Source organism: Paenibacillus jepli (assembly GCF_047238105.1).
Lineage (GTDB): Bacteria > Bacillota > Bacilli > Paenibacillales > Paenibacillaceae > Paenibacillus_D.
In genome coordinates this window covers 3,841,373-3,956,715 of record NZ_JBDFMD010000001.1, presented here as the reverse complement: position 1 = coordinate 3,956,715, position 115,343 = coordinate 3,841,373, and the positions used below count along the sequence as shown (strand labels likewise).

The following is a 115,343-nucleotide window of genomic DNA, read 5'->3' as shown; positions in this document are numbered from 1 at the left end:
CTGAGCCACAGCTGGACGATGATGACGATCGCCAGGATGTACTTCTCGTCCTGCAGCCACTGGATCGGCTCCAGGATAAAGCCGACGCGCATCAGGAAACCGTTCAGATACCCATAGCTGTCGCCGGAGAAGATGATCAGCCAGATGAAGAACACATTGCCCGAGATCGATGGCGCATAGAACACCAGCGTCATGAAGGCGCGGATCTTGGGCGAGAGCTCATTGATGATCCAGGCGAACAAGAAACAGGCGACATAGCTGATCGGCCCGGTGATGACGGCGAACAGCAGCGTATTTTTGAGCGCGATCAGAAATACATCATCGTTCAGGAACAGCCGTGCATAGTTCTGCCACCCGATGAAGCGCGGGAACTCCAGCATATTGAAGTAGAAGAAGCTCAGCACGAGCGACATGGCGACCGGAATGACTGTAAAGGCGAAAAAGATCAGCATGAACGGACTCATCAGCACGTACAGATGCCTGTTGACGTGCAGCTGCTTCTTGAGCAGCGCCAGGCGGGAGGTCTTCTCCGCCGGGACGGCGTAGACAGCCGCGTGATCGGTTCTTTCGGCTTGCAACGTATTCCCTCCCCTTACCGGACAGGCAGATCGAACTCCTGCCGCTTGATGGTGATCTCATCATTGATGTAGACAATATAATCGGACAGCGATTCGCGAGGATTGGCGCCGGCGTTGACGACGCGCCGGAAGGCGTTGTCCAGATGACGTCCGGTGAAATAGCCGCCGGGGATCTGCGGGATGCCTTGCACCCACTGCCATTGCTCCTCCAGATTGCGGTAGTCCTTGACCGGCCAAGGCAGCTGCTCCAGCGCCTCGATATTCGCTGTCGGGTAGCGGGCCGCGGCTCCCATCAGCCCTTCCATCTCGCGTCCGTACTCGATCTGCGTCTGCTTCTCCGTCCACCACTTCATGAACTCCCAGGACGCTTCCTTATCCCGGGCATTCTCCAGCATGAGAACCGCCGTCGTCGAGCTTGCCACCTCATGGGTGATACGGCCATCCGCCTGCACCGTACCCGGGACGATAGTGAAGTCCCAGAGGTTGCGGATCTCCGGCGCCATGACGGTGAGCATGTTGTACGTGATATAGTCGGCGATGCCGATCGGCATCTCGCCGGTCCGGAACCGGTTCGGGAAGTCCGCCCGCAGCGGGAACTTGTAATTGGTGTAGAACTGCGTCCACCGCTTGAACGCCTCCATCGAGATCTCCGAGCCGAGTGCGCTCGACATCTGATCCTCGCTGTAGAACTCCCCGCCGTTCTGATACATCAGCATCGCGAAGGTCGCGTTGGGCACCAGCGCCGCGTTGTTGATCGTATCCTCGATCGGCAGGAAGAACTCCATGTTATGCTTTTGCAGCACCGAGATCAGGGCGTACACTTCTGACCAGGTTCTGGGCGGCGTCAGACCCAGCTCCGCAAGGATATCCTTGCGGTAGAACAGCATCGGGAACAGCTGCTGCTCGGGCAGTGCATAGACGCCATCGTTGTAACGGTAAGGGATGAGCGCACTCTCCCGGAATCGCACGGCGACATCATCGAAGTCCGGGAACACGCTCAGGTCGGCTGCCGCCTTGCGCATCGCATAGTTGACCGGCACATCTTCGCCCATCTGCATCGCGACGTCGGGCCCTTGCCCGGCCAGTGTCGCCGGCAGCAAAATATTGGGCGGCACGAGGCGCAGGCTGACCGAGATGTTGGTGTTCGGCGTGAAGGTATCGTCGATCAGCCCCTTCAACACCTGCGCCTGGTCGCGGCCCGTGGTGATCCATACGGTAATGGCACGCTGCTTCTCTTCGATATTGCCGATGCTGTCGTAATCTTCCGTATAAGAAGCGATATAGGCTCCCAGCTCATGGCGCGTCCGCTCCAGCAGCCCCGCTTCGGCTCGCGGCAGCTCCGCGTCCGGCGAGGAGACGACCAGATAGTCCAGCGCGAGCGGCTGCTCGCGTACCGTAAGGATCCATGTGCCGAGGCCGCCGACATTGATCTTGAAGCTGTCGAGCCGCCTGGCGACCGTCTCGGGACGCTCCGCCATGTCCTCAAGCTGGCGCACGAGCGCATGCAGCACGGCCACCTTGTCGCTCGCCTCGCCTGTCACCTCCTCGAGATAGTCAGCCACTGAGCCGACGATCTCCGCCTGCTCGCGGAACAGCTCGGTCATCTCCGGGATCCGCCGCTCCAGCTGATAGTCGCGCAGCGGATCGGGATTGTTGGAGGTGATCATGAGGATCTTGCGGTACATCTCGTTGAGCGCCAGCACGCTCGACTCGACGGTACGGAGCAGCGGCGCGATATCGCCGAGCGTCACCGTCATCCGCAGCCGGTGCTTGCCTGCCGTCAGGTGGAACAGATACGGCTCTTCCTCCCCGCCCAGCACGTCGGTCTGCCAATCTGTGTTGTGGTTGAAGCGCAGCCGTTTCATCTCTTCGAATGGATACTCGCCGTCGATGGTCAGGCTGCGTGTGGAGTAGATCCCCCGCAGCTGGTCCTGCTTGCGCTTGAGGGCGATCTGATAGAGTCCGTCCTCCGGCACCTCGATCTCCCACTCGATCCATTGCCCGGGGATCTTCCAGTTCAGACCGCCGATGCTGTTGATGCGGATCTTCGAGACATCGTAAGGCTGGACCGTCGGCGAAGAGCGGTCCGACTCGGGATAGAGCGTGGGCGCCGACTTCCTGACCGCATCCTCGGCCTGAACCTGGATGTATTGTCCTTGCGCCGGCTGCAGCCCTTGCGCCTCGTATGCGGCCTTGACCTGCTCGTAGGTCTGCAAGCCCTTGTTCTGATACAGCTCGATATATGCGATGACCATCGGCTCCCGCTGCGCCTCCAGCGCAATCGTCCGCGTGCCCGCCTCTAAGTAGAAAAGATACGGATCTTCATAGTAGCCCTCGCTGTCCTTCAGCTCAGCCTGCTGCCACTGCGGACGCTCGATCTGCCGGGGCCTCAGATCGTTGCCCCGGTCGTCGCGGCGGATGTAATCCTCGCGGTTATCCCATACCCGATCGAACAGCAGCAGATCGGCGCCCCGGAACGGCACCTCGCCGTCGATCGTCAGCACCCGCTCGATCGACGAGCTCTTGCCGGCCACCGGATAATAGTGGATGCGCATGTTGTACATGCCGGAAGCCGGCACTTCGACCTGCCATTGGATCCTGCCGGTCTCGGGCGTCAGCACGGCTGCGCCCTGGTTGCCCATGTAGTTGTCGACGATCTCGAATTCGCCGTCGGCCGTCTCCGTGAAGTCGGCGGCAGCCAGACGAATCGTTGCGTCCGGGCGACCTGCTCCGATATGCCGGTTGTAATACTCGTCGTAGCTGTCTTCGCCCGCCGAATCCGATACCGCCTCAAAATCGGCCCGCGCCTGCACCTGCCAAGGCTCGGAGCGTTGGGACGGCCATGCCCAAAGCGAGACGAGAAGAGCGCAGGCCAGCAGGATGATCGTGTATGTCTTCCAACGACGCTTCATGGTTTACCTCCTAACCTGTAGGCAAAGTACACAGTCCCCATTTCGTAGAATCAAAATGGGGACTGGCGAATGATTCTTGATCGCTTATTGGTAGACCTCATCGATCGCCGCTTGAATCGGCGCCTTATATTTCTCAATTACGGTGGATACCGATATCCCCTCTTCCAGCTCCGCGACCATGTCATAGTAAGGGAGGGACGGGAACGAGTTGCGATCGATGATGTTCATGTTATCCCCAGCCAATCTCGCGTTGGCAATATCGTCTTCATTGTCAAAATTCGTCTCCAGTCCGGCTTGACCCGGATAGTCGTAAATCGACTCGATGTCGTTGATCTTCTCCCAGATATACATCAGCTGCTCCGGATTCTCGATCACCTTCGGGATTGTCAGGAACTGCACCGCCGGCTCATGCGCGTGGTAAGTCGAAGCGCTTGGTCCTTTGGGGAACGGCACGAAGCCGATGTCGAAGTCCTGCATATCCTGCTTCAGTCCGGAGGTCTCGTAGTCTGCACCCGCATACATAAGCGTGTTGCCCTGGCGGAAGAACTGACCCGGCTCCGTCCAGTCGCCGCCCTCGGTAGGCCGGGCGACGCTTTCGGTGGCCAGACGGGAGATGAAATTGAACACTTCGACCACCTTCGGGTCATCGAGATTCTGCTGGTCGCCGCTCACCAGATCCGTTCCGTTGGCTGCCAGCGCCTGCTCGGTCAGCGAGCCGCCGGCCAAGCCCCACGTATCGATCTTCGAGTCGTTGTTCGTGTCCTGATTGGCTTCCTTGGCTACCTGGATGAAGGTCTCCCAATTCCAGTTATCCTCGTCGACGTATTCCTGCAGCGGCTTCAGTCCGAGGTTCTTCATCAGCGTGCGGTTGTAGAAGATGCCCGTGATCAGATTGGTGCGTCCTTCGGAGAAGCCGTAACCCCGTCCTTCGAACTGGGAATACAGGTCGGTGATGCGCTGGTTAAAGACGTTCTCGTTGCTGGTGTACTCATCGACCGGCCAGAACATATCCTGCTTGGTCAATGCCGGGATCATGTACGCCTTGCCCATTCTTACGATGTCGCCTAGCGGCTCGCCGGCCATCAGGGAAGCAACCACGCGCTCCTGGTACTCGCCGTAATCGATGGCGATATACTCGATATCGAAGTTATGCTTCTGCTTCAGCGCCTCCAGGTTCTCGATGCGCTGGATGTTATCCGGGTTATTGTCGGGAATCGTCATATCCCACCAGGAGACCACCTTGATCGTACGGCCGCCCATATCAAAATCCATCTCGTTGCTCGCTGTGCCCTCCGGCTCCTCGCTGCCTTCGCTCTCCGTATTTTCGGTGGTTGGCGGCTCGTTGCCGGGCCCTTCAGTAGACGGGCCATTGCCTCCGTTGCCGCTGCTGCATGCGGCCAGTGCGATTGCCAGCATCAGACTTAGAAGCGTGAGCCAAACCTTGTTTGCCTTCATGGTTATCCCCCTCAATTGTTGTTCTACTTCGAAATTGTAGCGCTTTCATTTGACTCCAACAACCGGAGTAATTGCAGGTATTTTCACCTGTTAAGGTATAGGTTTTTTATATAATTCCACCCTGTTCGATTACAGGCCAAAAACAAGGAAAACAGCGGGATATATAAGTAAAGAAATGGATCTTTCTTTCTCTCCCATTCCTTGAGATACTATTAGTATTTTGCAAATTTCACACTGTGCTTCGATCGCCGCAGAAGCGCTGTCGCCGGGCGCTTTACGCACCACAAGCATTCACCTCCCCTCCAGGCAATTCAAAGAGGCGCATGCCCGTCATTCGGACATGCGCCTCTTTGATTAGAGTGAACATGAGCTCTTAGCGTTCCCCTTCTATCAACCGATACTACCGTCTCCTACTGCTCGAACTGCCATGCGGCGAGTCGGAACAGCTCCGTCTCCGGCGCGCCCAGGAACACCAGGTACAGGTTGTGGGTGCCGCTCGCTCCCGACACCTCGGTCGTCAGCTCGACAGTTTCGCCCGCCGTCAACGCCGGAACCTCCAGCGCGCCGATCGACTCGCCCTCGGGGCTGGAGAGGCGCAGCTCGATCGTGCCGCCTTCGCCTGCTCCGGCCAGCCAGGCGCGGAACGTCGCCGCCCCCTCGCCGAAGTCGACCGAGGCTTGCGCGACCCAGTCGCCGGCCTGGATATCGGCTACGTGCGTGCGCGCAGGCTCTGCCGCCGCCTCTGTCGTAATGCCGGCGTTCCACGCCATCGTCACGCCGCGCGCCGGCGCATACGGATCGAAGGACTGCAGCTGCGGCACGCCCTCGTACGAGGCTGTGATCTCCTGGATCAGGCCGGACGCCGCATCGAATTCGACCTGGTTGAGATGGGTCGAGCGGTAGCCCTTGGCGACGCCCATCGCTTTGGACAGCGTCTGCGCGTGATAGGCAATATACCAACTGTCCCGAAACTCGAAGATCGCATGGTGGTTATTGCCGCCGACGCCGAAGAAGTGCATCGGGTTTTTCAGTATCGATCCCTGGTACGTCCACGGTCCCATCGGGTTGTCGCTCGTCATGTAGATAATCTCGCCCGCCCGCGGGCTGCCTTCCTCGCGAACGCCGTCGTAGAAGTTGGAGCAGTAGGTGTAGTAATACTGGCCGTTCACCTTGTTGATGCCGGAGTTCTCGAACATATACGGCGCCGGGATGACCTCCGCCGTGCCGACGACGCTCGTCATGTCGGCTCCCAGGCGCATCACACGCGCCGTATTCGGCTCGGCGAATTGTCCCTCGGGTACGCCGCCGCCGAAGTAAATGTACGCTTCTCCGTCGTCATCCACCAGCACGGCAGGATCGAACAGCCAGGTCACCGCTTCGACGCCGGGGGTCTGACGAGTGATGAGCGGCTTGCCGATCGGATCGACCCACGGCCCCTCGGGGCTGTCGCTCGTCAGCACGCCGATGCTGGTCGCATTGTTGGCGAAGTAGAGGAAGAAGCGGTCCTCCCCGTCGATCACCTTGTGCGCGGCGGCAGGCGCCCACGACTGCGTCGCCCAGGTCGCCGCGCCCTGCGGCCCTGCTACAGCGATCGCGCCATGATCCGTCCAGTTCATCAGATCGGACGAAGAGATAAGATGGAGTTTGTTGATCGAGCTATAGGAGTTCTCCTTGATCTCGCCCGCCCCGTCATGCTCCAGCACGTCGCCGGTCATATACAGATAGACGCGGTCGTCATACACGAGCGCATACGGATCGGCGCCGAACTTGTGGCCCATCAGCGGGTTGCCGTGCGGCGGCTGCTTGCCGAGCGCAGCGGCCAGCTTCACTTCGACTGGATTCGTGTCCGCTCCCTGGATCGGTTCTTTTTCCTCTGCGGAGGGGTTTGAGTTTGCATTCGTCATGTGAGAATCTCCTTTTTGTTTGATATTATCGAACATCGTTTCATAGATAGCTAGACTTATCATAACTGACGCGACAACAATGGTCAAAATCCCTGCCCATTGCCGCTTGCGGGAATTGCTCATCGGTCTGCTCTCACTCTCCTACGCTGCTTAGTGTATCCCTGTATTCCTGCGGGGTCATCCCCAATGTTTTTTTGAAAAAGCGCGTAAAGGAATGCGCCGCCTCGTAGCCGACCGCCGACGCCACGTCGCGCACCTTCAGATCGCTCAGCTCCAGCAGCTTTTTGGCTTTGCGGACCCGGCATTGATCGATATACTCCGAGAGGTTGATGCCTTGCTCCTGCTTGAACAGACGAGACAGATAGGACGGGTTGAAGTAGTGGATCTCGGCCAGCCGCACGAGCGAAAGATCGTCGCCCAGGTGATCCTGGATATACTGGCAGATCCGCTCGATCACATGCGCTGTCCGATCCCGGGCGTCCATCCGCCGCACGGCGAAGATCCGCTCGGCGATCAAGCGCAGATACTCCACCCCCTTGCGCAGCGAGGCATGCTCGTCGAGCCGCATCAGCCGGCCATAGTCGCCGACATGGCTGTGCAGCCCCCATCGGTTGATCGAGGAGAGGAGCATGAGCGCCAGCGCATAGTAGGTCTCCTGGCTGCGCTGGGCGATCGTATCCGGCTGCTGCATGCTCGCCGTCACCTCATCGAACAGCTCGACGAACTGGTCCTCGCGTCCGGCCTCCAGATGCGCTGTCATCTGCTCCACCTTCTGGCTCACTCTGCCGCTCTCGCGCGTCGGAGCCGCCTCCTGCCGCTCCGAGCGATCGGTGAAGATCATCGAGATGCCGTCGCCGATCCGCATCTGCTGCTGCTGGCGCAGCCGCTCATGCTGCTCCCTGACGTCCCTCCATTCGCAGGGCGAGCCGCTGATCGTGAAGGAGACCGGCAGCCCCAGCGACTCCATGCAGGCTTCCTGGACCAACTCCAGCGTGCCTTCCAGATAGCGCACCGTGTGCTGCGCCACCTTCTCCTCAGCATAGATCGACGGCTGGATGAACCACACCATGTCGCCATGCTTGTCGGTCGTGCCGGCGCTGCGGGCCGGACTGCCGAGGAACTGCCGCCAGATGACCTGCACCGCCGCCATGATCTCCTGCTTGCCGGCGTAGGATGCGCCCTCCGGGAAGAACAGGTGCCCGAGCGCCAGCAGCACCGGCGTACCGGGATCAAGCGTCAGCTGACAGCGGCTGAAGTCCCGCTTCATGCTCTCTGGGCATTCGGCCAGACTCGAGCTCTCATGCAGCAGATGACGTAGATAGTTGCCCTGCGCAAGATAGGCGAGCGCATCGGTCTGCTCGCGCGACTGCCGCACCAGTTCGCTCATCCGGCTGCTATGGTCGATTTCCTGGATGACCTCGGCGATCGTCTCCGTCACCTTGGAGTAGCCCTCGGTCTTGAGCAGATAGCGCACCTGCGGCATCTGGAACGCCTGATACGCATAGTCGAACTCGCTGTACCCGGTCAGGAAGACGATCCGGCAGCGAGGCCAGTAGGTGAGGATCTGCTGCGACAGCTCCAGACCGGACATCCCCGGCATCCGGATATCCGTCAGCACGATATCGATCCGCGTCCGCTCCATCCATTGCAGAGCCTCCCTGCCGGAGTACGCCCGGCAGATATCGAGCTTCTCCGGCATGAGCCGGTGGAACACCTCGTACAGCCCATCCGTTATAATCTCCTCGTCATCAACGATCAACAGCCGATACATCTTACATCCCCTCCTCCAGTCTGATGCGGATGACGACCTTGAGACCGCCCAGCTCGCTCCGCGAGAGCTGCAGGCCGCTGCCTTCGCCGAAGGTCAGCAACAGTCGCCGGTGGATATTCATAATCCCGGTCATCTCATACGATTCGGTCGGATGCGCCAGCTTATACCGGAGCGTGGCGAGCGTGTCCTCGTCGATCGCTTCGCCGTTATTTTCGATACAGATGCCGATGCTTCCCGCCTCTTCCTCGAAGGTGACGTGGAGCAGTCCCTCGTCGAGCACCTTCTCCAGACTGTGCTCGTAGGCATTTTCGATGATCGGCTGGATGATCAGCCGCGGCACGCGGATGCTCTTCATCGCCTCCGGCAGTTCGTCGAAGCGTACCTGGATGCGCCGCGAGAAGCGCAGCTTCTGGATCTCGGTGTACATGCGAGAGTGCCGCACCTCCTCGGAGAGGGGGACGTGGTCCTCGCCGTTGCGGGTGATGAACCGGAAGTACTCGCCGAGCATGTCGGTAAATTGCTCGATCCGCTCGACATCTCCCGTCTTGGCCAGCGAGTTCAGGATAAAGAAGCTGTTGTACAGGAAATGCGGGTTGATTTGGGACTGCAGCTGCTTCAGCTCGGCCCGCTGCATCATCATCTTCTGTTTAAAGTCCTGGTCGATCAGGCTTTGCAGCTTTTGGAGCATATGGTTAAAGCGATGGTACAAGTATCCGAATTCGTCCTGTGGCTCATGCTTGATCCGAATGTTCAATGCGCCTCCCTCCATTCGTTTGAAGCTCTGGACAAGCAGCAGCAGCGGCTTGTGGATGAGCCTGTACGTCGAGTATGAGATCAGGACGATGGCCATAAGAGAAGCGATGGCGAAGATCCAGGCCCAATTATAGAACTTGGCGAGCGGTCGCCGGACCGTCTCTTCGGGGAGATACGTCGCAATCGTCAGTCCAAGTGAGTCCGAATACGCCTGGTCGACCCGATACAGCACGCCCTCCAGCTCTAACAGCGCGCTGCTCGCTTGGGGCGACTGGCGTACAGCCAGATAGCTCTCGACGATCGCTGCCGAGTCGGGATCGCTCGTCAGGGCGAAGCCCGAGCGCTCGGAGAGCAGGAACGCCCCGCTTTCGGGGTACAGATGCACCTGCTGCAGCGAATCCCGCAACCCCTCGGCGTCCAGCTCGATCTGGACGATGAAGAGCGGCGGCTCGGCCCGGCGGCCGCTGAATTTGGCGGCGCTCATATGCAGCGTATCGCCCCAGCGGATGAGACGGTTCTCGCGGCGGATCGAAGCGACGTCGAACCGCGTGAAGCGTTCGGTATCGAGATCGTGGATCGCGTTGGAGGCGGACACCGTCTTGCCCACTGTACGGATATGCACGTAGATATCTCTGATGGAGGCGCTGCTGTTTTTAAAGGAGGTGAGACGGTTGGCAACATAGTTGAGCCGCTCCCGCCGCTCCGCTGCATCCATATTCGACCACATGACCGCCAGCTTGTTCAGACTGTCATCCTCAAGGATGTCGAACTGCTGCAGTCCCATCCATTCGACCTCGCGTTGCAGTTCATCGAGATATCGCTCCAGCTGCACATGGGTCGCCCGGGAGATATCCTCGATGGCACTCTTGTAATTCCACTGATAGAGATAGAAGCCGAGTATGATGATCGGCATGATCACCAGCACATAGGTGACGACCAGCCGCATGAAGATTGATTTGCGATAACGGATCGCAGGGAATTTAAACAAGATTCCGCCTCCAATGGATTGCCAGATGCCTGGGCGTTTCTGCGGTCAGGCGAGCGCCCTTAAGACCGGTTGCGATGTCTGAGCCAGCGGTTGACCTCGGCCGTGATCGCTTCGCCGCCCAGCGCGTGCCAGTCCTCGACGAATGCGTCGAAGTCCGCCAGCGGGCGTCCCATGATGATGTTGATATACGTCTCGTGCTGCAGATTGGAGAGGATAAACTGCCGGTCGATCATCGCCTCCGTCGGCGCGCCCGCGAAGCCGTCCATCAAAAACTGGCCATTCTGCTCATACTGGTCGACAATGCTGAACGCGCCCTCCGGGCCGTACGTCCTCTCCCACCCCCAGCCTGTATCACGATCCTCGCCTCCGGCCTGGTAGATGGAGATGTTTTTGTGGATCGCGCGGGCCTCCGCTTGCAGGCGCGTATAGTCGCCCGTTCGCCTCGCCTCCTCGAGCTGACGATAGGCGTCGAGATTTTTGCGTCCCGGAAACGGCGTCACCGGCGAGAGCTGCCATACCGGTTGAGGCGTGCTGTAATATTTCTGGTAATCGGCCGTCTCTCCCCAGTTTTTCTCGAGATGGAGATTAAACAGCTTCAGCAGCGCCTCGGGATGCTCGTAGCCCTTGCGCACCGCAAAAAACTGACTCGGACTTACTTTGAGCGGCACGCGAGGCAAGTCGTCCGTGGCCGATACGATCGGGAACGCCTGCCACTGTGCATCGGCATCGCCGGCGCGGCTCGGCTGCAAGAAAAAGGAGCTCCATTGCTCGCCATAGACGAGACCGATGCGGCCCTCGGCAATATCGCGCTGCACCTTCAGGCCGTTTTTGAGGCCGAACTCGCTGTCGATCTGACCTTCCAGATACATCTGACGCAGCACAGCCAGCGCTTCCTTGACCTGCGGCTGGATGCCGCCGTAGACGAGACCGCCGCCACCGTCATCGATCCAGATGTTCGGGTAAGCGCCATAGCCCGCCATGAATCCGACCAGACCGGCGACCGGGTCCCAGATATGACTGGCAATCCCAAGTCCATACGTATCGCTGGCTCCCGAGCCGTCAGGATCCTTTTCTGTAAACGCTTCCGAAATAGCTAAAAGCTCCTGCATCGTGGCGGGGGGCTGTAAATCAAGCGCTTCCAGCCAATCGGTACGCAGCCAGATGAACATCGCTTGCTCCACCGACCCGCTGGTCTCCGGTATCCCCATCAGCCGCCCATCGATCGTCCCCATCTCGAGGGGTCCCGGCCCTTCCTCGTTCAGAATCTCGCGTGTCAGAGGCGAGGCATAGGCCTCGTACACATGCGTAAGATCTTGCAATTGATTGCCGTTGCTGAGTCGTCTCAGCTGCTGCGCGTTGACCCGGACGACGTCGGGAATCGCGCCCGAAGCGAGCGACACCCCCATCTTCTGGTGATAGAGTACGCCCTTCTCCACCCAATCGTAACGAATCCGGATGCCCAGCTCATCCTCGTACAGCCTCGTCCAGCGATTATCCAGCAGCGTCTCTCCCGGCAGACCCGCGATCATATCCTCCAGCGAATCGTTGGTCTCGCGGACCATGCCAATCTCGATCGCAGGGGCATAAGGCGCGAAGGCCAAGTTGCCGTCCGGAGGGGGCAAGCTTACCGGTCCGTTCCCCGGCTGCTTCGGACTATTATCCGCGCAGGTGACCATCACCGGCAGCAGCATCAGCACTGCGAGTCCAAACTTGATTATCTGTGTAGATGTCATGCGCCAGCATCACTCCATCTTTAGTAGAACTCAGTCAACTCTGTCCGTACCTCTAATTATCAGAAACGATTCCGCCGCTGACAACCCGCATTTCTTTGTATCATTACCCTCCTTTTACTCTATTGCGCTTTGCGCGCATGCTTTATTATAACTTGAACTGCATGCGGCGAAAAACCTGCAAAATAACCCTACAAAAAAGCAAACCAGCCCCTGCCTCGTTGTCCAAGGCTGGGGCTGGTTTTTGGCAAGGGACAAGAAGCAGGCTGTAATGCTACTTTCTATACTTAGAGATCTGGTTTCCAGCACATGGTGCATTGCAGGGCTAATTTTTAGTCTTGCAAACGCCGCCCTTATAATGCCGGACTCGCCTTTGTTCCCGGAATTCATCCCTATTAAGAGGTGATATCTAAGAATTCTGGGAACAACAGCGATCGGAAGGACGATCCGCACAACGCAGGTCTAATTTTCACCACGCTTCTAAGCGTCGATTCTGATCAGCTGCCACTGCTGATGATTATCGCCGCGATACGGATTTTGCTGGAGCTTCGCTCCGTCCGCGCCCGACGCTCCGGCCACCTCGACCGCTTTGTTGCTGTTGACGTTGAGGATGCTGTAATAGCCGTTGCTCAGCCGGATCAGCCGGAAGCGCTGCGCGTTGGTGCTCAGGTCCTGCATGAGCTGGATTACTTCGTTGTTGTTGCTCGTGCCGTTGCGGACGTCCATCACCTTGCCGTCGCTCGAGCTGACGCTGCGCAGCCGGTAGATGTTCGTCGAGGTGCCCATGTCGGCGGCTACCCATTGCTGCGCCGTCGCATGGTTGTCCGGCCATTGCTGCAGCTGCAGCTGGTTCGTGTTCTGGCCGCCCGGGACGTCGATCGCCTTGCCGGAGGCGCGATTGATCAGCTTGTAGGTGCCGCCTGAGGTGATGCGGTTCCAGACGCCGTTCCACGGTACAGTCTGGGCGCGTTCGTAATACCATTCAAAGATGAAGCGGGCCATCCCGTCCCTCGCGGCATTGCCGTCATACTTCAGCCCGGCGGTTGGATCCGCAAACGAGCTGCGCGGTCCTGGCTCCAGCAGGAAACCGTTCATATGGATGGCGATGCTCACATTACCCGAGGAAGTAAAGATGGACTTGGTGTTTTTGCCGAAGCCGGCGTTGGTGCCGTCGAAGAGCGTCCAGTACGGCGGATCGCCGGGCAGCCATTTGTACCAGGTCGTCTCCGTAATATTGATCGGGAAGTTCTGGGCGCACGGCTGGATGTTCGTATTCCATTGCTGCTGCAACGTCGCAAGATTGTCATTGGCCCCATAGCCGGGATACCAGTGGACGGCGTAGCCCAGATTGTTGAGCGGATCGGTCAGCGGGTGCGAGGCGCAGAGCTGGTAGTATTGATCCCAGCCGAGGCCGGCCGCCCAGATGACATTGTCCGCGCCTTGATGGCGGATCGTCGAGATGATCGAGTTCTGGAAGGTGCGCAGCGAGTTCCAGAAGGCGACGAAGTCGGGGTCCGACGGATGTCCGCCCCAGCGTCCGTTGGCAAACGACTTGACCGGCTCGTTGACGATCTCGAACATGACGTTGTCGGCGCTTTTGATCTCCGGCCGGGAAGCCAGATAGCCCCAGATCTGATTGAACTTGTCGAGGTTGCCCTGCGTTGTTGCCTCGTCGTTGAGCAGCGTGAAGTCAAGACCAAGCGTCACATACAGCCCCTTCGTCCGGGCATAGGCGATGTACGGGATGATGACATTCTGGGTAACCGCTTGCAATCCGGCGAAATTATAAGTCCCGGCCGCGACGTCCCCCATATCCTGCCGGTCGATGAAGAGACGGACCTGATTCATGTACCAGCCATGATCATTGCCGTACTTGGGCGAGGTGTCGGTGAAGGTGTCGGTAATGTCTTTCAAATACGCCAGCGTCGCTGCGTGGCGATTGTTGCCGTGGCGGCTCAGGTAGTACTGGCTGTCCTGGTAGGTCCAGTAGGCGCCGGTCGGCTGATGCCAGCCGCTCAGCAGCACTTGCTCGCCGCTGCTGTTGACCAGATGCTTGCCGCTGACATGCAGCTTGGGCACTCCCGTGCCCGTCCAGGCATCGGCCACCTGGTTGTCGATCGCGATAAAAGGCAGCAGCAGCGTACAGACCAGCCATACTTTGAGCATGTTCTTCCATCTTTGCAATGGGATCATCTCCTTGGTATCGTCGTATCGGATCCTTACAAAAGCTCTGACAACCATTTGCGGCTATGCGCATCGAGGCGTCGCCAGTCGGCGATCTCGCATCGCTTGCCGCTCTGATCGCTCAGGATGATCCTGCCGTCACTGGCATAATGCAGATGCTCGTGCAGATTGCGCATGACCAATCGCGTCGGGCCAAGATGGGTATGCAGGTCCCACAGCCACAGATCGGAGCGGAAGTCGACTCGCTCGATCCGCTCCACGCGCGGCAGGAAATAGCGGAGCTCCAGCTCCCGGCCCAGCTCCTCGGCGCTCTCCGGATCAAGCTCGGCGATCCCGCCAACCATGCCCAGCTCGTCCCCCTCCACCGTCCGGATCGAGATGTAGCGGTCCGGGTAGTTGAAGGGGAAGGCGCGATAGACGGCCAGCTCGTCGTAGGACTTGCCATCGATGACGCCGCACAGGACGCCGCCCTTGCTGCGGCTCAGAGAGATCGCTGCCGGATGCAGCAGGCCTGTACGATCCATATGGTGCTCCATCAGCTCCCCACCCCTCTAATCTGCGATAGTTGCTGCTGGGCGTCCACCAGCTTGCGGTAGACGCCGTCCGGCATGGCGAGCAGTTCCTCATGCGTGCCGACCTCGACGACCTTGCCCTTGTCGAGTACGACCAGGGTCAGCCGGGAGAGCGGCGTCCCTTCCTCCTTCCAGACCGTGACGCCTTGATCGGTAACGGCAATCCAGTGAGAGCCGAAGCTTCCGTCGGCAACCCGATCGGCCCGATAGCTGAACAGGATTCGACAGTCCGCCAGCTGGCGCCGCAGACGTTCTGGCAGTTGGTCTTGCATGGTCATCACTTTACTACTCCTTTTGATTGACATGACATAGTAATCGCTTACATTATTGCTATCGAGACATGCCTCCTTTCGGCACCATATCCTTACGCATCTCTAATTATCTGGATCAGGCGAGATCGGGACAAGCTGCAATTGTTTGTTTCGTTGCCCATTGTTTACCATGTCGGATCGCAAGGTCAGTTGAGGGTTGCTCTTGCTCAGAGGCGGGGGGCTGATCGAACAGCAAAAGCCCATGACGTGATGTCATGGACGGTTGCCTCTTATATTTGGGCAAAGGCACGATTGGCGCTCAGCCGGACGCCTCGTATTCGCCGCCGGGATAAAGCGTCGCATGGTACAGCCGTTTGGGCTGCACCAACGGCATGTCCGACCGTGCGGCCGTCATCTCGCTTGGCTCGCTCGCGAAGATCGACACTGTCCGGTCGTCATAGATGAGCACATGCGTCCGACCGCCGCCGGTCAGATCGCCATACTGCACATAGCCGTCGACCGGGAAGGCGCAGACCGTATGGCCTTCGCCATCCAGCAGCGATGGCATCACGCCGCCGCCGCGCCGGTACGCCAGGATATAGTCCAGCTCCCCGCCGTCCCAGCCCCGCAAGGTCTCGATGATCGTCAGCCACCCTTTCGTCTGCCGGTCTTCCTTCCACAGCTCGCGCCCGTCGCTGCCCAGGAGGAAGATGCCGTCGCGGCCGCTCGCCGCCCCCTGATCGCCGCGCACGATCCGGTCCAGACCGGCCACCTGCAGACCCGGCCCGTCTGCGCGGAACCGCCCCAGCGCCACATGCTGCGACTCGATCGAGCCGTCATAGCGCCACAGCTCCCTGCCGGCAAAGTCATACAGCACCGTCACGCTGCCGCCGACCACAAGCTGGCGGGTCCCGTCGCCCCGCACATCGCCGATCCAGAGACAGTCAGCGTGATCCTCGAGATCCTGACAGGACCAGAGCGGTGTGCCGTCATGATCCAGCATCGTGTAGCCGGCCATCACTTCATCGCGCCCGTCCCCATCGATATCGTGCACCCAAGGATAATGCCCGGTATTGCCCTCATGCGTCCATAGCAGCCGCCATTCGCTGTCCATCGCCCACAGCCGCCGGTACCGATCCTTCAGGATGATGTCACGCGCGTGCGGGCCGCCACTCAGATTGGCGATGATGATGCAGTCATGCGCCAGCTCGTCCGGCAGGTCGCGGATGGCCCGGATCTCCCCTGTCTTGCCGTCGATGATGTGGAACTGCTTGTTCATCACACACAGCAGCTCGCAGCAGCCGTCACCGTCGATATCGTAGAGCTGCGCCGGGTAGTCCGAGCCAGGCCCGCCTGCCTCCGGATCAGGCGTGCCCAGTTGCCATAGCAGCTCGCCGTCCAGATTGTAGGCCGTGGCGCATTGCACCTGATGGGGCACATAGCGGTCATCGATGCCGCCGTCGGCCTGGATGAGCACCAGCTCCATCCGGCCGTCGCCGTCGATATCGCCGAGCAGCATCTTGCAGCGCTTGCCTGCAGCCCGGATGTCCAGTGTCCTCAGAAGCACCGCGGCTTCTGTTTCTGTATTCGTCATTGGATGCGTTCCCTCCCTTATAGTCACCATGCAGCGTTCATCGCTTGGTGCCTGTTCTGACAAGGACTACCCTGTCTTGTATGAGTGAATGCGAAGGGCGCAGCATGCGCTGCGCCCCCCGCCTGTCCTGCAGCAGCTTATCCCGCCTGGGCTGCCTGAGCTTCCTGATACAGCTTGTTGATCTCCTCGATATAGTCGTTGCCGCCGCTGCTCAGCCACAGTTGGAAAGCTTCCTCCAGCCCGCTTTCATCGATCTGACCGACGATGTATTTGATCCGGGCGTCGTTGATAATATTGTCAAGCTGCTGACCCTTCTGGGCATAGACGTCGGAGATCAGCGGCTCGGCCGGATTCGCGACGACGATCTCTTCGTTCAGTGCCTGCACCTCGGCGACTTTGTCATTGATCTCGGTCGACTCCAGCGTCGGCGTCTCCGGACCGATGAACATCAGCATCTGGTTCATGGAGCGCAGCTCCGTCGACAGCGCCACGTCCTCAGGACCCACCAACGGATGGATGTAGCCGTCTACCATCTCATAGTGCCGGCCTTCGATCCCGTAGCCGAGCAGCATCTGCATGTCTTCGTCATTGAGCTGGTCGAGGAACGCCAGCACACGGCGCAGCTCCTCTTCGGTTTTGACCTGCGATTTGGAGACCGCGATGACATTGGCATACCCCGATGTCGGCATATCCCGGTGCCCCTTCGGACCAGGCGGCGCCTGGAAGACATTGACGTACGGCTTGTCGCGCGCTTCCTTGTCCTGCATCTTCTCGTTGATCCGTCTGGCAGCGTCGGCTACGTCGACCATGACGCCCGCCTCGCCATTGATGATCGGATCGTTCCAGACGGCCGGATCCATCACCGCGAAGTCGGCATTGACGAGTCCTTCCTCATACAGCTGGCGGAAGAACTTGAGCGCTTCCAGATACTCCGGTGTGGTATGGGCCGGCACGAGCGAGCCATCCTCCGCCTCGCCCCACTTGTTCGGCGCGCCGAACCAGGTCTGCATGATATCCCAAGGGCCCGCATACTTCGTCACGACGATGCCATACGTATCATCCTTGCCGTTCCCGTCCGGATCGTCTTCCTTGAATGCCTTGAGCAGCGCATAGAATTCCTCAAGACTCTTGGGTTCTTCCAGCCCCAGGTTCTCCATCCAGTCGCGATTGATCGTCACGCCCATCCGTCCCAGGACGCGGCCGCGGTAGATGCCATACGTCTTGCCGTCAACGGAGGAGTTGTTCAGGATGATCGGATTGGCTTGGCTGAGATTCGGATAATCCTGCAGGTACGGCCCCAGCTCCCAGAATGCGCCGGTGCGGGCCGCATTGATGAAGCTCGCCGAGTTGCGGTCGACGACCATCAGCGTCGGCAGCTGACCGGAAGCCAGCGTAATGTTCATTTTGTCGCCGTAGGAGCTGTTAGGTACAAACTGCATCGTAATGTCCGTATTGGTCGCCTCTTGCAGTGCCTGCAGCACCGGGCTGTCCTTGCCGGGCAACTCGGTCTCGAAGGCCGGCACCATGAAGCTCAGCTTGAGCGGCTCCGCCTTGGCTTCGCCTGTATTCCCCTCATTGGTGCCTGTCGCCGGCGGCTCGCCGCCGGTGCCGGCATTAGTGCCGCCGCTGCCCCCGTTGCCGCCGGAGCAAGCCGACAGCACACCCAGCACCATGACCGCGCTGAGCAGCAGGGCCGCCTTACGTTTCCAACCTTTGCTTCTGTTCATCTGTAAACCTCCCTTGGATAATGGTCAACCGTGGTTTAGCTCACGTGCAATATGTCTGGTACGACGCTTCGCCGCGCCGTTCTATCGAAGCCGGCAGGGCTGTCGATGGCTGCCTTGTGACAGCTGCACCTCGCCCTCCGGTCTACCAGCTAGCATGTCAAGGGATATCAGCCCTTGATGGAGCCCAGAAGCATGCCCTTGGCAAAGTGCTTCTGAAGAAACGGATAAAGCATCAGGATCGGCACCGTGCCAACGACGATGACCGCCATCTTGACCGCCTGATCCGGCGGCCGCACGAAGTTGGGGTCCATGCTGCTGAGATCGCCGACGGCCAGCTGCGAGAGCATGACCATCTCGCGGAGCACGACCTGCAGCGGCCATTTCATATGATCATTGAGATAGAGCAGCGCCGAGAAGAAATTGTTCCAGTGCCCTACCGCGTAGAACAGCCCAAAAGTAGCAATGATCGGCTTGGACAGCGGCAGCACGATGCGCCACAGGACGCCGAGCTCAGTGCAGCCGTCGATCCGGGCGGACTCCTCAAGCCCAGGGGGCAGATTCTGGAAGAAATTTTTGATAACAATCAGATTGAACGCGCTGATCGCGCCCGGCAGGATCACTGCCGCATAGCTGTCGATCAGTCCCAGCTCCTTGACGACGAGATACGTCGGGATCATCCCGCCGCTGAACAGCATGGAGAAGATGACCAGGTTCATGATCGTGTTGCGTCCGAGCAGATCCTTGCGTGAGAGCGCATAAGCCATCGTCAGCGTGAAGAACAGGTTCGTAATCGTGCCGAATACCGTGATGAATACCGACACGCCGATGCTGCGGAAGATCGTGCTGGAGGAGAAGATATACTGGTAAGCCGACAGGGAATATTCATAAGGAATGATGAAGAAATCCCGCGCGGCCAGCTCCGCTTCCGTAGTAAATGAACCGGCGATAATATAGATAAACGGCAACACAGTGATGCAGGCAAATACGGTCAGAAACAAATAGTTGGCGACATCGAATACCCTCTCGCCCAGCGTATCGTGGCGTGAATGCATGCGCAGCAGCTCCTTTCCTTCATCAGTAAAGTCCTTCCTTGCCCATCCGCTTCGCCAGGTAATTGCTGCCGAAGATCAGGACGATGCCGACTACGGACTTGAACAACCCGATAGCGGTACTGTAGCTGAATGCACCCTGCGTGATGCCGACAAAGTACACGTACGTATCGAATACATCCGCCACGGTACGGTTGAGCGAGTTGGTCATGAGGAAGATCTGCTCAAAGCCGTTGTCGAGGAAGTTGCCCAGCCGCAGGATCAGCAGGATCGAGATCACACCGCTGATGGCTGGCAGCGTGACATGCCACAAGCGCTGGAAGCGGCTGGCACCGTCGACGACGGCGGCCTCGTATTGCTCGACATCGACCGAAGCGAGTGCCGCCAGGAAGATGATCGTGCCCCAGCCCGTCTCCTTCCACATGATCTGCAGGATGATGAGCGGCCGGAACCAGTCCGGATCCGCCAGGAAGTTGAAGCTGCGCCCGGTCAGCTGCTGGACCAGGTCATGCAGTACGCCGCCCTGCGTCGTCAAGAACACATAAGTCATGCTCGCGACGATGACCATGGAGATAAAATGCGGTACATAGACCATCGTCTGTACGAATCGTTTGAAGATGCCGACCCGGATCTCGTTCAGCAGCAGGGCGACGATAATCGGCGCCGGGAAGAAAAACACCAGATCGTACACGGCTAAAATAAACGTGTTGCGCAGCAAGCGGACAAAGTCCGGATTATTGAAAAAGGTGCGAAAGTGATCCAGCCCGACCCATTGGCTTTCCCAAAAGCCAAGGAACGGCTGGAAGTTCTGAAAGGCAATGAGCACGCCCCACATGGGCAGATATTTGAATACCAGGAAGTAGAGCAGTCCCGGAAGAAGCAGCACGTAGAGCCAGCGGTCTTTTTTGATCCGGGCCGTCCACGAGCGCTTCTGCTTCACGGGCAGATCTCGCTGTGTCATGCGGTTGTTCCTTGCTTGTGCGTTCGTCTCCATCGGCTCTTCCTTTCTGTCGTTGTCGTGATTGGGCTTCCTGCCTCCGAGTATTGCAGATGTACTCAAGCGCTTTCAATTCCACTTTTTTGCCGCCTTCAGTCAACGCCCGCATCCCGCGTCACTCTTGGGTTTTCCATGGCTATGGTACTTTTTTGGAGGTGCTGCTGACTGCCTATACCACCCGAGCGGGACCCCGCGATCTTCAGCCTGGCGACGAGTCTGCAGACTGGCCACGGTATTCGCTGGGCGTCACGCCGGCATGCTTTTTGAAGATGCGGTTAAAATAACGCTGCTGATACCCCACCGCCTCAGCAACCAGATTGATCTGCATCTCCGATTCCCGGAGCAGCTCCTTGGCCTTGGCGATGCGCAGCTCGGTCAGATAGTCGATGAAATTAACGCCGGTCACCGATTTGAACAGTTTGCTGAGTGTATAGGATGTGACGCCGACGCGATCTGCGCACGACTCCAGCGACACCGGCGACATATAGTGCTCCTTCAGATACGAAACTGTCTGATCGACCACTTCGCGCAGCTGCCGGCTGGCCCGGGCCTCCCGCTCGGCGATGAATGGTGCGATGACCCGCTCCTTGAGCCAATCCAGCATTTTCTCAGGATCCCTGAGCTGTGAGAGCTCTTCGTACATATTTGCCCCCTCGAACAATTGGAACGGCAGGATGCCTGCTTGCAGCATCATGTGCTGCAGGGAGCCCAACAGCTGGAGCAGACTCTGCTGGATCTGCGCTTCGGAGCTGCGGTAGCTGAGCACCTCTTCGTAGAAGCGGTCCACCAGCGCTACCACCGCTGCGCCTTGGCCGCTGCGCATCGTCTGCACCAGCTCCAGCTCGATGGAGAAGGGATAGCGTGCCGACTGTCCTTCGATGGAGCGCTCGTAGTCGTCCAGCCGGATCGTCTGATTCTGATTGACGAAAGGCCGGTACCCTGAGGCGCGTTCGGCCTCCATGAATGTCTCCGCCACCCGCCGCAGCTGCTCGATCGGCCGGCTGATCGTCAATGTCACCTGCAGCTGCAGGATCCGGTTGATCATCTCGCTGACCCGCTCGCCCAGCTGCTCCAGTTGCTCCGCAACCTCGCTGCCCGCCTCGCTGACGATCATGACGCAGACGGACAGGTCGTGGAAGTTCATGACATCGGACCGTTCGAATGATTCCTGGGCCAATTCTTCTATAATATTGGCCGCCGCAAAAGTAACCAGGCTCTCGTCGCCGCGCGGGAACCGCCCGCTCAGCCGGCTGTACCCTGTCAGGCGGAGGTGCAGCAGATGAAACTGGCAGCCCTCCGTCTCCCACCCGTAGCGCTGCAGCCGGCTGCGCAGATCCCGCTCACTATAGGCATACAGATGTCCCTGCAGCAGTTGGAGCAGGAAGCCTGACCTCAGATGCGGCAGCTGGTCATCCAGCTTCTCCTGAAGACGCAGACTCTGATGCTCCGCAGACTGCCACTGCTTCTCGATGAACTGGAACTCGTCAAGCTCCCGGGGATGCAGCTCTGTCCCGCCGAGGCGTCCCATCAGCCGGGCGATCGGCGAATACATCCGGATCGAGGCCAGCCAGGAGAGGAGCAGGGCGACGATCAGTCCGATGCTGCTGACGATCAGGATCGTATTGGACAGCATGACGACGGGGGCCGTGATTGCCGTAACCGGAGCAGCGGAGACATAGGTCCACGCTTTGTCCACCCGCATGAAGCTGCCATATGACACACTGTATGTCTTGCCCTCGCGCTCCCAGAGGAAGGTGTCTTTGCCCTTGGTGTCGATCCGCTTCGTCACTTCCTCCCGCAGTTCGCTGTAGAGCGCCTGCGAGGATGCCCGATTATCCGAGACCACCACGTTGTCGGTGCCTTCCATCAGAAAGGTGGCTCCCTCATTGTAGGGGGTCATCGTCTTCAGCAGATTGACCATTTTCTCGTGGTTGACCGTGATGGACAGCACTCCAAAAGGATTGGTGCTCTCACCCGGAATCTGATGCACGAGTCGGATCGGCTCCCGGCGGTCGAGTCCGTCAGCGATCCGCTGCTGGCCGACTTTCTTCCAATACATACTGCGGCCATCCCGCATCAGTTCCTCGTAGGGCTCGATCTGCGCTGCGTTCTTGAGCATGTGGAAGCCTGTATTGAACAATACCGGCGCATCGCCCGGCTGCAGCGGCTGGATATACAGATTGACATCCTGGATGAGCGGATGCGAGCCCTGCAGGATGACCAGCGATTTGCTGATATCCCATGTCTCCTGGAAATGATAGACGAAGTCCAGCTCCTGCAGCGGATAGCCGAAGCGTGGACTGAACGCCCAGTGGGACAGATCCAACTCCAGATAGCTGAGCTGGTCGTCGATATTATCCACCCGCTCATCGATCTGCCGCTGGTGCATCTCGTTCAGATCCCGCTCGATTCCTGCCACCGAGAACCAGTAGATGCACATTCCAGTGACGAAGCCCGGGATGCTGGCCGTGAGCAGGATAAGGATGAGGCTTTTGCGGTAAAAAGCGCCTCTCCGCGCATGGCTCCCGCCGACAAGCTTTTTCGCTCCAATTTGTAAGCGCTTTAACATTATTCATCAATCTCCTATCCTTGAGATGGCTCTTTTATTATAAGGAAGAACTCGGCAAGGTCACAGGACATTTTCAGACCTCTTATATACTTTCCCAGCTTGAATGTGATCGCTTAATGTTTAGAATTTATACGTTTCATGCCGCGCTTCTCTTTTCTTGCTCTTTATTTTCGCCTTCCTGCACCTTGCGTTCAATGGGACTTTTTTGCTCGGCTGCCAAACGCCGAAATACCGCCTGTTCACGGTTTTTGCAGCAGGCGGATAAGGGGTGGTGGTACGCTTTTGCGGGGCTGGGCTTTTCTTGCGGCGAAAGCTCGGGGCATGTTGAACAGCTTGGGGCATGTTGAACGGGGGCGCTGCATGCCACATAACCCTCCGGTTATCCGAAGGGCTCTCTGTATGATGGATTAAGGCTTGGGCGAAAGTGTCCTGCGGGCCGACTCCATCGGTCCATATCGGAAATAGCGCAGCCATACCGTGGCGAACATCAGCTGCAGCAAACTGAGGCCAGCCCAGACGCCCACAACCTGAAAGGCATCGAGTGTTCCTCCAAGCCCAAGCCCCCAGCCATAAAATAACCAGGCGCAGAGCAGATTCTGCCCGACATAGCAGCTAAGCGACATCCGTCCTACGTTCTCCAGATAAGTCCATATCCTTGCATGCGCAAACCGCTCCAGCCCATACCCTATCACTGCCAGGTAACCAATGGCTAGCAGCGGGGCAAACAGATAACGCAGCGGGATATCGAAGACGCCTCCGGGGACCAGCAGCAACAGGTTGAGCGGCAAGCCCAGGATCAAGCCGAGCCGCAGCATCCTCCGGCGTATCCGTTGCCCGGCATCCCCCGGGGAAAATGCCCCCGCCCGCATCATCAGAATCCCTGACAGGAACAGGCAGACATTGAGCGGCAGCGCAAACACCACCTCCAGCCGCAACTCAGGCAGGTGCGTCAGCCGGTACACGACCTGTTCCAGCCAAGTTCCCTGACTGTACAGGCTGACCACCGCACTCATATCGCCCATACTAAAGGATCCACCCGAGACAGCTGCGAAACCTAATACTGTGCTGATCAGCAGCACAATTGCAAGGTGGATTCCGCCGATCCAATATAGAGCCCGGCGCATCGACCGCTCTCCGGCTTTGACGAGATAAGCGACGATCACAGCTGCGGCGGCATAGCCCATCAGGATATCGTATTCCATGACGAGCAAGAAATGCAGGAAGCCTTCCAGCATCAGCAGTCCCGCCGTCCACAGGTACATCCCCGGCCACGGCCGCCCTTTGCGGAGCGCCTGCCGATACTTCATCTCCAGGCCGGCACCGAACATCATGGCCAGCAATCCCAGGAATTTGCCGTTCACCAGCGCCAGGAAGATCAGGCGGACGAAGGTATCCGGACTCTCCCACCATGCGTTGTTTGTAAAAGTGAACAAGTAATTGAGATCCCCCAAATACGCGAAAATCCAAATGTTCGTACCGAGCGTTCCCAGGATAGCGAATCCGCGAAGGACATCAAGCAGACGAATCCGGAGGGATGGCGAAGGCGGGGGCGCCGCAGGTCGGGATGGCGCGGGTGGGGATGCTGTTTCGGTCTGTGCTGACATAGGCAATGGCTGATAATAAGTTTTAGAAGACAAGTGAATAGCCCCTTTTATTTAATACAATGTATCACTTAAATTAGCACATCGTACTATAAAAGGCAATATGCTATACTTGAACCATGCCTAAAATAGTCGATCATGATCACCAACGTCAACGAGTGGTCGAAGCCGCGCTCCGGATCATCCGAAGTGACGGCATCGAAGGAGCCACCGTCCGTAAAATAGCTGCCGAAGCGGGCCTTTCAGTCGGCTCTATGCGCCATTATTTCAACAGCCAGCTGGAGCTGTTCTCGTGGGCGATGCATCTGTTCCTCGACCGGATCGAGACGCGCATCCGCAATACCAGCTTTGATGGCCCGCCGCTGGAGTCGATGGTCCTGCTGCTGCTCCAGTTCATGCCTGTCGATGAAGAACGCAGACTGGAGATGGAAGTCTGGCTCGCCTTCATGTCCAAAGCGACCGTGCACGCCGAGCTCCAGGAGCTCAGCGACAAGATGCATCGCGGGTTGTATGAGAGCGCGCAATACGTCATCCTCACCCTGATCGGCGAAGGATTGGCACGCGCCGATCTGGATGTTAAGCTCGAAGCCCAACGGCTGCACGCCCTTGTCGACGGTCTGTCGCTCCAGCATTTGCTGCAGCCCACCGCGCTGCCGCTGCCCCGGATCGAAGAGCTGCTCAGCCACCATCTTCACTGCCTTGGCAGCGGTAAGCTGCAGAGGTGACCCGCTGCATCCGATGCAAAGGGCATTGCCGCACCAAACATAAGAACTCCCCACAATGTCAGCTTGTGGGGAGAAATGGATGCGCTACTGCCCGGCGGATCGCCGACTCCGGCGCTGTAAGGGAAGAAAGGTGTGCTACAGCCCGGCGGACCGCCGACTCCGGCGCTGTAAGGGAAGTGCGCAAATACGAAGCAACCGCCGGGCTCCATTGCTGGACTCCGGCGGTTGCTCGCTTAATCAGTAAGCCAGTTCCTCCAGCGGCTTGGCGTTGCCGTACTGCGGCGCTGCTGCTCCTACGGGCGCCGCCCAATCGATGCTGTTGGCGATCACGCGCTGCACATCGAGATTATGATAGGTCGGGAACGTCTCATGGCCCGGACGGAAGTAGAAGATCTTTCCTTTACCGCGTGTCCAGCAGCAGCCGCTGCGGAAGATTTCGCCGCCTTCGAACCAGCTGGTGAAGATCAGTTCGTCCGGCTGCGGGATGTCGAAGTGCTCGCCGTACATCTCTTCCTTCGGCAGCTCGATATACTCGCCGATGCCGCGGACGATCGGATGGCCGGGCTTGACGACCCACAGCCGCTCCTTCTCGCCCTGGTCCCGCCATTTGAGATCGCAGGACGTGCCCATCAGCTTCTTGAAGATTTTCGAGAAATGTCCGGAATGCAGCACGATCAGCCCCATTCCTTGCAGTACCCGCTCGTATACACGCTGCACGATCTCCTCCTGCACCTCGCCGTGTGCGGTGTGACCCCACCACAGCAGCACATCCGTCTCCTGAAGGCGCTGCTCGGTCAACCCATGCTCTTCTTCATCCAATGTCGCGTACACCACCGTGTGATGCTCGGGCAGCGACGCGCCGATCGCCTTGTGGATCCCTTCGGGATAGACTTCCCGTACGACAGGATTTTTCATTTCATGCCGGTACTCGTTCCAGATCGTTACTCTGACTGGTTGGTTCAACTCGTTCAACCTCCTAGTTATTGTAAAATATAATCTGCCTCTCAAGGTCAGTCTTGCAGGTAGCCAGCTACACCCTGCTCCATCAGGTAGGACATCTCGGCCTCCAGAATCGTGTCTACGGCCAGCTCGCTCAACCGGACATCACGCCGCTGCACGATATAATCGACCAGATCGTCGATGTCGATATCCACTTCGCCGCTCGTCTTCGATGCGGCTTGCTCGATGTAGGCCTGCTCGTGCTTCAGCACGAGCCGGATATCCTCCGCCTTCTCGCTTGTACGATCTATAATATATTGCAGCAGCTCTTGCTCATCCACCGGTTTCTCGGCCTCCGGCCGCTTGCTCGTCATAGGTTCTACCTCCACGTAATCGTACTGACCGCCCTATTGTACACCCTATTACTCAGTGCTTCAAGAGTCGATTGCGTACCAACAAAAACAGCTCCCGAACCTCGCGCAAGGCGGATTCGGGAGCTGCTTGGGAAGCGCCGGCCAGGCTTAGAACGTCGCAGCCAGCTCCTGAGCTTTGTGAAGACCCTCGCCGATGATCGACTGGGCTTGCTCCGGCAGCTGATTGTGACCTTCCACGACCACGACCTCCGGATTGTCGATGCCGATGAAACCAAGAATCGTCCGCACGTAGTTCAGCGACATCTCCATGGCTGCCATCGGCTGCTCACTGTACACGCCGCCGCGAGCCTGGAGCAGCACGACTTTTTTGTCCTTCACCAGACCTACCGGCCCTTCGGCAGTATATTTGAACGTCTTGCCCGACTGGCAGAGATAGAACAAGTACGTTGTAAGCTGAGCAGGGATCGTGAAGTTCCAGAGCGGGAACGCCAGGACAATCTTATCCGCGCCCAGGAACTGGTCGAGGTACGTATTGGAGAGGTCGGCCGCTTTTTGCTCGGCAGGCGTGGTCTCGATGCCCTTCCCCAGCTTGAACAGCCCGTTCATCATATCATTATCGAAGTAAGGCAGATCGGCCTCGAACAGATTGAGCTCGGTAACGATATCATCCGGATGATTTGCTTTATAGGTGCTTAGGAACTGCTCGTACAACTGCACAGTGACCGATTGCTCGGCAGGTCTGTTGTTAGCTTTAATAAACAATACTTGTGCCATAAATGGGTTTCTCCTCCTGTATTCAATTCTCTTTTTATGTTAATTACTTATTTATAGTAACAAACAAAATATAAATTGTCCAGCACTTTCCCCTCTTGTCTGATTACAATATTCCCCAGCATTCGACATTCCTTTCTTCCTCGGCTGTGGCAAGTATGATACCATGGACTCATACAATATACCTGACTTCGGTCAGAATGCGCGCGAACCTCTTTCACCTAACTATCCCGTCATTGGAGCGGTGCTGACCATGGATTCCGCTATTCAGAACTATATCGTGCTCGTCTCGATATCCGGTGCCCTGCATGTCCTCATGGTCATCTACGCACTCAACGTCAAGACCAGCTTCTCGGGCATCCGCACCTTCGTCTGGATGGGCATCTTCAGCTGCATCTATACTTTTGGCTTCGCCTTCGAGCTGGCCAGCGACTCACTCGCTGAGGCGAAATTGTGGATCATCATCGAGTATCTGGGCATGCCCTTCATCGCTCCATGCTGCCTGATGCTGGTCCTCCACTATGTTAATCTCGAACGCTACCTTACCCGCCGGGCCATCTGCGCGCTGTTCGCCATCCCGGTCACCACCAGCATCATGGTGGCAACCAATGATCTGCATCACCTCTTCTATCAAACTATCTACGTACGGGAGGACGCTCCTGCCGTACTCATCGATATCGTCATCGGCCAGTGGTACATCGTACACGGGAGCTTCACTTTTGCGTGTCTGCTGGCAGCCGGGCTGATCCTGATCCGTCACTGGAAGCGCACCTACCGGGTCCAGATGGCGACGATTCTTGTCACACTCTATGCGCCCATGCTGGGCTCATTTATTTATCTGCTCGGCTACACGCCTTTTCAGATGGATCCTGTACCGATTATTATGAGCTTCACTTCGGCCCTTTATATCTGGGCGATCCTCTCGACTGGCCTGCTGCGGGTGTCGCCGATCGCCCGGGAGAAGATCTTCGAGAATATGCGCGATGCCGTGCTGGTCCTCGATCAGGACGGCCGGATCGGCGATTTCAACCGTTCGGCCTCCCGCCTGCTGCCCGGACTGGGCGATACGGCGGTCGGACAATCCGTCGCTATCCTTACGATACCCGAGATCGAACAAGCGATGCTCGCACCGGATGACCCCTCTCGGCCGGCTGCCCAGGAAATCCGGATGGCGCTCCACGTCCAGGACCAGCTCCGCCACTATCAGGTGAGGATCTCTCCCTTGCCGGACCGGAGCGGGCAGCCGATTGGACACACGGTCGTCTTCATGGATGTCACTGAACAAATACTGCTCCATAACAAGCTGCAGCATATGGCGACGACCGACGGGCTTACCGGTCTCTACAATCGTACGCACTTTATGGAACTGGGGGCACGCAAGCTGGCGGAGTCTGTGAAGTCCAACTTGCCCTTTGCCGTTATCCTGCTGGATATCGATCACTTCAAGCAGATCAATGACGGGTATGGCCACGACACGGGCGACGCTGCCCTGCAGCATACCGCTGCCGTCTGCAGCTCGCTGCTGCGCAGCGGCGATCTGCTCGCCCGTTACGGCGGCGAAGAGTTCGTCCTGGCCATACCCGGCGCCGATGCTGAAGACGCCTTCATGCTGGCGGAGCGGCTGAGACGTGCCATCCAGAGCGCCCCGCTGGCTGTCCGGGGAGACAGCCTGACGATGACCGCCAGCTTTGGCGTCAGTGCTTATGGCGACGACGAGACCGGGCTGGCCGAGCTGATCCGGCAGGCGGACCAGGCGCTGTACGCTGCCAAACGGGGCGGGCGCAACCGGGTCAACGCCTACAGCCGGGCACAATCCGATTCTCTGCCGCCATCGCCAAGCAGTGAGCGCGACTGAAACAGGCCACTCGTCCATTTTGCGAACCTTCCTTGCGGCATGTACATATCTTCTTATTGACCTGCCAAAAGCAGTGTGAATTCGCCGTCCCACCCGGGACTGCTCAAATGGAGATGAGAATGTGCCGCTGACCAAAATTGATGTGCTGATCCCGGCGATCGAGAAGGATCTGGGAACCCTGCCCCATGTCATCGATAGTGTGCGCGCTATGGTGCATCACCCGATCAGTCAGTTTCTGATCGTCTCGCCGGACACGCCGCGAATGCGCAAGCTATGTGCCCGCAAACGCTGCACCTTCATAAATGAGACCGCCGTGCTGCCGATTACCAAGCGCGATATTCATTACCGCTCGGCCCGGTGGGAACGCTCAGGCTGGCTGTACCAGCAGCTGTTGAAGCTGGGCGCCGAGAAGTTCGTCACCGCCTCTCACTATCTGGTCATCGATGCCGACACCGTGCTCATCCGTCCTCACCGATTCCTAACGCCCGAAGGCAAGACCGTTTTCTATACGCGCAGCTGGAGTCAACCCGAATACTTCGTCACCTACCGCAAGCTGCTGGGGCGTTCCCCCGCCCGCGCCTCTTTTGTCACCCACTACATGCTCTTCGAGAAGACCATAGTAAAGCAGATGAAGCGCACGATCGAAGCCCGCCACGGGATGAGCTGGTTCCGGGCGATCCTTCATAGCATGGATCGCAAGAAACAGTTCGCCTTCTCCGAGTTCGAGACGTACGCCAACTATCACATCTCCTCCTACCCAGGCCGTCATTACCTGAAGCCGGCGCTAAACCGCAGCCTGCACATGGAACCCGCACAGCTGTCACCCGGCCGCATGCGGGAGCTGACGGCCCGCTACCGGTCGCTCTCGTTCCACAAGCGCAAGGTCTACAGCATCGGCTAGTAGATCGGACCTGAAATAAACGTTACTATGGTAGCTCCGAGGAGAGGGGGCTTACGATCGCTGTTGTCCCCAGATTTCTTGATTATTTTACCGCGCTAGCGCTAGAAGTCTGGGGACAAAGGCGAGCATTTTAACGCTTTCTGCAAGAAAGCGACTTCGGAAGCATAGGCTTTTCTCCAGCCTCCCTCTCCTCTCCATTCCTCATCGTTCGTTTATTTGTGGCTCCCTCTACTAGTTATCTCCGTGTAACTAAATGGACTTTCGGCGGTTCTCCAGCTGGCCTTACAGCGCGTCAGACCGGCGCTCGGCTGCACGTGCAACCTTTTATATCCCGAAACGTATGTAGCTGTATATACCGCAGGTGTCTAGAAGATTGGTGAAAAAGTGCCGGAAGTAGGGCGGAATTGTCCTGGAGAAGAGCGAAAGCTTTTCGCAGAAAAGCTAGCTTCGGAAGCATACACTGTTCCCGGAATTCACCCTCAACCAAAGGTTATGATTCAAGAATTCACCACGCTTCTAGCAAGCGCTATTTATACACACACTAATACACACACAAAGGAGGTTGCCGCCATGTGGGCATCCATCATCATAGGCGCGGTCATTGTCATCGGCATCATCTCGATCTACAATACGCTCATCGCTGCACGCAATAACGTGCAGGAGGCCTTCGCTGCCATCGACGTCTTCCTGGAGCAGCGCTTCGACGCATTGAGCAAGGCGGCGGAGGCTGTAGCCGCTTATACGGAGCACGAGAGGGAGACGATGAACAGTATCGTCTCGCTCCGCAATCAGGTGCAGCTCGCCCGCACGAGCGACGATAAAGTCCATGCCTATGCGGAGATGGAAGGACTGGCCGGCGGCTTGCGGGTGCAAGCCGAAGCTTATCCCCAACTGCAGGCGAGCGCCAATTATGTCCATCTGCAGAAGACGATCAACGATCTTGAAGAGAAGCTCTCCGCCAGCCGGAGAACGTTCAATGCGCGCGTCAACCGGTACAACACGCTGATCGAGACATTCCCGCTTAACTTGCTCGCCGCGATGATGAATTTCCGCCGCAAGGAACTGCTCGAGACCGCAGCCGCCAAAAAGCAGGATGTCGACCTGCGGTCCATCCTACGGGGCTAACCGATGTTTCCTGCCAAATCTGACGTCGCCCGGGCGCTGCAGAGCCGGCTTCCCGAACTCGAAGAGGCGCGAGCCGCCTATAAGCGCATCTTCCTGAACGGCATCGTCACGATCCTCGCTGCGGCGGCGGGGACGCTGATCGTATTCCTGAGCGGCATTCCCGAGGCGATCCTGGTCACGGCTGCAGTTGCGGTCATCGCAATCGTCGTCATGGTCGTCCGGATGAACCGCCGTTACCGCGAGTACCGGGACCGTTTCAAGCAGCAGATCGTGCGAGGCGTGGCGCGCGAGCTGGTCGCCGGATGCAGGCTGCCGGATGAGACACCCGATTACGAGTATGCCGTGCATTACGACCAATACAGCCGCATCAGTGACAATCATATCGACGGTTGCCTGCTGTTCGACGAGCGGATCGACCGTATAGAGGGAGAAGATCTAATCAAGGGCAAGCTGGGGCTGACCGACTTTGAGTTCTCGGAGCTGCACCTGAGGCGGGTCGAACGCAATACGGGCAGCAACGGGCATACGACAACTCGGCATGTGACAGTCTTCGAGGGCGTGCTGTTCGTCGCCGATTTTCACAAGTCGTTCCGCGGGGTTACGCTGCTGCTGGCTAATGGCTGGCTGGGGGCGGGCGGTTTCTTCAACAAACTGGGCAACAAGATGTCGGGTCTGTTCTCCAGACATAAGATGTATAATATCGACCTGGAGAATCCCGCCTTCAACCGCTATTTCGACACCAATACCTCCGATGAGGTGGAAGCGCGCTACCTTCTTTCTCCCAACTTCATGGAACGGATTCTGGGCTTCAAATCGTGGCATGACCAGAAGGTCGAGTTCGCCTTCGTAGGCTCGCGGATGTATGTCGCCATTTCGTCCAAGTCCGACTACTTCGAACCGACGGTGAGACAGTCCACGGAGCGCCAGATGGAGAGAGTATACGACGAACTGATCTTTTTCTTCTCGCTGATCGAGCACTTCGATCTCAATACGCGCATCTGGAGCAAATCCTGATCTGGGAAACCGCCGGCATCCCTCTTGCCCGGCGGTTTTTGTCTGCGCTCATGCAGCTTGCCGATGTCAGCTGCTGTCACCCATTTCGCCAAGATTAAAAAAAGTTCATGAAACTCTCCCTTTCTCTCGCAAAATCCGCTAGAATAGAGACATATACGCACTTTCCTGATTCTACCGGTTTCGACACCAGGCGCTTCCGCCTCGCCGCAGCGAAACATTTGGCGATTATTGGCGTCTAAACTCTTACCTGTACATAAGCACACATTAAGCAATTTCGAACGGAGGATTATGTATTTATGCGTGTAGCCTGGAAAAAAGTCGGACTGCTGATGCTGCTGTCGGTCATGGTCGCCGTGTTCCCCGCTATCGTCCAAGCGGCCGCCGGGCCGTCCATCGTCGTGGATGGCAAGAAGCTCGATCTCACTGGCGGCGCCCGGGTGGAGATCGTGGACGGCAATGTCATCATCCCGATCCGGATCGTCACCGAGAACCTCGGCTTCAAGGTCAATTGGGAAGCGCAGACCCGCAAGATCGATATCACGGACGGCAGCCGGACTGTCGGTCTGACTATCGGCAGCAAGACCGCCATCGTCAACGGAGTCGAGATGCAGCTGCTCGCTGCACCCGTGCTCAAGGACGGTGTTACCAGTGTGCCGCTGCGGTTCGTCAGCGAGCAGATGGGGATGAACGTCAGCTGGGATGACCAGACGAAGACAGCGACGGTCACCAGTCCCGAGCCACCTCCCGCGAGCGGGGGCGTAGTTGCTGTGGAGGACATCAGCCTGAATGGACGCCAGCTCAAGATCGCCGTCGGCGGCAAGGTCGAGCCGAACGTATTCGCCATGAAGTCACCCGACCGGATCGTTATCGATCTGCCGGGGACAAGCCTCTCGCGCGCCCTCGAGGACCGCGCTGGCCAGAAAGGCGTCGTCTCGGCGGCCAGTTCGGCGGAGATCGCAGGTGTGCGCTATGCCTTGTTCAGCAGCAATCCCTCGACGGTGCGCGTCGTTATCGACCTGAACATCGCCGCCACCTTTAACGTGCTGCGCGGCGATGCCGGCGAGGTGATCGTCGAGCTGTCCGGCGACGGACAGACGCCAGGGCCAGGCACCGAGACGCCGGGAGTTGGATTGCCGGGGGCCGATCCGCAGACGCCGCCGGTGGTCACGCCGGAGCCGCCACCGGTGGTCACACCGGAGCCGCCGCCCGTAACTTCCGGCAAGAAGCTCATCGTCATTGACGCCGGGCATGGCGGCAGCGACCCTGGAGCTATCGGCGCGGGCGGCAAGCGTGAGAAGGACTTTACGCTCGCAATCGCGTTGAAAGTGGAGGCTCTGCTCCTTCATGATCCGCACTTGGAAGCTGTACTTACCCGCTACGATGATACATTCATTGAACTGGGCAATCGCGGCACGATGGCCAATGAAGTGAATGCCGATGCGTTCGTGTCCATCCATGCCAACTCCGTCAATAATTCGCCATCAGCCAGCGGTACTGAGTCTTACCATCACTCGGATTCGGACAAAGCATTCACACAGATCATGCACAAGCATTTGCTCAATGCGACAGGCTTCAAGGATCGCGGTGTCAAGCAGGCCAATTTCAAGGTTCTCCGCGACGCCTCCATGGTCTCCGTGCTGCTGGAAGCAGGTTTCCTGTCGAATGCCGCTGAGGAAGCCAAGCTCTTCGACGAGGGGACGCAACAGCGGATCGCCCAGGCAATTGTGGATGGCCTGAAGGAATATTTCGGATTCATCTAGTATTTTAGCTCGGAAGTCCCGGTCAGAACCGGGTAACAGGCATGCCTTGTGCCCTCTGCTGCGGCGGAGGCGCAAGGCATGTTTTTGCTGCTACATGACTGTGAGACCAGGGGAGCGGAGGGAATAGCTATGACAGGCGACCAACAGATCAGCGACGCGCTCGCGCATACGATCGTGCAGGCAGCCAAAGAGGTCATCCGTCACGAAGTGAACTTCATACGGACGGATGGGGTCATCGCCGCCAGCACGGTCCCCGAGCGGGTCGGCATGCTCCATAGCGCAGCACTGGAGGCGCTGGCCACCGGACAGGTGTTGGAGGTAGGGCCCGAGTCGATGTATACCGGCGCTCGCCCCGGGATCAACTACCCCGTCGTACTGGACGGCAAGCGGTTGGGCGTCATCGGTATTACTGGCGATGTAGAGGAGTGCCGCCCTTTGGGATATCTGCTGACCAAGATCGCCGAAGTGATGATCCGGGAACAGTGGCTCTCCAGGGAGCGGCAAGGGGCCGACGAGTACCGCCATGCCGCAGTGCGCCGATTGTTGTTCGGCGAGAGCCAGGGAGAAGCGGAGCTCGGGGAGCTCCTGCGCCGGTATGGCCTGTCTGCCGGCGAACCGGCTTGTGTCTTGCTGCTGGCGCCGCACAGTGGCGCCGGGCGTACGGGGGAAGAGCTCATATCATGGATTCCGGGTCTGCTGGCGGCGGCGCGGACTCCGCTTTATGCGTATTTATTCCCCGACCGGTATGCGATCCTGGTGCCGCAGTCCGGCTATGAAGCGATGATCCTTCACCTCCGTGGTCTGGCGCAGCATCATCGCTTCCATGCCGGCGCAGGCAGTCTCCACGGCTGGGGTGAGCTGGCGCTGTCGTATCGGCACGCTCAGCTTGCTCTGCAGCAAGCCGCTGCTGGCGGCGGTCCGATCTGCGAATTCCGCTCGATGGGGCTGGAGATGCTCCTCTCCCAGCTGCCGCAGGAGCAGCGGCGAGACTATGCCAGACACCGGATCGGCATGTTGAGCGAAGCGGAACGGACGACGCTGCGCACGTATCAGGCGCACAGCATGTCGCTCAAGGATACGGCAGCGGCGCTGTTCCTGCACAAGAACACGCTGCAATACCGTCTGGATAAGATTCACCGCAAGAGCGGCCTTGATCCCCGCGACTATACGGATTCGGTTGAACTGTATATTGCGCTGCTGCTGGACGGAGTAGCACCTGAGCTGCCATAATAGCTAGCATTGACCGGCAACTTAATTGTTATGAATAACATATTTCAGGATGTTATTAGGTATATCAACCAATGCAACACGCTTCCATATCCGCTATAATGAAGGCATCTATACCCGGTAGCTTGGCGCTGCCCGGACGGGAGCCCTTGCCATCATCCGGTAGCTGCCCATACCGAGAGCCTTGCTTCTGCCTATCCACTCTCATCTATTCGGAAGAAGATCCCGTCCGCATCCAAGTGCGGGGTCGGGGGAGCGTGGCGAGGGAGCGTGGCGAGGGAGAGTGTGACGGTCGGACGACCAGAGCCGGGAGCAGCGCACAGAAAATTCCGTTTGCGTATGGGACGAGGGCGAAGCGGCTATTCAGCCTGAATACGGATTGAATGCGCTTACCTTTCCCGATAAGAGGAGGCTTAATGAGATGAAAGTTGTGATCGCCATCGATTCGTTCAAGGGAAGTATCTCGTCCTCTGAGGGCGGCGCTGCCATCGCCGCCGGGATCAAGACGGTCTACCGCGAAGCGGAGACCGTCATCCTGCCGCTCGCTGACGGCGGAGAAGGCACTGTAGAAGCGCTGGTCAGCGGCAGCGGGGGCGAGCTGCGCACCGTCTGCGCAACCGGCCCGCTCGGCGAGACCATACAAGCCGCATACGGCATCATGGGCGGCGGAGAGACCGCGGTCATCGAGGTAGCCGCTGCCTGCGGCTTGCCGCTGGTGAGCCGCGAGAGGCGCGATCCGTCGCAGACGACAACCTATGGTGTCGGCGAGCTGATCGCCGATGCAATCGGCGCCGGCTGCCGCTCGTTCGTCATCGGACTGGGGGGCAGTGCCACCAACGATGCCGGGATCGGCATGCTCCAGGCGCTGGGCTACCGTTTCTTGGATGATGCCGGCCGGGAGGTCGGCCAGGGCGGGGCGGCGCTTGCCCGGATCGCACGCATCGATGCCAGCGGCGTGCGACCTGAACTGGCGGCGTGCAGCTTCCGGGTCGCCTGCGATGTCGACAACCCGCTCTACGGTCCGGAGGGCGCCGCCTTCATCTTCGGGCCGCAGAAGGGCGCCGACACCGCGATGGTGGAGCAGCTCGACCAGGGGCTGCGCCACTTCGCCAAGGCAGCTGAGCGCTTCCTCGGCCGGGACATCGCTGCCATCCCGGGAGCTGGTGCTGCCGGCGGTCTGGGCGCCGCCCTCGTCGGCTTCCTGGGAGCTTCGCTGCTCTCCGGAGCTGAGCTCGTGCTGGAGAGCCTCGGAATCGAGGCGCAGCTGGCGGATGCCCAGCTCGTCATCACCGGCGAGGGTCGGCTCGACGGCCAGACTTCGCGCGGCAAGGCGCCGCTCGGGGTAGCCCGGCTCGCCAGCCGCCACGGCTTGCCGGTGATCGCGCTCGCGGGCAGCGTTGGCGCCGAGGCCCGGTCGCTCAACAGTCAGGGCGTGAGCGCCTTGTTCCCCATCCTGAGCGGACCGATGACGCTGGAGGAAGCGATGGATCCGGCAGCGACGGCGGCGCACCTGCGGGGGACAGCGGAGCAGCTGTTCCGCTTGCTGCAGGCGACCGGGGCGTTGCGTTAGCCGTGTCGTCCTTGTTGGTGACGGGATGAAGCAGCCCAAGGAAGGGCGGTATATGCCGGGCGTGAAGAAGATGCATCAGGAATCTGAGAATTCATCCAAGGGAGAGTACATTTTCGGCCATCTGTTTGGCGCGCGATTGGCGTTCTGGCGGGCTCTCCGCTCAAATGGTTCTGCCTCCCCCTGTTTATCAACCTGCAGGACGGTTTCAAAACCATCTTCGGCTGGGATGCTTCGTCAGAGCAGCGACAGGATTCCCATGTGGTGCAAATGATTGATCAAGCCTATGGCGCCGCTCGTTCGTTTGGCGGAGCTCTGCTTCTGCTGGATCGGTACTTCCTTTCCATTCCGGCACTGAAGCGTTTGGTGAAGGCAACCTCTCCGGCGAGAGCCGGATGCACATCGTGACCAAGGCCAAGATGAATGCCGTCGCTTACGAGCGTCCCGTCCGCAAATCCGGCCGGGGACGTCCGTCCAAGAAGGGGAACATGCTCAAGCTTGCCGAGTTGTTTCACACGCGGGAGGCGGAATTCGAATAATCATCGAACAGCGGTTGATACTACACATTTAGTAGATGGAAATAATAATCCAGTAGGCGATCCGAGGACAGCAAATTGCACACCGAACAATGGTGGATTTGACTTGTTTTTATATAGTCCACATATTTTTGGATTGGATGCAAAGAAATTCGCGGCAGGTGCAGACTGTGGTATTCCTTATGGTGACCTAATAAGTCCAGATATCACATATGGTTACGATGCTTGGATTGAAAGAGACGGAGATTGGAGGGTTGCTGGTTCTCATGATAAAGCACCTTCTCATGAATTTTATATCTATGATCGAGCCAGTGGAAACTATACAGAAATTTTCCAGCACCCCGCTCTACGAAAAGCAAATGGTGACGTACAATTTCTTGCATTAGCCCCCCCTTGGCCAAGCACTCATTTTGATATTAGTGGTTAAGTATTTTTATATGTGAAAAGAGATTATATTTATATGAGTGGAAGGTCACCACCTTCCACTCGCATCACAGTACACACACGTAACATAAAATGAAAGATACAAATACCCTCGCACTTCCAAAAAAGGAAGTTCCGAGGGTATTATTTTAAATGATTGATACATTTCTGAAAATGACATTTCAATGCAAATTGGCATTTGTCGATCTAAGGGTCAGCTAGATTCAATGACTTGTCTTATTGAATATCCTGCTTCTTCTCAATATACTATCTATTAACCATAATCCTATTGCTGCAATGAAAACAGCATACATAAAATAGTTGCCCATTAAAGTTTCATCGGCTTGAAAAAACCAATACGTAACAAGTCCTGCGAAAAAAAGATGTATGGTCAACCCCATTATATGGCGGATAAATGTTCCATTGATTTTGTGTATGATAATGTCCGAAATCATGGAACAAGGAACACCTATTAAGATGGAGTACCCTGCAGCATACATATAGATAAAGATAAATTCAGAGAGTTGAGGAGACTCATATCCAAATATCGTAAAGAGAAAGGAAAGAACCATCGAAGATATTAAAGCGGAAAGCATTTTCCTTCCAATTATATTTAGTATCTTCATAAGTTTCACCCCTTCGATCAAAAAGTTAATCTACACTAATTTAGGAACCCTTAATTAACTAACGACCGCTAATTAACAATATCACAGCTAAACGCGGCAAAGCCAGCCCCCTTCTCTTGACGAGAGGGGGCTGGCTTTTTGTCCTGGTCGATTTCGGACAGAGGTCGGCGACCCGTGCAAGCACCAAAATGGCGCTAACACAACCGCCCAACATCATCGCTCGACTCTTCTACAGTACGTATATCCCTGCCTTAACCGCCTCCCCAAGTCAATCCGCTTTAGGGACGCCAGATTTTGTACAGCGCATGCGTGCCCTTGTCTTCATAGCCCTGCTCAGCCAGACGAGTATAGAGGGCATGTGCTTGCGCCAGACCCGGTGTGTCCATGCCCATCTCGCGGGCCGACTCGAGAGCGATGCCCATGTCCTTGATGAAGTGCTTCACGTAGAAGCCCGGCTCGAAGTTGCCGTCGATGATCCGAGGGCCCAGATTGCTGAGCGACCAGCTGCCCGCAGCGCCGCTCTCGATGCTCGCCAGTACCGTCTTCGGATCGAGACCCGCCGATTCGGCATAAGCGAGCGCCTCGCAGACGCCGACCATACCGCTGGCAATCGCGATCTGATTGCACATCTTGGTATGCTGACCCGCGCCAGGCTTGCCCTGGAGGACGATGTTCTTGCCCATCAGCTGGAACAGCGGCAGCACTGCATCGTAATCCTGCTGCTCAGCGCCGACCATGATCGAGAGCGCTGCATTGCGGGCGCCGACATCGCCGCCCGAGACCGGCGCATCCAGTGCAGCCTGCCCCTTCGCCTTGGCCGCTTCATGGATCCGCTGGGCCAGCAGCGGGCTGGAGGTCGTCATATCGATCAGATATGCGCCTTCCTTGGCCTGCGCGATGATGCCGTCCTCGCCCAGATAGATCTCTTCGACGTCCTTGGGGAAGCCGACCATCGTGATGACAACGTCGCAGGCTGCCGCCAGTTTGCCCGGCGTGTCATGCCAGATGGCCCCTTCGTCGACGAGCGCCTGAGCCTTCTCCGCGGTGCGGGTATAGATATGGAGCTCATAGCCCGCTTTGGCGAGATGCCCCGCCATGCTCTTGCCCATCACGCCGATCCCGATAAAACCTACCTTCGTCTCCCCTGCTTGCAATGCCATGTATAATGCCTCCTCTGAATGTTGTTGTGCGACATGCTGCCTAAAGAGCGTGCAGTGCTCCTATCCCCTGCCCCAGAGCTCCGGCTCATCGCAGCGACAGCCGGTACTGCTTGGGCGACATCTCCACGAAACGCTGGAAAGCACGGTTCAGGTTGCGCTCGGAGTAGCCGACCATCTCGGCGATCTCCGCTACGCTGTAATCCGTCTCCTTAAGCAACATCTTGGCCTTCTCTACTTTAAACTTCATCAGATACTCGATAAACGAAATGCCCATCTCCCGTTTGAACAAGCGGCTGAGGTACGACGGGCTGACCTGCACCAGCTCGGCGCACTCCGACAGCGAATGCGAGGTCGCCGGCTGGCTGGCGATGAAGCTGCAGACGCGCTGGACGATCAGCTTGGACGAATGGTTGCGGATCTCGTCCACCACCTGCTGATAGAGCGGGAACAGGATGGTGCCGAACCAGTCGTGCACCTCTTGGGCGCTCTGGCATTCCTTGAGCTGATCGAACAGATTGTCCCCCAGCAGGCCGGCCAGCCCCGGACCTTTCTCCTCCAGTGACTGGACGATCGCCGACAGCAGCACCTGATAACACTGGAAAATAATATTGTAAGACTCCGATGCCCGCACTCGTGCCGAGAAATGCCGCAGCGCCTCCTCGGCCTGCGGCAGATCGCCGCTCCACAGGAACTCGACCATCTGTTCCTCGATCTCGCGCGGATACAGGAAGACCGGCTGACGCTCCGCCTGGATCATATCCTCATAGAAGAAAACCGTCTGATCGGCATGGAACAGCCGATGCTGCAGCGCCTGCTGGGCTTCCTTGTAGGAATCGTGCAGCTTCGCCAGCTGGACGGCACTGCCGATGCCAGTCGACACGGAGAAGGACAGATAACGCTGCAGCGCGTCGCGCAGCCGCTCCCCGTACCCGGCAACCAATTGGCGAATCTCCGGCATCGACCGCTCGGCCGGGAAGCGGAAGATGCCGATCGCTTCCCGGTCATCCTTGTCGACGATGAAACCCGTCACGTCCGGCAGCTGCCCGAGCAGCTCGGTCATCACATTCTTGACGGCAAACACGATGACCGGGCCTTCGCTGGGCAGGAACCGCTTCTCCTTCATCAGATTCTCCACCTTGGTGATGAGCACGACATAATGGCCCGTCAGCGGAATCCCCTGCTTGCGGCACTCGTCGTGCAGCGACTGCGAGCCTTTAATCCCGCCCGGACGAAGCAGCTGCAATAGCGTGCGCTCTCTTAGATCGGGCTGGACGCCGCGTACATAGCGATTAAGCGACTCCGTCTGCTCGTTCAGATAGCTCAGGCAGGAGCGGATATACTCGATCTCGTCGAGCTTCCCCGAATCCTCGCTGCCGCTCTTGCGCAGATGCTTGCCGTACTGCGTCAGCTGCTGGATCGGGTTGTAGACCATACGCGATACGAGCAAACTGAGGAGGATGCCGATCAAGAGGAAGATGGATACCGAGACAACGATCAGGACCCGGATCCAGCCGAGCTGATCGATCATCGCCTGCTTGGGAAGCATGGAGATATAAGTGCGGCCCTGCGCGGTCCTGGACCATGCGACCAACTGCTCTTCCTCGCCGCTGGTGATGAATTGGTTGGTCGTCCGATCATCCGCCACCGCAGCTTGGATTACCGGATCGGACAGCCGCGCGCCTGACATGCTGCCCCCCTCCGAATCCAGGATCATCCGGCCATTCCCGGATATGATCGCCAAGGACTGGCCGGAGATACCCGCCAGATAGCTGCCCAGTACCTCCTCGCGGATCTGCAGCAGCAGCACGCCCTGGGGCTCCTCGTTGCTCATGATCGGCAGCTTGCGCACATAGCTCAGATAGCCGCGCCGGCCCGAGTCGGGCAAGTACAACCAGCCCGCAAATCCCGGCATCTCCATCGCTTCCGTGATATCCGCCGCGCCATAATAATCATTCATGCGGGCCATGCCGTAGTGATGCGTCAGCGCCATCTGGGACTGCTCGTCATAGAAGATGATGTCCTGGATCAGGTTATTGGTGTTCTTGTACAGCAAGAACAGATCCAGCATGCCCAGCTGCCCGATGTAATCGGTCGGATAGTCGGTCATCGCCAGCGCCTCGCGCAGCTGGCTGGAGCTGGCGAGCTGGAGCGACATATGCTCGATGCCGGTGAACAGATTCTCCATCCGGTCCACCATCATCTGCAGCGACTCCTGATTATCCCGTTGGAACTGCGTGGTCAGCTCCCGCATGGAAAAGTGATAGTACGCGCTTCCGGCCAATACGAGCGGGAGCGTCACCGAGATACAGCCCAGCCATATGAGACGTTGCCAATAATTATGTGTCGGCAGCAGATTAGTCAGACGTGTCCTGATGCGTTTCCATAGCTGCTTCATCGCTTCTCCCCGCTTCCTCTCCCCCTAGTATAGCAAATCTCCGGACAGCGGGCGTAAGACTGATCCGTCCGTTTATTTCTATTCCTAACTACCAGGCCCCTCAGCCGGACTGAACCGGATGCACTCCCAGACCTCCAGACGCGGCAGCGTCAGGTAGACCGAATCGCCGCGGCGTTCAAGATCCAGTCCCGTCCCGCCGATCAGGCAGTCAGCCCTATATTCACTGTCCGTGCCCGGCAGCTTCAACTCGATCTCGATGTCGTGCAGCGGCAGCATCGTCGCCAGCGGCCGCCGGCCGGCGCCATTGACGAGATGCAGCAGCCAATCCTTATCCTTGCGGAATAAGGTGATCTGCAGCCCTTGGTAGGCGGTGACCCGAACCTGCCGCTCCTCGCCCAGCAGCGACACCACACTGTTCGAGAGCAGCTGATAATGCTCGCCGAGCTTATATTCATTGATGAGCCGGCTCAGCTGGAACGGGAAGTACAGCGTACTTCCCGCGCCGCGCGGCCGCCTGAGGGCCAGCGGCAGGTCGGAGTGCGGCACCGGCAGCGAAGCCCGCTCCGGCGGCGCGCCTACACTCTCCAGCGGCGAGAATGGCGGCACCAGGGTGGCCAGCACCTCGCTCTCATCATCCAGCGGCCGGCAGTAGGTGACGACGCCCCGATGCGCGATCAGCTCGGTCTCCTCCAGCCCCGACTGCAGCGGGTTCTCGCCCTGCGAAGTGGGCTCGAAACGCAGATAGGAGGCCAACAGCTCCTCGCTGGTGTAGCGTTCTTCGGCGATGCCGAGCAGCTCCGGCAGTCCTGCGGCTTCATCCGGCAGTCCGCCTTCGGCGATGACATGGCCCCCGCTCTGCACATATGCCTCCAGCCGCTTGGCAAACGCCTCCGTATACGCATACCCCTCCGGCACGATAATGACGCGATAGGCAGCCAGCCGCTCGGCAGTCGCCTGCTCCGGCAGCAGCACATCAAAGAGCAGCTGGCTGTTGATGAGCCCGTCTGCCCATCCTTCCGCCGACCGGTCAGCGTTCCAGAGCAGCGCGAGCTGCGAGGCAGGCTGCGCGCCATGCATGTAGCGCTCGACTTTGGCGGCATTGTGATTGAGCTCGCCGACAATGTTCAGGATCCGCTTGTCGGTGATCGTCTCCGGCACGCCCGTCAGCGAATGCCAGATCTGACCGCCATGAGCCGGGATCTGGGCCAGCCAGAACCGGTACTCCGCCGGCGGCAGACCGGTGTGCCGCCAGTCCATCCCCGGACACGAGTGGACGATGCCGAGCGGCGCCGGCCGCTCAGGGAGCGAACGCCCGAGCTTGATGCAGAGAGCCGGCTTCCAGAACTCGGGGATATGCGTATGGCCGAGCGACAGGACATCCTGCGGCTCGATGCAGAGCAGATCCGCCGTCTCTATACGCTCGTAGATATTGTCCCGGTACAGATTATAGTAGAGGATCATCGGTACTTCGGGCCGCGTCTCTTTAATCAGCTTGTACTTTCGCTCCATCGTGTCGCGGATGCAGCGCGAAGCGAAGTCGGGCTCCAGCTCCTTGCCCGTCTCCGGCAGCGGCTTGTTGTACATGGCCTCATACTTGCTCTGGCAACGGCGGCAGCGGCAGAACATATAGTGCGGCGCGTTGAAGAAGATGCCGTCGATATCATAATCGGCCAGCACCTCTCGCAGCACCGGCTCGGCCACATCCTCATTGCGATAACCGCTGTTCAAGCAGGTGTTCATGAGGAGCGACCAGGCGCCGGGCCGGCCCGCCCCGATGATCTCCGGCTCGCCATCCGCCTTGCGGACGAACCATTGCGGCCGCCGGAGGAACACCTGGTCCTCCGCCTTGCTGAAGTCGAAGCGCGCGATGAACCTCACGCCCTCTTCATGACAGGCCTCGATCACATCGCGCAGCAGATCGGTATGCTGCGGCAGATGCTCGTTCACGGTATGGTACGGCACCCGGGACGGGTACCAGGCGTAGATGCCGCCCACGTTGAACACCATCGCATTGGCGCCCATCCCCTTGATCTGGCGCGCCAACTGGCGCGGATCAATCTTGGCCGTATCCAGCACTTGCAGATTAGGCTGGATGATGCGGAGCGGCTCGTTCTGCCACGCCCCTTCCTTGCTTAAGTTTGTCGGCACGTTCTTCCCTCCATGCGGCAAGACGCCGTGCAGGCGGCCTCAAGTGGGCTGCCTGTTCTCCGGCGTCTTGCTGAATTTGATGCATCTTGGCATTAATTATTGATTGTGGAAGTTCTCGTATGCTTCCGCCATCGTCAGATACGCTTCCTTGATATCTGGCTGGTTGTTGATCATATCGACATGAGCCTCGAATTCTTCCATGGTGATTTGTCCCACAACAGCCTTCGTATACATGTTGTTAAACTCGCTTTCATACTTCGGCCAAGTGTTGATCCAAGCTTCTGTAGCCGTGTACGTGTTCGGGCTGATTTTGCCGATTTCGTCGAAATGTTCGACTTCTGCAATCTTCGCATCGTTGTAAGCTTTGTCGCCGGAGGCGCTGATTACTTTGCCGAATTTGTTGTATGTCAGCACACCTGCACCTTTACTGGTCGTGTTGACTTCCTTGATGCCTTGCTCCGTCAGGATCTTCTGACCGTCTTCTTCAGTATAGTGCACGCCTTCGATACCGTAATAGGCAAAATCGGATACTTCTTCGGAAGCCGTCAGTTCAAAATAGTCGAGCAGCCGTTTCACTTTCTCTTCCGGTACCTTCTTGGAGATATAGAAGCCGCCCGCTACGCCGGTTTCCAGAGCGACAGCATCGCCCGCCGGTCCCTTAAGATGCAGGTTGAGAATCTTGGCGTCTTCCTGACCGGACATGCGCATCGCATTCTCCCAGTCATGATCCCACCAGATCGGACGACCGTAGGATGCGGCGCGGTTCGTCTTGAACAGCTCCTCTGCCTGGGACTCCTTCATAACTGCGAACTCTTGGGACATCAGCCCTTGCTCATACAGGCTGCGGAACCATGCCGTCATCTCGATGCCCTGCGGGGTCAGACGCGGTGTGATCAGGCCGCCCTCTTCATTGTAGGTCGGGTCGAACAGACCGAAGCCGACTTGGAAGGACGAGAATGGATCGTTGACATACAACAGCCCTACCGTGTCCCGTCTGCCGTTGCCGTCCAGATCGGCGTCGACAATCTGTCTCAGCGCATCCTCATACTCCTCGAACGTCGTCGGAATCGGGATATCCAGCTGCTCCAGCCAGTCCTGGCGGATCTTGATGCCGCCGTCAATCCGGGAACGGGAGCGCGGCAAGCCATAGATGCGGCCATCGACACTCAGATATTTGAGCGCATCGTCTGCCAGGTTATCTCGCAGATTCGGGTACTCGCTCATGTCGCCCAGGAAATCTGTCAGATCCCAAAATGCGCCATTCTTGATCGCTCTCAGGAACGTCGGACGGTTATTGAATTGATACGCCACGACCTCGGGCAAGTCTCCGGAAGCAAGCAGCAAGTCCAGCTTGGCGTTCAAGTCGCCGGACGGCACCCACTCCACATCCAGCTTGGCGTTGGTCATACGCTCCCATTCGGACCAGAACTCATTGTTCATATCCGGAATTTCATTATACAAGCCCGCGAACATTTTGATCGATACCGGCTCTTGGTCACCCGTCTCTTGATTCTCTGTAGAAGCTCCTGTGTTGCCTGTGTTGCCTGGATTGCTTGGCGTGTTACTCGTCGTTCCTCCGCTGCATCCTGCGAGTAATGTTGCCGCCAGTGCAAATGATACGCCGGCGTGCATCCCCTTTTTCCATGTTAACATCGCTTGACACCCTTTCCATAAATAAATGACTAGCTTTCGTCAGCGGCGCTTGCCGCTCCCGTGACTTCATCTTATCGCTGCCTGGTCAGGCGGCCTACAGACAATCCATGCCCCGTGGCGCGAGAACAAAATCCGTCTCGACAAGAACTCCTCATGCCTTGCAGCGCCTGACTTTCTCCACATCCAGGTCAATTTTTGTCCTGACGTTTTATGTTGATATCCTTAACCTTTTACCGAACCCAACATGACACCTTTGGCAAAATGCTTCTGCAGGAACGGATACACCAGGAGGATGGGCAGCATCGATAGCACGATGGTTGCCATCCGGATCGTCTCCTGCGGTACGACCGCTTCGTCACTGGAGCCGGCCTGGGCGACCGCCCCGGAATTGCCGTCGATGACGAGTGTTTTGACGAATAGCTGCAGCGTCCACTTGCTCGAATCCGACAGATAGATCAAAGCGTTAAAGAACGTATTCCAATGCATAACCGCAAAGAACAGCGTAAACGTGGCGATCGCCGGCTTCGACAGCGGGATGACGATCCGCAGGAACACGCCCATATCGGAGGCCCCGTCGATCTTCGCCGCCTGCTCCAGTTCGCCCGGAAGCGAATCCAGGAAGCTCTTGATGACGATCAGGCTCCACGCATTGGTCAGCGAGGTCCAGATCAGCGCCCAATAGGAGTTCAGCAGTCCCAGCTCTCTCACCAGAAGGTAATTCGGTACGATACCTGCACTGAACACGAGCGTGAAGATGACCATGCCCATGATCGTCTTATAGCCGGGCATTGTTCGCTTGGTCAGGCCGTACGCCATCGTGAAGGACACAACAATATTGAGAATCGTCCCAAACACAGTAATGTAGAGCGTGCTGTACAACGCATTCAAGAAGCTGTTGGTCGAGAGGATATACCTGTACGATTCCAGCGACCAGCTGTCAGGAAACAGATAAAACTTGAGCGGTACATACGTCTTGGGATCGGTAAACGACACGCTGAAGACGTAGAAAAACGGGAAGATGCAAACCAGGGAGATGAGTGCGATCAAGGTGTAGTTCACCCAGTCGAACAGGGTCAGCCCCTTTTTTTGTACAAAGCTCATCGGCCGAAGCCTCCTTGTTCGATTTTAATAAATGCCCTCGTATCCCATTCGTTTGACAACCGTATTGGCAATGACGATCAGGACCAATCCCACCAGCCCCTTGAAGAGCCCGACCGCAACCCCGATACTGATCTGCCCATTGAGGATGCCGAAGGTATAAGCATACGTATCAAATACTTCGGCCACGGACATCACCAGCGGATTCATCATCAGCAAGATCTGCTCGAAGCCGGTATCCATCATGTTGCCCAGTCTCAGCACGAGCAGAATGACAATCGTCGGACGAATCGCCGGCAGTGTGACGTGCCAGATCTGGCGGAATCGCGACGCTCCGTCGACTACCGCCGCTTCGTACCGCGAAGGATCGACGCCGGCCATGGCTGCCAGGAAGATAATCGTGCCCCATCCGGCTTCCTTCCACATCACCTGCGCGGTGATCAGGCCCCAGAAGTAATTGGGATTGGACAGGAACGAGATCGTATTGCCCCCCGACTCGGCGATCAGCTTGTTGACGATCCCGATATCGGCCGACAGGACGAAGAAGGTCATACTCGCCACGACGACCCAGGACAGGAAGTGCGGCAGGTACACGATCGACTGGTTGAAGCGCTTGAACGCCTCGTGCCGGATCTCATTGAGCATCAACGCCAGCAAGATCGGCACGGGAAAGTGGAAGACCAGCCCGATCAGATTAATCATAAAGGTATTGCGAAGCATAATATAAAACTTGGGATCGTTGAATAAGTCCTGGAAGTGGGCAAATCCGACCCATTCACTTCCGGCAAATCCCATATACGGATTATAATTCATCAGGGACAACAGCAGCCCCCACATCGGCACGAATTTGAACAGGATAAAGAAGATGACGCCAGGCAGAATAAGCATGTAAATGGTCTTATGCTGCTTGATGCGCGTCCATAGCCCGGTATGGGTCCGGACCGGACCGCCGGACGGTTTCACTGCGCTTGGTACCGCTTTTGCAGAATTCATGTATGATGCTCCCCGCTAGTTGTGACATCTGCTCGGCCGATCCGGATCGCCTCATAGCGTCCCTCGCAGCCGATCTCCAGCACGGCGCCGGCCTTGGTATGCTGCAGCGGCACCTGTGCTCCGGTTCGCAGTGAGTAGGCAGTGGCCTGCGGCGGAATGCCCTGCAGGGAAAACCGCATCGGCGCGATCGGCAGCGCTTCGGTATAGGTCGTGCCGTTGAAGCCGGAGAGATTGACGAGCTGCAGCAGCAGATCCGCTCCGTCCGGTGAATCGCCAATCCGATGGACAAACGTCTCCACGACCGATGGCGCATCGGTATCCAGGGCAAGCCGGCCTTCCAGCAGCTGCTCGAGCACGTCGGTGACCGCGTACTTGTGATCTTCATAGCCATGTCTATAGTACATTGCCCCCGGCGTAAAAGCATAGTTCGCCGCGCAGCCCTTGCCCGGTCCGCCACGGATCAGACCGAGCCCGTAACGCCCGCTGCATTGATGACCGTATGCCCGCTCTGGCGGGCCGAATGTCGCGGCTTCGATGTAAGGCAACAGCTGCTCTGCCGCTTGGTCTTCATACTGCAGCACTGCGAACTTGTCGCTGCCGATGATCCAGCCTCTGCCCTCCAGGCTGCGGAACCGTCCGGTATCCGAGGTATCAAAGTACGAGGCTGTCACATCCGTCTCGATACCTGTGCATACCGCACCGAACAGACGCTTCAGCGTTGCGGCATCTGCGGTCAGGGCCAGGCCTGTCCCGATCAGATGAACACCTGCCTGTCGAAGCGAATCCACCGCATCCGCCTGATCCTGCTCCAGCCGATGCACGCCGGGCAGGATCACCGCTTTGGACCGCTCTAGCTGCTCCAGCTGCGGGACGAGCCGCTCTTGGGTCACAACCGCAAAGGGGATATGCCGCTCCTTCAGCATCTTGAACACACCCAGATATTCATCGCGGGCCGGTCCATGGTCCGGCTTGATCAGCGTGACGTCATAGACAGGCTGCAGCCGGTCAAAGACCTCCTGGTGCCGATGCTGGAAGCGGAAGACCTCCTGCGCCGAAGCAAAATTGGCCCGGTCCGGGTAGCCTTCGAAGACGCCGATGATGCAGAAATCAAGGTTCGAGCCATTCGCCAGATTCTCGTACAGCCGGACCTCATTCTCATGCCGGGATACGCCTGTGAACCGGTAGTTGAGATCAATAGCATTGATGCTGCAATTGCTGGCCCACTTATCTCGATAACTCCCTTCCACGGAAGCCACATTCTCTGAAGCGGAGTACAGCCAGAGCGGATAAGGACGACTAAGCGCGGTATTCGACTCTTTGCGTACCAAATCCACTTTATGGGGATGATACGTACAGATGGCGACATCCGGCCGCTTGGCCTTTACCATATCATGGATGCGTTCGAGCACCTCGCGGGCAGTGAACTCCTGAAACTTTTTGTACGTGGCATGCAGTGGATGATCCGCGCCCTCATACGTTGTCAGATCCTCGCCGCTATAGTCATGGAAACGCCTTCTGCAGTTCTCACAATAGCACGGACCATAAAAGTTGCCGCTGTAGTCCCAATGCTGATAACCGAACATATTGAAGAAAATTCCATCTACCGCATAATTCGAAATGACTTCTTCAATCATCCGCAGCGACAGCTCCTGCTGGTACTCGCTATTCAGACAGGTATGCACGATCCCGTGATAGTTGACCTCCCGGCCGTCCCGCGTCCGGTAGAACCACTCGGGATGCTTCTCAAAGAGACTCTCGTGCGCCTTGCTGAAGTCGAAGCGAGCGATGAAGCGCATCCCTTGCTGATGAGCCTTCTCCACCGCCTCGCCCAGCAGGTCTTTTTTGAGATAAGGCGTTTTATATTGAAACGCCAGCTTGGTTGGGTAGAATGCAAACATCCCCCCGGCATTCATCATTAACGTGTTGGCTTCGTACTTCTTCAGCTCTTTCATAAGGAGATCGACATCCAGATCGGCATCGATCTCGCGCAGGTTATTTTGTATCATGCGCAGTCTGTGTTCCGTCCACCAAGTCACACCGCATCCTCCTCTGCCATTCGTTGCACTCATTATATAAGTCCTGCGGCAGGCATCCCACAGACAGTTTTTGCATCGCCTATAGTGCAAGTTATGACCCTTTGACATCATTCGCGAGCCCTTGCATTGCCCGGGAAATAACAGGCTGACGCGTGGCGTTGTCTATTCAGACAATATTCCACTGCATAAGATGTCCGAATCCAGGCAAGTCCCATGACACGAGATGCGCTCTAAAAAAAGGATGAGGCGAAGAGGAAATGCGCGGATCTGGCGATGCAACGGTTTGGCAATTCGTCGGATTTGTGACATATTAAAGGGTATGGGTCAAAGATCGAGCGGCTAGGTTAATAATGTATGTAACATGAGGGAATCCAAAAAGTCAGGAAGATTAATCGCTACCTTAAATGGAGGAGATAGATATGTTAAGCGCAAGCCCATTTATCGTCGTACCGAGCGTTAGAGACGCGCTGGATTATTATCAGCCGATGTTCGGCGGGGAGATCAAGATTCTGAACGAGAATGAAGGGACCATCTTCCATGCGGAGCTCCATCTGGGCAGCAGTCTGCTCCACTTCGCCCACGATTACGGCCGCATCCCCAAGGGCGAGAATGTCCGGGTCATCATGCAGTTCGATAATGAAGAAGAGATCAAACATGTTTTCGAGCTGCTGGCCAAGGAAGGCTCCATCTTCGTGCCGCTGGAAGATACCTTCTTCGGAGCGCTGCACGGGGAAGTGATCGACGCTCAGCATGGTATCTGCTGGGTCTTGAATCACTTCCGTTCTTAAATGTGGGAGGAACTTCCATTTTAAAACGGGAAGCTGAGGGAATAAAAAGTGCGTTGCAGTGCAGTGTGGGCGGCCGGTTCCGGTGCTCTAAGGAACAAAAAGTGCGCTGCAGCTCAGCGGCCGGCCGGTTCCCGCGCTCTAAGGAACAAAAAGTGCGCTGCAGCTCAGCGGACGGCCGGTTCCGGCGCTCTAAGGAACAAAAAGTGCGTTGCAGCTCAGTGGACGGCCTGTTCCCGCGCTCTAAGGAACAAAAAGTGCGTTCCAGCTCAGCGGACGGCCAATTCCCGCGCTCTAAGGAACAAAAAGTGCGTTCCAGCTCAGCGGACGGCCGGTTCCCGCGCTCTAAGGAACAAAAAGTGCGTTGCAGCTCAGTGGACGACCGGTTCCTGGTTATGCTCATCAGTTATAGCCTGACTCCCAAGAATCATACGCTAGAATTGAAAAAAATAGGCTCCTTCCTCCGCCGATGCGGCGAGGGATGGAGCCTATTGCTTTACTTGGTGAAAACAGCACCGTGACGCACACCTGCGGGGAGCCTCACTTCGGCGGTGATTTCCTGCCAGGTCCTCAGATCGCTCGAGCGATAAGCACTGTAGAAACGTTCGTGGAAGCCGTCGACCAGCATGATCCACTCCCGGCTGCCGCCCTTCTCTGCAGTGTACAGCGTTGGACCTTCGGTCAGCGGCGCCGTCAGCAACTCCGACAAGTCCTGCATCTCCGGTCGGTCGCTGCCGTCCTTGGCGAAGGTGCAGGAGCGCATCGCTTTGTAATCGGTGCCCGGCTCGTTGACGCCGCGCTCATCCTTGAAGAGCATATAAGAGACATCGCCTATATCCGTGACGCAGGCGTCGATGACATTGTAGCCCGGGTCAAAAAACAGTGCCGCCTCAGAGAACCGCTCAAAGTCCGGGGTCGTCACCGACCAGATCCGGTGATTGCGCGGGCCTTCGCCGACGGTCGAGGACCAGATGATCCGGTAAGCTTCCGCACCCCCGTCATAGAAAATCTCCGGCGCCCATGTATTCTGCGTCTGCGGCAGATGCTCCATAAGCGGAATCAGCTTGGCGTCCTGCCAGTCCAGCAGATCGCGGGAGCGTGCATACCCGATACTCCGGCTGTTCCAGCCGTCCGTCCACACCAGATGATAATACCCGTCAAGACTGCGTATAATAAACGGATCCCGGATTTGACCCGTGCCCAGGGTAGAGGCAAACACCGGCTCACCTTCATTCCACTCCTGCCAATCATACCCGTCCTCGCTCTCTGCCAGGTAGAGGCTCTCATCCTCTGTCTTGAAATAACTAAATCCCAGCATCTGCATCATCCTTCTTCCGTTAGTGTCACCTGAGTAGATTGTAGCATAATCCGCGTCTCCCTTGTCCGCTGCTTGTGTTAACCGAACCGGACATGTACAATAGAAAATATAGTAGCTCACAAAACGATTGGTTATCATATATCACTGCGTTCCCCAAGAATGCGTACTTAAGGAGGCTATTCTTACCGATGAGTATATCCGATACTATCCCATTATCCCTGCTGGACCTGGCCCCGATCACCCAAGGCAGTACGGCAACGGAGGCGTTCGAGCACACGCTTGATCTGGCCCGTCACGCCGAGGACTGGGGCTACCACCGCTACTGGCTGGCCGAGCATCACAATATGCCGGGCATCGCCAGCTCGGCCACCTCGGTCGCCATCGGCTATGTCGCCGCCGGGACCAAGCGGATCCGCGTCGGCTCCGGCGGCATCATGCTGCCCAACCACGCGCCGCTTATGATCGCCGAGCAGTTCGGGACGCTTGAGTCGATGTATCCCGGACGCATCGATCTCGGGCTGGGCCGCGCGCCAGGCTCCGATCAGCCCGCCGCCCGCGCGATCCGGCGCGGCCTGACGAGCGGAGGGCACGACTTCCCCGAGCTGCTCAGCGAGCTCCGCGCCTATCTGGATCCCACCAGAGAAGGCCGGGCTCCCGGTGTGAGGGCGGTCCCTGGCGAAGGGCTGGACATCCCGATCTGGCTGCTCGGCTCCAGCGGCTTCAGTGCCCAGTTGGCGGGACAGCTGGGACTGCCATTTGCCTTTGCCAGCCACTTCGCGCCGGATTATCTGCTGCCTGCACTCGACCTGTACCGCAGCAACTTCACGCCATCGGGCGCCTTGGAGCAGCCTCGCGCCATGGTCGGCGTCAATATCATCGTCGCGGAGACGGATGCCCAGGCCCGCTACCTGGCGACCTCGCAGGAGCAGCAGTTCCTCAATCTGATCCGCGGCGGCACCAGCCCGCTGCTGCCGCCCGTGGACGATATGGATGCGCTCTGGAGCGCCCAGGAGAAGGCGCTGGTGCGCGGCAAATTCGGCTACTCCATCGCCGGCAGTCCAGACACCGTCGCCACCCGCCTGCGGGCCATCCTGAAGGAGACGTCGGCGGACGAGATCATCGCCACCGCGCAGATCTACGACCAACAGGCGCGCCTGCGGTCGTTTGAGATGCTGATGGACATTTGGAAGGCGCTATAATCGTTTGTATCCGCACACCACACGCGAAACGTCGCGTGTGGTGTTTTGTTGCGGGGAGCGCCCCGTTGTCGCCCAAACTATGGCGCGCCGCTGTAGTTCTAGAAACTATACTTGGAGCACCCGAACTCGTTAAACCTGCCGCCAAAGCTCCTGACATAAGCCTCCCTGCACAGCGAAAAGCCTGACGCAATATCCGTCAGGCTCAGACTGTTGAGTAACATACCAAGGCAGGAGCGCTCTTTGCGTGGAATAGCGGCACAAAAGGTCGTTGCTCTTCACCTATCGGCGGTTTCGCGGCTGCAGCGGCACAAAAGGTCGTTGCTGCTAACCGCAACCATGTGTTAAGCGCACCCTGCACCCTGCGCCTTGCACCAGCGTTCACGCCAGACTGCGCCACCAAGCCGACCTCGGATACGCGGAGGAGCCGAGCGGCACCGGCTCGCCCAGTGCCGGGGTCGCAACCTTTGCATCAGCCGTCTCTGCCGCCCGGGTTGCCCGTTCGACAGGATCATTCCAGCTGTGCATCGCCAGCGTAAAGGCGCCCCAATGGATCGGCACCATCAGGCGACCGCCTACATCGAGATGCGCCCGTACCGTCTGTTCCGGGCTCATATGCACGCCAGACCAGCGTTCATCGTACTGCCCGCACTCCATGAGCGTCAGATCAAAGGGACCATAGCGCTCGCCAATCTCCTGGAAGTGTCCGCCATAGCCGCTGTCGCCGCTAAAGAACACCTTATGCTCCGCACCTTCGATCACCCAGGAGCCCCACAGGGTCGTATCGCGTCCGACCAGGCCACGGCCCGAGAAGTGACGCGCCGGCGTACAGGCAAGCCGGAGTCCCTCATAGGTCGTCTCCTGCCACCAGTCCAGCTCTTCGATCCGCTCCGCGGGCACGCCCCACCGTTCCAGGTGACTGCCCACACCGAGCGGTACGAAGAAGCGCTTGACCTTATCCTTCAGCTGGCGAATCGTCCCGTAATCGAGATGATCGTAATGATCATGCGAGATCAGGACGACATCCACATCATCCAGCTGCTCCGCCTGCAGAGGCGGCTGCTTGCTGTAGCGCTTCCCGCCCACAGCAGGTACGGGGGATGGCGCGCTGCCGAGCATCGGGTCCAGCAGCATGCGCAGTCCCTCCATCTCCAGCAGCACAGCGGAGTGCCCCAGCCAGACGGCGCGCGGCTGCCCGATGCCCTTGTCCGGGTCGAGGACCACCGGCTGGACCGGCAACGGCGTGGCCGGCCGCTGATTGGGCACCCCCCGCACATAATCGCGCAGCAGCGTCTTCATGGTCTCCCAGTTCATCCCCATGGTCGTGGGGATCAGATTGACGAACTTGCCCATGCCATACGCCGGCGATTGCCGATAGAGCAGCGTCTGCTCTTTATCCCGTTTGCCGCCAAAAACCGGATGGCAAGCAACGAACCCAAACACGCCAAGTGCACCCGCTGCCACCAATGACAGTATAATTCCTACTCCCATACCTCTCCCGCCTTCTTTTCTTTAGGATATCTTTAACGATAACCCTTCCGCGCGGGCATTTCAACTTTTCTGCCTGGACACGCCTTGCAGCTGCTATCCGCGCCCTCCGCCCTGCACGCTCGCCCAACGGTCCAGCTCATTGGTGCAGACCAGCACCTCCGGCCAGTCCCGGGCGTACCGGCGCATCACCGCCTCCTCATCGATGGTCCAGGCGATCAGTTGGACCTCCTCGCGCTCGCAAGCCCGGACGAAGGCGTCTGTGATAAACGGATGGCCGATCGACAGGTAGCGGACCCGGTACTGCTTCATCCATGGGAAGAACGCGGGCGAGACGCTGCTGTTGATGATGCCCAGCCGGATCCGCTCCGAGAGCTCCCGCAGCCGCTGGATGGCATAGTGGTCAAAGGACGTAATGAATACTTCGTCATACAACTCATGCTGGCGGATAACGTCCAGCACCGCCTGTTCCAGTCCGGGATGACGATCGCCCGCCTGCTTCAGCTCGATATCTACCTGGATCCTGCCCTTCGCCAGCAGCAACGCCTCCTCCAGTGTCGGCACCCGCTCGCCGCCGGGAAGATGCAGGCGCTGCAGCTCTTCGCATGTATAATCTGCGACCCGGCCGCTGCCGTCCGTCATCCGGTCGACCGTCTCGTCATGCATCACCATCGGGATGCCATCCTTGCTTAGGTGGACGTCGATCTCCAGATACGCAAAGCCTTTATCGATCGCCGACTGAAACGACATCAGGGAATTCTCCGCGTGCTTGCCCGGGTCGCCCCGGTGCGCCATACCGTAGATTGTCACCGCTATCCCTCCTTCTGTTCTGTTATACTGCAGAACGTCGATATGGCCTCCACCACACCTTCCCCGTAACTGCCGCTGCACACGTAATCGGCCTGATCCTTGAGCAGCGGATGGCTGTTGCCGACGGCTACGCCGATCCCCGCATGCTCCAGCATATCCAGGTCATTGAGCTGATTGCCGATCGCCATCACCTGTCCGGGCTCCAGTTCCAGCTCCTCCAGCACCCGGGCCAACGCCTTGCCCTTGCTATGCCCGCCCGGGATGATCTCCAGGTAGTGATGCTCCGACTGGACGGCGTCATAGCGTCCGCCGAGCATGCCCGTTACTGGCTCCCACAGCGTGCTGGCGAGCACCAGATCGCCGATGAGGATCACCTTCAGCACCCGTCCCGAGCGCCAATCCTCGGCTGCATCCACCAGCTCGCAAGCGACCCGCTCCTTCGCTTCGAATGCCTCGACCTCGGCCGTCCGCCTCAGCGTCCGCACCCGCTCATCCTCGAACAGCAGCACGGTCAATCCCCGACGGTCCGCCTCCTCCAGCATCGGCGCCAGCTCCTCCAGCCCGATCGTATCCCGGGCCAGCAGCCGGTCGCCCTGGGCGATCACCGAGCCGTTGCATAGGATGTAGGGCGCTGTCAGACTCAGCTGCCGGACGATCCGGCGCGCGGTCAGCTGCGGCCGCCCGGTAGCGACCGTGAACAGGCCGCCGCCGCTTACATAGTTCCGGATCGTATGCGCTACTTGCTCCGAAAGCTCATTCTGGGCGGACAACAAGGTCCCGTCCACATCGCATACGATTAATTTGATATCTTTCACAGATTACCTTCCTTTCCCGAGCGCTGTCACGCACACGCTCCTGCCGCTCTTACTGAGCGCTATACCGGTCATAAGCCGCCTGATGGATACGCATATACTCGTCTAGCCCCATGCTCTCCACCTGCTGGACGTAAGCGTCCCACTCGCTGAACGATTTGGAACCGTTGATGAACTGAGCTTCCGTCTCCGTGATGAAGGTCTGCAGATCGCTGCCGACCGAGCTCAAGAATTCTGTTTCTTCCTCGGTGTAGTTGAAGGAATACCATTGCTCCTCCAGCGCATGCGGTGCCGCCTTCTCTCCTGTTGCGACCGCCTCCGGCAGCGTCTCCGAGCCTTTGAAATATTTCTCCTGCACATACCCCGGATAACTGCCGCCCAGCCAGGTGACATACTTGGTCAGCGCCTGGTCCATGCTGAGACCGTCCGGGTTGCTTGTGATCTCGTCGATGAACTCCAGCGTACCGTCTTCGGCGACGTTGTAGCTCACGCCTTCCAGACCCATGAAGTAGAAGGTCGCGCCCTCATCGCCGTAGAAATGATCGATCCAGCGGATCGTCGCCTCCGGATGCTCGTTCTTGTCCGTGATGACAAAGGCGCCAGGCCACACCATCGGCAGCTTGATGTGGCTGTACAGCTGGTCGCCGTGCGGACCCTGGAGCGCCCCGAGCCCAACATAATTTTCGCCATTGAACTGCGTCTTCGGATTCGGATTGATCGTCGCGCCCAGGCGCTCCTCGCCGCCCTTCGCATAGAGCTGGCTGCCATCCTGGGTGAAGATATCCTTGTCGATCAGTCCTTCCGCATACAGCTTGTTCACATACTCCAGCACCTCGCGGAACCGGTCGTCCGTGCGGTAGAAGCGCAAGCCCCCGCTATCCGGATCGGCGTCGACATATTTGTGGCCGAGACCGCGGTTGCCGAGTCCCCACGCACCCATGATCTGCTCGATAAACGGGTAAATGCCTGTGCCGCTGTACGGGATCTCGTCCGCTTGGCCATTGCCGTTGAGATCCGTCGCCTTGACGGCCTTCAGATATTCGTAGAGCTCGTCCGTCGTCACCGGCTCCTCCATCCCCAGCTGATCCAGCCAATCCTGCTTCACCCACAGCGGCGTCCCGATCAGCATCGGCAGGAAATCCGGCCTGTAGAAGGTAGGAAACGAGTAAATATTGCCGTCCGGCATCGTCAGCGCTCTTCTCAGATCGGGGTATTCCTCCATCAGCTTGCTGAAGTTCGGCGCATGCTTCTCGATCAGATCGTTCAGCGGGAGGAACACGCCCTGGGCGCCGTACCGCATCAGATCGGCGGCCGGGACGCGGGCCGAGTAGAAGCCGTCGGGATAATCGCCGTTGGCAAGCGCCAAATTGCGCCGTTCGGTGAGCGATTCGAAGGGTACCAGATTGAAGTTGACGTCGATGCCGGACTGCTTGGCATACTCGCTCCAGACTAGCGTCTCTTCGAAGTTGCTGCCGTTGGTGGCCGCCTTGCCCGTGAAGAATGTCAGCTCAAGCGGCTCATTAACGATCGGCATCCCCGTCGGATTGAACGCTGCCGGCGCACTGCTCTCCCCATTGTTACTGCCTGCATTGCCAGTGCCATTGCCGCTTGCATTGCTGTTGGCTCCCTGGCTGCAGCCTGCCATCAGCGATACGGCCAATACCGTCGTTGCCGCTCTGGCGGCCCATCTTTTCTTGGTTCGGTTCATTGTTACTACCTCCTATAAATGGTTGTTGGTAAGGTGGTATAATACGCTATTGTTGCTTGACAGCTATGCAGGAGCGAAGGGAAGAGGGTGGCTGGAGAAGCGAAGCGCTCGCCTTTGTTCCCGGATTTCCACCGTATCCCCTTCTAATCAGGAAATCTGGGAACAACAGCGATCGGAAGTCCCCTCTCTCCTGCAGCGGTCTCTCGCATAACATGTCTGGCACTTTGAGTATTGGGCTGCTTAACCAGCTATCCCTTTATAGCCCCAATCATGACGCCCTTGGCAAAATACTTCTGCAAGAATGGATACAGCATCAGAATCGGCAGATTCGCCACGATGACCATCGCATATTTGACCGCCTCCCTGTCCAGAATATTCTGCGCATTGGTATTGTCGCCGACATTAACCATCTCCTCCATCTGATCCTGGATCAGAATCTCCCGCAGGAACAGCTGCAGCGGATACAGCTCCCGGTCGGTGAGGTAGATCAGCGCATTGAAGAACGCATTCCAGTGGCCGACGCTGTAGAACAGCACCATCACGGCCAGGATCGGCGCCGACAGCGGCAGCACGATGCGGGTGAGGATCTGCAGGTTGCGGCAGCCGTCGATCTGGGCCGCCTCCTGGATGCCGTCCGGGATGCTGCTCTGGAAGAAGGTCCGCATGATGATGATATTCCACACAGACACCGCCCCCGGGAGGATGAGCGCCCACATCGTGTTCATGATGCCGAGGGAGCGCACGACCATGTAGGTCGGGATCAGGCCGCCGCTGAAGAACAGCGTGAATACCATCATGCCCGTGAACAGATGTCGCCCCCGGAAATCGCGGCGCGAAAGCGGGTAGGCGGCCATCACCGTCAGGATGACGTTGACCAGCGTGCCTACGCTCGTATAGAGCAGGGTATTGAGATAGCCGGTGAGCACCTCGCGGTTCTGGAAGATCTTCTCGTAGCCGACCAGCGAGATATCCCGCGGCCACAGCCACATCTGGCCATTGAAGACATAGGTCTGATTGCTGATCGAGGCGCTGAAGACGAACACCAGCGGATAGATGACCGCCAGGGCGATCAGGCTGAGCAGGATCAGATTGACGATCTCGACGATGTGGTCCTGGACACTTTGTCTCATACTGCCTTCCTCCCTACCATAGACTGGTCTCGCTCAACCTGCGGGCGATCCGGTTCACGGCGAGCAGCAGGACAAAGCTGACGATGGAATTGAACAGGCCGACCGCGGCCGAGAAGCTGTACTGGGCCCCGATGATGCCGCTCCGGTACACATAGGTGGAGATGACGTCGGAAGCCGGCATGTTGAGCGAATTCTGCATCAGGAACACCTTCTCGAAGCCGACGCCCATGATGCTGCCGACGTTCAGGATCAGCAGGATGACGATGGTCGGCCGGATGCCCGGCAGATTGATATGCCAGATCCGCTACAGCCGGGACGCCCCGTCGACTCTGGCCGCCTCATGCTGTTGCGGGTCGATGCCCGCCAGCGCCGCCAGATAGATGACCGAGCTCCAGCCCATATGCTGCCACACTCCGGAGAGCACATAGACCGACTTGAACCATTCCGGCTGCGTCATGAACGCGATCTCACTGCCTCCGAACGCCCGGATGATGACATTGACGATCCCCTGGTTCGGCGACAGGAACATGACCACCATGCCGACGACGACGACCGTAGAGAGGAAGTGCGGCGCATACGTGATCGTCTGCACCCACCGCCGGAACATCTTTTGCCTCACCTCATTGATCATCAGCGCCAGCATGATCGGTACCGGGAAGCCGACTGCGAGCTCGTAGAGGCTGATGCCCAGCGTATTGCGGATGAGCCGCCAGAAGAAATAGCTGTCGAAGAAGCGCTCGAAGTGCTTGAAGCCGACCCACGGACTGCCCCAGATGCCCCGGCTGGCGATAAAGTCCTTGAAGGCAATCTGCACGCCGTACATCGGCCAGTACTCGAACACGATGAAATAGATGAGCACTGGCGAAATGAGCAGGTACAGCTCCCAATTTTTACGCAATGACTTCAGCAACATTGGATCTCCTTTCCGTTTGCAAGCATGCCAAAAAAGACCATGAGCACACGAGCCCAGTCCAAACACGCACCCGTACCGTTCACACGGCGGGGGATACACGCGCTTGACTGTGGTCTCGGGTTTTCTCATCGTCTCTACCCTAAACAATCACTTGTATGAAATTAGGCTCGTCTTACAACAAACTACCAAAATCTTGAGTCGCCGACGGACACATAGTCCGCGCCGCTCTCCAGCGCCTGCGCGATCTCTTCCTCCGAACGGATCAATCCGCCGACTATAAGCGGCTGCTTCACCCGGCTCTTCACCTCTTGGATGATACGGGGCATCAAGCCCGGCATCAGCTCCACCTCATCCGGCTGGCTGGCGCCGATCATCCGGATCGCCGTATCCACGGCAGCGGAGTCGATGGCAAAGAAACGCTGGATCGTGGCCAGTCCCGCCTGCTTGGCGTGCGAGATGGCGTTGCTCTTAGTCGTGATGATGCCGTCAATCCCGAATTGCTCCGATAGAAACCGCATCGCCGCCGCATCGCGGCCCAGCCCGCCCACCATCTCGATGTGGACGAATACCCGCCGCCCGCCTTCGCGAAGCTGCTGGACCAGATCGTGCAAGGTATTGATGTTGCCTGTCATCAGATTGATGCGCTGGACCCGGCTGCTTAACGCCGCCGCCACCTGGTCTTCCCGGGTGATGGACGCGATCATTGGTCTGCTCATGCTGCGTCTTCCCTCCTCTGCTGACATGTCCCAGTATGGAGGGTTAATGTTCGGGCATTGTTAGCTTCATTTTAAGAAAAGGTAAACCCGATACCCCGGATTGACTTTAAATGGGTCTTTATTTTATGATTAATAAACTAACAGTCGGTTTATAAAAGGGAGTGTGTGTATGGCTCGCAAAATAAATGAGGTTGAACATACGACCAAGCGAAACGCTATTCTTGACGAGGCTTATCGTTTAATTTTAGACAAAGGTTTTGAACAGATGACCATTCAGGATATAACGGATGCCCTTCACATTTCCAGAGGAGCCTTCTTCCATTATTTCCACTCCAAACATTCCCTCTTGGAGGCGTTGCTTGATCGATTGCTGGATAAGATTGAGCAGGAGGTGACTTCCGTCCTTCTTCATCATTCCCCGGTTGTTGATAAACTGCAAGCCTTTTTCGGCACGATTATGGAATTAAAAACGAGAGAGAATCGGATGCTTCTGAAGCTATTGCAAACCTGGTACTCGGATGGCAATGCGCTTGTCCGCCACAAGTTTCGAACCGCCAAGCTGCAACGATTCACCCCTATCCTACAAGACATCATCCGGGAGTCCCGCCCTGAACGGTGGCCGCGAGGGGCAAACGAGCATATCGGGGAAGTGGCACTAAGTGTAGCGCTGGACCTTTCGGACGCCTTTGCAAGATCGCTCCTTGCCTCTGGACCAGACACGCCTTCAACTCTGGAAAGTATTGTTTCTGCGTATACTGAGGCAATCGAACGCATCCTCGACCTCCCGGACAGCTCATTTAGTAGTATGAACCAAGCATTTCTCGAGAGATGGATGGCCATAAAGCCGGAGGTGACCGATGAATAACGAAGGTTTACATTCCATGCAAAGCTATCGTTTGGAACGAAAGGGATGTCAGATTCATTACTGGCTAACGGGGGAGCATAGTCTTCCCGCAAAGCCGGTAATTATCTTCACGCACGGAGCTTCTCTGGATCATCATATGTTCGATACTCAGGTCCCTCTATTGCTGGAAGCGGGTTACCCCGTGCTATCTTGGGATGTCCGCGGCCATGGATTATCGAAGCCGATCGGAGAAAGGTTTGATGTACAGACGGCTGTAGAGGATTTACAAGCGATTATCGATAAGCACGAGCTCGGCAACATCATCTTGGTCGGCCATTCATTCGGAGGCTATGTGTCCCAACAGTTGACTTTTCAAGATCCTGAACGAGTGGCGGCGCTCGCTGTTATTGGTTGTACGGATATGACAGCCCAGCCCTCTCTCGTCATGCGGCTGGCTTATCGCAACATGGCACGCCTATTCCGTCTGATTCCCGACAGGAAATTGCGTCAACAATTTGCTGAAGGCATGGGGGTTACCCCGCAAGTGCGGGATTACGCCCTGCGTGCTACCAACCAATTAAGTCGGGAAGAATTCATCTATGTGATGAGCAAAGGCGTCGAGCCTTTATATCAGGATCCCGGTTTCGGAGAAGGGTATTCAATCCCCAAACCGTTTTTACTCACCATAGGGGAGCGGGACACTGCTGGAAATGGAGTCTTCTTGAGAACATCGTCTGACTGGGCTAAACGCGAGCCAAACTGTCAATATGAGATCATACCCGATGCTGGCCACAACACGAATCAAGATAATCCGAACATTTTCAACCCCATCCTTATCCGATTCATTGACAAAGCTGCTCGCCACAAGAACGATCCGTTACCCTGAGGCCTTGTGCTGCGGACAGACGGATATATTACTTGGGAAGCAGAGAGGCATATTGCCTGCGCAGGGCGTGCAAATCTTGCAAACCACAAATTCGGATAACCAACACCACTCATTTCCGCCTCCCGGTCCCAGCTCCTACAAGCTATAATAGGGATAACAAAATGCATGGGAGGAACTCACATTGTCAACCCTTAAAGTAGCTGTCATCGGCTGCGGCACCATCGCCAGCGCCTCGCACATCAAAGCTTATATGGCCAATCCCGAAGCAGAGATCAAGTACTTCTGCGACATCATCCCATCCAAGGCCGACCAGGCGGTCGCTGAGAACGGCTGCGGCATCGCCATCTCCGACTACAAGGTCGCGCTCGAAGATCCCGAGATCGACGCCGTGTCGATCTGTACGCCCAATCATGTCCATGCCTCGATCTCCATCGACTGCATGCGCGCGGGCAAGCACGTGCTCTGCGAGAAGCCGGCCGCCCGGACGTACGAGGAAGCGCTGGAGATGCAGAAGGTGCAGCATGAGACCGGCATGACCCTCAATATCGGCGTCGTCAACCGGTTCAATACGAGTGTCAATCTGATTAAGAAGATGATCGCGGACGGCGAGCTCGGCGAGCTCTACCACGTCTACGTCAGCTTCCGCGCCCATCGCTCCATCCCCGGCCTCGGCGGCGCCTTCACGACCAAAGCGATCGCCGGCGGCGGCGCGCTGATCGACTGGGGCGTGCATTTCCTGGACATCGTCATGTACTGCGCCGGCGATCCCGAGCCCAAGACCGTATCCGGCCAGACATTCAGCAAGCTAGGTGTCGATATGCAGGGCTATGCTTATGAGTCGATGTGGGCTGGACCGCCCAACTACGAGGGCACCTATGATGTCGACGATTCCGTCACGGCATTGATCCGTACCGCCGGTCCGACGATCAGCATGAACGGCGCCTGGGCGCAAAATATCGGCGAGCGCGAGATGTTCATCGACTTCCTCGGCGACAAGGCAGGCATCCGGCTTCAGTACGGCAGCAGCTTCAAGGTGTACAGCTCCAAGGACGGCGTCCTGCTGGAGACTTCGCCATCCTTCCGCTCTGTGGACATGTTCCAGGCGGAGATCGACGGCTTCCTCTCCAGTATCCGTACCGGCGAGAAGCTGCCCTCCCATATCGATACCGTCATCCTGTCGTCGAAGATTATCCAGGGGATCTATGACTCGTCCGACGCCGGCCGCGAAATTGCCTTTTAAGCGACTGTTCATTTAGAGAGGTTGTTCAATCATCTACAGGAGGGCTCTCCCATGAAAACGATCGGCTTCATCGACTATTATCTGGACGAGTGGCACGCCAACAAATATCCGCAATGGATCGAAGACGCCTCCGGCGGCGAGCTGAAGGTAACGTGCGCGTACGGTCTGGCAGACGCTCCGGGCGGCCGCACCAACGCCGACTGGGCGCGCGATATGGGCATAGAGCTGCTGAGCAGCATCGAAGAGGTGATCGCGCGCACCGATTACCTGATCGTCCTCTCCCCTGACCACCCGGAGTACCACGAGGAGCTCGCCCAGCTGCCGCTGCGCTCGGGCAAGCCGACCTATATCGACAAGACGTTTGCCCCCGACCGGGCGACGGCGCTGCGCCTGTTCGAGCTCGCGGACAAGCATGGCACGCCGCTCTTCTCCTCCTCGGCCCTGCGCTTCGCACCCGAGTATAAGGAAGCCGCCGGGCGGCCGATCGACATGCTGTTCAGCCAGGGACCCGGGCGATACGCCAACTACGCCGTCCACCAGCTCGAGCCGATCATTATGCTGATGGGCGCAGACCCGAGCCGCATCATGTCGATCGGCACGGAGCAGACGCCGTCGCTGCTGATTGGTTATCCGGATGGCAGACAAGCGGTCATGGCGCATCTGGCAGGCGGCCCGTTCCGGCTCGCCTGGCAGGAGCAGGAGGGCCAGGCGGCGGCGCAGACAGCGGAGGCCGATTTCTTCGCGTCGTTCATTGAACATCTGGTCCAATTCTTCCAGACGGGCAGACCGCCCGTGGATCCGGCCGAGACCATCGCCATTATGACCTGCATCGAGCACGGCGCTCAGGCGATGAAGACGCCGCATCAATGGATCGAGCTGCCTGCCGCGATCCGCGAATAGAGGCGATCCTACATGGAGACTCAGGATACTGCGCAAGCAGGACGTTTGTTTCATTTCGACAATCTGTTCGAGAGCGGCGAAGCGACCTACGGCATGATCGACCTGCTGCAGATCGGTGAGATCGCCTGCGAACGGGACTATGAGATTGCGCTGCATCCGCAGCATTGCATGGAGCTCAGTTATATCGTAGCAGGCAGCGGCAGTTTCAAGGTCGGTGATGCGGCCTTTGATGTGCGAGCCGGCGATCTGATCTTCAACAACCCGGGCTATGCTCACGCCATCCAGGCCGGCGCCTCGGATATGCTTAGATTTGTCTACATGGGCTTCGATCTGAACGACCAGACCGATCCGACATGGGCCGAGCTAAGGGATTATCTCCAATCCGCGCCCTATCATATCGCCAGCGATGCCCATCATCTGCTCCTGCCCTTCATGCGGGGCATCGACGAGTTCTATAAGCAGCAGCCTTATGCGGCTACGATGATCCGCAACTGCTGCGAGACGCTCCTCGTCTCCGCCTACCGGTGCTTTACCGGAAGCGCGGGCAATGCGGCGCCTCAGCGTTCTCCGCACTCGGTAGGCCATACCGTCTACGCGGTTATCCGTTATGTCGAGACGCATATCCTGGAGCTCAAGAGCATCCAGGGGATCGCTGCTGACCTGAACTACAACGCCACCTACTTATCGCATGCTTTCAAGAGCAAGACCGGCATGACGCTGCAGCGCTACATCAACCACAAGAAGATCGAGAAGTCGCTGGAGCTGCTGGGACACGGACAGCTCCCGATCAGCCATGTGGCCGAGCAGCTCGGCTATGAGACGATCCAGTCGTTCAGCAAAGCCTTCTCCCGCATCATGGGCTATCCGCCCTCGCGTTATGTGGCGGAGCAGCGGCAGCGGCGGGGGTAGGTTTTGGTCTTCCCGTGAGATTGCCCCCCTTCGTGGTGCCCCGGGAACTTGCGCTATACGTACAAAAAAAAGAAGCCCTTCTTCGATGGCAGCTTGACGCTTCCATGTAACGAAAATCGGGCTTCTTTTTGCTGCAGAGCGGATTAACGCATATTACCTATGATCGTCGAACGGGAGTCTTGCATTTTTTTAATAAAATTCGTCATGGTCTCGAACGCTTCATTGCGCTTATTGCTCAAGGATTGCAGCCGCAGCATATCCATCTGCATGGTGTTTGTCAAGGCATCGATCTGATTTTTCAATCGGTTCACTTCGTCGGTGTTTCCCTGGGTCTGGGCTTGATTCAGCTGTTCATTGAGGGCAGCCAGCTGGGTATTCCGCGCCTGCACAGCATCCATCTGTGATTGCAGCTGCTGATCCAATAATTGGGTTCTCTGCTGTTGAACCATCATCAGCGCAGTCTCGATGTCCATGCTGCTAAGGTCGATGACTGCGAAGTCACTTAGACCCCCGATCATTTGCTGCTGGGATCGCACATCCATCTGGCTGGCTGCTTCCTGAATGTCCTCCAGTTCTTCATCATAGCTCGCTAAGCCTGTTCCTGCAGCTAGCGTGAGCGCGAGCATCGCACCGAGGCCTCCTGCCCCGATCTTGCGTATCCATGGGTTCATGATTCTTCGCTCCTTCTAAGGATAATCATCATCAGTACAGCTTCGCTCTGAGTAACGGGTGACACCAATACATCGGCCAATTGAGGCTCCTTAGCAATGAGCTGCTTCTCCAGCGCGCTCTCCACATAGGGCATCGCCCAGACGGGGATTGCATGCTCGTCAGACAAGGATTCGCTTTGACCGCTGGGGGTCCAGGTCTTCGCCTTGACCGTCATCGTGATAGCTTCCAGCCAGGTGATGCTCTGGTTGGGCTTGAATGTGCCATCTCCGTATCCCGCAATGATGCCAGCTTGCAAGGCTGAGGCGACAGCAGCGGTCGCACGAGGATCAAGATCGCCCGCATCCGAGAATCCAATGCGCTGATCTCCTGGTTGCGTGACTGCCATCCCCAGTGTATGCATTAACAGATAGGTGAATTCGGCGCGCGAGAGTGCGCGATCGGCTTGAAAAGGCGAATCGGGGTAACCAAACAGCAACGCTCCTGCTTGTCCCCTGTCCAAGATACTCCCGCCTGCTGTCTCGACCGGTGCAATGTAACCCGGAGACCCGGGCGTGCGCACATATTGGGCCGTATGCAACCATTGGTAATCGCCCACTTGTTCTTGCAGTGTCCATATGTCGTAATGGTAATACTTGCGGTCGCCGCGCTCATCCAGCGAGGTCCAGCCGGTAGCGCCTGCATAACGGGCGGATCCTTCGACCAACCGCTCCCGCAGCTCTTGTGCATCCAGCGGATCATCCAGCTCCGAGAGCACGGATGCCAGCATTCCCGGAATGTCATAGGCGAACAGCGCGTCAGGGAGCAGCTCTCCCTCCGCAGCCTCGGTCAGCCTCGACTTGACGGCCCGGGTCAGCGGGGAGTCAGGGACGCCAAAGGTGACACCTGTCAGCTGCACGCGCGCAGCATGAGCGGCCGCCTGAGCATCACTCGTTAGAATCGGACTCAGCGTGACGGCATCCGAACCGAACCAGCGGACCTCCGGCAAGCCTTCGCTGCGATTCAGCAGTTCCGCCGCTTCATCGAAGGAGATCAGGACGACGGCCACTTGCTCCGCACCGAGCGGCAAGGCGGCAACTTGCTCTTCGATAGCGGCGATGACGCCGTCCCAATCCGTCGTATCCGGCTCGTAAACGACCGGCGCGGCGGTCATGCCGAAGAGCCCTTCGAATTCCTGGGTGATCAGGTCCGTGAGTTCTCTTCCATAGGTATCATTGCGATAGACGGGGACGATGCCATAGACACCTTCATGAGCCAGCAGCTCCGCCAAGGCTTGAGCTTGGTGAGTATCGTCGGCGACCATGCGGAATATCCCGTCATCTGCGATGCCCAACGATGGAGAGGTACTGCTGTAGCTGACGATCACTACATCCTGACCGGCCGCCCAGGGCTGCAGCGCTTCCACCTCGGCACTCGAGCCGGCGATGAACACACGCACGCCTTCTTCTGCCAATTGCTCAGCCTTCTGCAGGGCGACCGCCGGGTCACTCTGGCTGTCCACCACCGTCAGCTCGAACCGCAGACCGGCCCGCTCTTCTTCCCAACGCTTATTGGCATCCGCGACGCCCTGCTCGATCGCATACTTGCGAACGTGGCCTTTTGAAGCCAATTCTCCACTGAGTGGCAGCAGCGCTGCCAGCGGGATGGCTTCAGATCCTGGTTCGTTGGCTTCTTTGGCCACAACGGTCGTTGCGGGCAGAAGAAGAAGCACACACAACAAACCCTTTAACAGCAGGTGTAATCTTCCTTTCAAACGTATCCTACCCCCCATGGAAACATATGGTTTCTTCTAACTGTAGCATGAAGACTACCAGAGCTCAATAGTAAGGTCGAAAGGAGTAGCACGCATGATCTAACTTAGCAAGACCTTCTCTCGCATTATGGGCTACCTGCCCTCGCGGTATGTGGCGGAACAGCGCCAGCGGCGGGTCAGCATCCAACCGCAGCGGAGCAGCCCCCGTTCATCAAAGAACGGGGGCTGCTCCGCTGCTTGTGACCCCTTCCAGGCTCAAGCGCTCGCTTGGTCTGCGCGCAGGCGGGAGATCTCCTGCTCGAACCGGGCATACTGCTCATCCGTCAGGGTGCCCAGCGGCGCCCGGCAGCGCCGCGAGCCCAGGCCTAGCGCCTCGCCGCCCGCCTTGAGCCGGCGCATATCGCCTGCGAACAGCCGAGCGTACTGATGAAGCTGCAGCTGCAAAGCCAGCGCGGCCGCTGCGTCCCCTGCAGACAGTGACCGCTTCATGGATACGAACAGCTCAGGCACCACATTGATCAGCCCGGAGATGATCCCGTCGGCCCCGTGGCTCAGCGCATACAATGCTGTCAGATCCGAGCCGGTAAAAAAAGCGGTCTGCGGCATAGCCGCATAAGCCATCGTGCGCTGCATATCATCCTGGCTGTTTTTCAGGCCGACGATATTGGGATGACGCCTGACCAGTTCCTCTACCAGCCGCGGATGGAGATCGTTGCCGGTATGGGGCATGTGATACAGATACAGCGGCGTGCCTCCCGCCCGCTCGGCGATCGTACCGAAGAACGCCGCCAGCGACTCGTCATCATGCTTCCAGAACCAGGGAGAGACCGCGACAAGCGCATCTGCCCCCAGCGCTGCTGCGTGATCCGTCAGACGCAGGCTGTCGCGCAGATTGGCAGCTGTCACATGGACTAAGACAGGTAGCCGGTCGCCGACCTTGCGGATGATCCGCTCTGCAGCGGTCTCGCGTTCCTCCGTATCCAGCGCGATGAACTCCGCCGCCGAGCCGCCCACGAAGACGGCGTCTACCCCTGCCCCGATCAGATACTCGGTATGCGCCTCCATCGCTGCCAGGTCCACTTCATCCTGCTCCGTGAACTGGGTAAACAGCGGCACGATTATCCCTTCCATATCGCTTCCCGGTTGTCTCATCCCCGTCCATCCCCCCTCACTTGATGTCCGCTTCCCAATACCGCTCGATATCGGTATAGGCCTGCTCGGCGGAGATCCGGCCAAATACCAGCTCGGCCCCTACCTTGTTGAAATCTACGATGAAGCTGCCGAAGCCTTTGGGGCCTACCGTAAACGGATTGGCATCCGGCCTGGTGACGTTGATCAGTCCCAGCTGCGCCTTATCCGCCTCCGTCAGCTTGGGCTCCAGATAGGTCAGGATGTCGGAGGACACCGGGATGCCGCGGATCACGCCCAGTACATCGGCCGCCTCTTCATTGTTGATGAAATAGTCGATAAACTGCTTCGCTTCCTCGATGTGTGCCGAGTGGGCGCTAACTGACCAGTACATCGAAGGCTTCACATAACCACCGGCTTGCTCGCTGCGAGGCGCCTTGGCCAAGGCAAACGCGCCAGGCTGTACGCTCTCCCATGCCGGGAAGTCGGACGCGTAGCTTTGCTTGATCAGCACCGTGCCGTTCAGGAGCAGATCCTGCTGCGGATCATACTTCTTCTCGGCGACAGAGATTTCCGCCGGCGGTACGACGCCTTCCTGGCGCAGCTCGTCGAACAGCCCGACCCATTCCTGCCAGACGCCTGCGTCCAGATTCAACTCGCCATCCTGAGCCAGCGGACCTTTCCCTTTGCTCAGCTGGAACATCTCATACACTTCACCGTCGACCGTGAAATCCCGCAGCGCGTATTTGCCCTGCTCCAGCTTCGGCTGGATGTCTCTGGCCAGCTGGAACATCTCATCCCAGGTCCATTCCTCCGGCACCGTCAGGCCCATCTTCTCGATGGCCAGCTGATTGTAGACGATACCGAACGGATTGCTGCCGATGGGAATCGCATAGAGCTTGTCTTCGTAGCGGCCAGCCGCCAGCAGATTCTCGTCGAGCGCATCGACGTTGATGCCCGAGGACAAGTCGGCCAGCTGGTTGCGTCCGGCATATTCATTGAAGTATTGCGCATCCATCTGGATGATGTCCGGCGCATTCCTCGCTGCCGACTGCGTAGCCAGCTTGTCCCAGTAGCTGTCGAAGCCGGAGAAGTCCGGCTCGAACGTGATGTGCGGATGCGCCTCCGTGTATATCTCCAGCACCTTGTTCGTCGCATCATGACGAGCCTGCGATCCCCACCAGACGATGCGAAGCTTGGTATCCTTCGTCTCCTCCGCCGTCTCTCCCCCGGTTGCCGGCGCGTTGTCGCCGCTTGATCCGCAGGCGGCCAGCACCAGTACCATGACCGTTGCCAGAACCCCCGATATGCCTTTGCCCATGCCTCTCATGTCTTACCCCTCCAGTCGTTGTTATCATCTTGCAACCTAAGTATAAAGCGTTTACAAGGAGGCTTGTAGCAGAAGGATCCACAAAAACTTTTGCATTTTCGCAAACTTCGTTCCACACTCCCGGGCAAGCGGCTACTTCAGTAAATCGGTCGGATTCAGACCCGTATGCCGTTTGAACAGCGTGCTGAAATACGGGACGTTCCGAAAGCCGACGCGCTCCGCGACTTCATAGATCAGCAGCCGTCCTTCGAGGATCATCTCGCGCGCCTTGGCCATTCTCACCTTGGTCAGATAATGGTTGAACGACTCCCCCGTCGCCTTCTTGAAGATCTGTCCCAGATAATATCTGGATATATACAGCTGATTGGACAGATCCTGCAAGGTCACATTCTCGGCGTAATGCTCGTTCAGATAAGCAATCACATAGTCCACCGCTTGCTTGTGCTTCAGATTGTCGCCGCGCTCGCGCGAGCTGCAGATCGCCTCCGCCTTGGCCGCGAGCCAGTCCATCAGCTGCCCGGCATCCTCCAGTTCCCCCAGCTCACGCTTCAGATCCAGCTCAGGGAACAGTTCATCGAGCACGATGCCGACATCCTGCAGCGAATACGTCAGGATGCCCCAGATCTCACTCCCCAGCATCAGCAGATCGGCGTTGGAGAGCTCCTGCTCCCGCAGCTGTTCCCTGTACTGCTCCAGACTTTCCTGAACCAGGGCGCGCTGCGACTGGTACAGACCTGCCACCAGCTGATGACAGAACTTGACCGGCCCGGCAGCCCGGCGCACGCCGGCCGCAGCCTGCGCTGTACTGTTACCGGCTTCGGCCGTATGCAGCCAGCCATCCTGCGCAGCTATGGATGCGAAAGCCTCTTCGGCCGAGTCCGCGATCGCCTGCCAGCCCGCCTTCCACCCCCCAGTGCCGATGCAGACGCTGAAGGCAGGGAAGTCGGAAGCGCGCCGCAGCAGACGCTCTCTCAGATCCGTTGCCTGCTCGTGCAAGGCTTCAGCGGCCTCGTACTCGCCATGAAGCACCAGGACATGCCACTGCCCGTGCAGCTCGATGGCATCGCAGGCTTCAGTCACCGCGTACACCTCCGCCTGCAGCGCCTCGGTCAGCTGCTCCGCCTCTTCATCGTAGCCTCCCGGCATCGGCCCCAGCGGACCGGTAGCCGGTTGCCGCCGCACGATCCGGATCGCGACAGCCAGATGGCATTGGGCGCTCCAGCGTTCCTGCAGCATCGCGACCTCCGGCAGATGGGAGAGCACCGGCGCCGCCGTTCCTGTGACGACCGCCTTCACCCACTCCCGTGTCACGAAGGGTTCTGCCAGCAGCAGCCGCTGCTCCAATCGGGCCTGCTCGCGATGCTGGCGCGATTCGGCCTCCAGTCCGCCGATGGCCCCCGCCAGCACCTCGCTCATCGTCTGGATCGTCACCGGCTTGGACAGATAATCATCGACGTTCAACCGCAAGGCGGTGCGGGCATATTGAAAGTCCGAGTACCCGCTCAGGATGATGATCTTGCCGGCAAAGCCTGACGTGCGCAGCGATTCGATCATCTCCAGCCCGTTCATGACCGGCATATAGATATCGGTCAGGATGATAGCCGGCTGCACTTCTCCGATCAGTTGCAGACCTTGTGCGCCATCCCGGGCTTCTCCAGCCCAGGCTGCGCCGAGTTCGGCCCACGGGATTGCCCGCTTCATGCCTTGCAGCACCTTAGGGTCGTCATCGATGATAACCGTTCTCCACATCCTGTATCGCCTCCGTGTCTTTGATCTTAGGGATACGCAGCCTGATCGTCGTACCCGCTCCCGGCCGGCCCACGGCCTCGATATCATAATCCTGTCCGTAGTAGGCGCACACCCGCTCTCTGACATTGCGCATGCCGTACCCTCCGGTCTTGCGCTGCTCGTCCTCTTGCCAGTTCGGCTGCAAGCCGACACCGTCATCGGTGATGGTGAAGGCGATATCGCCTCCCCGCTCCTCCGCCCGGATCAGCAGATGCCCGCCCGCGCGATCGTGAAAGCCGTGCATAACGGCATTCTCGACGAACGGCTGCAGCGTCAGCTTCGGAATATAATAGGCCGTCAGCGCCTCCGGCACATCCAGCTCATAGGTCAGCCCCTCTCCCATGCGGATCTGCTGGATCTGCAGGTAGCAATCCAGGTGCGTCAGCTCATCGTCGATCGGGATCAGCCGCTGCCCATTAGACAGTCCGATTCGGAACATCCGTCCGACCAGCTCCAGCACCCGGCTCATATCGTTCCTGCCCGCCTCGATCGCCATCCAGTTCAACTGGTCCAGCGTATTGTACAAGAAATGCGGATTAATCATCGCCTGCAGCGCCTGGATCTCGGCTTCCCGCTGCTTGCGGTACTGCTGCTCCAGCGAGCGATACAGCTCAGTGATCCGATCGCTTAGCGTCCGGAAGCCTTTGAACAGGGCGCCAAATTCATTGTGATAGTCCTGCGGCAAGGCGCGCTCGCGCAATCCCGGCTGCGCCAGCGGAAAATGATTCATCCGTTTGAGCAGCAGCAGGATCGGTCTGGTGAACTGCTTGGAAAGCAGCAGGGTCAGCACCAGGGCAACCAGCACTGCGGCCAGCCCGATGGAGAACAACACCTTGGCCATATCCAGACTGCCTCTGGTAATCGTCGACCAGGGTGTGACCTCGAGCAGCATCCAGTCCGAGTTGTACAGCTTGGACCAGACGATCAGGGAATCCTGATACCGCTGCGACCCTTCACGGCTCATGTCCGCTCCATGCTCGCTCTGGAGCTCCCGGATGATGGCGGTGTAATCTTCACTCTCCAGCTCGCCGATCGACGCAACCGGGCGGAGACCGGAGTCGAGCAGCACCCGGCTCGGCTGGTCATCCTCTCCCTGCATGATGCGGGTAATGTCCTCCGCCCGGATATTCAGCAGCAGCAGCGCCGCATAATCATATGTCGGCGTATAGACCTTGCGGGCGAAGCTGATGACCGCCCGTGATCCCTGATTAGTCACGATCTTGTGTTGGCCGATCCAGGCAAAATCGGTATTCTCGACCGCATCGTACCACACTTCCCCGGGCAGCTGCTCCAGATCGGCGAACTTGACCGGGTCCTGAAGATCAGAGCCCGGCGGATCAGCGACATAGAGATGGATGGAGTGTATCATGGGTGTGCTGAATGTGATATTGGAGAGATCGAACGTGACATTCGAGACATGGGTAAAGCGGGTATAGGGGTCTGCCTTCGGCTGCGTCACATAATTCAGCAGATGGCTGTTGCGCGAGATCGCCAGCGACGTGTTCTCGATCTCGGTCATCTGGAGATGGAGCTGCTGATCCAGCTGTGTAAGAATCTTCTGCTGGTAGTATGTCGTACTCTGCGCCATCTCCCGGACCGAGAAATGGTAGCTGACGAAGATAACGATCAGCAGCACCACCACGATAAACCCAGCAAAGCTGCCGAAGAACACCGGCCCGATATGAAGCCGCTTGAAAGGATTGAATGCCGGCATACGCCATCGACCTCCGTAACGCTAGCCCTTCAATCCGCTTGTCGCCACCCCTTCGACAATATGACGCTGGGCCAGGAAGAATATCAACACAGATGGAAGTACAGAGACCAGTGACATGGCGAACAGCTGCCCCCATGGGGCGGTAGAGCTCGTGTCGATGAGCATGCGCAGCGCAAGTCCGACCGTGTATTTATCTACAGAATTAATATAGATCAAGTGTCCCAGAAAGTCATCCCAGTTCCATAGAAAGCAATATATTGCCACCGTTACGAGCGGCGGCTTGAGCAGCGGCAGGATGATCCGCCAGTAGATCCCCAGCCAGGAACAGCCATCCATCTTGGCCGCTTCATCAAGCTCTGAGGGCAGCCCCCGGATGAACTGGACGAGCAGGAAGATGAAGAAGGATCCGCCGATGCCGCCCGCCAGCGCGTGAGGTACGATGAAGGGCAAGTACGTATTGACCCATCCAAAAGCATTGAACATCGCATATTGCGGCACCAGCGTAATCTGATTGGGCAGCATCACCGTCATCAGCACGATCCCGAACCAGAAGGAGCGCAGCGGGAAGTCGAGCCGGGCAAAGCCGAAGGCGACGAGACTGCAGGACAACAGCGATGTGAACAGCACCCCTGCGATCAGCAGAAACGTATTGGCATAAAAGGTGGTGAAATCATAGCCCGGCACCGCTTGCCAGCCCTCGATAAAATTAGTCCAAGAGGGGTTGGCCGGGAGCAGTCCGGGCGAGCTCATCTCGCTGTCGGATTTGAACGCCGCCCCGATCCACCAGAAGACGGGATACATCATGATCAAGCTGAGCGCCAGCAGCAGCGCATGCGGCCGCAGCCGCCCATAAGCCACTCGAATCGACATTACCGCTTCCTCCCTTCTGTCGCATAGAACACCCAGTACCGGGACGAGAAGAAGATCAGCGCCGTGACGATCCCGATGATCACGAGGAGAATCCAGGCCAGCGCCGAAGCGTAACCCATCTCCAGCCGGCCGAAGGCTTTCTCGTACAGATAAAGAGCGAATACGTACGTCGAGTTGATCGGCCCCCCTTTGGTGATGACGAAGGCCTGGGTGAACATCTGGAAGGCCGCGATCGTCTGCAGCACCAGGTTGAACAGGATGACCGGCGAGAGCAGCGGGAGCGTAATCGAGAAAAACTGTCTCAGCTTCGTGGCTCCGTCTACAGAAGCAGCTTCATACAGCTCGCCCGAAATCTGCTTCAGACCGGCCAGGAAGATAACCATCGATGCGCCGAACTGCCACATTGCCAGCAGGATCAGCGTCCCGAGCGCCGTATCGGGACTGCCGATCCAGCTCTTGCCCTGAATGCCGAAGTAAGCAAGGATCTGATTGACGAACCCGTCACTGCCCAACATGTTGCTCCATAGAATCGCGATAGCGACGCTTGTCCCGATCAAGGAAGGGAAATAGATGAGCGTACGGTAGACAAACATCCCTCTCAGCTTGCGGTTCAGCAGCAGCGCCACCAGCAGTGCCGTGATCAGCTTTAGCGGAACGGAGATGAACACGAACCAGAGCGTCACGCTCAGGGATTGATAAAACAGGCGGTCCTCCATTATAATCTTCTCAAAGTTAGCCAACCCGACCTGGCGGGGTGCTTCCAGCAGCGAATAATCCGTAAAGGAAAAATAGGCCGACTGCAGCATAGGCCAGAACGTAAACAGGAAAAACCCTGCCAGCCAGGGGGAGATGAAAAGGTATCCCGCCACAGGACTTTCCCATCTCCTCAGCCGCTTCCTCCGTTTGACCGTCCCTGGTGCACTAGGAGCGGCCGGCAGCGGGCTGGCGATCTCGATTTGCTTGCTCATCTTCAGCTCTCCTTCTCTTGTGATGTCTCGTGATACCTATTATCTTAGCGTGATGAAGCGCTCTCATATAGGAGACGGATCCCAAAACTCTTTCACTTTTTCACGAATCTTACGCGAGAGGGATGAGCCCATGAAGCTGGTATTGGATCAACAAGGAACTTTTCATTATGACCGCAAGCAGGATTTTGCTTTCCACCGCATGCAGCAGCAGCACGCCCACCAGGGGCTGGAGCTGTATTATATTCATAGCGGACAAGCCCATGTCTTGCTCGGCACTCAGCGATATGTCGTCCGCCCCAACACGCTGTTGTTCTTCCAGCCCTTCCAGCTGCACTGTATAGAGACGAATCACCGGATAAGTCCCCTTGACATCTATGACCGCCATATTCTTGTCCTCGATCCCCATTTCATCGACCCGTATCTGAAGTCTTATCCCGGCCTGCACCGATTGTTCCAATGGATGTGGAAGGGCCGGGTCGCCAGTCCCGTACTCGAGTTGGCAGAGGACCGGTCGATCGGCGAGCTGTTCCTGGAGCTGCACCAGACCATGCCGATCCTCTCGGCTGAGGAAAAGCAGGAGGAAGTCGTGCTGTTCCTGACCCGGCTCCTGCACCTGCTGCGGCGGCGCAACGGGGGCTTCGCAAGCCACACCCCCGCCCGTCGCGCCACGACGCATGTCGAGGAGATGATGAGCTGGCTGGACAGCCGCTTCAATGAGCCGTTCCACCTGGAGCGGTTGGCCGACCACTTATTTCTGACCCCGACCTATATCTCGGCCTTGTTCCGGCAGCAGACCGGCATGACGCTGCTGGAGTATCTGATGTCCCGGCGCATGAGGGAAGCGTGCGTGCTTCTGAAGACAACAGCGCTGCCGGTGAAGCAGATCGCGCCGATGGTCGGCCTGCAGAGCGTGTCGTATTTTTGCCAGTTATTCCGCCGAGAGCTTGGCATGACGCCAGCCCGGTATCGCAAGGCCTCGCTGGAGACGCTCCATCAGGAGCGCGCCCGTTAATTTTCAAGCCTGCATAATAATCATAATCGGACGACATTTTATCGCAGTCTGCCTTCATTTGTTGCGGCTATACTTAGGTCAACCGCAACGAAAGGAGAGCGAAGCATGAAAAAGACATCAGATCTTGCATTACGAGGCATCGTCCCGCCGCTGATGACCCCCCTTCTGGAGAGCCAGGAGCTCGATGAGAACCGATTGGCCGCGTTGATCCGCCATGTCGTGGACGGGGGCGTCCACGGTCTGTTTCCGATGGGGTCGGCCGGCGAAGGCACCAATGTAAGCCGCCGTGTCTGGGCCCGCGCCCACACCGTCTGCCTGCGCGAAGCAGATGGGGAGGTGCCGGTCTATTGCGGCGCCATCGCCCCGTCTACCCCGCAGACGATCGAGCAGGTCAAGGAGCTGGAGCAGCTCGGCGCGCAATATGCCGTTATCACTCCGCACTTCTATATGGATACCGCCGATCAGGGCGAGGTCCTCCGCCATGTCGAAGCGATCGCGAGGCAGACCGAAGCCCGCCTCATCATCTATAATATCCCTGCACTGACGCAGGTGAATATCCAGCCGCAGACCGTACTGGAGCTGTCCCGGATGGAAGCTGTAGTCGGTTACAAGGATACCTGCGGCAACTGGAACCAGCACTTCCAGACGCTGACGCTGCTCGAGGGCAGCGGACTGGGCATCTGGAGCGGCGGCGAGGAGCTGTGCGGCGCCAGCCTGCTGTTCGGCGCGCATGGCAATATCGCCGGGCTGGCCAATCTGTTCCCCGGCGTGTTCGTCGGGTTGTACGAAGCTGCCTTGCGCGGTGATGTCGCCGAAGTCAAAGCACGGCAGCAGACGATCAATGAGATGAAACGGATCAATCAGGCCGGCAAGTCCTGGCTGAGCGGCATGAAATACGCGATGGCAAGGCTTGGGCTCGGCTCGGAGACACTATCGACGCCGATCACGCCGCTGACTCCGGAAGAGAAACGGGAAGTGGATGCGCTGGTGGAGAAGTTCGGGATGTACGCCTGAGGCGGGCTGCCGGGCAGCCCTTGGGCTTCGCCCAAAGATGGAATCGAGGAAGGAGCATGCAGGATGACAACGACACATATAGCTGACAATCTCCAGGCTAAGGTGAAGTTAAACAATGGCGTAGAGATGCCCTGGCTCGGTCTCGGCGTCTTCAAGACGGCGGAAGGCGAAGAAGTGGAGCATGCCGTCCGCTCGGCGATCGAGCTCGGTTATCGCAGCATCGATACAGCCGCCGGCTATAACAATGAGTCCGGCGTCGGCGCGGCACTTCGCAGCAGCGGCGTCCCGCGCGAGGAGCTGTTCATCACGACCAAGCTGAACAACCCCGATCAGGGCTACGAGTCGGCATTGGCCGCTTTTGAAGAAAGCCGCCGCAAGCTCGGAGTTGAGGTGATCGACTTGTACCTCATCCACTGGCCGGTGAAAGGGAAGTATGTGGACAGCTGGCGGGCACTGGAGCGGCTATACCGGGAGGAGAAGGTCCGGGCCATTGGCGTAAGCAATTTTCAGTCGCATCATCTGGAGGAGCTGCGGAAGATCAGCGAGGTGACGCCCGCCATCAATCAGGTCGAGCTGCATCCGTGCCTAGCACAGCACGAGCTGCGAGACTACTGCGCCGGACGAGGCATCCAGATGCAGGCCTGGAGCCCGCTCATGCAGGGCCGGCTGCTGGACCACCCCGTCCTGATGACGCTGGCGCAGCGGTACGGCAAATCGACCTCTCAGGTCATCCTGCGCTGGGACCTGCAGCACGGGATCGTGACCATCCCCAAATCTGTCAGCGCCGGGCGCATCCGCGAGAACAGCGAGCTGTTCGACTTCACCCTCACGGATGACGATATGGCGAAGATCGATGCGCTGAACGAGAATCGCAGGATCGGACCGGACCCGGATAACTTCGACTTTTAAGTGTGAACACCCAACTTTACAATACCTTCACGTTATTCTGACACTCTCTTGAGGTTCCATGTTTACGATGAACATGGTTGTCAATCTGGTTGGGAGGGATTATTAACGTGAAAAAATGGGTGACGAAAGCAACAGCAGCTTGTCTGACAGCAGGCCTGTTGGTGAGCGGAGGCTTCGCGGGCGGCGTCGATGCAGCGGAGAAGGGCAGCGCCAAAAATGTTATTCTGCTCATCCCTGACGGCATGGGCGTTAGCTACCTTACCGCAACTCGCATCTTCAAAGGCGAAGAGCTTTCTTATGAGCGTTATGTCAAAGGCTTAATGAAGACCTATTCTGCGGATACCAATATTACTGACTCTGCAGCTGCAGGTACAGCGATGGCTACCGGTTACAAAACCAATAACGGCATGATCTCCGTCACCCCGGGCGGCGAGCAGCCTGATTCGATCCTGGATGCCGCCCGTGAGAAGGGCAAAGCTACAGGCCTGGTCGCTACTTCGCGCATCACACACGCTACCCCGGCCGTATTCGCCGCTCATGATCCGAGCCGCGGCAACGAAACCGCCTTGGCCCTTGATTATATCAACAATGTGGATGTCATCCTCGGCGGCGGACGCGACATGTTCCTCCCTGCCTCCGAAGGCGGCAGACAGGAAGAGCGCAACCTTGTTGCGGAAGCGCAGGAAGCCGGCTACGACTATATCACGAGCCGCAGCGAGCTGGGCAGTGTAACAGCGGACAAGGTGCTCGCCCTGTTCGCCATGAGCGATCTGAAGTATGAGATCGACCGCGATGAAGTCAATGTGCCGAGTCTGGCAGAGATGACCAGGCTTGCGATCGATGTACTCAGTCAGGATGAAGACGGCTTCTTCTTGATGGTCGAAGGCAGTCAGATCGACTGGGCCGGCCATGCTAACGACCCGGTGGCTCTGATCCACGACATGCTGGCATTCGAGGATGCGGTTGATGTCGCGCTGGCGTATGCCAAAGAAGAAGGCGACACGCTCGTCGTCGTGGTAGGAGACCATGAGACCGGCGGCCTGAATATCGGCAACACGCCTGGCGGCTACCAGGAGAACATCGCTGTGCTCAGCGGTGCGACGGGCAGCGCCAACGCCGTTCGCGACGCTTTGCTGGAGGCGGCGGATACAGTGGAATTAGATAACGTCAGAGCCGTGAACGGCGAGTACTACGTGCCGACACGCCAGTGGGTAGACAAGCTGGGCGGCACGCTGGAATACCGTGAGGCAAGCAACACGGTCGATATCGTGATCAACAATGTGCCCTTTACCCTTCATCTGCCTGAGCAGACGATCGTCTCCGGCAGCAACGTGGTTCACAACGGCTACCTGACAGACAACGGAACAGCCTACCTGAACATGCGTGTCGCTGCGGATCTGCTCGGCGTCCAAGCCGGCATCGCTTCTTCCGAGGATGCGCCTGACGCCATCACCGCCCACCTCGTCGATATCAAAGCAGTCGCTGAGCCGATCACCGGCCTGACGCTGACCGATGCCGACCTGCGCACCCTGACAAGCGTTAACTGGGCTAACGCGGGCAATATCTCTAACGAAGTGGGTACGGTATACTCGGCTCACGCCTTGGTAAGCTGGGGCACCCGTCACCACAGCGGCGAAGAGCTGCCAGTCTATGCTTACGGCACCGGCGCCGAGCATTTCATCGGCCTGATCAACAACACGGATCTGCCGCGCATCGTCTCCTACCTTATGGGCACCGAGCTGTTCGCAGATGAGCAAGCGTTCATCGACAGACTGAAGGAGCGTCGTGAGCATTAATTGGTAGGTTGAAGCCAATGCCTTGGCATGCCAAATCCCACTATGCTTCATATTACGTGAACAGGTCGACCGTTCAGCTATTGCGGCTGTGCGGCGGCCTGTTTTTTGGAGACGGCTTGCGTGACAGCTTAATGCAGATCTCCTTCCGCACGCGGGGGTGATAGCAATTGTATGCAATCCGCTGTGTTGCTGTGTGCATGCCGCTTCTGAAACTAATGGTCGCATCCAACGTGGCAAGTACGAGCGTATGCTGCAAGTACAAAAAATCGACTGTTTGATTTCACACCCATCGGCACTTCTGAGTGCAAGTGTAAAAATACACTTGATAGCAGAAATATCAGCCAGCTAGACGAGCTTAAGTGCAAAAGTGCAACTGATGCATTTAGAATTGGAATTAATATGGGAATATCCACCGTGTTAATTGTACTTTTACACTTGTGGATACGAATGTTGAATGACCGGTGTAGATTAGATGCACTTTTGCATTTGTCGAAATTGCGGCAGCCGTTACATAGTCCTCACTTCCGTTACTCAAACCTTTGTCGCCTTTATAAAGCCCCTTCACGGTTACATGACTGCGATCCTCGCACTCACAAATGCCGATAAGCATCCTGCGTTAATACATATCGCATCGTACGTTGGTTGCCGGCAGTCTCGACGGGCCGCAGAATGTCCTTTTCACACAGCGAGTTCAGTCGACGAAAGATAGTACGAGGGTTTATATTCAAATGACGCCTGATATCAACCGGCCGGATGGTCGAGCCGAGACGATAGGCAAGTCGGATCAACTCTTTCTCCAGCAGATCGGTGGTCCGCGTCGGCGCGTCGACAGGCTGATAGCGGCTCAGCACCATTCTCAGCAGGGTGATGCATAGCTCGGGGTGATTCACAACATCATCATAGGCGAATGAGATCACTTGAAACCCCATGGCCGTTAGAAAGGTTTCCCGATTTAACTCGTTGCAATATTTTTGCCGGTCCATGTCACGGACATGGGGACCAAATCCTTTAATCTCGATCACCAGTTTGATCCATGCCGTCAGCCACACAAAGTCGCAATAATATTTCCACCCACGCCAGTCTGTCACCTCATACTCGGGATGCAGGTCGTCAAAGTTGCCCCGAAGCTCCCACCACACCTGCCGACAAAACAACTTTTCCGCTTTCTGGTGCCCTCGCTCCAGCCGTCCTTTTCGTTCTCCCGATCTGCGCTTCAGGTGTTCTTGTATGAACAACGTATGAGATTGTTCAAAGTCCATACCTACATCTCCCTTCTCTAAGACGCAAAAAAAAGCACACCCGGTCCCTGTACCGCAAGGCAGTACTGGCCGGACGTGCTTCGTCTCGATAAAGATAGTATAGCTTGGACTCAGTCCCGGCACCAGTTAAATTTCCGCCGACTCCCCCAGCATCTGCCGCCAGCCGCCGAAGTGACTGACGTCCGCGGGCTCGCCCAGACCGCCGGCCGCGGCATAGCCTTCGCAGATGAAGCCGGGCACCTCGCTGCCGTCCGCCAGCTCGACCTTGCCGATGCCCAACGGACCGGGGATCAGCGCGGCAAACGAACCGAAACGCTCCAGCGGCATCTCCCACACTTCCACGGTGATCGGTACGCCGCCGGCCGGCTGCTTGACCAGCCCCGGCTTGGCTGGAACGGTCGGCAGCTTGTACAGCCGGTAGCGCGGCGCGGTCTCCGTCTCCCGCAGGAACCGGGCACCATGCTCCAGCATCTGCTTCTCCAGCGGCAGGCCGCGCATGTGCAGACCGCAGACCGCGACCGGCGTCATGCCCGGAGCGCCGCTGTCCAGGGCGCTTCCGTCTGCCGTGCCGCCCGGGGCAGCACCAGCTGACGCATTGCGGCTCCCAGCAGCCTGGGCGTCCAGCGCGCCGCTGCGGGCAGCATCAGCATCTGCCGGTTGTGCCGCCGGTACCGCCCCAAGGCCCTGCCGTGCATCAGATGCAGCCAAGCTGACTGAGCCTGCCGCTGCAGCGGCCGAATCCACACCCGCAGCAGTGCCGCGACCCTCGCGTTCTATGCGTGGATCCGCCGACGCTACGCCCGCCGTGCCGCGGGTTGCAGCAGCACCATCCGCCGTGCACTCGGCAGTTGTCATCCCGCCAGCGCCTGCCTCCGCCTGGACCGCCCCTGCCGCCGAGACCGCAGCGGTCCCGCCGCCAGATAGCGCCGGATCCGCGAACAGCGCCCCTGCCGAATCACTCGCCTCCAGGAAGCGCTCGGCCGTGCCGCAGATGAGCGCCTCGCTCTCTGCCAGCGCGAACAGCGTGATGCCGAATGGCAGCCGCTCGCCAGCCTCGCCAGCAGGGATTGCTACTGCGCAGAGATCAAGCAGGTTGCAGTGGTTGGTATACTTGCCCATCGCGCTGTTGGCTGCGATCGGCTGTTCCCGCACCTGCTCGCGCGTCCAGGTACCGCCGCAGGTCGGCATCACCAGCACCGCGCCATCCAGCAGCTCGCGTGCCTCCCGCTTGTAGCGCTGCAGCTTGTGCTGCGCCTGGAACAGCGCTGCCGCCGTATGCTGCGGGGCCGCGCCGGAGCGCAGGATCTGCTCGGTCACCGGGAAGGTCGCCCCGGGATGCCCCTCCACGAATTCGCCCAGGCCCGCCCAGCGCTCGGCTACATACGGCCCTTCATAGAGCAAAGCTGCCGCTTCTCCGAACAACTCATAGCTGGCATAGACGACCGGTACGCCCAGCGCTTCGATCTGGGCCACCGCAGCCTCCCAGGCTCGCTGGTACTCGGCTTCGAACGGCCCGTAGAACGCCAGGGGCTGATCCGGCAGCACGAGCCGATCCGGCAAGCCGGCCGCAGACCTCGGCACCGCGCGCGACCACGGATCGCTCGTCTCCAAGCCCCGCACCGCCGCATCCACAGCAAGCGCATCCGCCAGCGAGCCTGCGAACACGTTGACGCAGTCCAGGCTCTCGCAAGCCGGCACGACACCCTTGGTCGGCCATGCCCCGAGCGTCGGCTTGTAGCCGACCAGCCCGTGCAGCGCCGCTGGCACCCGGCCGGAGCCGGCCGTGTCGGTGCCGAGCGAGAAGCAGGCCTGCCCCCGCGCTACCGCGACGGCAGACCCGGAGCTCGAGCCGCCGCTGATCAGCTCGGGACGCAGTCCGTTATGGACCTCTCCATATGGACTGCGTGTGCCGACCAACCCGGTGGCAAATTGGTCGAGATTGGTCTTGCCGACCGGGATCGCTCCGGCAGCGATGAGCCTCGCCACCACAGCAGCATCTTCATCCGGCGTATACGCGTAAGCCTCGCAAGCCGCCGTAGTCGGGATACCCGCAAGGTCGATATTGTCCTTGATCGCAAACGGGATCCCCCACAGCGGCAGACTGTCCAGCGTCTGTCCCGCCAGCCGGTCCAGATAGGGCTGGATCCACGCCAGCGACGGCGGCGTGATCCAGATTCGCATCTCCTGATCCGCCTCCGCCCGGCGGACAACCTCCTCCACAACCTCCTGCGGCGTCAGTGCGCCGCTCCGGTACTGCTCCCGCAGCCAATCGGCCGACAGCAACGCGGGTATATGCTTTGTTCTCATTACGATCACCCTCCATGCCCATTCAATGAAAGCTTCAGCTTGTATTGTCTCTATACATCCAACCCGCCGCCCTGCTACGTAATACTTCATAACACTAAGCATTACCAATCTCCATCCAGCCACATCCCAGCCCTGCTAAGTCTCCAACGGCCGCATCTCATGCAGCTTCAAAGCCAGCTGCAGCTGCAGCAGATCATCGCCTTCATCCAGCCGCAAGCCCAGGATCTCGCATGCCCGTTCGATGCGGTATGTCACCGTGTTGTAGTGCGTGAACAGCTCCTGCGACGTCTTCTTCACATTGCGGTTGAAGCGAAAATACAGCTTCACCGTCTCCAGCAGCATCGTCTTGTGCTTGGCATCGTAGGCCAGCAGCGGCGCGATATAACGATCCGCATAAGCGCGCACCTCTTCATTGTCCGGCAGCAGATAGAGCAGCTCGAATACGCCCAGACGGCGATAATCCACGATCGGCTCGCGGAAATCGCAAATGCCGCTGATATAATGGATCTTCCTCGCGTCCTGATAGCTCCGCTGTACTTGATTGGACTGCAGCACCGCATTGCCGAGGCAGAACGAACAGTTGCCCGCTCCGAACATCTCACCGAGCTCAGACAGCGCCAGACTCAGCATGGCTTCCACATCGCCTTCCGGCGGCACCGAGAGCAGCACCGCCAGCTCACCCTCCAGTAGAGTGACATGCGCATAAGGTCCCATCCGCGCCCGCAGCCGCCGCATGGACGACTGCAGTACCCGGGCCTGAGGCTTGGCCTCCAGCCAGCGGACCAGACCGGCATAGAGCTGCCGTCCCTCCGGCATCGGACAGCCGCAAGCCTCGCCCCGGATCATCAAGTCCTCCATCGTCACGATCCTCCCGGTCAGCCAATCCTGCAGGAACTGGTCGACGTACTTGGACTCGACCTCTTTGCGCGCATGAGCGTTAATCATCTCCAGACCGACCAACACGCCCACCCGGTCGATGGTCAGTTGATCGACGACGGTATGCTCCTGGTTCCACTCCAGCAGCATCAGCAGACAGCGCTGGTGGTGGTGACCGTTGACGGCCGAGATGTAGACGCGGATCCGGCGGCCGCCAACGGTCATGAAGCTGACGCCGAGATTACTGTATTCGCGCAGCCCGGACCATACGGCCGGATCGGCCGAGAGCTGCTCGGCCTGCGGCGAGAGGATGAGATGATCGGCGTCATCGAGCAGCACGACCGGGTTGCCCAGCATGCCGTCGAGCGTCTGCAGGAACTCCTCCAGTCCCTTGCCGTAGAGCAGCTGCTGCGAGAGCTTCTGGAACCGGCTCTGGAGCAGAGAGAGCTCGCGCGCCTCCTGCACCAGCACCCGTTCCATGATGTCCCGGACCACATCGGAGAAGACCGTCGAGGGCGGCAGCTCCAAGATGGGGAAGCCGAGCTGGTCGGCCAGCTCCAGCGCTTGCGGCGGGACATGGTCGATGAATCGCTTGGTCTTGATGCCGAGCGCCGCGACGCCTTTCTCCACGAGCTGGGGGATCATCGCAGACAGCACCTCGGGATTGTCCCGGAACGGGAAGCCGCTCGTGATCAGGAACTCGCCCGGGCGTACCCAGTCGATAACATCCGGCACTTCCATTACATTGACGCGGTGAATGGCACGCTGCATGCCACTCGCGCCGGCCAGCACCACGGCATCCTGGAAATCCGGGATGAGCAGGATATCGCCGCAGGTGAAGCCGATCTTGCCGCTCACTTCGCGGGAAACAGCCATAGCACTAGAAGCGTGGCACGAATGCGCCACACTTCTGCGTTTCCCTTATCGGATACTGGCGGAATACACGTCGTCCACCAGTGTCGTATTAAAGAATGAATTGGCTGGCACATCCTGCTCAGCAGGCAGGAAGATGCTGATCTGCTCGGAAGGGCTGTCTCCGGCGTTGGCCACCGAGTGGATGACGCCCGCCGGCACCTGGAATGTATCGCCCGCTTCATAATCCTGCCACTCGCCGTTGCACAGCAGCTTCACCTTACCGACGGTGATATGGATGATCTCCACCACATCGTGATAGTGGGGCAGCACCTGTCCGCCAACGCCGATCTTCTCCCACAGCACCGAGCTTGTGCGGATGCCCATGCCATCCGCTTCCGCTGCCGATACGATCTCCCGGTGATACAGCTCGATATGGTTAGGCATCAGATCCCACGTCATCTCCGAACCCTTCAGAACCTTTGTCTCTTGTGTCGTTATCATGCCTTCATTCCTCCATCGTTCATATGGTAAGGGTCTCGCTCTCAGACTCACCTCAAAAAGATGCCTACGGTCACGGATCGATCTTCCGATCGCTGTTGTCCCCAGATTTCTTGATTTTATAACCGCTTTAGCGGATGAAATCCAGGGACAAAGGCGAACGCTTCGCTTCTCCAGCTTCGATTCCGTGCCTCTTCGGTCATCTTGAGGGCAGTCTGAACCCCCGAGACTTATCTGTTAAAAATAACTGCCACCGGCCCGCCGCCCGCCGGGCCCTGATGCTCCGCGCCGCCCGAGACATAGATCATCGGGTCGCCGACGAGCGAGGCCAGCACGCCGCCTACGACAGCGCGGGCATGGCGGGTATGGTTAATATCCGAATCGTTCAGCATCGTATGGCGGCGGCCCCGGACATAACCGGTAGGGTCAGCTTCAGCCTTGGCCAGCACCTGCACGACCTCGGCGTCCGGGTGACGCTGCAGCATCCGCATCAGCGCCGCCCCGTCGATCGCATCGCTCATCACCTCATGATCGATAAACTGCGGCCCTTCCGCCTGCGCCGAGTTGCCGAAGACGACAACCTCGCAGTAGTCGAGCTCGCTGCCTGCCGAGGTGGAGGCCACCCGGCTGTAAAGCTCCCATGAGCTGCAGATGTCGTCGTCTCGCACCCCGGCGATCTCCTCCAGCGCCAAAGCCGCGCCGAGCGCCGAGGCGCCGCGGGAGTAGCCCATTGACTTGTAGGTATCCTCCGTCACCGTCGTGGCGCCGCGTTCCTGGGCATCGTGAACCTGGACAGCGGTCAGCAGCGGACACTTGATCTGCACGAAATGCACATCCGCCGCCGTCTCGATCCCGGCCTCGGCCATCGCCTGCCGGACCGCAGTGGCGACAACCTCGACCTGAGCCAGACGCCCCAGTTCTTCGGGCTGCAGCCCAGGTGTGCGGGCAGTGCCGATGGCCAGCGACTTCTGGCCGTCCACTGCCGCCTCAGCACTTGCCAGATGGCGAGTGGCTACTGTAAAGTGCGGGCTCAGCACCCCCTCGGTGCCGCCCGACATCACATAGGATATCGGAGACTCCGCGCCCACGCCGCGAAAGAAATCCTGCAGCGCATGGGTCGCATAACCTCGCGTAAAATCGTTAACACATCCATTTCCCTCGGTCTTGCCCAACACAGCTACAACCTCCGAGGGGTCAAGCTGCCCCTCTGCAACAAGCCGGCGCAGCGGCTCGACATCACTGGGCGAGGCGCTCGGCACTCGTGTAACGGTACATCTCATGATTCATCCACCCTTTGCCAGAAGATCAGCTTCTTCTCGATCAGACCGATCGTCCAGAACAGCGCCAGCCCGCATGCGGCGGAGGCGATAATCGCCGAGAACATAATCGGCGTATCCATATGATAGGAAGACACCAGGACGACGTAGCCAAGCCCTTTGTTGGCGCCGACGAACTCACCGACGATCGCGCCGACGATCGCCAGCGAGCTGGAGATCTTGAGCGCCGATACGACATAAGGCAGACTGGTCGGCAGCCGCAGCTTCCAGAAAATCTCCCACTTGGTGCCTTTGTAGGTGGAGAACAGCTCCCACGCCTCGTGCTCGATCGCTTTCAAGCCCTTGACGCTGTTGACTAGGATCGGGAAGAAGCAGATAAGCATGGAAGCGACTACTTTGGACGAATAGCCGGTGCCCATCCAGACGACCAGCAGCGGCGCCAGCGCCACCAGCGGTGTCGTCTTGAGCGCAATCGCCAGCGGGAACACGCCCTTCTCGATCGGCTTGGAGTGGACGAAGATGACTGCCGTCGCAAAGCCCAGAATATTGGCCAGCACGAATCCGACCAAAGCCTCCATGAGCGTCACCATCATATGACCGCCGAGCGAGCCGTCGATGACGCCGACGATGGCGCTCGGCGCCGGCAGCAGATACGTCGGGATATCAAACAGGCGGACCGCCAGCTCCCACAGCACGATGAAACCGAGAGCGAACAGGACGGGATACAGGACCGTTTTAGCTTTGTCGCTCATTGATGCTTCACCCGCTTCCGCAGTTCCTTGACCGTCTGGTGGAAGGCCGGCAGCTCTTCCATGCCAACCTCACGGGGACGGGGCAGCGGCACGCCGACTACGTCTTCGACGCCAGCCGGACGAGGCGACATCATGATGATCCGGTCCGACATGATAACCGACTCCTGGATCGAGTGCGTCACCATGACGACCGAGCTCAGCGAGTTGTCCGGGCTCTCCCACAGCCGCAGCAGCTCGAAGTTGAGCCGCTCCCGGGTGAATTCGTCCAACGCGCCGAACGGTTCGTCCATCAGCAGCACTGTCGGCTCGGCAGCGAGCGCCCGCGCGATCGCGATCCGCTGCTGCATGCCGCCGCTCAGCTGATGCGGGAAGTGACCGCGGAAGTCCTGCAGCCCGACCAGCTTCAGCGCTTCCTCCGCCTTGCCGCGCGCCTCGCTCTTGCTCAGCTTCTTCTTCGTACCCAGCGTCAGCGGCAGCACGATATTTTGCAGCGCGGTCAGCCAGGGCATCAGCACAGGCTTCTGAAAGACCATGCCGATCGACGGTTCTTTGTCGGCATAGACGATCTCGCCGCCAGGCGACGGCTTCAACAGATCCAGCATCAGCCGCAGCAGCGTCGACTTGCCGCAGCCGCTGGGGCCGAGGATCGACAGAAACTCATTTTTGTATACGTCCAGCGATACATTGTTCAATACTTGCACCTTGCCGAAGGAAAGCGAGCAATTTTTCAGCGATACCGCCAGCTCGCGGCCGGCATCCGGCCTGGCACCTGCCCGGCCGGGCGCCCCGCCTTCGAGGATTCGCATCGGTGTACCCATGTTGCTTCGCCTCCTACTCCAAGAATTCGTTCGTAAAGACTTCAGACAGATCCTGTTCCTTCTTCAGGAACTCCAGCTCCATCAGGCTGGCTTGCAGCGTCTCCCATGCCGACTCTTCCATCTTGCCGAGCGGACGGAAGTCCGGCTGCAGCAGCGGGATGCTGGCATTCATCATATTGATCTCGTGATCCAGCTTCAGGTTCTCCCCGTACTTCAGCCCCATCTCGGCGGCTTCCTCCGGGTTGTCGATGGCATACTCCCAGCCCTTCATCGAGGCCTGTACGAAGCTGCGCACCAGCTCGGGGTCCTTCTCGATCAGGTCATCCTTGGCGAACAGGGTATCGGCATAGAAATTGATGTCATAGTCCTGCGGCTTGATGATATTCACTTCATGGCCTTGTGCCTCCGCTGCCAGCACCTCGTTGATAACATAGCCCGGCCACGCCTTCACTTGTCCCGTCAGCAGCGGACTGAGGTCGAACTTGACCGGCATCTCATCAATGCCTGAGCCGTCGATGCCCGCGTTGTTTACCATCGCCCGGTAGGTCAGCTCCTCGTTGCCGCCCAGCTTGACGCCGATCCGCTCGCCGACCAGGTCTTCCATCGAGGTAATCCCCGATTCCTTGAGCGCGAAGAGAACGAACGGCGTCTCGCGGTAGATCGTGGCCAGCGCCGTGACCGGCACGCCCTTCTCCCGGCCCAGCAGGATCTGATCGGCACCGGTGACACCGAAGTGCTCGCTGCCCGAAGCGACCATCTGCACCGACGGGAAGTCGGAGCCGCCGGGACGGATCTCGACTTCAAGTCCCGCTTCTTCGTAATATCCTTGCTCCACAGCCGCATAGAACCCGGCAAACTGTGCCTGATGCACCCACTTGAGCCGCAGCACGACCTTCTTCAACTCTCCCGAGCCTTCTGTACCGCTCTCGGTGCCGCTCTCCGAGCTCCCCGACGCGCCGCAGCCGGTTACGATTAATGCCAGTGTCAACAACATGATCAACCATGATGGTTTGCTTTTCTTCCACATGTGACTTCCCTCCGATGTTTTATAAGTTATCTTCATTCGTTCAGAACTTTTCTTATAATCCCGCCAGCGCCTTCAGCACCTCTTCCGAGCTGCTGACGCTGCCGAACACGCCGCCCTGCATCGTGACCATCTTCAGCGCCGCCTGGTGATTGCCTTCATCCGTGGCGCCTGTGCAGTCTTCAAGGATGAGGCATTCGTAGCCGCGGTCGTTGGCTTCGCGCATCGTCGTATGGACGCAGACATCGGTGGTGATGCCCGTCAGGATCAGATGCGTGATGCCCCTGTTCTTCAGGATCAGATCCAGATCGGTCGCATAGAAGCAGCCTTTCCCCGGCTTGTCGATGATCGGCTCCCCGTCTTGCGGTGCCAGCTCTTCGATGATCTGCCAGCCCGGCTCGCCCCTGACCAGGATGCGTCCGGCCGGTCCGGAGGAGCCGATCTCGGCGCCGATCTGCTTGCTGCGCCAGCGCTTGTTGGCCGGCAGGTCGGAGAGATCCGGCTTGTGGCCTTCCCGGGTATGGATGACGGTGAAGCCCTCGATCTCCCGCGCTCTGGCGAGCAGCCGCTTGATCGGCCCGATCGGCCGTGCGGTCAGCGACAGATCATAGCCCATCTGTTCCACGTACCCCCCCTTGCCGCAAAAATCAATCTGCATATCGATAATAATGAGCGCTGTCTTGGCAGGATCGATCGCCCCGTCATATGGCCAATGATAAGGTTGTGCTGCAACTTGTTTCATGTGCTCCGGCTCCCTTCCCAAATCCGTTCATGTAGAATTGGTCTCTCTATTTAATGTTAGGTTTCCTTACTCAATTTCTTTCATGTGTCATATTATATTACAACAAATTCGATTTGTCTTTATAAATTTCACAATAATAGATCTGTTTCATTTGTGAATCTTCACAAATAATAGAGAAAAGGTTATGTTTTATTACATGTCTCAATTCTAGGCGTTACGTTTTCCCGGCAGGGGAATGCGCCTGTCTGTCGAATATTCGTTGCAATCCGTTTGAAAGGAGCATGACATCATGATATCCCCCATCCGCAGACCGGCCCCGCTGGCCGCCCTCGCTCTGCTGCTGCTCAGTACGGGCTGTCTGTCAGGCAGTTCGCCGACCCGGACCGAGGACACGCTCTCCGAGCAGCAAACCGTCAGCATCGTCATCAACAACCTGGGCTTATCGTTCCCGGATGGCCTGGATGAGAACAACAATCCGTATCTGCGTTATATCGAGCAGAGCACCGGCCTGGACCTCCAGGTCGTCACGCCGCCGCCGGAAGTATACGAAGAACGGCTGGATGTCATCATGTCTTCAGGCAAGCTGCCGGATATGCTGCATACGTATGAGGCGGTCTGGTTCGACCATTACTTGAAGCAGGACGCCTTCCTGCCGCTGGATGAGCTGCTCGCCGCCTACGGTCCGCATCTGCTGGAGAAGATCCCGGACGAGCTGTGGGACCGTGTGCGCCACAATGGCCGGATCTATGCCGTGCCGAGTCTCAACGAAGTCATCGGCACCGAGCTCATGTACGCCCGCAAGGACTGGCTCGACCGCCTCGGTCTGGAGCCCCCGGAGACGCTGGAGGCGTACTACGAGGTGATCCGCGCTTTTACGCTGGACGATCCTGACGGCAACGGCAGGCACGACACGATCGGGCTGACCATGATGGTCGATCTGAACCGGTCGTCGCCGTTCTTTGGCGCTTTTGGCACGCAGCTGAACACCTGGTTCGAGCGGGACGGCCAGCTCGTCCATGGCAGCCTCCTCCCCGAAACCAAGAAAGCGCTTGCGTATCTGGCCAGACTGTATAACGAGAAGCTGCTGGATCAGGAGTTCCCGCTCAATCTGCATAGCAATCTGTATGAAAAGGTAGAAAACGGTACGGTCGGTCTGTTCTCAGCCGCCTGGTACGATACCCGTGGGCCTATCGCGGCCAACAAACGCAGAGACCCGGAGGCGGAGTGGATCAAGCTGGCCTATCCGGCAGGGCCTGACGGGGCCCGGGGTGTCGAGGGCAAGGACCGGATCCGGGGCTACAATGTGATCCCGGCCGGCACTGCGCATCCCGAACGGGTCATCCGGATGCTGGATTTTATCGTGGACGATTACAAAAATCTGAAGCTGGGGTTCGAGGACGAGATCTGGCGGATGGAAAACGGCCGGATGGTGACGGATTTTGACATGCATGACAAGCATCTGTACCGGGGCATCTATCAATCGCTGGTCGATGTGCCGGACCCCGACCTGTTCAAGCAGCGGCTGGATTCGCTCGGCGACTTCAACCTGTACGACAATCTGATGACGATCCACGAGCATGTCATGCCCGGCGCCTTCTACGGGGTGCCCACGCCATCCATGAGCAAATACGACAAGCCGCTCAGTGAATTGCATGAGGTGCTGGTGCGGATCATCATGGGCATCGAGCCGATCGATGCGTTCGACCAGTTCGTCCTCGACTGGAAACGGCTCGGCGGCGACGAGATCACCGAAGAAGTCAACGACTGGTACCGCAAACAGCAGCAGTGGGGAGGCTCCTGACATGAAGCATGTGCTCGACCGGTTGCGGGAGTGGTTCACGCGCAACATCCAGGTTCGCCTCACCTTCTACTTCCTGCTGATCCTGCTGCCGCTGGTCGTGATCAGCCTGTTCGCCATCGAGCGGTCGCGGGATATCCTGTACCAGCAGGCGGAGCAGCGGACGAGCGTCGCCCTGTCCTCTACGATGGAGTACATCGATCTGGCGCTGCAAAATGTAGAGGAGCTCTCGGCGGTCATCGCCGCAGACAGCTCCATCATCGAACGGCTGACCCAGTACGGCGCCTATCTGCCGCCTGAGGCCATCGTCGATTTCTCTGCTGTACTGAAGCAGCTCTCCAATCTCAAGGCGGTCAATCGCTTCTCTGCCCAGATTGCCCTGTATCACCAGGCCTCCCATATGATGATCTCCACCAGCTTCGGCGGCCGCAAGATCCCCTCCGAGCCCGGACAGGCCTGGCTGCTGGAGCTGGCGCGCGCCGGCGGCACCGGTGTCCGCTACCTCCAGCCCGGCACCGCCGTCTCCGGCGGCGGCACACTGGGCGAGCTGCTCGGCACGGATACGCTGACCCTGGTGCGCTCCATGGACCTGTACAACACGGAGCGCCAGTTCGACCTGCTGCTTATTACCATCAACAAAAATTCGCTGCAGCAGGTGCTGCGCACACTGGTTCCTACCGCCAATACGCGGATTACACTGCTCGACGAACAAGGGAAGGTCATCGTCGCCAGCGACCCCGCCCTGGAGACGGCAGGCGCCCTGCCGCTGTCCGCCGATGAGATGGAGGTTGCCGTACAGTCCGAATATTCGATGTGGCAGCTGCGCCTCATCCAGCCCAAGTCCGAGCTCTATGAGGAGTCGGATCAGCTGAGACTGTTCACCCTGACGATCATCGGCATCAGCATCCTGCTCGCGATCGGGATCGCCTGGGTCGTCTACAGCGGTATTGCGGCGCCGCTCACCAAGCTGTCGCGCGGGATGAAGCAGATCGGCAGCGGCAAGCTGAACATCCGGCTGGACAATAAGCGGCAGGACGAATTTGGCGTACTGCTGGATGCGTTCAATCAGATGGCTACGGATCAGAAGCATCTGATCGAGGACCATTACGAGCAGCAGCTGCGGATGAAGACGACGGAGCTGAAGTTCCTGCAGTCGCAGATCAATCCGCACTTCCTGTACAATACGCTGGACTCCATCTACTGGATGGCCAAAAGCTATGACAGCGAAGAGATCAGCGAGATGGTCATGAATCTCTCCCGCTTCTTCCGTCTTAGCCTGAATAAAGGGCAGGAGGAGTTCGCTTTTGAGGAAAGCCTTGTCCATCTGCACTACTATATCCGCATCCAGCAGCTGCGTTTCATGGACAGTTTCACGGTAACGTATGACATCGCCGAGGAGACCAAGCCGATCCCGATCCTCAAGCTGCTGCTGCAGCCGCTCGTCGAGAATGCCATCCTGCACGGGATGGAAGGCATCGAGGAAGGCGGGCAGCTCCAGATCCGCAGTTGGATCAGCGGTACACGGCTGCACATCCGCGTGACAGACAACGGCCCGGGCATCCCTGAGGATCGGCTGCAGTACATCCGCGAGGAGCTGCGGCAGATGGAGCGCCGGAGTATCACCTCATTATCCCGGGACGAGGAGCAAGCAGGCGACCTGTTCGGCCTGCGCAATGTCTACACCCGGATGAGGCTCTACTATGGCGAAGGCGCGGGCATGGCGATCGACAGCCCGGCTGGCACCGGCACGATGGCGGAGATTACGATCCCGCTCGCAGACGGCAGACCGGCACGCACAGAGACCGCCAACACGCAACCAACGGAAGGAGCAGATACAGATGAATCTGATGATCGTAGAGGATGAGCCGCGGCTGCGGCATGCGCTGGTCCATGATATGCCATGGGAGGAACACGGGATCGAAGTGGTCGGAGTCGCCCGCAACGGCGTCGAGGCGCTTGCCCTCATCGCCATCAAGGCGCCCGACCTGATGATCATCGATGTGCAGATGCCCCAGATGGATGGCTTGACGCTGGTACGCAAGCTTCATGAGCAGAAGGGGCGTTCCCTGCTCAAGATGATCATCCTGAGCGGCCACGACAACTTTGCTTACGCCCAGGACGCCATGGAGCATGGGGTGATGCGCTATCTGCTCAAGCCTGCCGGCGAGGAGGTGATCCTGCAGGCCGTCCTGGATGCCGCCGCCGAGCTGCGCGAGGAGCTGGAGCAATGGCGGAGCAAGGCGATGCTGGAGCAGAAGTGGGAGGCCCATCTGCCCGGCCTGCAGACGCATTTCTTCCAGCGCTGGGCAGGGGGCGAGCTGACCGGCTGGGAGGTGCTGAAGCAGAGCCGTGAGCTGTTCATTGAGCTGCAGGAGAAGGACCGGATCGCAGTTGCCGTCGCCAGCATCGATCCGATCCCCGAGGGCAACACGAGATTCTACGCGCATGACCTGCCGCTGCTGCAATTCACCCTGCTGTGCATGGCCAAGGAGCTGCTGGATCATCCCGCCTGCTGGATCAGCAGCGATGCCGGCTACCGCGTCCTGCTCGTCTTCGTCCTGCCGCCGGAGCGGCCGCAGGATGAAGCGATGCTGTACATCCAGGCGGCGCTGGACAAGCTGCTCTCCCAGACGCGCGAGGTGCTCAAGCTGACCGCCAGCGCCGGGATCTGCGAGACGCCGGGCGACCTGGAGCAGATGAGGCAGCTGTACACCCAGGCTTGCCGGGCACTGCAGGAGCGGCTCGTCTACGGGCCGGATATCGTCATCCCTTACCGCGAAGCGCCACATCAGGAGCAGCTCCCCGCGCTGTCCCAGGAGCCGCTGGAGAAGGCGCTCGAGATCGCACTGGAAACGGCTGACGAGGCCAAGGCGCTGGAGGCGCTGACCGCACTGTGGGAGGCTGGCCAGGACGCGGCTGCATCTTCGGAGGATGTGCAGGAATCCGTCCTTTACCTCAGCAGCCTGTTCATCCGGCTCATCCACAAGCAGGGGTGGACTGTCAGGCAGGTGATGGGCGAGGATATGATGTACCTCCACAACCTCTCGCTGCTCGGCACCCGGGAGCAGACCCGGTCCTGGCTGAGCCGCACCGTACGGAGCATCACGTCTTTCATGCAGGAACAGCGGCGTACAACGAGCAACCAGGTCGTCCAGGATATCCTCGCTATCGTCGAGCGCGAGATCGATCAGGATCTCACCCTGCACACCGTCGCCGACCGCCTCTATGTCAGCCCCTCCTATCTGAGCCGTCTGTTCAAGCAGACGATGGGCGTCGCCTTCTCGGCCCATGTGCTGGAGCGCAAGATGGAGCGGGCCAAGACGGTGCTGCAGGAAGGCAGCAAGGTCTACGATGCCGCCCGCCAGACCGGCTACCGGGACGTCAGTTACTTTACCAAGGTGTTCCGCAAATATTGGGGCGTCAATCCGGGGGAGTATAAACCGTGAAGCGGCTGTCCCATAAAGCCAACGGAACTCACAGACGCCCCTCGCCGGTCAGCCGTTACACATGAAGAAGGGGCTATCCCGCCATCATCGCACGATGACTTTCGGGATAGCCCCTCATACCGTCCTTGTACTCGCCCTATTCACCCCTTCACGGAGCCGGCCGCCAACCCCTCGACGATCTGATTGCTCAGAAACACAAAGGCCAGCAAGATGGGCAGGATGCTGATCATCAACGTTGCTCCGATGGACCCCCATTCGGTGGCGTACTGGCCGATGAAATTTTGCACCCCAACCGTCAGCGTCTTCCATTCATTGGAGCTGATAAACGTATTGACGAAGATAAACTCGTTCCAGTTATAGATCATATTGACGATACCTGTCGTCGCGGCAACGGTTGCAGTCATCGGGAAAATAATCGTCAGCACAAGACGACTCACAGAGCTGCCATCCATAATGGCCGCTTCTTCGATCTCCCGAGGAATCGCATAATAGAAGCCCAGCATGATAAGCACGGTAATCGGCAGATTGAACGCAATATAGGATACAATAAGCGACAAGGGATGATCGATCAAAGCCGCCTTATTGAACATGCTGTACAACGGGATCAACGTCGAATGAACGGGGATCATCATCGCCAGCATGATCGCCCCAAGCGCCAGTTTGCTGCCGCGCCAGTGCATCCGCGTAATCGCGTAGGTAGCAAACGACGCAATGACAATGGTGCACAAGGTGGCGACGACGGTAATCCATACGCTATTGAGAAAATATGTGTCGATATGTCCCGCGCTCCACACCTTGCTGTAATTTTCCCAACGCGGCTGCACCGGAAACGACAACGGATTCGAACCGAAAATCTGTTGATTGTTTTTCAACGAGAAGGTCAGCAGCCAATAGAGCGGAAACAGCTGCATGAGCGCAATGACAATAAGGATGAGATAAAGAACCGATTTGCCTGCTGTTGCTTTTAGAGCCACGCTATTCACCTGCTCCCCCCTATGAATATTGAGTCTGCTCGCTTGAAGCCGTTAATCTGCGAATGATCCAGGTGGCGGTCAGGCATATCAGCAGCAGGAAGAAGCTGACGGCGCTGGCATAGCCAAAATCGAAGGATTTGAAGGCAATGCGATACATGTACGAGGCCATCACTTCACTTGCCCCATTGGGTCCGCCGCCTGTCATCACATAGATGAGGTCGAAGTATTTCAATGAACCGACCACCGCCAGGACAACCGTCACCTTCAGCACCTCCGTAATGAGCGGCACTTTAATGCGCAAGGCGATCTGCCGGCTGCTCGCCCCGTCGATTGTCGCGGCTTCCTCGACTTCCTTCGGTACACCCTTCAGCGCTGCGTAGTATATCAAAATATAAAAGCCCGCGTATTGCCATAAAATCGGCAGGAAAATCGAAAACAGCACCAAATCGGTATTCGACAGCCACTCCGGTGTGTTCACTACGCCCAGCTGCTCCAGGAATAAATTGATCAGGCCATTGGACGGATGGTAGACCTTCAACCAGAGCTGGGCAATCGCCACCGAGGACAGGAGCATCGGAATCAAGTAGATTTTGCGCAAGACATTTGCCCCTTTGATCTTCGAAGCCAGCACCAGCGATACGGCCAAATACACAACCAGACTCAGGCAGGAAAACACGGCCAGCAGCAACGAATGGAAGGCGCTGCTCCAAAACGCCCGGTCGCCCAGCAGTTCGATATAATTGGTCAGACCGATGAACTCCATCGCTTGAATGCCATTCCAGTTATGCAAGCCATAATAAGCCGTAAGCGCAATCGGAATATAGATCATAGCACCCAGCATGAGCAGCGCCGGCAGCATATACAACGCAATAATTCGTTTGTTGGACATCATTTTATTCATGTCGCTATCCAGTCCCTATTTGTTAATCGCTTGATCATGTGCCTCCGAGAACTGCTCCGGGGTAGCCGCGTTGCCAAACAGCGCTTGAATCTGATTCAAATGAACCTCGGCCGCTTCCGCTTCGAGCTGGACGTCGGCATACAGGGTGATGCTCGTCGCCTGGTTCATCTCATTGAACAGATCCACATACAAGTCAGGCAGCTCCAGGCTATCCGTATCCACCTTGGTCGCAGGGATTACCCCTGCTTCCGTGACCGATTTCTCGCCCCATTTCTCTACGAAATACGCCACGAATGCTTTCGCAGCCTCTTTAACGGGAGAATTCTCCGCTACGAACAAGCCGACACCGGGACCGCCCACCCAGCTATTGCTGTCTCCCTTGCCGCCGCTGACGGCAGGGAATTTGAAGAAGCCGACTTTATCCTTGAACGCTTTTGGAATCTCTTCGTTAGCTGTAAAGTTCGCCAGCTCCCACGTTCCCATCAAGTACATCGCTGCCGTTTCGTTGTAGAAATCCGCTTTGCCTTCGTCGTTGGACAAGCCGTTGAAGCCTTTGTTAAAGGCGTTCATATTCACCAAATGCTGCACCTCGCCGGCAGCCTGCAGCAAGCTGTCCTGCATATACGTATCTTTGCCTGCCAGCGCGTTCGAGAAAACCTCTTGCCCGGCAATACGGTCGGCGAGATACATGTACCACAGCGAGCCCGTCCAGCGGTCCTTATTGCCCAGCGCAATCGGCGTCACGCCGCTATCGGCAAGAGTCTGCACGACATCCACAAACTCATCGTAGGTTGCCGGCACTTCCAGGTTATGGTTGGCGAAGATCTCTTTGTTGTAATAGATCGGCGCAATGTTGAATTCGAGCGGCAAGCCGTAGGTGCTGCCCTCGATCGCGAACGCATCCGTCGTACCCGCGACAAACTGATCGCCAAGGCCGCTTCCCAGCTCATCGTCAAGCGATGCGAACAAGCCGCCTTCCACGTAGGGCTGCAGGAAGCCTGCTGCCCAGGTTACGCCTACATCGGGCAAGGAATTGGATGTCGACAGCACCTTCAGTTTATTTTTGTATTGTTCATTATCGAGCACTTCCATCTTGATCGTCACGTTCGGATGGTCATCCTCGTATTGCTTGACGATATCGCTGACCACTTTGCTTTGCGCAGCGGACACGCCCTCCGGCCATAGATGCATAAAGTTAATCGTCACCTTGTCATTCGCGCCGGATGCTCCGCCTTCAGCTTGCGCGTTGCCCCCTGCTGTGCCGGTAGAATTGCCCGAAGAGCCGCTGCTGCAGCCTGCCAGCACCATTGTTAGACCCAGCAATAGCATAAACACCTTTTTAGCTTTCAAGAATTGATACCCCCTCATTGAAATCGCTTGCAGCTCTATTGTATCGGGAATATCAGCACAAGTAAGGACACAACGATTAGGAAAAACTCCACTTTCGTTAGATCGGTCATCGCTGCTTGCGAAATTGTGCCGGACTGAGCTGCTCATGGGCGCGAAAGACGCGAATAAAATAGCGGTCGCTTTGATAGCCCGCCTGCTCGGCGATGCCCTGTACCGACATGGAGGTCGTCAACAGCAACCGTTTGGCGAGCTGCAGACGCTGACGTGTCACATAATCCGAAAAGCTGATGCCCATCTGTTCTTTGAACAGCTGACTGAAATAATTGGCGTTCATATGGAGCATCTCGGCAAGCTGCTTGGCCGAGATCTGCTCGCCAATGTTCTCACGCACATAGTGCAGCGCTTTATTAATCTCCGCGTGATGTGTTTCCTGCTTCAGCTCGGCAAGCTGTACATCCGTCACCTTTTTCCATTGCTCCTGCGCCTGCTTGTCCGCTCTGCGCTGAAGCGCTTTGCTTACTGCAGCCAGGATCTCCTGCTTCTCCAGCGGCTTCAGCAGATAATCCACCGCATCCAATTGAATCGCTTGCTGCGCATAGGAGAACTCGGAATAGCCGGAGATAAAAATGCAATGCGGCTTATGATCATAGGCGCTTAACTGCTCTACCAGCTCAAGGCCCGACAACCCGGGCATCCGAATATCCGAGATCAGCAGATCCACCGGCTGCTGCTGCAGCAGCTCCAGCGCCATGACGCCATTGTCCGCCAGAGCGATGTGATAGCTGTCCGTCAGCCATCCTTCGAGCACACGCTTGATCCCCTCCCGGGTACGCGGCTCATCATCTGCGATGACGATATGAATCATCCCTTATCCCCCTCCCTGACCAGCGGGATGCGGAAGCCAACCTCCGTTTCCCGCTGCGAGCTTGTGATGGCAATTCCCTCATGCGAGCTGCCGTAATACAGCTTCAGGCGCTGATTCGTGTTTTTCAAGCCGACACCCAGATGCTTGTCATGCTGTTCATGAAGCTGGAAGCTATCCTGCGCCAGCTCATGCATGACTTTATGCAGACGCTCGTTCGTGAAGCCCGGACCATTATCGGTGACGGCGATCGCAAGTTCTCCTGTTCCGGTAGCGGATGCGCCAGCGACGGCTCTCACATGAATCGTCAGCTTGCCGCGCTCCATACTGCGTTCGATACCATGTTCAATCGCGTTCTCGATCATCGGCTGGATCATCAGTTTTGGAATCGGCACCTGCTTGAGAGCCTCGTCACAATGGATGTCCCATTCAAAACGATCCATCAGACGCATTTTCATAATCCGCAAATAACGCTCCGCATGCTCCAGCTCATCGCCTACCGTCACCCATTGGTCGCTGTCCTGCTTCGTGATGACATAGCGGAACACCCCGCTCATCGCGACGATAATCTCCGCCAGCTCGGTCTGTCCCTGCTCCTCCAGCTCCCAATAAAAAGCTTCCAGCGTGTTAAACAAAAAATGCGGATTAATCTGTGCCTGCAACGCTTTCAACTCGGTTTTGCTCTGCAAAATTTCCTTCTCATAGACGACCTGGATAAGCGCTTGCAACGAATCAACCATCTGATTGTAGGTATGGTTCAGCTCCGCCAGCTCGATCGTATTGCTCTCCGCTTCAATATGCCTCAGACCGCCCAGCCTGGCGCCGTGCATGGCGCGAATCAGATGCAGGATCGGCCGGCTGATCCTCTCCGCGATAAAGTAGCTTAGGACCAAAAACAGCACGCTGCTGACCAGAAAAGCAATAAGGATCGTCGAGCGGAGCAGCGCCAGGCCTTCTGTCGCTTTGCTGACCGGCGTGTATATGCTGAGCTCCCAGCCGACGAGCGGGATACTGCGCTTGACATTAAAATAACGCTCGCCCCGGATGTCAACCACGTCCATCGCGCCCGTTGCCGTTGGCAAATCCGAGGAATTACCTGTATTTGTAAAAATAACATTGCCCACCTGATCCGTCAACCATACAAAATCTTCCTGAACGCCCAGCTGCGTGTCCGTGAGAGCAGGCAAATCAAATAAGGACAGATCGACATGCACAACCAAATAACCGACACGCTGGAACGATTGATTCATCAAGCGTATATTGCGCATCGTCACCATACTGTCGGGGTACTCTTCGCTATAATCGGTCCAGACCAGTCTGCCCGCCAGCTTGTCAGCCCGCTCGATCCACCCCTCCGCATACCGTTCCTGGAGCTGCTCATCGCCGAGCGGCAGGTAGCTTTCATATGACAGATTATAGATTTCAATAGCTCGAATACCTTGTTGATAAGCTTCCAGCTTCCGGACCTCCTGCTGGAGCAGCTGCAATTGATCAAAGCTCGCGCGCTTGCCCTGGTAGCTGTTTTGCAGCAACGTTTGCACCATGGCGTTAGTAGCCACTTGGGAGGAGAACATGTCGATCTGCTTCATGAGCAGCTCCACATTGGCAATCGCCTGCACCGCCGTATTTTCCATATGCTTCTCCGCATTGCTCTGGAGCAGTCGACTAACCTGCGAATTAATATACACGCCCACTGTTACCAAAATGATAAGCATCACGCCTGTATACAGCACAAACATCTGCTTGCGAAATGTATTCAGCTTCCACCACGCTTGCATAACCACACCCCGTTTCCTCTTGATTTTATTCTCCTCGTCCCCCGCACACAACATCAAAGTACCAAAAAAGGATATGAGTCTCTCCTACTTTTCACGCCCGTTCCGCGCTAGTATTTGGTTAACAAGTTCTTTACAAGGAGGAGAAGACGATGAAGCCTGAGCTGGACAACTCGCCTGCTCGGCCCGGCAGAGAGAGCTACGTCCGCCGGCTGGGGCTCGATATCCGGAGAGAGTGGGATCTGTATCTGCTGCTCGTCCCGGGCATCCTGTTCCTCCTGCTGTTCAAGTACACGCCGATGTACGGCATCATCATCGCGTTCAAGGACTTCAATATCTTCGCCGGGTTTGCGGATAGCCCCTGGGTCGGCGGCAAGCATTTTGCCAAGCTGTTCACGTCGCCCGACTTTGCCATCGTGCTGCGCAATACGATCATCATCAGTGTGCTGAAGATCGTCATCCTGTTCCCGCTGCCCATCATCATCGCCCTCATGCTCAACGAGCTGCGCAAGATGGTGTTCAAGCGGACGGTGCAGACGATCGTCTACCTGCCCCATTTCCTGTCGTGGGTCATCGTCGCCGGCCTGTTCATCGACCTGCTGTCCACGGACGGCGGCCTGGTCAACAAGCTGCTCGCCTCGATGGGCATGCAGCAGATCTCGTTCTTCCTGGACAACAGCGTCTTCCGCAGCGTGCTGATCACCTCGGCCGGCTGGAAGGAGACGGGCTGGAGCACGATCGTCTATCTTGCAGCCTTCTCCATGATCGATCCATCGCTGTACGAAGCCGCCAAGATCGACGGCGCCAGCAAGCTGCGTCAGCTGTGGCACGTCACGCTGCCGGGCATCGCCCCGATCATCGTCTTGATGTTCATCCTGCGTCTGGGCAACATCCTCGAGGCGGGCACCGAGCAGATCCTCGTCATGTACAACCCGGTCGTCTACAAGGTCTCCGACGTCATCGGCACCTATGTCTACCGGATGGGTCTGGGCAATCAGGATTACAGCTTCACTACTGCCGTCGGCATGTTCGAGGCCGTCATCTCGTTCACGCTGGTCATCGTCGGCAACTCACTGAGCCGGAAGTATCTGCAGCGGGGCATCTGGTAAGGAAAAGATTTCGAAGCGAGTTCCCCTTCGATAATCGTCTGGATTAGGCTTCGTTTAGGAGGGATGCAGCACATGAGTACCAAACAACAACCGGACCCAAGCCGTGCAGCCGCCGGCGTCTCGGCCGGCATCAAAGCCTCGCCCGGCGAGCGATTGTTCGCCGTCTTCAACTATACCTTCTTCATTCTGATGAGCATCATTACGATCCTTCCCTTCGTCAACCTGATCGCCAAATCGTTCAGCAGCGAGGAAGCCGTCATCGCCGGACGCGTCGGTCTGCTGCCGATCGGCTTCCAATGGGGCACCTATCAATATGTCTTGCAGGACAACATGTTTCTCAATGCGCTCAAGATCTCCATCATCCTGACTGTCGTCGGCACGACGCTCAGCCTGCTGCTGACGACGATCACCGCGTATCCGCTCTCCAAGCCGAGGCTGCGGGGACGCAAAGGGCTGCTGCTGATGTTTATCTTCACGATGCTGTTCAGCGGCGGCTTGATCCCGACCTATCTGCTCATGCAGAATCTCGGCCTGGTCAACACCCTCCCGGTGCTGTTCCTGCCAGCGATGGTCAACGTGTTCAATATGCTGATCATCAAAAATTACTTTGAAGGCTTGCCCGATGCCCTCGAGGAATCGGCCAAGCTGGACGGCGCCGGCAACTTCCGCATCCTGCTGATGATCATCCTGCCGCTGTCGACGCCGGTGCTGGCGACGATCGGCCTGTTCTTCGCCGTCGCGTTCTGGAACGACTATTTTGCTTCGATGATCTATATCACCAACCCGGCTCTGAAGCCGCTGCAGCTGTATCTCAAGGAGCTGTTCGTCTCCTCGACCGGCGACTTCCTGAAGGACAATGTCGATGCTGCGCTCAACACGACGCCGCAGTCGATCCAGGCTTCCTCGATCCTGTTGGCAACGGTCCCGATCCTGCTCGTGTATCCGTTCCTGCAGAAGTATTTTGTCAAGGGCGTCCTGGTCGGTTCGGTCAAAGGGTGAGACGGCAAACCATCATGTTTGCACATCTAGTACGGATGATTGCCGTGACGGCTGTGCGTTCATTAACCGCCTTTGAAGGGATGTGATGCCTGCAATCTGCAGTAAAGATGGCAAGCAGCAAGGGTGCGGTCTTGATGATAGAACAATATTATGAATGCCGAGGAGGATTTCCCATGAAGAAAAAAACCAGCATGCTCGCGCTCACGCTTGGCGTCAGCCTGGCCGTCACCGGTTGCAGCGGCGGCTCGACCCCTGCGAATACACCAGGCAGCGAAGGCACGAACACCCCGCCGCCCGAGAGCAGCAATGCCGATCTGAAAATGATCATGCAGTACAGCCGGTTCGATCCCAACACGGACTATACGGCCAACTATATCTCGGAGAAAACCGGCTTCAATATCACGTATGAGATGCTGCCTGCCGAGAATGCCGACGAAAAGCTCAACCTGATGGTTGCCAACCGCGAGAACTTCGATCTCATGAAGCTGAATGCTGCCCAGTTCTACAATCTTGCTACAGCAGGCGCTCTGGAGCCGCTGGATGAGCTGATCGAAGCGCACGGCAATCACATCCAAAACGCCATCAAGCCCGAGTCGTGGGGCAGCGCCACGATCAACGACCAGATCTTCGCGCTGCCGGAGACGGGCGCCGGAGTCAGCATCGGTGAGGAGCTCGTCATCCGTCAGGACTGGATGGAAGAGCTGAGTCTTGAGATGCCGACGACCACCGATGAGCTGTACGATGTCCTGGTCGCCATCCGCGACGCCAAAAATATCGTGCCGCTGACCGGCAGCAACGACTCGATCTATGGCGATATCGCTGCCGCCTTTGGCGTATTGACAGAGTGGAAGGAGGTCGACGGCGAGCTGAAGCACCGGGCCGAGCTGCCCGAGATGAAGGACTTCCTCGAGTACATGAACAAGCTGTACAGCGAGGGCCTGCTCGATACCGAGATGCCCATCAACACCGCCGCCAAGGCGATCGAGAAGTTCTCCAGCGGACGCGCCGGCGTCTACAAGCTGGCTTGGTGGAATGCGGGCAACACCATCTCTGCCTTGACGGATAACCATCCCGACGCCACGGTGACACCTATCCCGTATCTGAAAAACCAGGACGGCAACGCCGAGATCGGTGTGCTGGCCAACACCACCTGGTTTATCGCGATCCCCAAGTCCTCCAAGAACAAGGAGGACGCCATGAAGCTGCTCAATGCCAAGCTGGAGCCCGAGACGTTCAAGGGCATGGCGATCGGCGAGGAAGGCGTGCACCACGAGGTGAAGGACGGCAAGTATTTCCCGATCCTGCCCAAGTTCAACGATGACTTGAACAATGCCAGTGCGTTCATGACGGCTGTCGATGAGGAGAACTATCCGACCTTCTGGCAGGCGCGCGTCCGCAAGGATCCGATCCTGCAATCGTACTACGAGCAGTTCCAGGCCAATGCCGAGGGCATCATCGTCGTCGACCCGATGTCGCTGGCACCGCCGATCGAAGCGGTATCGAAGAACACGCTCAAGCTGAACAAGCTGCTGGATGACAATGTACTGAAGTTCATCGCCGGCTCCGAGCCGATTGCGAACTACGACCAGTTCCTGGCCCAGTGGCACGCCGAGGGCGGCCAAGAGATGGTCGCCGCCGCCAATGAGTGGTTTGCGACGTCTGGACAGTAAGATGGGACTCTGCCTGATGGCCGCTTGCCCACAGAGGTGAGAAGCGCGGCCCCGTAGGTGGCTTTAGAGAGAAGGATTCGCCGGCGGGGCGGATCCTTCTTCTCGCTTGGCTGTCCCGCCGCTCGCTAGCGGGCTCTGGACGGGCCGAGTGGACCGACGGCGGAACTTTCGGTCGATCCAACTGCCGTTTGCCAGTTATTTCGCTCGCTGCCGGGCCTGGCGACTGATCCTACTGCCGTTTGGCCGTTATTCGGTCCGTCAGCGGACACGGCGAGGCTGTATTTAGAACTATTGCTTGAAATCCGGCGCGTGGCGCACCTATAATGCTAATTTCTAGATCTATTGCTCTAGATTCGCGCGTGGCGACCTTTAACGTTGTAGAAAAGTGCTTGAAACTTTCGATAGTTGCACAAAAACAGCCACCGCTGCTAATCACGAAGCCGTTCCTGCCGCTGCAGCGGCAGAAAGGGTCGCTGCACGCATCCACACCAGGGGTTTCGTCGCAATAGCGGCAGAAAGGGGCGTTGTACGCGACCATACCAGGGGTTTCGTCGCAGTAGCGGCAGAAAGGGGCGTTGCACGGGCCCCCACCTGCAATCCGTACCGGGTACATAAGCTACTCACTTAAAGGAGGTTATCACATGTCCGTTCATACCACCGATCAGACCATCCACTCCGGCTTGGAGATCGAAGCTGCTCCCAGTGACATCACGATCACAGTTGATGGTCCGCGCCGGCTGATTGCGGCGGTCGATACGGAGCAGCCGGCGGCAGAGCCAGGCGCCCTCACCCTGTATACCAGCCGGTCCGGGGAAACCATCCGTCTTCCCGCCTTATACGCCGCAGTGACTGTAGCCGCGGATCTGACAGTGCAGCACGTCACTCGCGTCTCCTCTCGGCGCACCGAGGCGACCACGCTCATCCATCTGCCTGCAGGCGGGATTGTCCTGGCCGCTTGCTGCCCAGAGACTACCGATGAGGGAGAGCGCTATCTGGAGACCTGCTTCAAGCCAGGAGACCGCATCAAGCTGCGCAGACTCGGCGAGCTGATCGGCATCCGGGAGCTGACCGCCTCGGATCAGCCGTCGCTCGTGCTGAATCACGCCACCATGTTTACCAGCCTAGAGCGGCGCACATGGATCAGCGGCAGGATCGCCAACTTCCAAGCGGGTACGGACGCGAAACTGCTTGCTGACGAGACCGCCGGGCCGGTTATGACCGATGGCACCTTCTCGGCAGCCTGCGATCTCAGGCCCGGCACCAACTATATCTCGCTACGCCTCATTAGTGGCGGACAAACACTTGACCGGCGCCAGCTCGTCGTATTTTGCCGTGCTGGCCTGGACCGGCTGAACCCGCCCGGGACGACGCCTCAGACCAGCGAGCCCTCTCCCCCCTCCGCACACACCGGTGCTGAGGAAGAGGTCGAATCACCCTGTTCGCAGCTTAAGGATCACCCGCGCCGAGACCGTGAAGTGATCCTCTGGGTGGATCAGGGCGCGAATAGCCGCAGGTTCCAGACAGCCGGGGACGTAGCGTCGTTCCTAAAGCAAGCGCGAGCAAGCGGCGTGACGATGGTCGTGCTCGACGTACTGGGCGTGGAAGGCTTCGTGACCTACCAGAAGACGACGCTGACCGGGCGGCCGCATGCCAGCCGGATCCGCGCCCCCAAAAAAGCCGGCGCCCATCCCGAGCTGGACCTGCTGGGGCTGTTCGTCCATTACGGGCACGAGCTTGGGCTAAAAATCCACGCTTCGATAAATGTGTTTGCCGAAGGCTCGATCCTGTATGACGCATATGCCGTCCTGGATGACCATCCCGACTGGGAAGAGCGAGTCCGGCACCCCGGAGATGGCGCTACGATCAAGCGGCAGCGAGAGAGCGCTGCGCCCGGAGTGGTCGCTTTCGTCAATCCGGCTCATGATGAAGCAAGGGAATACCAGTTGAAGACGTTCGAGGAGATTATGATGAATTATGAGGTCGATGGCATCGTGCATGACCGCAGCCGCTATGACAACGAGGCGGCTGATTTTAGCGAGACCTCCCGGGTCGCATTCGAGGATTTTCTGGCCAAACGAGGAAAGACCATGCGGTGCTGGCCGGCGGATATTTATGAGTATGCGGCAGAGACGCGGATCGACGGACCGCTGCTGCAGGACTGGTGGGAGTTCCGGGCTGCGGTAATCCGGGACTTCCTGCTGGAGGTAAAGGAGCTCGCGGCAGCCCGCTCCCTTGTGACAGGCCGGCGGATCGAGGTATCGGCCTATGTCGGCTCCTGGTATGAGAGCTACTACGTGCATGGCGCCAACTGGTGCAGTCCGCGCTTCCAGCATGATGATCGGCTCGAGCTTACACCCGGGTCGCTCTACACCCCCGCTTATATCGCTACCGGCTATACTGACAGCCTGGACTTCCTGATGATCGGCGCGTACCAGCAGACGGTGGGAGAGATCGAGAAATATATCACTCAGGCTCAGATCGTTACCGCAGGGGAACTGCCGATCTACACCGGGCTGGCCGTCGCCAATGTGACCGAGGCCGGTGTAATGCGCGACGCCTGTGCTGCAGCCCTGACTTACAGTGACGGCCTCATGTTGTTCGACGCTTCACATATTGAAGACTGGCCCGCGCTGGCGGCGGCATTACCGCACGGATAACGGAAAAAGGCCGCCACCGAAGCAACCTTCCACTTCATGCACTCCGCATGCAATGACCCAGCAGGCCCGCTTACGCCGGAGACGAAGAGGCCCGGAGACCCCATCGCCTCCCTTAACCTACTCGGCTCCCTCCGGTCCGTACACCTCCAGTGCCTGCAGTGTCGGATACCATCGCGACGCTTCGATCCGCAGGCGGAGGCGATGCGCCTGCACGGGCGGGAACCGGCAGATGTGCTTGTAGCCCACCACCTGTCCCTCGTAGAACGGCAGCCACTGTCCGCCCTCCAGCCGCTCCAGCACGAACCGCTCGATGCGCTGACCGTCCGTGATCTGCTCCATCAGCACGACGCGGTCCAACGTTTGCTCGGATCCGAGCTCCAGTTCGAGCCACGCCTGTTCTTCGCCTGCAGGGGCGCGCCAGTACGTATCGCGCCGCCCGTCAGTCACCGCGTCAGCATGATGCTGCGCGTCTGCACTTGCCGACGCCGTGCACCGCCCGCCCCGCGCCAGATCATGCGCATACCTGCGCCGCAGCCAATCACCCAGCTCCTGCAATCGCGCGGCGTCCGTCTCGTGGATCAGCCCGCGACGGTCCGGCGGCAGATTGAGCAGGAAGGTTGCGTTGCCGCCCACCGTACGCTCGTACAGATCGGCCAGCTCTGCGAGCGGCTTCACCGCCCCGTCCTCCGACGCGTGGTAGAACCAGCCCGGCCGGATCGACGTATTGACCTCTGCCGGATACCAGACCAGCGCCTCCGCTTCGGCGATCACCGCCCGGCTACCGAGGTCGTCCTCGCTCGTCCCGATCCGCCGGGCAAACGCCGGATCGTCAGCTTGCTGCGACTCGGACTGGATCTTCTCATTATCCCGCAGCGTCGCCGGGACGACGCTCCATTCCACCGGCCGGGTATGGCCGGCTTCATTGCCGCACCACCGGACGTCCGGTCCGCAGACGGAGATGACCGCTCCCGGCTGATGGCGGCGGATGACCTCATAATAGGCGTCCCAATCATAGACTTGCCGTCTGCCATTAGAACCTTCACCGCAAGCGCCGTCAAACCAGACCGTGAACAACTCCCCGTATCCGGTTAGCAGCTCGGTTAACTGATTGACGAAGAAGGCGTTGTACGCATCAGAATCGCCGTAGGACGGCTCATGCCGGTCCCAGGGGGACAGGTAGATGCCGAATTTCAAGCCGGCCTCCCGGCAGGCATCGGCTACTTCCTTCACCAGATCCCCCTTACCGTCCCGGAAAGGGCTGCTCGCCACTGTATGCTGCGTATAACGGCTCGGCCACAGGCAGAAGCCGTCATGATGCTTGCATGTGAGGATCAACCCCCGCATCCCGGCCGCCTTGCACACCTCCACCCACTGAGAGGCATCCAGCGCCGAAGGGGCAAAGACCGCCGGCGACTCTTCACCCGTCCCCCATTCGCGATCCGTAAACGTATTAACCGTAAAATGGATAAAGCCGTAAAACTCGGTCTCTTGCCAAGCCAGCTGCCTCTTCGAAGGCACAACTCGCGCCGCCTCTTGTATGGATAAACTCACCCTACCCGCTCCTCTCTCCTTCAACTAGCCCAGATCCGCTTGATCCGTGAACAGCACTTCAAAGGACCGGGTGCCATGGAGCTCAAACACAACTAAATCATTGCGCCCAGTTTTCAACAGCGGTGCCGGGATATATAACGTGCGTGTCGGTCCTACCTCCCAGTATCTGCCCAGCAGAAAGCCGTTGATATACACTTGTCCCTTGGTCCAGTCGTCCAGCCGCAGGAAGGTGTCTGCCGGCTCGTCCACCTCGAAGTGCCCTCGGTAGAAAGCCGGCTGCTGCCCTTCGTCCGGGTTGCCCGCTTCCAAGCCGGCCGGAGCGACAGCCGCATCTACAGCATCAGCCAACGAGGCACCCGGGCTGCCATACCGCTCTCCCCGTTCACCAACGTCCGATTCCACAGTCTCGAAGCGTACTCCCTCCAGCGTCTCCAGCGGCAGCGGACGGATCGTCCAATGGTACAGGAACTGATTGTCCAGCCGCACGCCTTCGGTGATGCCCTTGCGGTCGGCCAGCAGCGGACCGTAGTTGATCCGTCCCATATTCTCCACCAGGATGTCGATGCGCGCGCCCTGATCCGGGATGTCCAGCCTTAGCGGCTCCGGCTGCCAGCGCTCTACGACGCCTGTATACCGGCCGTCTACATAGACGATCGCCCGGTCCCGGACCTCCTGCACATGCAGGCTCATCCCGTTCTTTGGTCCGGGAACGAAGGTCGAGTACAGGATGTGGCCGTACGCTTGGCCCAGCCGCTCCATCGGCTCCGGGCAAGTCGCTTGCACCGGCACGGACAGGTTGTCCAGCTGGCCGAACAGCGTCCCCCGCTCCTCCAGCCGCACCGTCCCGTAGCTGCGCCTGGGCGCCGGCTCGGGCAACTGCAGCGGCGGCAGCTTCAGATGCTGTTCCAGCACCTTGCGCACCGCCATATATTTGGCCGTAGGCTCGCCCGCTTCATTCAGCAGGGTATCATAGTCATAGCTGGTGACGGTCGGCTCGTAACGGCGGATATGGTTGGCTCCGTTCATATAACCGAAGTTAGTCCCGCCATGGAGCATGTAGAAGTTGATCGACCCTCCGGCCGTTAGCAGCTCGTCGACCGCCGCCGCCACATCGTCCGCCTCCCGGGTATGGTGCTGCTCCATCCAGTGATCGAACCAGCCGTTCCAGAACTCCATGCACATCAGCGGCCCTTCCGGCTGATACTTCCGCAGCAGGCGGAACGCGCCAGCCGCTCCCGATCCGAAGTTGACCGTCGCCAGTACGCCCTCCAACGTCCCCCCTTGCAGCATGGCATCATCCGGACCGTCCGAAGTGAACAGCAGCACATCCATGCCCCGGCCGACCATCGCATCCCGGATATGCGCCAGATACCGCTTGTCGTTGCCGTAGCTGCCGTATTCATTTTCGATCTGGAGCGCGATGACCGGCCCGCCGTTCGTGCAGAGCAGCGGCTTGATCCGCGGCAGCAGCTGGTCATAATACGCATCCACATGCGCCAGATAAGTCTTGTCATAGCACCGCAGCCGGATCGCCGGCTCCGCCAGCAGCCATGCCGGCAGGCCGCCGAACTCCCACTCCGCGCAGATGTACGGACTGGGCCGCAGGATGACATGCAGTCCGAGCTCGCCCGCCAGCTTCACGAATGCCTCGAGGTCGTACAGCCCCTCGAAGCGGAACTCCCCTTTACGCGGCTCATGCCCGTTCCACGGGATGTAAGTCTCTACCGTATTGAGTCCAAGCGCCTTCAGCTTGAGCAGCCGATCCTCCCAATACTCGGGGACGACACGGAAATAATGGATTGCACCAGACATAAGCCTGGTCCTCTCTCCGTTATAGACGAAATGATCGCCTTCCACTGTAAAACTAGCCATGCTGCATCCTCCTTGTCGTGACTCCTGTCATGTCACTTTGTGCTCCCTTTACCCTTTGACACCGCCCAGCATCATTCCTGCTGTCAATTTGCGCTGCAGCAGCGCATAGATAATAATCGTCGGGATCAGGACGATCGACAGACCGGCAAACAGCGATCCCCAGTCAGTTGCATACTGCTGGATCTGCATCAGATTGGCCAGACCGACCGGGATCGTCTTCTTCTCCTCCGAGGTGATGAAGGTCATCGCCATCACGTATTCATTCCAGAAATCGAAGAAGCCGAACACGATCAGCGTGATGATGCCCGGGCGCGCCATCGGCACGATGATGCGGACCAGCGTGCCGAAGTAGCCGCAGCCGTCGATCATCGCCGCTTCTTCGAAGTCATGCGGGATCGACTTCATGAAGCCGGTGAGCAGGAAGATCGAGAACGGCAGGCTGTTCGTCGCATACACGGCGCTGAGCCAGAACCGGTTGTCCAGCATCTGCAGATCGTTCATCAGGATGAACAGCGGCACGATGATGTACACGCCGCCGACGAAGATGCCTGCGATGTAGAAGTTCGTAAAAAAGCCGCGCCCCCGAAACCGCATCCGGCCGAGTACATACGCTGACGGGATGGCCGCTGCCAGCAGCACCGCCATCGAGATGATGACGACGAGTACCGAGTTCAGCATATAGTCGCCGATCCGGGCTGTCGTGAAAGCATCGACATAGTTGCGCCACTCCAGACCGCTCGGCAGCTTCCAAGGACTCTCCATTACTTCGGCATTGGTCTTGAAGGAGGCCATCACATTCCACAGCAGCGGATAGACGACGATGATCGTCTGGATGATGAGGAAGATGCGCAGCGCCGCCCGGCCTGCCGCCTTGCCGATGCCCCGGCGTTCCCGGTCTGCGATTGGTTGTGTGCTCATCCCTAGTGGCTCCCCCTTTCGGTCAACTTGTTGCTGATCAGCGCCAGCGCCATCGAGACGACGAAGATGAAGACGCCGATCGCCATCGCATAGCCGAAGTTGGCATTATTGAACGCCTGCGAGTACAGATAGGTCATGACAACCTCCGAGTGGCGGTTCGGTCCGCCCGCAGTCATGATCGAGACGATGATGAAGCTGATCGACAGCACACCGTTGATGCTGAAGATCAGCGTCACGCGGATGATCTCCCACAGCATCGGCACGGTGATCTTGAAGAACTGCTGGATCTTGGTCGCTCCGTCGATCTCCGCCGCCTCGTACAGGTCCGGCGATATGCTGTCGATCCCTGCCATGTACATGACCATATAGTAGCCCGCCGCCTGCCAGATGAGCGTCACAGCAAGCGCCCACAGCACCGTCCGCTGATCGCCCAGCCACGGCAGCGCCCACTCTCCCAGTCCGAGCAGCTCCAGCCCGGAATTCAGGAAGCCCATCGTCGGATGATAGATGAAGGACCACAGGATGGCGATGACGACGAAGGAGAGGATGCTGGGGAAGAAAAATACCGTCCGGTACAGGCCGCGCTCCCTCAGCTTGGATTTGGCGAGGATCGAGGCGTTGACCAGGGCGATCAGCAGCGTGATCACCGGCACGATCAGCATCAGGAACCCGGTATTGCGCAGGGCGAGCAGGAACACGTCGTCCTGGAACATATCCACATAGTTTTTGAGACCGATGAAGCGCGGTTCATCGCTCAGGCCGGTCCATAGGTACAGCGATTTATGAAAAATCTGCACCGTGGGGTATACCTTGAACAGGACGAACAAGACGATCCCCGGCAGCAGGCACAATATGATAAATGCGGTTCTTCGCTGTTTTAGCGTCATCCGCTCTCCATCCCTTCCATTTGAGTCTCTCTACAAAAAGAAGGCTCATGAACGACGCATGAGCCTCCTGCCTTGTCTGGTTCCGTCAGACGGTTATTCCGCTCCGTTTGCCTCCAGCTCATTCTGGATGTCGGTGTAGATCTTCGTCATGTTCTGGCTGTACTCGTCCAGCGACATCTGGTTGCTCATGATCGACGAGATCGGTTTGTACACCTCATCGCTCGGATTGTACTTGCTGCCTTTGGCGACTGGGCCGAAGGCGCCGTTGATCGTCACCATGCCGCTGTCCACGGCTTTGTAGATGTTATAGGTCGTCTCGGAGATATGCTCCTGGACGAGATCCGGCGCGCCGACCACGGCCATGACGCCCTTGGCTTTCTCCGCATTGAGCAGGACGCTCTCCTCGGTATAGAGGAACTGCAGGAACGCTTTGGCCAGCTCGGGGTTTTGGGCTTTGGCCGGGATGACCATCTGCTCGACATTGGACAGCGCCATCACTTCCTTGCCTTCCTCGAACGCCGGTACGCCAAGGAAGCCGAACTGGAAGCCTTCCTCGCGCGGCGCGTCCTTCATCTCGTCTTCGAACCAGGTACCGTTGGGGATGAACAGCGCGTTCCCCTGCAGGAAAGAGGTCTGGGACTGCGTGTGGTTCAGCGCCACGGTGCCTTTCATGAGCGCATTGTCCTCGGCAGCGATCCGCTCCAGGATGCCCCACGCCTGGGCGAAGCTGTCGCTGCTCCAGAATGCCGGATCATAGTTGAAGAATTGATCCAGCGCCTCTTGGCCTCCCGCACTGTAAACCGCCGGCACGAGCATTTCTTCGAGATAGCCCGGATACAGGCCCTGGTACGTGAAGAGCGCTCGGTCATGCGCTGCGGCCGTCTCATTCAGAGCAAAAAAATCGTCCCACGTCTGCGGCACCGCAATGTCCTGCTCATCGAACAGTGTCTTGTTATACCACAAGCCCATCACCCCGAAGTTGTAAGGCGCCAGATAGATCTTGCCGTCGCCATAAGGTGAGCTGGAACGGGATTCGAGGACGCCCGGCAGGATCTGATCCCGCAGCGCACTGTCACCGTCCAGTGCCGGAGCGTCGAAGATGTCGGTCAGGTCGAGCAGCGCGTTATCCTTGATCAGGCCGTCCAGGATCGGGGTGTTGTCGCTGCCCGAGATGTACATGAAGTCCGGCGGATTGCCGGCGACGATCTTGGGCCGTACCATCTCGGCGATCTTCGGACTGGCAGTGATATTGATCTTGGTGCCCGGATTGGCCTCCATGAACGCCTCTGCCACACTGTCCCAGTAATCGCGGCCATACCCCCCTTGAAAGACGGCGATGTTGAGCTCGGGATTGTCAAAGGTCTGCTCCGATCCCGCGTTATTGCCCGGCGCGGCCGGTTCGGCATTGCTGCCTCCCGCCGGCGCATTCCCGTTATCTGCGTTGCCGCAAGCGCTGACGGTGAGTGTGAGAGCCAGCGCCAGGGTCATGAAACTTGCTTTTCGATTTGTTTTCATCGTGGATGAAGACCCCTTTCTTTAAGATACCTCCATTATAGGGCGGGCTCCGGTCGGACCATATACAGAATCGCCCGAAGGGTT

At 58.2% G+C, this 115,343-nt stretch carries 89 protein-coding genes and 2 pseudogenes (1 of these 91 cut by a window edge); 28 read left to right on the top strand and 63 right to left on the bottom strand.

Features of this window, described 5'->3' with window-relative positions:
* The 17 genes from ABC336_RS17265 to ABC336_RS17185 form a co-directional block, all read right to left on the bottom strand.
* Nucleotides 1-578, bottom strand: the 5' portion of a protein-coding gene (locus ABC336_RS17265; protein WP_413239815.1) for a carbohydrate ABC transporter permease. Its footprint begins 379 nt before the window's first position; 578 of the gene's 957 nt are visible here — the first part of the coding sequence; it begins with the start codon at nt 576-578; its stop codon lies off the left edge, out of view.
* A 14-nt stretch (nt 579-592) separates the two neighbouring features.
* Complete coding sequence (locus tag ABC336_RS17260; protein ID WP_413239814.1) at nt 593-3,490, bottom strand: extracellular solute-binding protein; 2,898 nt, start codon at nt 3,488-3,490, stop codon at nt 593-595.
* 84 nt (nt 3,491-3,574) lie between these two features.
* Nucleotides 3,575-4,945 carry an ABC transporter substrate-binding protein gene (locus ABC336_RS17255; RefSeq protein ID WP_413239813.1) on the bottom strand — a complete coding sequence of 457 codons (1,371 nt, stop codon included), beginning with the start codon at nt 4,943-4,945 and terminating at the stop codon, nt 3,575-3,577.
* Nucleotides 4,946-5,074: 129 nt separating this feature from the next.
* Nucleotides 5,075-5,236, bottom strand: coding sequence for a hypothetical protein (locus tag ABC336_RS17250; RefSeq protein WP_413239812.1), 162 nt, complete (start codon nt 5,234-5,236; stop codon nt 5,075-5,077).
* A 119-nt stretch (nt 5,237-5,355) separates the two neighbouring features.
* Nucleotides 5,356-6,849: a glycoside hydrolase family 43 protein gene (locus ABC336_RS17245; protein WP_413239811.1), complete on the bottom strand. Its 1,494-nt coding sequence runs from the start codon at nt 6,847-6,849 to the stop codon at nt 5,356-5,358.
* 133 nt (nt 6,850-6,982) lie between these two features.
* Nucleotides 6,983-8,620 carry a response regulator transcription factor gene (locus ABC336_RS17240; RefSeq protein ID WP_413239810.1) on the bottom strand — a complete coding sequence of 546 codons (1,638 nt, stop codon included), beginning with the start codon at nt 8,618-8,620 and terminating at the stop codon, nt 6,983-6,985.
* 1 nt (nt 8,621) lies between these two features.
* A complete protein-coding gene (locus ABC336_RS17235) occupies nt 8,622-10,361 on the bottom strand; it encodes a sensor histidine kinase (protein ID WP_413239809.1) in 1,740 nt (579 codons plus the stop codon).
* Between the two features lie 59 nt (nt 10,362-10,420).
* Nucleotides 10,421-12,094, bottom strand: a complete 1,674-nt coding sequence (locus tag ABC336_RS17230; protein WP_413239808.1) for an extracellular solute-binding protein — start codon at nt 12,092-12,094, stop codon at nt 10,421-10,423.
* Nucleotides 12,095-12,571: 477 nt separating this feature from the next.
* Nucleotides 12,572-14,275: an RICIN domain-containing protein gene (locus ABC336_RS17225; protein WP_413239807.1), complete on the bottom strand. Its 1,704-nt coding sequence runs from the start codon at nt 14,273-14,275 to the stop codon at nt 12,572-12,574.
* A 35-nt stretch (nt 14,276-14,310) separates the two neighbouring features.
* A complete protein-coding gene (locus ABC336_RS17220; protein WP_413239806.1) occupies nt 14,311-14,811 on the bottom strand; it encodes a DUF1854 domain-containing protein in 501 nt (166 codons plus the stop codon).
* On the bottom strand, nt 14,811-15,125 hold the full coding sequence (locus ABC336_RS17215) for a hypothetical protein (protein ID WP_413239805.1): 315 nt from the start codon (nt 15,123-15,125) through the stop codon (nt 14,811-14,813). Before ABC336_RS17215 ends, ABC336_RS17220 begins: the two co-directional genes overlap by 1 nt.
* Before the next feature lie 292 nt (nt 15,126-15,417).
* The gene (locus ABC336_RS17210; RefSeq protein ID WP_413239804.1) at nt 15,418-16,692 is read right to left on the bottom strand and encodes a rhamnogalacturonan lyase family protein; all 1,275 of its coding nucleotides are present in this window, start codon (nt 16,690-16,692) and stop codon (nt 15,418-15,420) included.
* Nucleotides 16,693-16,829: 137 nt separating this feature from the next.
* Nucleotides 16,830-18,419 (bottom strand): extracellular solute-binding protein, encoded by a 1,590-nt coding sequence (locus ABC336_RS17205; RefSeq protein ID WP_413239803.1) that lies wholly within the window; start codon nt 18,417-18,419, stop codon nt 16,830-16,832.
* 167 nt (nt 18,420-18,586) lie between these two features.
* Nucleotides 18,587-19,471: a carbohydrate ABC transporter permease gene (locus tag ABC336_RS17200; RefSeq protein WP_413239802.1), complete on the bottom strand. Its 885-nt coding sequence runs from the start codon at nt 19,469-19,471 to the stop codon at nt 18,587-18,589.
* Between the two features lie 22 nt (nt 19,472-19,493).
* Nucleotides 19,494-20,429 (bottom strand): ABC transporter permease, encoded by a 936-nt coding sequence (locus tag ABC336_RS17195; protein WP_413239801.1) that lies wholly within the window; start codon nt 20,427-20,429, stop codon nt 19,494-19,496.
* A gap of 235 nt (nt 20,430-20,664) precedes the next feature.
* Nucleotides 20,665-23,034: a helix-turn-helix domain-containing protein gene (locus ABC336_RS17190; RefSeq protein WP_413239800.1), complete on the bottom strand. Its 2,370-nt coding sequence runs from the start codon at nt 23,032-23,034 to the stop codon at nt 20,665-20,667.
* Nucleotides 23,035-23,441: 407 nt separating this feature from the next.
* A complete protein-coding gene (locus tag ABC336_RS17185; RefSeq protein ID WP_413242542.1) occupies nt 23,442-24,560 on the bottom strand; it encodes a DUF418 domain-containing protein in 1,119 nt (372 codons plus the stop codon).
* Between the two features lie 194 nt (nt 24,561-24,754).
* On the opposite strand from ABC336_RS17185, the gene ABC336_RS17180 reads away from it, so the two are divergent.
* Entirely contained in the window at nt 24,755-25,360 is a 606-nt protein-coding gene (locus ABC336_RS17180; protein WP_413239799.1) for a TetR/AcrR family transcriptional regulator, read from the top strand.
* A 237-nt stretch (nt 25,361-25,597) separates the two neighbouring features.
* Here the strand turns inward: ABC336_RS17180 and ABC336_RS17175 are convergent, their stop codons facing one another.
* The 3 genes from ABC336_RS17175 to ABC336_RS17165 all read right to left on the bottom strand — a co-directional run bounded on the left by ABC336_RS17175 (nt 25,598) and on the right by ABC336_RS17165 (nt 27,447).
* Complete coding sequence (locus ABC336_RS17175) at nt 25,598-26,323, bottom strand: ThuA domain-containing protein (RefSeq protein WP_413239798.1); 726 nt, start codon at nt 26,321-26,323, stop codon at nt 25,598-25,600.
* Between the two features lie 47 nt (nt 26,324-26,370).
* Complete coding sequence (locus tag ABC336_RS17170; RefSeq protein WP_413239797.1) at nt 26,371-26,673, bottom strand: hypothetical protein; 303 nt, start codon at nt 26,671-26,673, stop codon at nt 26,371-26,373.
* A 147-nt stretch (nt 26,674-26,820) separates the two neighbouring features.
* Nucleotides 26,821-27,447 carry an FMN-dependent NADH-azoreductase gene (locus ABC336_RS17165; RefSeq protein WP_413239796.1) on the bottom strand — a complete coding sequence of 209 codons (627 nt, stop codon included), beginning with the start codon at nt 27,445-27,447 and terminating at the stop codon, nt 26,821-26,823.
* 250 nt (nt 27,448-27,697) lie between these two features.
* On the opposite strand from ABC336_RS17165, the gene ABC336_RS17160 reads away from it, so the two are divergent.
* From ABC336_RS17160 to ABC336_RS17120, 9 genes are all read left to right on the top strand, one after another.
* Nucleotides 27,698-29,299 carry a histidine kinase N-terminal 7TM domain-containing diguanylate cyclase gene (locus tag ABC336_RS17160; RefSeq protein WP_413239795.1) on the top strand — a complete coding sequence of 534 codons (1,602 nt, stop codon included), beginning with the start codon at nt 27,698-27,700 and terminating at the stop codon, nt 29,297-29,299.
* A 121-nt stretch (nt 29,300-29,420) separates the two neighbouring features.
* A complete protein-coding gene (locus ABC336_RS17155; RefSeq protein ID WP_413239794.1) occupies nt 29,421-30,200 on the top strand; it encodes a DUF6492 family protein in 780 nt (259 codons plus the stop codon).
* 570 nt (nt 30,201-30,770) lie between these two features.
* Entirely contained in the window at nt 30,771-31,325 is a 555-nt protein-coding gene (locus ABC336_RS17150) for a LemA family protein (RefSeq protein WP_413239793.1), read from the top strand.
* 3 nt (nt 31,326-31,328) lie between these two features.
* Nucleotides 31,329-32,339, top strand: a complete 1,011-nt coding sequence (locus ABC336_RS17145) for a DUF3137 domain-containing protein (RefSeq protein WP_413239792.1) — start codon at nt 31,329-31,331, stop codon at nt 32,337-32,339.
* A 296-nt stretch (nt 32,340-32,635) separates the two neighbouring features.
* Nucleotides 32,636-34,099 (top strand): N-acetylmuramoyl-L-alanine amidase family protein, encoded by a 1,464-nt coding sequence (locus ABC336_RS17140; protein ID WP_413239791.1) that lies wholly within the window; start codon nt 32,636-32,638, stop codon nt 34,097-34,099.
* Nucleotides 34,100-34,228: 129 nt separating this feature from the next.
* Nucleotides 34,229-35,329: a CdaR family transcriptional regulator gene (locus ABC336_RS17135; protein ID WP_413239790.1), complete on the top strand. Its 1,101-nt coding sequence runs from the start codon at nt 34,229-34,231 to the stop codon at nt 35,327-35,329.
* A 418-nt stretch (nt 35,330-35,747) separates the two neighbouring features.
* Nucleotides 35,748-36,896, top strand: a complete 1,149-nt coding sequence (locus ABC336_RS17130; protein WP_413239789.1) for a glycerate kinase family protein — start codon at nt 35,748-35,750, stop codon at nt 36,894-36,896.
* 401 nt (nt 36,897-37,297) lie between these two features.
* Nucleotides 37,298-37,432 (top strand): hypothetical protein, encoded by a 135-nt coding sequence (locus ABC336_RS17125; RefSeq protein ID WP_413239788.1) that lies wholly within the window; start codon nt 37,298-37,300, stop codon nt 37,430-37,432.
* Between the two features lie 103 nt (nt 37,433-37,535).
* The gene (locus tag ABC336_RS17120; RefSeq protein ID WP_413239787.1) at nt 37,536-37,856 is read left to right on the top strand and encodes a hypothetical protein; all 321 of its coding nucleotides are present in this window, start codon (nt 37,536-37,538) and stop codon (nt 37,854-37,856) included.
* A gap of 220 nt (nt 37,857-38,076) precedes the next feature.
* Here the strand turns inward: ABC336_RS17120 and ABC336_RS17115 are convergent, their stop codons facing one another.
* The 8 genes and pseudogenes from ABC336_RS17115 to ABC336_RS17080 form a co-directional block, all read right to left on the bottom strand.
* Nucleotides 38,077-38,478, bottom strand: coding sequence for a hypothetical protein (locus ABC336_RS17115; RefSeq protein WP_413239786.1), 402 nt, complete (start codon nt 38,476-38,478; stop codon nt 38,077-38,079).
* Between the two features lie 278 nt (nt 38,479-38,756).
* Nucleotides 38,757-39,656, bottom strand: a pseudogene (locus ABC336_RS17110) (NAD(P)-dependent oxidoreductase); the annotation flags it as partial.
* A gap of 67 nt (nt 39,657-39,723) precedes the next feature.
* Nucleotides 39,724-42,033 (bottom strand): helix-turn-helix domain-containing protein, encoded by a 2,310-nt coding sequence (locus tag ABC336_RS17105; protein WP_413239785.1) that lies wholly within the window; start codon nt 42,031-42,033, stop codon nt 39,724-39,726.
* 84 nt (nt 42,034-42,117) lie between these two features.
* Nucleotides 42,118-44,181: a beta-galactosidase trimerization domain-containing protein gene (locus ABC336_RS17100; RefSeq protein ID WP_413239784.1), complete on the bottom strand. Its 2,064-nt coding sequence runs from the start codon at nt 44,179-44,181 to the stop codon at nt 42,118-42,120.
* Between the two features lie 96 nt (nt 44,182-44,277).
* Nucleotides 44,278-45,834, bottom strand: a complete 1,557-nt coding sequence (locus ABC336_RS17095) for an extracellular solute-binding protein (RefSeq protein ID WP_413239783.1) — start codon at nt 45,832-45,834, stop codon at nt 44,278-44,280.
* A gap of 222 nt (nt 45,835-46,056) precedes the next feature.
* Complete coding sequence (locus ABC336_RS17090; protein WP_413239782.1) at nt 46,057-46,935, bottom strand: carbohydrate ABC transporter permease; 879 nt, start codon at nt 46,933-46,935, stop codon at nt 46,057-46,059.
* Nucleotides 46,936-46,959: 24 nt separating this feature from the next.
* Complete coding sequence (locus tag ABC336_RS17085) at nt 46,960-47,925, bottom strand: ABC transporter permease (protein ID WP_413239781.1); 966 nt, start codon at nt 47,923-47,925, stop codon at nt 46,960-46,962.
* The gene (locus tag ABC336_RS17080) at nt 47,922-49,961 is read right to left on the bottom strand and encodes a family 10 glycosylhydrolase (protein ID WP_413239780.1); all 2,040 of its coding nucleotides are present in this window, start codon (nt 49,959-49,961) and stop codon (nt 47,922-47,924) included. Before ABC336_RS17080 ends, ABC336_RS17085 begins: the two co-directional genes overlap by 4 nt.
* A gap of 419 nt (nt 49,962-50,380) precedes the next feature.
* Between ABC336_RS17080 and ABC336_RS17075 the strand changes: the two genes are divergently transcribed.
* Nucleotides 50,381-50,749: a VOC family protein gene (locus tag ABC336_RS17075; RefSeq protein ID WP_413239779.1), complete on the top strand. Its 369-nt coding sequence runs from the start codon at nt 50,381-50,383 to the stop codon at nt 50,747-50,749.
* 493 nt (nt 50,750-51,242) lie between these two features.
* Here ABC336_RS17075 and ABC336_RS17070 read toward each other — a convergent pair whose 3' ends face one another.
* A complete protein-coding gene (locus tag ABC336_RS17070; protein WP_413239778.1) occupies nt 51,243-52,064 on the bottom strand; it encodes a glycoside hydrolase family 43 protein in 822 nt (273 codons plus the stop codon).
* Nucleotides 52,065-52,252: 188 nt separating this feature from the next.
* On the opposite strand from ABC336_RS17070, the gene ABC336_RS17065 reads away from it, so the two are divergent.
* Entirely contained in the window at nt 52,253-53,263 is a 1,011-nt protein-coding gene (locus ABC336_RS17065; protein WP_413239777.1) for an LLM class flavin-dependent oxidoreductase, read from the top strand.
* 378 nt (nt 53,264-53,641) lie between these two features.
* On the opposite strand, the gene ABC336_RS17060 is transcribed toward ABC336_RS17065, so the two are convergent.
* The 7 genes and pseudogenes from ABC336_RS17060 to ABC336_RS17030 all read right to left on the bottom strand — a co-directional run bounded on the left by ABC336_RS17060 (nt 53,642) and on the right by ABC336_RS17030 (nt 60,837).
* Nucleotides 53,642-54,751 (bottom strand): MBL fold metallo-hydrolase, encoded by a 1,110-nt coding sequence (locus tag ABC336_RS17060; RefSeq protein WP_413239776.1) that lies wholly within the window; start codon nt 54,749-54,751, stop codon nt 53,642-53,644.
* A 93-nt stretch (nt 54,752-54,844) separates the two neighbouring features.
* On the bottom strand, nt 54,845-55,558 hold the full coding sequence (locus ABC336_RS17055; RefSeq protein ID WP_413239775.1) for a glycerophosphodiester phosphodiesterase: 714 nt from the start codon (nt 55,556-55,558) through the stop codon (nt 54,845-54,847).
* 2 nt (nt 55,559-55,560) lie between these two features.
* On the bottom strand, nt 55,561-56,373 hold the full coding sequence (locus ABC336_RS17050) for an HAD family hydrolase (RefSeq protein ID WP_413239774.1): 813 nt from the start codon (nt 56,371-56,373) through the stop codon (nt 55,561-55,563).
* Nucleotides 56,374-56,422: 49 nt separating this feature from the next.
* Nucleotides 56,423-58,078, bottom strand: a complete 1,656-nt coding sequence (locus ABC336_RS17045) for an extracellular solute-binding protein (RefSeq protein ID WP_413239773.1) — start codon at nt 58,076-58,078, stop codon at nt 56,423-56,425.
* Between the two features lie 248 nt (nt 58,079-58,326).
* Complete coding sequence (locus tag ABC336_RS17040) at nt 58,327-59,208, bottom strand: carbohydrate ABC transporter permease (protein ID WP_413239772.1); 882 nt, start codon at nt 59,206-59,208, stop codon at nt 58,327-58,329.
* Between the two features lie 13 nt (nt 59,209-59,221).
* Nucleotides 59,222-60,121, bottom strand: a pseudogene (locus ABC336_RS17035) (ABC transporter permease).
* Nucleotides 60,122-60,303: 182 nt separating this feature from the next.
* Nucleotides 60,304-60,837 carry a glycerol-3-phosphate responsive antiterminator gene (locus tag ABC336_RS17030; RefSeq protein ID WP_413239771.1) on the bottom strand — a complete coding sequence of 178 codons (534 nt, stop codon included), beginning with the start codon at nt 60,835-60,837 and terminating at the stop codon, nt 60,304-60,306.
* 169 nt (nt 60,838-61,006) lie between these two features.
* Between ABC336_RS17030 and ABC336_RS17025 the strand changes: the two genes are divergently transcribed.
* From ABC336_RS17025 to ABC336_RS17005, 5 genes are all read left to right on the top strand, one after another.
* Nucleotides 61,007-61,702 carry a TetR/AcrR family transcriptional regulator gene (locus ABC336_RS17025; protein ID WP_413239770.1) on the top strand — a complete coding sequence of 232 codons (696 nt, stop codon included), beginning with the start codon at nt 61,007-61,009 and terminating at the stop codon, nt 61,700-61,702.
* Complete coding sequence (locus ABC336_RS17020) at nt 61,695-62,567, top strand: alpha/beta fold hydrolase (protein ID WP_413239769.1); 873 nt, start codon at nt 61,695-61,697, stop codon at nt 62,565-62,567. Before ABC336_RS17025 ends, ABC336_RS17020 begins: the two co-directional genes overlap by 8 nt.
* Before the next feature lie 181 nt (nt 62,568-62,748).
* A complete protein-coding gene (locus ABC336_RS17015) occupies nt 62,749-63,807 on the top strand; it encodes a Gfo/Idh/MocA family protein (RefSeq protein WP_413239768.1) in 1,059 nt (352 codons plus the stop codon).
* Nucleotides 63,808-63,858: 51 nt separating this feature from the next.
* Nucleotides 63,859-64,707, top strand: coding sequence for a Gfo/Idh/MocA family protein (locus tag ABC336_RS17010; protein WP_413239767.1), 849 nt, complete (start codon nt 63,859-63,861; stop codon nt 64,705-64,707).
* 12 nt (nt 64,708-64,719) lie between these two features.
* Nucleotides 64,720-65,616: an AraC family transcriptional regulator gene (locus tag ABC336_RS17005; protein WP_413239766.1), complete on the top strand. Its 897-nt coding sequence runs from the start codon at nt 64,720-64,722 to the stop codon at nt 65,614-65,616.
* Between the two features lie 143 nt (nt 65,617-65,759).
* Here ABC336_RS17005 and ABC336_RS17000 read toward each other — a convergent pair whose 3' ends face one another.
* The 8 genes from ABC336_RS17000 to ABC336_RS16965 form a co-directional block, all read right to left on the bottom strand.
* On the bottom strand, nt 65,760-66,287 hold the full coding sequence (locus ABC336_RS17000; RefSeq protein WP_413239765.1) for a hypothetical protein: 528 nt from the start codon (nt 66,285-66,287) through the stop codon (nt 65,760-65,762).
* Entirely contained in the window at nt 66,284-68,038 is a 1,755-nt protein-coding gene (locus tag ABC336_RS16995; RefSeq protein ID WP_413239764.1) for an ABC transporter substrate-binding protein, read from the bottom strand. The genes ABC336_RS17000 and ABC336_RS16995 overlap by 4 nt, the downstream gene beginning before the upstream one ends.
* 255 nt (nt 68,039-68,293) lie before the next feature.
* On the bottom strand, nt 68,294-69,190 hold the full coding sequence (locus ABC336_RS16990; protein WP_413239763.1) for a dihydrodipicolinate synthase family protein: 897 nt from the start codon (nt 69,188-69,190) through the stop codon (nt 68,294-68,296).
* Nucleotides 69,191-69,206: 16 nt separating this feature from the next.
* The gene (locus ABC336_RS16985) at nt 69,207-70,496 is read right to left on the bottom strand and encodes an ABC transporter substrate-binding protein (RefSeq protein ID WP_413239762.1); all 1,290 of its coding nucleotides are present in this window, start codon (nt 70,494-70,496) and stop codon (nt 69,207-69,209) included.
* A 132-nt stretch (nt 70,497-70,628) separates the two neighbouring features.
* A complete protein-coding gene (locus tag ABC336_RS16980; RefSeq protein WP_413239761.1) occupies nt 70,629-72,245 on the bottom strand; it encodes a response regulator in 1,617 nt (538 codons plus the stop codon).
* A complete protein-coding gene (locus ABC336_RS16975; protein ID WP_413239760.1) occupies nt 72,220-73,998 on the bottom strand; it encodes a cache domain-containing sensor histidine kinase in 1,779 nt (592 codons plus the stop codon). Before ABC336_RS16975 ends, ABC336_RS16980 begins: the two co-directional genes overlap by 26 nt.
* 21 nt (nt 73,999-74,019) lie before the next feature.
* A complete protein-coding gene (locus ABC336_RS16970; RefSeq protein WP_413239759.1) occupies nt 74,020-74,868 on the bottom strand; it encodes a carbohydrate ABC transporter permease in 849 nt (282 codons plus the stop codon).
* A complete protein-coding gene (locus ABC336_RS16965; protein ID WP_413239758.1) occupies nt 74,868-75,836 on the bottom strand; it encodes a carbohydrate ABC transporter permease in 969 nt (322 codons plus the stop codon). The genes ABC336_RS16970 and ABC336_RS16965 overlap by 1 nt, the downstream gene beginning before the upstream one ends.
* 130 nt (nt 75,837-75,966) lie before the next feature.
* On the opposite strand from ABC336_RS16965, the gene ABC336_RS16960 reads away from it, so the two are divergent.
* The 4 genes from ABC336_RS16960 to ABC336_RS16945 all read left to right on the top strand — a co-directional run bounded on the left by ABC336_RS16960 (nt 75,967) and on the right by ABC336_RS16945 (nt 80,567).
* On the top strand, nt 75,967-76,848 hold the full coding sequence (locus ABC336_RS16960) for a helix-turn-helix transcriptional regulator (RefSeq protein WP_413239757.1): 882 nt from the start codon (nt 75,967-75,969) through the stop codon (nt 76,846-76,848).
* A gap of 105 nt (nt 76,849-76,953) precedes the next feature.
* Nucleotides 76,954-77,862, top strand: coding sequence for a dihydrodipicolinate synthase family protein (locus tag ABC336_RS16955; protein WP_413239756.1), 909 nt, complete (start codon nt 76,954-76,956; stop codon nt 77,860-77,862).
* A gap of 63 nt (nt 77,863-77,925) precedes the next feature.
* Nucleotides 77,926-78,771: an aldo/keto reductase gene (locus ABC336_RS16950; RefSeq protein ID WP_413239755.1), complete on the top strand. Its 846-nt coding sequence runs from the start codon at nt 77,926-77,928 to the stop codon at nt 78,769-78,771.
* Between the two features lie 107 nt (nt 78,772-78,878).
* Entirely contained in the window at nt 78,879-80,567 is a 1,689-nt protein-coding gene (locus tag ABC336_RS16945; RefSeq protein WP_413239754.1) for an alkaline phosphatase, read from the top strand.
* 590 nt (nt 80,568-81,157) lie between these two features.
* Here ABC336_RS16945 and ABC336_RS16940 read toward each other — a convergent pair.
* The 9 genes from ABC336_RS16940 to biuH all read right to left on the bottom strand — a co-directional run bounded on the left by ABC336_RS16940 (nt 81,158) and on the right by biuH (nt 90,975).
* Nucleotides 81,158-81,826: a DUF559 domain-containing protein gene (locus ABC336_RS16940; protein ID WP_413239753.1), complete on the bottom strand. Its 669-nt coding sequence runs from the start codon at nt 81,824-81,826 to the stop codon at nt 81,158-81,160.
* Between the two features lie 126 nt (nt 81,827-81,952).
* Nucleotides 81,953-84,133, bottom strand: a complete 2,181-nt coding sequence (locus tag ABC336_RS16935) for an allophanate hydrolase (protein ID WP_413239752.1) — start codon at nt 84,131-84,133, stop codon at nt 81,953-81,955.
* A gap of 135 nt (nt 84,134-84,268) precedes the next feature.
* On the bottom strand, nt 84,269-85,885 hold the full coding sequence (locus ABC336_RS16930) for a PucR family transcriptional regulator (RefSeq protein ID WP_413239751.1): 1,617 nt from the start codon (nt 85,883-85,885) through the stop codon (nt 84,269-84,271).
* A 45-nt stretch (nt 85,886-85,930) separates the two neighbouring features.
* A complete protein-coding gene (locus ABC336_RS16925) occupies nt 85,931-86,365 on the bottom strand; it encodes a cupin domain-containing protein (protein ID WP_413239750.1) in 435 nt (144 codons plus the stop codon).
* Between the two features lie 227 nt (nt 86,366-86,592).
* Nucleotides 86,593-87,642 carry a cyanuric acid amidohydrolase gene (gene atzD, locus ABC336_RS16920; RefSeq protein WP_413239749.1) on the bottom strand — a complete coding sequence of 350 codons (1,050 nt, stop codon included), beginning with the start codon at nt 87,640-87,642 and terminating at the stop codon, nt 86,593-86,595.
* Complete coding sequence (locus ABC336_RS16915; protein WP_413239748.1) at nt 87,639-88,391, bottom strand: ABC transporter permease; 753 nt, start codon at nt 88,389-88,391, stop codon at nt 87,639-87,641. Before ABC336_RS16915 ends, atzD begins: the two co-directional genes overlap by 4 nt.
* The gene (locus tag ABC336_RS16910) at nt 88,388-89,209 is read right to left on the bottom strand and encodes an ABC transporter ATP-binding protein (RefSeq protein WP_413239747.1); all 822 of its coding nucleotides are present in this window, start codon (nt 89,207-89,209) and stop codon (nt 88,388-88,390) included. Before ABC336_RS16910 ends, ABC336_RS16915 begins: the two co-directional genes overlap by 4 nt.
* A gap of 13 nt (nt 89,210-89,222) precedes the next feature.
* Entirely contained in the window at nt 89,223-90,236 is a 1,014-nt protein-coding gene (locus tag ABC336_RS16905; protein ID WP_413239746.1) for an ABC transporter substrate-binding protein, read from the bottom strand.
* A gap of 52 nt (nt 90,237-90,288) precedes the next feature.
* On the bottom strand, nt 90,289-90,975 hold the full coding sequence (gene biuH, locus ABC336_RS16900; RefSeq protein WP_413239745.1) for a biuret amidohydrolase: 687 nt from the start codon (nt 90,973-90,975) through the stop codon (nt 90,289-90,291).
* A gap of 289 nt (nt 90,976-91,264) precedes the next feature.
* On the opposite strand from biuH, the gene ABC336_RS16895 reads away from it, so the two are divergent.
* Genes ABC336_RS16895 through ABC336_RS16885 form a run of 3 tightly spaced genes read left to right on the top strand, consistent with a single transcriptional unit; the run spans nt 91,265 to nt 96,219 of the window.
* Entirely contained in the window at nt 91,265-92,776 is a 1,512-nt protein-coding gene (locus ABC336_RS16895; RefSeq protein ID WP_413239744.1) for an extracellular solute-binding protein, read from the top strand.
* A gap of 1 nt (nt 92,777) precedes the next feature.
* The gene (locus tag ABC336_RS16890) at nt 92,778-94,637 is read left to right on the top strand and encodes a cache domain-containing sensor histidine kinase (RefSeq protein WP_413239743.1); all 1,860 of its coding nucleotides are present in this window, start codon (nt 92,778-92,780) and stop codon (nt 94,635-94,637) included.
* Nucleotides 94,612-96,219, top strand: coding sequence for a response regulator (locus ABC336_RS16885; RefSeq protein ID WP_413239742.1), 1,608 nt, complete (start codon nt 94,612-94,614; stop codon nt 96,217-96,219). Before ABC336_RS16890 ends, ABC336_RS16885 begins: the two co-directional genes overlap by 26 nt.
* A 140-nt stretch (nt 96,220-96,359) precedes the next feature.
* On the opposite strand, the gene ABC336_RS16880 is transcribed toward ABC336_RS16885, so the two are convergent.
* The 5 genes from ABC336_RS16880 to ABC336_RS16860 form a co-directional block, all read right to left on the bottom strand.
* Nucleotides 96,360-97,193 (bottom strand): carbohydrate ABC transporter permease, encoded by an 834-nt coding sequence (locus ABC336_RS16880; RefSeq protein ID WP_413239741.1) that lies wholly within the window; start codon nt 97,191-97,193, stop codon nt 96,360-96,362.
* 19 nt (nt 97,194-97,212) lie between these two features.
* Entirely contained in the window at nt 97,213-98,094 is an 882-nt protein-coding gene (locus tag ABC336_RS16875) for a carbohydrate ABC transporter permease (RefSeq protein ID WP_413239740.1), read from the bottom strand.
* A gap of 15 nt (nt 98,095-98,109) precedes the next feature.
* On the bottom strand, nt 98,110-99,462 hold the full coding sequence (locus ABC336_RS16870) for an extracellular solute-binding protein (protein WP_413239739.1): 1,353 nt from the start codon (nt 99,460-99,462) through the stop codon (nt 98,110-98,112).
* A gap of 88 nt (nt 99,463-99,550) precedes the next feature.
* Nucleotides 99,551-100,309: a response regulator gene (locus ABC336_RS16865; RefSeq protein ID WP_413239738.1), complete on the bottom strand. Its 759-nt coding sequence runs from the start codon at nt 100,307-100,309 to the stop codon at nt 99,551-99,553.
* A complete protein-coding gene (locus tag ABC336_RS16860) occupies nt 100,306-102,084 on the bottom strand; it encodes a cache domain-containing sensor histidine kinase (protein WP_413242541.1) in 1,779 nt (592 codons plus the stop codon). Before ABC336_RS16860 ends, ABC336_RS16865 begins: the two co-directional genes overlap by 4 nt.
* A 149-nt stretch (nt 102,085-102,233) precedes the next feature.
* On the opposite strand from ABC336_RS16860, the gene ABC336_RS16855 reads away from it, so the two are divergent.
* The 4 genes from ABC336_RS16855 to ABC336_RS16840 all read left to right on the top strand — a co-directional run bounded on the left by ABC336_RS16855 (nt 102,234) and on the right by ABC336_RS16840 (nt 108,516).
* On the top strand, nt 102,234-103,190 hold the full coding sequence (locus ABC336_RS16855; RefSeq protein WP_413239737.1) for an ABC transporter permease: 957 nt from the start codon (nt 102,234-102,236) through the stop codon (nt 103,188-103,190).
* 72 nt (nt 103,191-103,262) lie between these two features.
* Nucleotides 103,263-104,189 (top strand): carbohydrate ABC transporter permease, encoded by a 927-nt coding sequence (locus ABC336_RS16850; RefSeq protein WP_413239736.1) that lies wholly within the window; start codon nt 103,263-103,265, stop codon nt 104,187-104,189.
* A gap of 173 nt (nt 104,190-104,362) precedes the next feature.
* Nucleotides 104,363-105,859 carry an extracellular solute-binding protein gene (locus ABC336_RS16845; protein ID WP_413239735.1) on the top strand — a complete coding sequence of 499 codons (1,497 nt, stop codon included), beginning with the start codon at nt 104,363-104,365 and terminating at the stop codon, nt 105,857-105,859.
* A gap of 641 nt (nt 105,860-106,500) precedes the next feature.
* Nucleotides 106,501-108,516 (top strand): glycoside hydrolase family protein, encoded by a 2,016-nt coding sequence (locus tag ABC336_RS16840; RefSeq protein WP_413239734.1) that lies wholly within the window; start codon nt 106,501-106,503, stop codon nt 108,514-108,516.
* 117 nt (nt 108,517-108,633) lie between these two features.
* On the opposite strand, the gene ABC336_RS16835 is transcribed toward ABC336_RS16840, so the two are convergent.
* From ABC336_RS16835 to ABC336_RS16815, 5 genes are all read right to left on the bottom strand, one after another.
* Nucleotides 108,634-110,067: an alpha-L-fucosidase gene (locus tag ABC336_RS16835; protein WP_413239733.1), complete on the bottom strand. Its 1,434-nt coding sequence runs from the start codon at nt 110,065-110,067 to the stop codon at nt 108,634-108,636.
* Between the two features lie 24 nt (nt 110,068-110,091).
* A complete protein-coding gene (locus ABC336_RS16830) occupies nt 110,092-111,939 on the bottom strand; it encodes a glycoside hydrolase family 35 protein (protein WP_413239732.1) in 1,848 nt (615 codons plus the stop codon).
* 48 nt (nt 111,940-111,987) lie between these two features.
* Nucleotides 111,988-112,857, bottom strand: a complete 870-nt coding sequence (locus ABC336_RS16825) for a carbohydrate ABC transporter permease (protein WP_413239731.1) — start codon at nt 112,855-112,857, stop codon at nt 111,988-111,990.
* A gap of 2 nt (nt 112,858-112,859) precedes the next feature.
* Complete coding sequence (locus ABC336_RS16820) at nt 112,860-113,744, bottom strand: carbohydrate ABC transporter permease (protein ID WP_413239730.1); 885 nt, start codon at nt 113,742-113,744, stop codon at nt 112,860-112,862.
* A gap of 93 nt (nt 113,745-113,837) precedes the next feature.
* Nucleotides 113,838-115,259 carry a carbohydrate ABC transporter substrate-binding protein gene (locus tag ABC336_RS16815; protein ID WP_413239729.1) on the bottom strand — a complete coding sequence of 474 codons (1,422 nt, stop codon included), beginning with the start codon at nt 115,257-115,259 and terminating at the stop codon, nt 113,838-113,840.
* Nucleotides 115,260-115,343 lie beyond the last annotated feature (84 nt).

What these genes read in the sequence shown, in the direction of transcription:
- ABC336_RS17260 (WP_413239814.1), bottom strand. Translation starts at nt 3,490, where the DNA reads ATGAAGCGTCGTTGGAAGACATACACGATCATCCTGCTGGCCTGCGCT.
- ABC336_RS17255 (WP_413239813.1), bottom strand. Translation starts at nt 4,945, where the DNA reads ATGAAGGCAAACAAGGTTTGGCTCACGCTTCTAAGTCTGATGCTGGCA.
- ABC336_RS17250 (WP_413239812.1), bottom strand. Translation starts at nt 5,236, where the DNA reads ATGCTTGTGGTGCGTAAAGCGCCCGGCGACAGCGCTTCTGCGGCGATC.
- ABC336_RS17245 (WP_413239811.1), bottom strand. Translation starts at nt 6,849, where the DNA reads ATGACGAATGCAAACTCAAACCCCTCCGCAGAGGAAAAAGAACCGATC.
- ABC336_RS17240 (WP_413239810.1), bottom strand. Translation starts at nt 8,620, where the DNA reads ATGTATCGGCTGTTGATCGTTGATGACGAGGAGATTATAACGGATGGG.
- ABC336_RS17230 (WP_413239808.1), bottom strand. Translation starts at nt 12,094, where the DNA reads ATGACATCTACACAGATAATCAAGTTTGGACTCGCAGTGCTGATGCTG.
- ABC336_RS17220 (WP_413239806.1), bottom strand. Translation starts at nt 14,811, where the DNA reads ATGGAGCACCATATGGATCGTACAGGCCTGCTGCATCCGGCAGCGATC.
- ABC336_RS17215 (WP_413239805.1), bottom strand. Translation starts at nt 15,125, where the DNA reads ATGACCATGCAAGACCAACTGCCAGAACGTCTGCGGCGCCAGCTGGCG.
- ABC336_RS17210 (WP_413239804.1), bottom strand. Translation starts at nt 16,692, where the DNA reads ATGACGAATACAGAAACAGAAGCCGCGGTGCTTCTGAGGACACTGGAC.
- ABC336_RS17205 (WP_413239803.1), bottom strand. Translation starts at nt 18,419, where the DNA reads ATGAACAGAAGCAAAGGTTGGAAACGTAAGGCGGCCCTGCTGCTCAGC.
- ABC336_RS17200 (WP_413239802.1), bottom strand. Translation starts at nt 19,471, where the DNA reads ATGCATTCACGCCACGATACGCTGGGCGAGAGGGTATTCGATGTCGCC.
- ABC336_RS17195 (WP_413239801.1), bottom strand. Translation starts at nt 20,429, where the DNA reads ATGACACAGCGAGATCTGCCCGTGAAGCAGAAGCGCTCGTGGACGGCC.
- ABC336_RS17190 (WP_413239800.1), bottom strand. Translation starts at nt 23,034, where the DNA reads ATGTTAAAGCGCTTACAAATTGGAGCGAAAAAGCTTGTCGGCGGGAGC.
- ABC336_RS17180 (WP_413239799.1), top strand. Translation starts at nt 24,755, where the DNA reads ATGCCTAAAATAGTCGATCATGATCACCAACGTCAACGAGTGGTCGAA.
- ABC336_RS17170 (WP_413239797.1), bottom strand. Translation starts at nt 26,673, where the DNA reads ATGACGAGCAAGCGGCCGGAGGCCGAGAAACCGGTGGATGAGCAAGAG.
- ABC336_RS17165 (WP_413239796.1), bottom strand. Translation starts at nt 27,447, where the DNA reads ATGGCACAAGTATTGTTTATTAAAGCTAACAACAGACCTGCCGAGCAA.
- ABC336_RS17160 (WP_413239795.1), top strand. Translation starts at nt 27,698, where the DNA reads ATGGATTCCGCTATTCAGAACTATATCGTGCTCGTCTCGATATCCGGT.
- ABC336_RS17150 (WP_413239793.1), top strand. Translation starts at nt 30,771, where the DNA reads ATGTGGGCATCCATCATCATAGGCGCGGTCATTGTCATCGGCATCATC.
- ABC336_RS17145 (WP_413239792.1), top strand. Translation starts at nt 31,329, where the DNA reads ATGTTTCCTGCCAAATCTGACGTCGCCCGGGCGCTGCAGAGCCGGCTT.
- ABC336_RS17140 (WP_413239791.1), top strand. Translation starts at nt 32,636, where the DNA reads ATGCGTGTAGCCTGGAAAAAAGTCGGACTGCTGATGCTGCTGTCGGTC.
- ABC336_RS17135 (WP_413239790.1), top strand. Translation starts at nt 34,229, where the DNA reads ATGACAGGCGACCAACAGATCAGCGACGCGCTCGCGCATACGATCGTG.
- ABC336_RS17130 (WP_413239789.1), top strand. Translation starts at nt 35,748, where the DNA reads ATGAAAGTTGTGATCGCCATCGATTCGTTCAAGGGAAGTATCTCGTCC.
- ABC336_RS17115 (WP_413239786.1), bottom strand. Translation starts at nt 38,478, where the DNA reads ATGAAGATACTAAATATAATTGGAAGGAAAATGCTTTCCGCTTTAATA.
- ABC336_RS17105 (WP_413239785.1), bottom strand. Translation starts at nt 42,033, where the DNA reads ATGAAGCAGCTATGGAAACGCATCAGGACACGTCTGACTAATCTGCTG.
- ABC336_RS17095 (WP_413239783.1), bottom strand. Translation starts at nt 45,834, where the DNA reads ATGTTAACATGGAAAAAGGGGATGCACGCCGGCGTATCATTTGCACTG.
- ABC336_RS17090 (WP_413239782.1), bottom strand. Translation starts at nt 46,935, where the DNA reads ATGAGCTTTGTACAAAAAAAGGGGCTGACCCTGTTCGACTGGGTGAAC.
- ABC336_RS17085 (WP_413239781.1), bottom strand. Translation starts at nt 47,925, where the DNA reads ATGAATTCTGCAAAAGCGGTACCAAGCGCAGTGAAACCGTCCGGCGGT.
- ABC336_RS17075 (WP_413239779.1), top strand. Translation starts at nt 50,381, where the DNA reads ATGTTAAGCGCAAGCCCATTTATCGTCGTACCGAGCGTTAGAGACGCG.
- ABC336_RS17070 (WP_413239778.1), bottom strand. Translation starts at nt 52,064, where the DNA reads ATGCTGGGATTTAGTTATTTCAAGACAGAGGATGAGAGCCTCTACCTG.
- ABC336_RS17065 (WP_413239777.1), top strand. Translation starts at nt 52,253, where the DNA reads ATGAGTATATCCGATACTATCCCATTATCCCTGCTGGACCTGGCCCCG.
- ABC336_RS17060 (WP_413239776.1), bottom strand. Translation starts at nt 54,751, where the DNA reads ATGGGAGTAGGAATTATACTGTCATTGGTGGCAGCGGGTGCACTTGGC.
- ABC336_RS17045 (WP_413239773.1), bottom strand. Translation starts at nt 58,078, where the DNA reads ATGAACCGAACCAAGAAAAGATGGGCCGCCAGAGCGGCAACGACGGTA.
- ABC336_RS17040 (WP_413239772.1), bottom strand. Translation starts at nt 59,208, where the DNA reads ATGAGACAAAGTGTCCAGGACCACATCGTCGAGATCGTCAATCTGATC.
- ABC336_RS17030 (WP_413239771.1), bottom strand. Translation starts at nt 60,837, where the DNA reads ATGAGCAGACCAATGATCGCGTCCATCACCCGGGAAGACCAGGTGGCG.
- ABC336_RS17025 (WP_413239770.1), top strand. Translation starts at nt 61,007, where the DNA reads ATGGCTCGCAAAATAAATGAGGTTGAACATACGACCAAGCGAAACGCT.
- ABC336_RS17020 (WP_413239769.1), top strand. Translation starts at nt 61,695, where the DNA reads ATGAATAACGAAGGTTTACATTCCATGCAAAGCTATCGTTTGGAACGA.
- ABC336_RS17010 (WP_413239767.1), top strand. Translation starts at nt 63,859, where the DNA reads ATGAAAACGATCGGCTTCATCGACTATTATCTGGACGAGTGGCACGCC.
- ABC336_RS17005 (WP_413239766.1), top strand. Translation starts at nt 64,720, where the DNA reads ATGGAGACTCAGGATACTGCGCAAGCAGGACGTTTGTTTCATTTCGAC.
- ABC336_RS17000 (WP_413239765.1), bottom strand. Translation starts at nt 66,287, where the DNA reads ATGAACCCATGGATACGCAAGATCGGGGCAGGAGGCCTCGGTGCGATG.
- ABC336_RS16990 (WP_413239763.1), bottom strand. Translation starts at nt 69,190, where the DNA reads ATGAGACAACCGGGAAGCGATATGGAAGGGATAATCGTGCCGCTGTTT.
- ABC336_RS16985 (WP_413239762.1), bottom strand. Translation starts at nt 70,496, where the DNA reads ATGAGAGGCATGGGCAAAGGCATATCGGGGGTTCTGGCAACGGTCATG.
- ABC336_RS16980 (WP_413239761.1), bottom strand. Translation starts at nt 72,245, where the DNA reads ATGTGGAGAACGGTTATCATCGATGACGACCCTAAGGTGCTGCAAGGC.
- ABC336_RS16975 (WP_413239760.1), bottom strand. Translation starts at nt 73,998, where the DNA reads ATGCCGGCATTCAATCCTTTCAAGCGGCTTCATATCGGGCCGGTGTTC.
- ABC336_RS16970 (WP_413239759.1), bottom strand. Translation starts at nt 74,868, where the DNA reads ATGTCGATTCGAGTGGCTTATGGGCGGCTGCGGCCGCATGCGCTGCTG.
- ABC336_RS16965 (WP_413239758.1), bottom strand. Translation starts at nt 75,836, where the DNA reads ATGAGCAAGCAAATCGAGATCGCCAGCCCGCTGCCGGCCGCTCCTAGT.
- ABC336_RS16960 (WP_413239757.1), top strand. Translation starts at nt 75,967, where the DNA reads ATGAAGCTGGTATTGGATCAACAAGGAACTTTTCATTATGACCGCAAG.
- ABC336_RS16955 (WP_413239756.1), top strand. Translation starts at nt 76,954, where the DNA reads ATGAAAAAGACATCAGATCTTGCATTACGAGGCATCGTCCCGCCGCTG.
- ABC336_RS16950 (WP_413239755.1), top strand. Translation starts at nt 77,926, where the DNA reads ATGACAACGACACATATAGCTGACAATCTCCAGGCTAAGGTGAAGTTA.
- ABC336_RS16940 (WP_413239753.1), bottom strand. Translation starts at nt 81,826, where the DNA reads ATGGACTTTGAACAATCTCATACGTTGTTCATACAAGAACACCTGAAG.
- ABC336_RS16935 (WP_413239752.1), bottom strand. Translation starts at nt 84,133, where the DNA reads ATGAGAACAAAGCATATACCCGCGTTGCTGTCGGCCGATTGGCTGCGG.
- ABC336_RS16930 (WP_413239751.1), bottom strand. Translation starts at nt 85,885, where the DNA reads ATGGCTGTTTCCCGCGAAGTGAGCGGCAAGATCGGCTTCACCTGCGGC.
- ABC336_RS16925 (WP_413239750.1), bottom strand. Translation starts at nt 86,365, where the DNA reads ATGATAACGACACAAGAGACAAAGGTTCTGAAGGGTTCGGAGATGACG.
- atzD (WP_413239749.1), bottom strand. Translation starts at nt 87,642, where the DNA reads ATGAGATGTACCGTTACACGAGTGCCGAGCGCCTCGCCCAGTGATGTC.
- ABC336_RS16915 (WP_413239748.1), bottom strand. Translation starts at nt 88,391, where the DNA reads ATGAGCGACAAAGCTAAAACGGTCCTGTATCCCGTCCTGTTCGCTCTC.
- ABC336_RS16910 (WP_413239747.1), bottom strand. Translation starts at nt 89,209, where the DNA reads ATGGGTACACCGATGCGAATCCTCGAAGGCGGGGCGCCCGGCCGGGCA.
- ABC336_RS16905 (WP_413239746.1), bottom strand. Translation starts at nt 90,236, where the DNA reads ATGTGGAAGAAAAGCAAACCATCATGGTTGATCATGTTGTTGACACTG.
- biuH (WP_413239745.1), bottom strand. Translation starts at nt 90,975, where the DNA reads ATGAAACAAGTTGCAGCACAACCTTATCATTGGCCATATGACGGGGCG.
- ABC336_RS16895 (WP_413239744.1), top strand. Translation starts at nt 91,265, where the DNA reads ATGATATCCCCCATCCGCAGACCGGCCCCGCTGGCCGCCCTCGCTCTG.
- ABC336_RS16890 (WP_413239743.1), top strand. Translation starts at nt 92,778, where the DNA reads ATGAAGCATGTGCTCGACCGGTTGCGGGAGTGGTTCACGCGCAACATC.
- ABC336_RS16885 (WP_413239742.1), top strand. Translation starts at nt 94,612, where the DNA reads ATGAATCTGATGATCGTAGAGGATGAGCCGCGGCTGCGGCATGCGCTG.
- ABC336_RS16875 (WP_413239740.1), bottom strand. Translation starts at nt 98,094, where the DNA reads ATGAATAAAATGATGTCCAACAAACGAATTATTGCGTTGTATATGCTG.
- ABC336_RS16870 (WP_413239739.1), bottom strand. Translation starts at nt 99,462, where the DNA reads ATGAGGGGGTATCAATTCTTGAAAGCTAAAAAGGTGTTTATGCTATTG.
- ABC336_RS16865 (WP_413239738.1), bottom strand. Translation starts at nt 100,309, where the DNA reads ATGATTCATATCGTCATCGCAGATGATGAGCCGCGTACCCGGGAGGGG.
- ABC336_RS16860 (WP_413242541.1), bottom strand. Translation starts at nt 102,084, where the DNA reads ATGCAAGCGTGGTGGAAGCTGAATACATTTCGCAAGCAGATGTTTGTG.
- ABC336_RS16855 (WP_413239737.1), top strand. Translation starts at nt 102,234, where the DNA reads ATGAAGCCTGAGCTGGACAACTCGCCTGCTCGGCCCGGCAGAGAGAGC.
- ABC336_RS16850 (WP_413239736.1), top strand. Translation starts at nt 103,263, where the DNA reads ATGAGTACCAAACAACAACCGGACCCAAGCCGTGCAGCCGCCGGCGTC.
- ABC336_RS16845 (WP_413239735.1), top strand. Translation starts at nt 104,363, where the DNA reads ATGAAGAAAAAAACCAGCATGCTCGCGCTCACGCTTGGCGTCAGCCTG.
- ABC336_RS16840 (WP_413239734.1), top strand. Translation starts at nt 106,501, where the DNA reads ATGTCCGTTCATACCACCGATCAGACCATCCACTCCGGCTTGGAGATC.
- ABC336_RS16830 (WP_413239732.1), bottom strand. Translation starts at nt 111,939, where the DNA reads ATGGCTAGTTTTACAGTGGAAGGCGATCATTTCGTCTATAACGGAGAG.
- ABC336_RS16825 (WP_413239731.1), bottom strand. Translation starts at nt 112,857, where the DNA reads ATGAGCACACAACCAATCGCAGACCGGGAACGCCGGGGCATCGGCAAG.
- ABC336_RS16820 (WP_413239730.1), bottom strand. Translation starts at nt 113,744, where the DNA reads ATGACGCTAAAACAGCGAAGAACCGCATTTATCATATTGTGCCTGCTG.
- ABC336_RS16815 (WP_413239729.1), bottom strand. Translation starts at nt 115,259, where the DNA reads ATGAAAACAAATCGAAAAGCAAGTTTCATGACCCTGGCGCTGGCTCTC.